The organism is Hymenobacter glaciei (genome assembly GCF_039539585.1).
GTDB classification, from domain to species: domain Bacteria; phylum Bacteroidota; class Bacteroidia; order Cytophagales; family Hymenobacteraceae; genus Hymenobacter; species Hymenobacter glaciei.
In genome coordinates this window covers 1-112160 of record NZ_BAABDK010000017.1, presented here as the reverse complement: position 1 = coordinate 112160, position 112160 = coordinate 1, and the positions used below count along the sequence as shown (strand labels likewise).

The window sequence follows — 112160 nt, the reverse complement described above, 5'->3', positions numbered from 1 at the left end:
GGGCTTGCCTTCGTGCTCCGCGTCGGTGCGGCCAATCATGTCCACGTTCAGGTCGGCCTCCGTCTGGGCCAGTGGGAAAGTTGGGTGCTTCGAGTAGTATTCCGAGCCGAACAGACCCTTTTCCTCACCCGTCACGCTCAGGAACAGTAAGCTGCGGCGCGGTCCTTGGCCTTCCTTCTTCGCCTTGGCAAACGCCTCGGCCATCGTGATAATGGCCGATGTGCCCGAACCGTCGTCATCGGCCCCGTTGAACACTTGGCCGTCGTGTTTGCCCAGGTGGTCGTGGTGAGCTGAAATCACAATCACATCCGCTTTCTTATCCGTGCCTTCGATGAAGCCCAGCACGTTCTGCGTGTCCAGCTTCTCGCGCTTGCGCTCGGCCTTAATCTGCATCGGTACCACCGTGAAAGTGGAAGCCACTGGCTGCTTGGTGCTATTGATTTTGCCCAGATAGGCCTGAATTGCTGCGTCCGTCGTGCCCAGCACGGCCAGGCCCACGGCCGGCGACACGAAGAAGGCCGGTACGCGGCTCGGCCGGTCGTTGCCCACCATCACCATCGACGGCCGCGCCAGAAACGGAGCCAAGCGCGCCGACTGCTTGGCGAAGTTACTGGTTGGGTTGAAGCTCACGTAAAACACCGAACGGGCCCCTTTCTGGCCAGCCAGCGTGGCCTTCGCGCCGCGGCCGGTGTCGGTGCCCCATTTGGTGGGCGCGCCGTCGGCGCTGAGCAGGGCCTTGCCGCCATCGCCAGTGGGCTCGCCCAGCAGGATGAGCACGTCCTTGCCTTTCACGTCCACCTTGGCGTAGTCGGAGTAGCCGTCCTGCTCAATGCCATAGCCCACAAAAACCGGCTTCACGCTGGTTTCCTGGCCGAAGGGCGAGTCGCCGGTGCCATAAAAATCCGTCAGCCAGTCGTAGCTGGTGCTGCCTACTTTCAAGGTGTTGCCCTCGGCCCAAGTCACCTGCTCCACGTCGAAGTGCTGCTGGTAAGGGTCGGTGCCGGTGGTGACCGGGCCCGTCAGGCCGGCGGTTTTGAACTGCTTGGCCACGTAGTCGGCGGCCATGTGCTGGCCCTTCTGGCCGGTTTCACGCCCTTCGTACTCATCCGAGGCCAGCACGGCCAAGTGGGTGCGCATCCGCTCGGCGGTTACCATGTCGGCGTATTTCACGCTCCAGTCTTTGCCCGCAGTCTTGCCGGTGGGAGTTTTGATTTTAGTGGCAGCCGCGCCGGTAGCGGGCTTGGTTTTTACTTTCAACTTGCCCTGGGCCTGAGCCGGAGCAGCGCTGGCCAGCGCAAGAAAGGCCAGTAGGAGAGGAGTATGCTTCATTGATAATGTGAGGTGGGAAATTCGGAACGATGTAGAGACGCGACCTTTCGCGTCTCGGCGTTGAACGATGATAGCATAGCGTTACTGGAATGGCCAAGATGGTGCGGACGCAAGACGCGATGGGTCGCGTCTCTACATCCTATGCCGCACTATCAGGCTTTCTGAATCAGCACACTGGCGTAGGCGGCCACGCCTTCCTGCCGGCCCACAAAACCCAGTTTTTCGGTCGTGGTTGCTTTGATGGAGATATCCTCCTCGGCCACGCCCATCACGGCCGCCAGCACGCGCTGCATTTCCGGAATGTGGGGGTTGATTTTGGGCCGCTCCAGGCAAATGGTCGAGTCGATGTTGCTCACCTCGTAGCCGCGTTCGCGCAGCAGGCGCATCACGCCGGAGAGCAGCTTTTTTGAGTCGATGCCCTTGTACTGCGGGTCGGTATCGGGGAAGTGGAAACCAATGTCGCGCAGGTTGGCCGCGCCCAGCAGCGCATCGCAGATGACGTGGATGAGCACGTCGGCATCGGAGTGGCCCAGGGCACCGTGCGTATGGGGCACTTCAATGCCGCCGAGCCAGAAGGGCAGCCCTTCCTGAAGTTGGTGAACGTCGTAGCCGAAGCCGGTCCGGATTTTCATAGGAGCAAATGCAAGCGGGCCACCACGGCCCGGCGCAAAAGTACCCGCGCCCGGCTCTTCCGCCGTGCGCCTGGCTATGCACATGTTCACAAATAAATAATACGGTTCATGAATATTATTAGGCTAATTATATTAGCTTTGATGTGCCAACAAAATTAGTTAGTCATGCAAGCAGTTGAATACTCTTTTTCGGATTAGGCTAAAGTAAACCGGGGGTGGGTGCGTCTTGCCACGCGCAAAAGGGCCCTGCACTGGTTGCAGACCGTAAAAATGCGTTGGAAACTTTGAGCACGATTAAAGTTTCCGTTGTATCTTTGCGGCGTTACTTATGGAAATCAAAGACCGCATCCTCAACCACGCTCAGTCGCTTTTTATGCGCAACGGCATCAAAAGCGTGAGCATGGACGACATCGCCGCCGACCTGGCGATGTCGAAAAAAACCCTCTACAAGTGGTTCGAAAACAAGGACCAGATTGTGCAGGCGACCATGACCCGCCACCTCGAAGGCACCCAACTCGACTGCAACGCGATGATTGATACGGCCACCTCGGCCATCGACGAGCTGTTTCGGATGCTGGAATGGGTAAAGCAGGAATTCAGCAACGTGCACCCCAGCATCTTCTACGACCTCCAGAAATTTCATCCCACCACCTGGCAGCTCTGGATGGTGCACAAAAACCAGTTCATCCTTTCGCAAATCGTCCAGAACCTGCAGCGGGGCATTGCCGAGGGGCTGTTTCGGGCCGACCTGGACATTGATGTGATTGCCCGCCTGCGCCTGGCTCAGATTGAAATGCAGTTCGACCCTCAGGTATACCCGCATCGGGCTTTTGCCAACGAGCGGGTGTCGGTAGCGCTGCTCGAACACTTCATGCTCGGCGTGGCTACGCTCAAGGGCCACAAGCTCATCAACGAGTACCGCCACGTCACCGACGAAGAATAACCCGCTTTTCCCCGCTTACCCGTTTCTTTTTGCTGTTTATGAACACGCTGTTTCGAACCAGATTCCTGCTGGCAGCTGCCCTGAGTGCGGCCGTACCCCAGGCGTTGCTTGCCCAAACCCAGCCCAACGCGGTGTTGGTGACTACCCCTACGGCGGGAACCATGCCCCTGACCCTGCAACAGGCCATCAGCTACGCCGTGCAGAACAAGTCGACGCTACTGGCTACCCGCCTGGGCGAGGCTACGGCGGCGGCCAAAGTGGGCGAAATCAAGAGCGCCGGCCTGCCGCAGGTGAACGTGGGCGCCACGCTGTCCGACAACTTCAAGCTGCAGAAGAGCCTGGTAAGCTTCCCACTTTCCCAAACGGTGCTCACGCAGAGTGACTTGGATGCCGCGCAGGGCGGGCAGAAAACGGTGCTGGGAACTCAGCAGTTGGCGTTGCCGCCGCAGCCGTTCGCCTTTGGCCTGCAATACGCCGGCAACGCCAGTGCCTCGGTGTCGCAGCTGCTGTTCGACGGCTCGTACCTGATTGGTCTGAAGGCGGCTAAGGTGTATACCGAGTTGGCCAAGAAGCAAACCCAGCAGGCCGAAATCGACGTGGTGGAGCAGGTGAGCAAGGCCTACTACAGTACGCTGGTGGCTCGCTCGCGCCTGGGCTTGCTGGCTCGCAACGTGCAACGCCTCGACACGGTACTGAGCCAGACGCAGAAAGTTTACAAAGCTGGTTTTGCCGAGAAGCTCGACGTGGACCGCCTGCGCGTGCAGCGCAACAACCTGGTGGTTGAGCAGCAGAAAGCGCAGCGCCTCACGGAGCTGAGCCTCGGGCTGCTCAAGTTCCAGATGGGCCTGCCGCAGCAGCAAAACATCCAGCTGACGGACTCGCTCGGCGCGGCCGTGGTGGATGCCGGCGCCCTGCGCCAGCGCCTTGGCGTAGCCAGCCTGGCCAATGGTGGCGGCGTGGATGGTCTTAGCGCCGTGCCCACTGCACCGGCTACGCCCGGCGGCGACAATACCGCCGCCCAAAACCGCCTCGACCAGCAAAACGCGCTCTCGGGTGGCCTGCCAACAGCGGCCCGTGGGGCCATCAACTACAACAACCGCATCGAATTCTCGACTCTGGAAACCCAGCAGGCCCTGGCTGGCCTCGACCTGCGCAACCGTCAGGCCGGCGCTTACCCACGCCTCATTCTCACGGGGGCTTACGGCTTCACGGGCTCAGCGAAAACGGGGAGCGAGCTGTTTGCTTTCCGCGGGCCCGACTCGCGCAACTCGGCGGGCTTTGCCAACCAGAACTGGTTCGGCTTCGGCAACGTGGGCCTGAGCTTGCAGGTGCCGGTGTTTGATGGCTTCCGCCGCAAGTACCTGGTGCAACAGACGCGCATTCAGCAGCAAGCTATTGAGCGCGGCTTCGAAACGCTGAAGCAGAGCATCGACCTGCAGGACGCCCAGAGCCGCACCACGCTCATCAACGCCCTGGATGTGCTCGACAACCAGAAGGCCAACCTCGACCTGGCTACTGATGTGGCCCGCGTTACGCGCATCAAGTTCAACGCCGGTGTGGGCTCCAACCTGGAGGTGATTACGGCTGAAACCGACCTGCGCTCGGCCCAAACCAACTACTACGGCGCCGTGTACGACGTGCTGGTAGCCAAAGTCGACCGCGACAAAGCTACCGGTGAGCTGTTCAACCAGGTCAAGAAATAACTCATCACAGCACGTCATGCAGAGCGCAGCGAAGCATCTCGCTCGCATTGTTCGCTCGATTTAGTTGCTGCACGCGAGATGCTTCGCTGCGCTCTGCATGACGACCTCTCCAAAAAACACCCCGCTTACCCATGCGTTTCTCCTCAACCCAACCCGCCGCGCTGCTTTTCGCCGGCACCCTGCTGCTCGCCTCCTGCGGCGGTTCCAACAAAGACCCCAAAGCCGAGCTGGCCAAGCTGAAAAGCGAGCAGGCCGCTACGCAGGCCAAAATTGCTGAGCTGGAAGCCAAAACCGGCGGTCCGGCTACCGTGGCCGCTACGCCCGTGTCGGTGATGAACGCCAAGCCCGAGAGCTTCAAGAGCTACCTCGAGGTGCAGGGCCGGGTCGATTTCGACCAGAATGCCACCGTAGGCAGCCGGGCGGCGGGCTCGCTCACCAGCATCCGCGTACAGCGCGGCGACCGGGTGGGCAAGGGCCAGGTGCTGGCCACCATTGATGCCAGCATCCTCGATGCCAGCGCTGCCGAGCTGCGCACCCGCATGGACCTCGCCAAAACCGTGTACGAGAAGCAGAAGAGCCTGTGGGACCAGCAGATTGGCACCGAAATCCAGTACCTCACGGCCAAAAATAACTACCAGGCCCTGCAGCGCAACCTGGCCACCCTCAACCAGCAGCGTTCCTTATATAATGTGGTGGCGCCGTTCTCGGGCTCCGTGGACGAGGTGCTGCCCAAGCTGGGCGAAATCACGGCGCCGGGTGCGCCGGTGGTGCGCCTGACCAGCGGCACGGGCAGCAAAATCCTGGCCGAGGTGTCGGAAGCCTACGGCAACAGCATCAAGGCTGGCGACAACGCCGTGGTGACCATCCCGGACCTTGGCGGCGAGGAACTGCCCGCCACGGTGCGGGTGGTAAGCCGTAGCATCAACGCCACGAGCCGCACGTTTACAGTAGAGTTGCGCCTGAAAGGTGCCAAAGCCGCCGACCTGCGTCCCAACATGGTAGCCACGGTGCGCATCCAGAACTACGCCCAGGCCAACGCCACCGTTATTCCGGTCGACATCGTGCAACACGACGAGGAAAACAGCTACGTGTACGTGGTGGGCCAGGAGGCTGGCAAGGCCGTGGCCAAAAAGCGCATCATCAAAACCGGCAATACCTACAACGGCAAAGTGGAAGTGACCAGCGGCCTCACCGGCGCTGACCAAATCATCTCAGCCGGCTACCAAAACCTGAACGAAGGCCAGAAGGTGGCCGTGCAGGGCGCGTAGGGTGCGGGGCTTGCCCCCGCCCGTCGTTGAACGAAGCCGTTGAGCGATGCCGCTATTACCATTCCATGCAACGATTCGGGCGGGGACAAGCCCCGCCCCTACAAAGCAAATCAAGCCATGCAGGACATAGAGAAAGAATTTGGCCCAACCAGTTGGTCCATTAATAACAAAACCAGCATTTACATCATCACGGTGCTGCTGTGCGTGGCGGGCATTTTCGCCTACATCAAGCTCGGCAAGGAGAAGTTTCCGGACATCGTGATTCCGCGCATCATCGTGGCCACGGTGTACCCCGGCACGTCGCCTACCGACATCGAAAACCTGGTGACGCGCCAGCTCGAAAAGGAGATTAAGGGCATCAACGGGGTAAAGCACATCAATTCTACTTCCAACCAGGACTATTGCATCGTGGACGTGGAGTTCAACTCCAGCGTGAAGGTGCCGGAAGCCAAGCAGCTCATCAAGGATGCCGTAGACAAAGCCCGGGCCGAGCTGCCCAACGACCTGCCCGCCGACCCCACCGTCAAGGAAATCAACATTTCCGAGCAGCCCATCATGTTCGTGAACCTAAGCGGCAACCTGCCCGCCGCTCAGCTCAAGAAGTTCGCCGACGACTTCCAGGACAAGATTGAGGCCCTGCCCGAAATCACCCGCGTCGATATCGTGGGCGCCCTCGACCAGCAGGTAAACGTGGACGTGGACCTGAACAAGCTGCGCGCCTCGCGCCTGAGCTTTTCGGACATTTCCCGCGCCATCGGTGCGGAGAACGTGACCGTATCAGGCGGTAGTATCGACGTGGGCGGGCAGAAGCGCGCCGTGCGCGTGGCCGGCCAGTACGTGCGTGCCGAAGACATTGCCGACATCCAGGTAAAAAACCTCAACGGCGCGCCCGTGCGCCTCGGCGATATTGCCACCGTCACCGACGGCTTCAAGGACCGCGAAAGCTACGCCCGCCTCGACGGCAAGTCTGCCATCACGCTGAACGTGGTGAAGCGGGCCGGCGAAAACCTGATTGAGGCGTCCGACAACATCAAGAAAATCATCGCCGATTCCAAAGCCAACCTCCCCAAAGAGCTGAACATCACGGTAACCGGCGACACCTCGAACGACACCCGCGTTACGCTCCACGACCTCATCAATACCATCATCATTGGCTTCCTGCTGGTGACGTTGATTCTGATGTTCTTCATGGGCACCACCAACGCGCTGTTTGTGGGCTTATCGGTGCCAATTTCGATGTTTTTGGCTTTCCTGGTTATTCCCGTGTTTGGCTTCACGCTGAACATGATTGTGCTCTTCGCCTTCCTGCTGGCCCTGGGTATTGTGGTGGACGACGCCATTGTGGTGATTGAAAATACCCACCGCCTGCTGCACGAGCACCCCACCCTGACCACACCCAAAGCCGCCAAGTTCGCGGCCGGCGAGGTGTTCATCCCCGTATTGGCCGGCACGCTGACTACGGTGGCGCCGTTTGTGCCGCTGCTGTTCTGGCCGGGCATTGTGGGCTCGTTCATGTACTATCTGCCCGTTACGCTCATCATCACGCTCATGGCTTCGCTCATCGTGGCCTTCATCATGAACCCGGTGTTTGCGGTGAGCTTCATGCAGCGCGAAGAGCATTTCGAGAATGACCTGCACGCCAAGCCCAAGCTCACCCGCGGGTTCCTCATTTCCATGGGCGTGCTGCTCGTCATTGCCATTATCGGCTACGTGGCGCACTCCACCTTCGTGGGCAACCTCGCCATCACCATCATTCTGCTGTGCTTCCTCAACACCTTCGTGTTCGTGAAAATGATTGCCTGGTTCCAGACGCGGGCCCTGCCGCGCTTCCAGAACGGCTACGCCGACCTGGTGCGCTGGTCCATCGGCCACCCGGCCATTGTGATGGTGGGCGTGCTCGTGCTGTTCATCGGCTCGTTTGTGGCCGTGGGCATCCGGAAGCCGCACGTTGACTTCTTCCCTAAAGGCGACCCCAAGTTCATCTACACCTACCTGAACATGCCCGTCGGCACCCGCGTGGAAGTGACGGACTCGATAACGCACGTGCTCGAAAACCGCGTCTACAGCGTGATTGGGCGCGACAACCCCGATGTGGAATCGGTGATTAGCAACGTGGCCATCGGCGCCAACGACCCCGGCGACGCCTCGTCGGGTGGCGGCGTGTCGCAGTCGCACATGGGCAAAGTGGCCGTGGCCTTCAAGGAGCTAAGTGAGCGCAAAGGCCCAAAAACCCGCGTGTACATGGATAAAATCCGCGAGGTGGTGAAAGGCATTCCCGGCGCCGAAATTTCGGTGGACCAGGAAGCCAGCGGCCCGCCGCAGCCCAAGCCCATTGCCATCGAAGTAGCAGGCGACGATTATAAGACCTTGGCTGCGCTGTCGAAACGCGTAACCCGCTACGTCGACTCGCTGCACATCGGCGGCGTCGAGGCCCTGCGCTCCAACCTGCAGGACCGCAACCCCGAAATCGCCGTGAACATCAACCGCACCCGCGCTAACCGCGAAGGCATCAGCACGGGCCAGATTGGCATGGAAGTGCGCACCGCCATTTACGGCACCGAGGCCAGCAAATTCAAGACCTCCGACGATGAATACCCCATCCAGGTGCGTTACGCCAAGTCGTACCGCTCCGACGTGGACGCTGTGATTAACGCCCCGCTCACCTTCCGCGACGCCACCGGCGCCATCCGCCAGGTGCCCATCTCCTCGGTGGCCGATGTCACCTACGGCAGCACCTACGGCGGCATCAAGCGCAAGGACACGCACCGTGTCATCACCATCAGCTCCAACGTGCTCAACGGCTATTCGGGTCCCGACGTGGCGGCCGCTGTGCAAACCGCCCTCAAATCCTTCCCCACGCCCCCCGGCTACACCATCGACATGGGCGGCGCGCAGGAAAGCCAAAAGGAAACCACCGACTTCCTGCCCATGGCCGGCATTGGTGCGCTGGGCCTCATTTTCCTGATTCTCGTTACGCAGTTCAATTCGTTCAGCAAGCCGGTTATCATCCTCTCCGAGGTGCTGTTTTCGATTGCCGGCGTGTTCTGGGGGCTCGCCCTCACGGGCCAGAACGTGAGCATCGTGATGACAGGCGTGGGCATCATTGCCCTGGCCGGCATCGTAGTGAAAAACGGCATTCTGCTGGTCGAGTTCATGGACATGCTGCGCTCACAAGGCATGCCGCTGCGCGAAGCCATTGTGCTGGCCGGCCGTACCCGCCTCAACCCGGTAATTCTCACGGCCACGGCTGCCACGCTGGGCCTCATCCCGCTGGCCATCGGCCTGAACATCGACTTTTACGAGCTATTCAACTCCGGCAACCCGCACTTCTTCATCGGCGGCGAATCAGTTACGTTCTGGGGCCCCTTGGCCTGGACCATCATCTTCGGTCTGGTGTTCGCCACGGGCATTACCCTGCTGGTGGTGCCGGTTATGTATTTGCTGAGCGAAAGCCTGAAAGCAAAAATTTCTGGAAAAAATGCGGACACCGTTGCAACCAATTCGGATGAGGTGGACTCTGAGAAAATACAGGCGGCTACGCCGCCTGTACTGGCATAGCGCCTAAGGCGTTGTCGGTGTCCGCCGGCCGGCAGCTGTTGCAGCAGCTGCCGCCGGCGGGCACCTGGCCTGTGCCACTGCCTGCTCTCACTCACCACCTTTTTTCGCCTCGTTATTATGTACGTATCCACTACTAGCCTCGCCCATACCCCCACTATCGAGCAGCAGGTGTTTCGCATTATCAGCAAGCGCAAGGCTATTCGGGCCAGCCGCGTACGTAAAACTGCCCGCCTCGCCCGCGACCTGCGCTTCGATACCGTCGACGTAGTGGATATTATCCTTGAGCTGGAACGCAATTTCAGCATCACCATTCCCGACGAGGTACCGCTGTATACTGTGGGCGACTTCGTGCGCTTCGTGCGCGACCACGCTGTGGCTGCATAAGTAGGCCACCTGCCGCCTGCCTTACTGTTATAGATGCTATAAATGAAAAGCCCCCGCAACGAGTGTTGCGGGGGCTTTTATGTAGTGCACTATCGACCCTGCACTACCAAAAACAAGGCTTAACGCACGTTGCCGCCAGTATCGAGGCGGCCAGCATCGCCTTCGTTGCGGCTGCCCTCCCAGGCGCTCGTCGTGGGGCCGTTGGTAGGGCCGGTGGGCTGCGCGTCATCGCCGGCTTCGTGCACGGGGCGCGGGCTGCTGCTTTCGGGTGAGCCCAGGCCAGAGTCGGTATTGGACTGCTGATGCGATGAGGGCGTGGTGCCGGATTCGGAGTGCGTGCCGTGCTGCTTAGCCGATTCCCGTGCCGGGTACGGCTGCTCTGGCGCGGCGGCCGATGCTGGACCAGCCGCCATGGAAGATGCCATGCGCTCCGCGGCCGACTTCTGGCTGTCAGTTTCCGAAGAAGCACTTTCGGTGGCTAGTGCCGGGCGCGTGAGCTCCCACTCGTGGAAGCGGTCCATCTCGTGCTTCAGCGTAGTCGAGAACCAAGCCACCAGGGCCACGTCATCAAGCAGGCCTAAAACTGGGATGAAATCCGGAATCAAATCAATCGGGCTAATAAAATAGATGAGCACGGCCACCGCTGCTGCTACGGTACTGGTTGGCACGCCTGTGTATTCACCCGAAATCGACGCTTTGATAAGCCGAAACATGGTCTGGAGCGTCTCCCAGGCTTCGTGAGCCAGGGTACCGACTTCATTTTTGTCGCTGGCCTTCTTGTAGGCGTCGGTCAACAGCGATTTCAGGCGGGTGGGCTGCTTGATGTAGCCCTCGGCCGTGCTGATGAATTTTTTGAAGAGGGCCGAGCCGGCAACGTCGTTGCCGGAGGGCGGGGTTTGTTGGTTTTGAGCCACGGAGTTCAGGGATTAATAAGTAACGGGATAGAAGCGCGACAACGGCCGCGTAGCTGGGCTTAGATACTAGGTTTCGGCCTGCAAGGTTATTTGCGGCCCGGCTCAATCCATTACAAAATCGGGTGCGAAAGTATCGTGAAACAAAAATATAGCCTCTGGCTGACTGACCGAAAATAAAACGCCCCATTCCGGTAGGAATAGGGCGTTAATAAAACTTGGTGGCGCGTGGGCCGGCGTTAATCTTTCTCGTACACCTTCACCACGAACACGTAGTCCTGCAGCTTCTTCAGCTGTTGGGGGCGGCCCGAGCCAGCTAGTTGGCCGTAGCGGGGCAGATGATAAGGCGCATCGACTTTGGCAGTAGCAGCCAGTGAATCAACCAGCCGCACCAGGTACGACGACTTGGTCGCAAAAGCGGCGCTTTGGGCGTCGTTCTGGCGGCCGCTTACCACGCCAATCAGGTTGCCACGCTCATCGAGCAGCGGCCCGCCCGAGTTGCCGGGGTTTACTGGGATGCTCACCTGGTAGAAAGCGGTATCGCCTTCGAAGCCCGAGCGGGCACTCAGCGAGCCTTCGCCATACACTATATCCTCACGCGGGTAGCCGAGCGTGAATACCCGCTCGCCCAAATCGGCTTGGCCTGGCTTGATGGCGTAGGGCAGCCGGCCGAAACCGTTGAAGCGCTTGTCCGTGATGCGCAGAATTGCTAAGTCTCGCTTAATATCAGAAAATACCGGCTCAGCATGGTAACGCTGATGATTTTTTCCTTCAATCAGCAAGGAATCAGCTCCCTGAATAACGTGGTAGCTGGTTACAATATAGCCTTCCGAAGTGAGCGCGAAGCCAGTACCGACTTTGCCTGCCTTGTTACTCGGCATTGCAGGCGTGCTGATTGCACCAATCTGATTGAGGGTTCGCGAAAGGTCTTTCTGCTTATTCTTTAGTTTATCGACTTCACGGCTTAGCACCAAGTAACCATACATTGATGGTTTCGTTTTGGCTGTCTGCCACACCTGCAAGCCCAACAGCGTGGCAAACACCGCCATCACAGCTACCGAGGCAGCGACGCCCACCGTGGCGCGGTGCCCACTCCAAAATTCGCGCAGGCGGCGCTCGGTGCGCGAAATGCGCAGCATGGGGTTCACGGTGTGGGTAAGCTTGCCGGTGGCAACATCCAAGGCGGCGGGTGCATCGGCGGCCAGCATGGCGGCGTGGATGCCGCGCAGCTGCTGCCGGGCCTGCAGGCGCTGCCCGTGGGCGCGCAGCGTGTCGGTGAGTTCGGTGAAGTCGGCGTAGCGCAGGGCTAGATTCGGGTCGGCGCTCAGGCGCGCTTCGAGGTCGGCGCGCGCCGGCCCAACCAGCTCGCCGGTCGAGTAGGCTTCAAATAAGGCGTAATAGTCTGCTTCAGTCATCATGGCATTAGCTACCGGAGGGGTGGGCGGCAGCGGTAAAACACGGAGGAGTTCCAGCGGCGAAAGGCCGGCGGCTAGCGAATAGCTTAAATAGGTTCTTCCTTATAGTGGATAAAAAACAACTTTTTGAGGCGCACGAGGCACTTGTATTTCTGGTTTTTGGCATTGTCGGCGTTGGTGTAGCCGAATTCTGCCGTCAGGTCCTGCATCGATTTGTCGAGCAGGTAAAAGCCTTCTAAAAGCGACTTGCAGGGTTCGCCGAGGCTGTTCAGTGCATCGCTCATGGTGGCGAAGCGACGGTCCTGCTCTTCGGCGGCCAGCACGTCTTCTTCGGCACCCGTATTGAGATACGGGCCGTGCTCCTCGTCGTCGAGCAAGCGCACGCCGAAGCGGCTTTTGCTGGTCAGGCGCTTGAGCCACAGCCGCCGGCAGACGGCGTAGAGGTAAGTTTTAATCTGGCAGCTTAGCTCCAAAGAACCGTTGCGCACCTTTTCATAAAACACCATCACGCCTTCCTGATACACGTCCTGGGCATCGTCTTCCGAACCGCTATTTTGCAGTACGAAGTGCGACACCATGGGCCAGTGCAGCCGGTAGAGGTGGGCCAGGGCCCGCTCATCGCCGCCGCGAATGGCGGCAATAAGTGCGTCGTCAGTAGGAGTCAACGAAGAGGAAGTAGTGGGATTGCCCCTGCTCATTCACTTTGGGGGTTAATACAAACGAAGGGCCTAAGTAACCCGTCGAAAAAATATTTTTCTGCCGCGGGTTACCTTTCCCGGATACCAGCATAAAGGGCGTTTTTAAGTTAACCCATTCTCAAAATTACCCCCAAAATGAACAACCTGTTCAAAGTTGCTGCCCTGGGCCTGGCCCTGACCGCTGGTCTGTCGTCGTGCGAGTCGAAGACGACCGAGTCGACCACCATCGAAACTCCTGCTGCTGGCACCGAGTCGACCACTTCGACCACCACCACCACCGACACCACCGCAATGGCTCCTGCTCCCGCTGCTGATGCTACTGCTCCTGCTGCTGATGGCGCTATGGCTCCTGCCGCTACCACCACCACCACTACCACCACCGAAGAGAAGAAGTAATTGGCCGCTGGCCCTCGTGGCCAGCTCCAATGCTTTGGCATTCGCCAACAGCCCGGATTTTCCGTCAGGAAAGTCCGGGCTGTTTTGCGTTTGGGGCATTTGTTACGGTGCGCGTAGCGCCGCCATTGCTGTTATTTAACCAGCGCCAACAAATCGGCTGCAATGCCCGCCCACGGCTGATGCAGGTTGAGGGTAATGACGCGGACCGGGTGCCCGCCCAACGTGTAGCGCAGGTCGACGGCTTGGGTATTGGCCGGATAGAGCAATACGCCTTCCAGCGCCTGGCCCGGCGCGGGGCGTTGGTTCTGCAGGTAGGCGTAGAGCTGGTAGAGGTGCGGCGCGATGAGGCGCTGCCGGTCGTAGCGCGGGCGCAAGGCCGCCGCGTAGTACTTGGTGTCGAGGATGATTTTGCGCTCGGGGGCTTCCAGCGTAGTATCCGTGAGCATGGTGGGTAGCAGGGCCAGGTCGTCGGGTGCGGAAGCTTCGGCCTGCCAGGCAATGGTTTCGGCGAACACGCGGAAATGGCGCTGCTCGCGGCGGTAGAAGTTGCGCACGAACTGCTCGAAAATGCGCGCCATCAGCCCCTCGTCGCGCCGGAAATCGGTGAAACGCCGGCGTCCGGCGGCCGTAGGTTCGGGTAGCGCCACCTGCCACACCAGCTCGCACACGTGGGCCAGGAACCGGGCCGAGCTATCGAGCCGCTGCCGCCGCAGTTCACGAAATGTGGCGGCCGTGGGCACAGTTTCGGGCCCTGGCACCACTGGCAGGCGCTGCTGCACTTGGCGCAGCTCACGGCGCAGGCCTGCTGGTACCTCGGCCGCGTGCGAGAGCGTTGCGAACGTGTGTGCCAACAGGCGATGCAGGGGCGAATCCACGCCCAACTCGTCGAAGGTGCACACGGCGCGGCCCTGACTCAGCAAGCCGCGCCCGAGTGTGGGCGCTAATTCGATGCGTCCGCGCAGACTGGCCAACTCAGCTTCCTGCGTTTGAAAAGTGAGGGGGAGGCCATTGCGCAGCAGGCGGCGGGTGCCGTGCAGCAGCACCTGGGCCAGCAGCGCCAGTGGCTTGGCAAAAGGGGTGCTTTTGCTGGCCTGCAGCACGGCGGGTTCGGGCAGCCGGTTCCAGGCGTAGCAGAGGAAGTAGTAGAGCGTGGGCAGCGGTATCACAGCGGTTGGCAAAGAACGCCTCGGAGCAAGAAGCAGCTACTTAATTGTTTCAGGACGCACGCTGGCTGTGGCGGCAGTGCCTGTTCGCAGCGAAGAAGCGCGCACGCACAAATTGGGCTGCAACACCACGTGCCGGGGCGGCAGGTGCTGGCCTTGTTCCTCCATGGTTTGCAGCAGCAGGTGTGTAGCTGAACGCCCCAAAAGTTCGCAGTGCTGGTCGATGGAGGTGAGCTTGGGCTCGGTGAGGCGCGAGAACAGTTCGTTGCTGAAGCCCACCAGGCCAACGTCTTCGGGTACGCGCAGGCCGTGTTCCTTCAGCACTTCCAGCGCGCCCACCAGCGTGAAGTCGCTGGCGGAGAAAACGGCATCCGGGGGTTGGGGAAGCTGCAGAAATTGCCGCATGCCCGCACTACCATCTTCCATTTTCATGTCGCAGATGCATACTAGTTCCTCCGCCACAGGTAGGCCGTGCTCGCGCAGGGCATCTTCATAGCCCTGGCGACGGTGTTTGTAAATATTCAGGTGTTGTGGGCCGCCAAAATGGGCAATGCGCCGGTACCCCTGCTCGAGCAGGTGCTTGGTGGCCCGGTAGCCGCCGGCCCGGTCGTCGATGACCACGGCGCTGACGTCGTGGCCTTCGAGGATGCGGTCGAAGAATACCAGCGGAATGTCGCGCTTGCGCACTTTGTCGAAGTGGCGAAACTCGCGGGTGGTACGCGAAAGAGAAACCAGTATGCCGTCGACCTGCGCGTTCATTAGGGTTTCGAGGTTCTCGCGCTCGTGGGCCACGTTTTCGTTCGACTGGCAGATGAGCACATGGTAGCCGGCCTTGCTGGCTGCAGCTTCGATGCCCTTCACTACCTGCGAAAAGAAATTGCCATCGATGTGCGGGACTACCACGCCCAGCATATTGCTGCGGCCCCGGCGCAGGCCCGCCGCGAGGTTATTGGGTTGGTACCCCATCTCCTTGGCCAGCGTGACGACGCGGCGCGTGGTGGCTTCGCTGATGGTGCGGTGCCCACTCAGGGCGCGCGATACCGTCGAAACGGAAACGTTCAGTTGCTGAGCGAGGTCGGTAATGGAAGCGCGTTTCTTGGCCACGGAAGAGTATAAAGCGCCGCCGGATATCCCGGGCGGCAACAAGAATTAACGCAAATGTTACGCAAATTTTGCGTAAAAAAGCCAAAGGGTTTTAGATATCATCCTAACTACAACGCAAACGTTTGCGTAGATTGCGGCTCAGGAGTCAATCTGTGCGAGAAATGGTCCTTGATGTTTTTTCATCTTCCGCGGCCTTTAGCGCTGCCTGCAACGCTTGTTTTATAAACTCACTTTTTCCAATTCTATGTCTCATTTCTTGCCCTTTGGCCGGGTGGCAGCTGGGTTGGCCAGCTTGCTACTGGCGGCTACTGCCTGCAACCACCAGTCCGAATCCAAGGACGGCACCGAATCCACTTCTTCCGCAACTATGGCAACCGACTCTGCCCAGACCCGCGCGGCGGCTGCGCCCATGGCCGCACCATTCGGCAAAACCCCCGATGGCACCGCTGTGCAACTCTTTACCCTGCAGAATGCGCACGGCCTCAAGGCCACCATCAGCACGCTGGGCGGCACGCTGACGAGCTTGCTTGTTCCCGACAACAAAGGCGAGCTGGGCGACGTGGTGCTGGGCTTCGATGACCTCGCCGGCTATACCAGCGACTTATTCATAAAGGAAAACCCCTATTTCGGGGCGCTGATTGGGCGCTACGGCAACCGCATCAAACTCGGCAAGTTCACCCTTGATGGCAAACAATATTCGCTGCCCATCAACAACGCCCCAAACTCGCTGCACGGCGGCACCATGGGCTACAACCGCCGCGTGTGGACGGGCACGCCCGGTACTTCGGCCGACGGGCCTACACTCACGCTCACCTATCACAGCCCGGATGGCGAGGAGGGTTACCCCGGCACCCTCGACGTGAAGGTTGTGTACACCCTCACCAACACCGACGCCCTGTGCCTCGAGTACACAGCGACCACCGACAAGCCCACGGTGCTCAACCTGACCCAGCACACCTATTTCAACCTGAACCACGGCCACAACCGAGACATTTTGGGCCACGAACTGACGTTGAAAGCCGAAAAGTTTACCCCCGTCGACAACACGCTGATTCCGACTGGGGTGCTGCAAAGCGTGGCCGGCACGCCCATGGATTTCCGGCAGCCGCACGCCATTGGCGAGCGCATCAAGCAGGTGCCCGGCGCGGCTCCCGGCGGCTACGACCACAACTGGGTGCTGGCCGATGCCATGCGCTCCGGTATTGAATTGGCTGCTAACGTGTACGAGCCAGAGTCGGGCCGTACGATGGACGTGTACACCGACCAGCCCGGCATTCAGTTCTACTCCGGCAACTTCCTGAAAGGCAACCTGAAAGGCAAGGGCGGCGTGGCTTACCCACAGCATTACGGCTTCTGCCTCGAAACCCAGCACTTTCCCGACTCGCCCAACGAGCCCAAGTTCCCAAGCACCGTGCTCCGGCCCGGCGAAACCTTCCATTCCGTGACCGAATACCGGTTCGGCGTACGCAAGTAGATTGCCGAAAGGAAGGCTTTCCTTGCCTCATACTCCACAAAAAAGCCCTTGCTGCAATTATGCGGCAAGGGCTTTTTTGTGGGTCAAAAACAGTTAAGCACTGGCCTATTTCTCGTTGTTCAACTCGAAGCGTTCGAAGGTGGCTGTAGCGGTGGACGGGCCCTGGGCCACCACGCCGACGCGTACGCCGCGGTCCCAAGGCGGCAGGAACTGGCCGTTGGCCGTTTCGCTGGTGGGCAGCATGTCGGTCCAGGTGGTGCCATCAGGGCTCCAGGCGAAGCGGAACTGGCCGTTGCCGAGGGCCCGTACGCGCAGGCGCAGGGCAGCCGCGGCCGGCAGCGCGGTTTCGGCCAGCGTGCGGTCTTTGCCATCGCGGCGCTCCCAGAGCCGGAGCTTGTTGTCGCCGGCGCTCAGGTTCAGCGAGTTGTTGGGGTCGCCAAGAGCGGCTACGCCGGCGACCGTACCGGCTGGCAGCGCGGCAGGAGCCAGTAGGGTAGTGGTAGCCTGGTAGCGGGCGGCGAGGGTGGTTCGGCCGATGGTGGCCCCGCCACCGGTGGGCTTAGCCGTGAGGCGCAGCTGGCCACCACTCAGCGCAAACGCCGGCTTATCCTCCACCGGCCATTCCCAGTCCGGACTTAGAGCGGTAGTCTGGAATTCGTCGGCAACCACTGCCGGCACCAGAGCAGGAGTGGCCGGGGTAGTGTGGTTGTTCAAAAACTTGGGCCAGCCGGTGCCTGTCCATTCAAACTCGCTGAGCACGCCTTGGCGGCCCACCTGCGCAAAACCGTCGGTGCGGTAGGCATGGTGCAGCATATACCAGTGGCCGTTGCGCTCCACGGCGGTGCCGTGGCCGGGGCAGGTCCAGGTGTCGTTTTTGGTAAGGATGGGGTTTTGGGCAAATTTCTCCCAGGGACCGAGCAGGTTTTTGGCGCGGGCCACGCCGGTGGCGTAGGTACAGCCAGTGCCGCAGCAGCCATTGGCAGCATAAAACAGGTAGAAGTAGCCGCCGTGGCGCACCACGCTAGGCCCCTCCACCAAGTTGCCTTCCCAGGCTGCGGTATTGCGGAATAGGTCAGTTTTCTCCCCGATGAGAGCCGTGCGCTCAGCGTTCAGGCGCTGCGCCCAGATGGGGGTTGGCTGCTGCACGCTGTTGCCATCCTCCTTCCAGATGAGGTAGGGCTGGCCCTTTTCGTCCTGCATCGGGAAGCCGTCAATCGAGCCGGCGGGTTGGCCCACCAGAGGGCCGTGGTCGGTGTAGGGGCCCTCGGGCTTGTTGGCGCTGGCCACGCCCACGCTCAGGTTGCCGCCGCGTTTGTGGGCGGTGTAGTACACGTAGGTTTTGCCACCAGACTGGCTGATTTCGGGAGCCCAGAAGTAGTAGTCGGCCCAAGCCGGCCGCTCACCCGGAAACACGTGGCCCACCAGCGTCCAGTGCTGTAAATCGGTCGATTTCAACAGCGGAAATGTCGGGCCCCAGTTCGAAGAAGTGGCCGTAGCCCAATAGGTATTCCCAATTTTCGTCACCGACGGGTCAGGGTAGTCGCCGGCCAGTACGGGGTTGGCAATGGGCAGAGCGGCCTTAACCGCTGGAGCATGCTTAGCAGGCGTCTTTTTTGCCTGGCCTGCCGCCGTCAGCGGTGCAAATCCAATCAGGGCCAGCGCCACCAACAGAGGAGAAAAGCGTAAGGATTTCATAGGAAAATTAGCCGAAAAAAGCCGGTCTGCACGCAGCAGACCGGCCAATTAGTATTCGTTTATGAAGTAATGGCGCGCATATTACTCGCCACTGGGCCGGGCCAGAACGGCGCCAACGGCCACGGGTGTGCCGAAGTTCGGCGAGCCGTCAGCGTTCCAGGTGAACTTCTGCATGCGCGGGTTACGGGCATTGCCGCAGCCCTGATTTGGCCCCGTGTTGGCGTGGTAGATAATCCAGTTTTCCTGCCCGTCTTTCGACGTAAAGAAAGCGTTATGCCCCGGGCCGTAAGCATTGTTAGTTGGGTTCTTGGTGAAAACCGGCGTGGCCGTCTTCGTCCAGGAGGCCAGCACCATAGGGTCTGCGGTGCTGCTGGCCGTGAGCAGGCCCAGGGCGTAGTCGTCGGTGCTACAGTGGCTGGCCGAATACACCAAGTTGGTTTTATTGCCGTGCTTGATAATTTCCGGCCCCTCGTTCACCTTCGGGAAACCGTTCAGCTCCCAAGGCAGTTGCGGCGCGCTGAGTCGCACTCGGGGCGCCACCAACATGGTGGGCGAGCTCATGCGGCAGATGTAGATGTTCTGCTGGTCCGAGCCAGCCTCCTGGCCCGACCACAGCAGGTAGCGGTTACCGTTCTGTTCCAGAATGGTGCCATCAATGGCCCACAAATCCTGCCCGGGCACGGCTATTTGAGCGGGCGAACTCCAAGTACCAGTAGTGGGGTCAGTCGCCGCGTTTTCCATTACCCACATGCGCTGGCCGCCGCAGCAGTTGCCGGGGCCCGCCGTGAAGTACACGTACCATTTGCCATCTAGAAAGTGCAGCTCGGGCGCCCAGATGTCGTGGGAAGTGGCCCCACTAGTGGGCGGCGACCAAATGATTTTGCTCACGGCTGAACCCAGCTCGCTCATCTTGGCTGTTTTCCATAGCGTCAGATTCACGCCGGTGGTGTGCATGTAGTAATAGAAACCATCTTTCTGGGTCACCCACGGGTCGGGGCCGGTGCTGAGTAGCGGGTTGGTGAAAGTGGTGGCCGTGGTGGGCGGCGTCACCGGTGGGCTCACCACCGGGTCGGGGCTTTTATTACAGGCCGGGAAGGTCAGCAGGCAGTACGCCAGCAGGAAAGCACGAAGAATGGACATACTGAAATTAGAATAGGTGGAAAATAAGAATCCCTAGGCAGGGAAGGCGGTGCTATATACCTTACAAACAGCCTCTATTTTAAGCAAAACAGCCGCTATGCCGAAGGCACAGCGGCTGTAAATACGGCCATTGGCCGGTCAGCGACTAATTAATAGCCTGGGTTTTGCTGCAGTTTATTTAAGTCTACGTCGCTCTGAATGAGTGGCAACAGGCGCGACTTGCCCATCATGAAGTTGTTGAAGTCGGGGTCGTTGGCTTTAAGTTGGTTGATGCCGGCCGCGTTATCAAGCAATCCCCAACGCTGAAGGTCAAACCACCGCACGCCTTCGCCGGTCAACTCGGTCACCCGCTCGTGCATAAGCTGGGAGCGTAGCATGGCTTGCGTGAAGGTGGCAGTTGTGAGTGGTGCCAGTCCCGCGCGCTGCCGCACCTGGTTGATGAGCGGCACCGCATTGGCCGGGCCGCTTACTTCGTTGATGGCTTCGGCTTGCAGCAGCAGTACATCGGCGTAGCGCATCACGCGCTGGTTGATGGGCGAGTCGAAGTCTTCGAACGTGCGGTAGTAATCGGTTTGGTACTTGCGCCAGAATACACGGCCAAGGTCGCGGGAGTTGCCGGCGTAGCGGGTTTCAAAGTTGCCGGTGCCGTACACGCCGCGGTCGTTGTCGGGCGGCAGGGCGGTGGGAAACTGGTTCTGGTCGAAGCGGTTATAGAATACGGTAGCTGCCAGGCGCGGGTCGCGCTGGCCAGCAACCGTGGGCTCGCGCAGGAATTCGCGCACCACCCAAGGCCGCACTTCGCCGTCGTTGAAGCCAAAGCCGGGCACGCCCCAGAACTGCGAGCGCTGCCCGCCCTGCGAAGAGGTGGCATCGGGCCCGCCGCCGGCGTCGTTGCCCCCTTTCTTCTCATCCGAAAATTGCACCTCGAAAATGGATTCCGCGTTGTTTTCGGTGGTGTGGCGGAAGTTATCGGTGTAATTGGCCGTCAGGGAATATTTGCCCGAGCTGATAACGGCAGCAAACTGCGTTTGAGCATCAGCCCAGCGCTTGTTCTGCATGTAGGCTTTGCCCAGCAGTGTAGTGGCGGCGCCGCGGGTGGCGCGGCCCACGTCGTTGCCCGTGTAGGAGGGGGGGAGGTCGGTTTGGGCAGCCTGCAGGTCGGCAATTACCTGCGCCCACACCTGGGCCTCGGTGCCCTGCGGGGGCACGGTGTTTAGGTCGGTGGTAGGAGCCAAGGCCAGCGGCACGTTGCCATAGAGCGACACTAGGTTAAAGTAGCTCAGCGCGCGCAGGAAGCGGGCTTCGGCCACCACGCGCTTTTGCAGGGTCGCGTCCATACCCTGGATGCCGGGAACGTTGGCGATGACTTGGTTGCAGCGGTAAATGGTGCGGTAGTGGTCGCGCCAGATGTCGCGCGACACCTCAAAGTTGTAGTTTGTCTGCACGAAGTGCGTGAAATCAGCCAGCTCGCCCCAAGGGCTTTGGCTGAAACCGGTGTCGTCGCGCAGGTCGAAGGCGAAATTTAGCCAGCGCCGGTACATGCCCAGCCCTTGCAGGCCAGCGTAGCAGGCCGTGGAGGCTTTGACGGCGTCCTCACTGGTTTTGAAGAACGACTCGGTGGTGGGCAGGTTGGGGTTCACCTGGTCGAGCAGGTTCTTCTCGCAGGCCGTAGCGCTTAGCAGCAAGGCACCGGCCAGCCCCAGTCGGGTTAGAAAATTAACTTTCATATCATTAGTTGATTAGTTCTGGAGAAAAAGCCTAAAATCCTGCCTGAATGCCCACCGTGAACGAGCGCAGGTTGGGATAGGAACCCTCATCTACGCCTCGGCTTAGGTTGTTGCCCAGCGAGTTGAACGAGCCGCTGCCCACCGTTTCGGGATCGTAGCCGCTGTACTTGGTGGCGGTGAAGACATTCTGGCCAGTCGCATACACCCGCAGCGAGGCCACGTACTTGCTGCGGGTGAGCACGGCCTTGGGCACTGTGAAGCCAAGCTGCAGGTTTTTCAGGCGCAGGTACGAGCCGCTTTCCAGCCACCGCGTCGAGTTGAATCGGTCGTTGTTGCCAGGCGCATTGCCCGCGTTGCCGCCCGCAATAAGGGCGCGGGGCGTGGTGTTCGACGGGTTGGCAGGGGTCCAAGGACTGAAATTAGCGAGGTGGTTGCCGTTGTCGTCGGTGCGCTCGAGCCAGAATTTGTCTACGTTGAACACGTCGTTGCCCTGCACGCCCTGGAAGAAGGCCGACAAGTCAAACGGCCCGTAGCCCAGATTCAGGTTGGCGCCGTACTGCAGCTTGGGAAACACGCGGCCCACGTGCACCCGGTCTTTGTCGTCGATGACACCGCTGTTGTCAGTGTCCTTGTAGCGCACGTCGCCAGGCTTCAGGCCGGTCGGGATGTTGGCGTCGCCGGTTTGATAGATGCCATCAAACTGGTAGAGGTAAAACGAGCCAATTTCATAGCCCACCTCCGTCCGGGTGATGTCGTTGGGACCGCCGTTGAAGAAGTTTGGCGCGCCACTAGCATCGCCGCTTACGGTGCCCAAGTCCAACACCTTGTTCTTGATGGTAGTCAGGTTGACTGAAGCACCGTAGCGGAACGGGTGGCGGTCATCGTTGTAGCCCAGTTGCAGTTCAACGCCGCTGTTCTCCAACTTGCCCAAGTTGCGGAATGGGTTGGGGCCAGCGTTGCCAAAGGTGTACGGTACCGGGGGGTTGATGAGGGCGTTGATGGTCTGCGACACGTAGTAGTCGGCCGATAGGTTCAATCGGTTGCTCATAAAGCCCAGGTCGACGCCCACGTTGGTGGTGCGCCGGTCTTCCCAGCGAAGGCTCGGGCTGGCATAGGCGGTCTGAATGGCACCGTTCTGGATAGTGCCGCCCAGTACGTAGTTGGCGTTGGTATTGATGAAGCCCTGGTAGAGGTAGGAACCGCCGTAGGGTCCGTTGACCAAGTCGTTTCCGAGGCGCCCGTAGGAGGCGCGGAATTTCAGGTCTGAAATGGCCGTGATGCCTTCAAAGAACTTCTCCTTCGATACGCGCCAGCCAATGGAAGCAGCGCCAAAATTGCCATACTTCTCGGGACTGAAGCGCGAAGACCCGTCGCGTCGGTAAGCCGCAGTGAGCAGATAGCGCTGGCCGTAGTCGTACGTCAACTGACCGAAATACGACTGCTTGGTCCGCTCAAAAGTCGAACCAATAACCTGCGGGTTCTGGCTGCCGCCGTCCAGGGCCCAGTAATACGTCGGACCGCGGCCATACTCAAAGTTCACGCCGCGCGTTACTTCCTGGCGGAAGCGCTGCTGGCTGTATCCTACCACGGCCGTGAGGCTATGTTCGCCAAAGTTCTTGTCAAAAGTCAGCGTGTTTTCGGCCATGCCGAACACCTCCGTGCCCTGGGTTTCGCCAAACGCCGACGGCGTGGTGGGGTCGTTGCGGCGCCACACGCCAAACTGCCGCTTCTGCTGGTCGTGGAAGCCGTGGTACTCGGTGGCCAAGTTCAGGCGGTAGCGCAGAAAGTCGAAGATGGATACTTCGCCGTACACGTTGCCTTGCAAGCGGCTCGATACTCCCGTGTCGTTCAATAAGCTTTGCAGCGCAATGGGGTTGGTTCCAAAGGTGATGGCGTTGTTGTTGCCAATACCGAAGCCGCCCGGTGTCGTATTGTCGTATACCCCAATTACAGGCAGCATCCGCACAATGTCGATGAACGGCAGGCCGTTCAGCCGCGTCTGGTTGGTGCGCGTCAGTAGCAAATTCTCCCCAATCTTGAAGCGGCCGCGGTTAAAGCCTGTGTTGACTCGCATGCTGTAGCGGTCAAACTTGGGGCCTTGTACCGTGCCATCCTGCTTGAAATAGCCGCCCGAAACGTTGTAGTTCGAGTTGGGCCCGCCGCCTGAAAAGCCCAAGTTGTAATCCTGGACCGAGCCCTGCTTGAAGAATTCCTTCTGCCAGTCGGTGTCAATGCCCGGCAGGTTGGCCGCATAAGGCTGGCGCGGCTGGCCGGCGTTGTCGTACGCCTGGTTGTTCACCGCGGCCCACTGCGCCGCGTTGGCCAAGTCTAGGCGCTTCACAAGGTTTTGTACCCCGCCGTTAGCACTGAATGTGATGGCAGGCACGCCCTGCTTGCCCTTTTTAGTGGTAACGATGATGACGCCGTTGGCGCCTGAAGAACCGTAGGGTGCCAATGCCGCAGCGTCTTTCAGCACCTGTATCGACTCCACATCGGCGGGGTTAAAGTCGCGCTGACCGCCTAGACGGTCACCTTCAATCCAAAGCCCGTCGATAACATAGAGCGGGCCGCTACCGCTGGCCATCGTGCCCAGTCCGCGAATGTTGATGCTTGGAGCCTGCCCCGGCGCGCCGGAGTTGTTTACTTGCACGCCCGCCATGCGGCCCTGAATGGCCTCGCCCACGCTGGCCACTGGCGCGCGGCGCACCTCCTGCGCACCGACTGTAGCTACGGCACCAGTCACATTCTGGCGCTCCTGCACCAGATAGCCCACTACCACCGCTTCGGAGAGTTGCTGCACATCCTGGCGCAGTGTTACGCTTACCGTCGACCCTGTTACTGCTACTTCCTGGGTAGCGTAGCCCACCGAAGAAATGACGAGCGTGGCCCCAGCGGGCACATCAAGTGTGAATTCACCGTTGGCGTTGGTGCTCACGCCGTTGCTGGTCCCCTTTACGAGCACTGTTGCGCCGGGCAAGCCTTCGCCTTTTTCATCGGTAACGCGGCCGGTGACTGGGGCTGCTGGCTTGGTGGTAGCTATAAAGGAAGGCGCCGCAGAGGGTGCCGCAAGCGCGTTGCTCAGCGGCAAGCAGCACGCCAGCACCGGCAACAACAGGCGCCGGGGGGGGAGTATTAGCTTGTTCATGGGTGGGAAGTGAAGTGAAAAAACAGGTAAAAGACTGGTTTATCACGCAAACGATTGCATGATTCTGAAAATTTATTGCCTTGTTTACAAGGCTAAAGTAGCTTTTTTTGTTTTGTTAATGCTATACTGTTGAGGTCTGGGCACAAAATTACGTTGGCAAAGCACAAATTCTTCAACTTGCACGCAAACGTTTGCGTTTATAAAAGGTTATGCTCACTTTTGAGCGGCATGCCAAAAGGCTTCACCTCCGTTCTAGCATTAGCTCCTTCTTTGAAGAGCCTTTGTTCTTTTTACTCTTTGCTATCTATGTCTTCCCGCCGTTTTTTCATAAAAGGAACCCTCACCGGACTGGCGCTGCTGGCCGTGCGACCCAAGGCGGCTGCGGCCAGCACCTACACCAACCCGGTGGTGGCCCGCAACTTCCCCGACCCGTTTGTGCTGCGCCACGGGGGCAAATACTACGCCTTTGGCACCACCGGCCAGGGCCGCACCGCCGATGGCCGGGTATTCGCGGTACTCACCTCAACCAATCTGGTCGACTGGCAGCCGGCCGGCGGGGCTCTCACGCCCCCGGCTGGTTCCGAGGGAGCCGATTTCTGGGCGCCCGAAGTGGTGCTGCACAAGGGCACGTTCTATATGTACTACTCGCGAGGCGGCGGAGCCATTGCGGCTACGGTGGGGCACCAACTGCACGTAGCCACCAGCTCGCGCCCCGAAGGGCCCTACACCGAAGTAGCGGCCCTGCCCGTGCCCGACAGCCAGTTCACCATCGATGCGCACCCCTTTCAGGACACGGACGGGCAATGGTACCTCTTCTACGCCCGCGACTTCACCGACACCGATAACGGCTACTACCCCGGCACCGGCCTGGTGGTGGACCGCCTCGTGAGCATGACCCAACTGGCCAACCAAGCCCGCACCGTGCTGCGCGCCCGGCACAAGTGGACGCTGTTCGAGGCCAACCGCCTGATGCCGCTTTACGGGAACCGCACCTTCGCCCAGTGGCACACCCTGGAAGGCCCGTTCGTGCGCCGCCACGCGGGCAAGTACTACTGCTTCTTCAGCGGCGCGAATTTCCTGACCGACCGCTACGGCGTGGATTACTGCACGGCCGAACGCATCATGGGCCCTTACGCCGATTCCGGTTCCAATGCGGGTGCGCGGGTGCTGCACTCGGTGCCGGGCCACGTGCGCGGCCCCGGCCACCACTCCCACGTGCTGGGCCCCGACGGCCGCACCGAGTACCTGGCCTACCACGCCTGGAACGAGGCCATGACCGAGCGTCGCCTCTGCATCGACCCCTTGGCCTGGACGGCGAAGGGACCCCGCTGCCTCGGGCCGACCTACACCCCGCAGCCTCTGCCCAAGTAGCCTTTTAAAAAGAATCTTTTTCTGCTCGAATCCTTACTGCTTATGAAAAAAACTGCCCTCTTCCTGCTGCTATCCCTGCTGGTGTCGCCTAGCGCATTTGCGCAAAAAACGAAGGTCAAAACCAAGGGTGCCAATGCGGTAGCCATGGCCGGCGACCCGCGCTGGCCCGTAGCCAAAGCCACGGCCTGGTACCAGGCCCACCTATGGATGTCGGGGGCTAACTTTACCCCCAGCACCGCCATCAACCAGCTGGAAATGTGGCAGGCGGCTACTTTCGACCCCACCACGATTGACCGGGAATTGGGCTACGCCGAGGGCATTGGTTTCAACACCATGCGGGTGTTTCTGCATAGCCTGGCTTGGCAGCAGGACCCGGCTGGCTTCAAGCAGCGGGTAGATACTTACCTGGGCCTGGCCGACAAGCACCACATCCAAACCATTCTGGTGTTTTTCGACGACTGCTGGAACAAGACCCCCCAGGTTGGCCCGCAGCCCGCCCCCAAAACCGGCATCCACAACTCGGGCTGGGTGCAAGACCCCGGCGACCCCGCCTCGCGCGATTCGGCCACCTTCGTTAAGCTCAAACCCTACGTAACCGATGTGCTGACGCACTTTGCGCACGACAAGCGTGTGCTGCTCTGGGACCTGTTCAACGAGCCCGGCAACTCGGGCAAGGAAGCCGCTTCGCTGCCGCTGGTGCGCAACACGTTCGCCTGGGCCGAAGCCGTTCGCCCCGACCAGCCCCTGAGCATGGGCATCTGGAACGGCGGGTTCGAAGCTCTGAACCGCTACCAGGCCCTGCATTCCGACATCATCACCTACCACAACTACGACGACGCGCCCACCCACCAGCGCCAAATCGAAATGCTGAAAACCCACGGCCGGCCCCTCATCTGCACCGAGTACATGGCCCGGCCCCGGAACAGCCGCTTCGCCACCATCATGCCCATGCTGAAAAAGCAGAACGTGGGCGCCATCAATTGGGGCTTGGTCGATGGCAAGACCAACACCAAATACCAGTGGGACGTACCCCTAGCCGACGGCAGCGACCCCATTGAGTGGTTCCACGAGGTATTCCGCCGCGACGGCACCCCGTACCGGCAGGACGAAGTCGAGCTGATTCGGAAAACCAACGGTAAATAGGCCGCTACGCTAGCAGCTTGCGCAATTGGGCGGCGGCCGTAGCCGGCTGCTCGCGCCAGTAGTCGGCCAACAGCGGGCCAATTTCCTGCTCGAAAATCAGGCGTAGCCACCCTGCAGCCTCGGCCGGACTGGCGGGCGGCTGGCAGAAGTAGCTGTGGCCAATTTCGAAATCCGGCCCCAGTTCCGGGTCGTCGGCAATGGTTTGATTGAGGGCCACCATGCGGGTGCATAGCTGCTCGATGAGCATCTCCGGGACTTGCCGCGCTGCCAGAAACTGCTGCAGCGGCGCCCCAAACTGCGGCTCTAGGGCCACAAAGGCGAAGGGGCGGCGCAAGGCGTAATCGAGCGGGCTCAGCGAGCGGTCGGCCAGGTTGAGGGTGCCGATGACATACAGGTTCTCGGGCACGAAGAAACGCGGGGCCTCGGCGGGGGCGTAGGGCAGGCGCAGGGCGTGGGCCGCGCCGCGCTTGTCGGCTTCGAGCAGCAGCAAAAGTTCACCGAAAATGCGCGGCACGTTGCCCCGGTTCACCTCATCAATCAGCAGGAAATAGGGCCGGCCGGGGTCGGCGGCCGCGCGCTGGCAAAGCAGTGGCAGCACGCCGGGCACTAGGTGGAAGCGCCCCTGCGCATCGGGCCGGAAGCCGAGCATGAAATCCTCGTAGCCGTAGCTGGGGTGGAACTGCACCAACTCAATGCGGCTTTCATCGCGTGCGCCCAGCAGTAGCCAGGCCAGCCGCCGTGCCAGAAACGTTTTGCCGGTACCGGGTGGCCCTTGCAGCAGCAGGTTGCGCCGGCGCTGCAGGCCAGCCAGGGCCGCATCCAAATCACCTTCGCTGATAAATAATTCAGACAACGCTTCGGCCCGTGAGTAAGCAGATGCAGGGGCTGAATAAGCCGCGTTGGGTTCGGCTGCGGTGCTGTATTTCGGCTGGATTTCGGCCACTGGCGGCAAGCCCGTGTATAAATCCTCCGCCTGTTGCTGGTCGGTTTCTTCGCCGTCGGTGGCCGAGCCGGGCGTGAGTACTGGCCGCCGGGTGCTGATGGTAAAATCGAGCTTTTCGAGCACCGCGTTGGTGGGGGCGCCGGCGGGGCGGGGCCAGCGGGCCTCGGGGTTGCCGGTGGCCAGGCGGTAGGCCCGCTCCGCCACGGCGCGCGGCGGGTAGCGCTTGCCCCGGTACACCAGCTCGTACACGGTGCCAAGCGGTAGGGGACGGCCTTCGCGCGCCAGCTGCTTCAGGGCGCGCAGCACGTGCTCGCGGGTGAGCAGGGCCGGGGCCGGAGTAGTAGCGGCAGAAGCAGATGAAGCAGCAGACATGGTGGGCAAGGTAGTGCCCGTATACCAAACGGCGGGCATAAAAAAAGTCTCCCAGGCTGGCCGGGAGACTTTTCAAATAAACAATAACGTCATCAAATGATAACGGCTAAAGGCAATTAGGGAGCAACCGTGAAGGTGCGGGTTACCGAGTTGAACGGGCCGGGAATCATGGTACCGCTGCCGTCAACCAGTTCCAGTTTTACGGTGTTTTCGCCAGCGGGCAGGCCTTCCATCATGTAGGGTAGCCATTTGTCGAGCATGAACTCGGTGCCGTTGATGGTGGCGCGGACGCGGTTGCCGCCGGCTTCCAGGGTGGTGTTCACCAGGTAGAAGTCGAGCATGATGCGGCGGGCATCGGCACCGGCGTAGGTGTCTTTCGGGCGGCTGTAGAACAGGTGCGGCGCCTTGGTGTCGATGGGCGCGGCGGTGATGGGGGCCGAACCTACCTTAATCACGCGCAGGTCGTAGGCACCGCGGTGCTTCAGGCTTTCGTGGTAGGAGCGCGACAGGAAGGAGAGCACTACGTGCTGGCCATCGGCCACGGGCTTGCTGAACTTGGTGTCGTAGTGCGCCGTGTAGGGCTCGTTGTCGATGATGTTGTGAATGTGCTGGCCCTTCATTGAGTTGGCCATCTGGGCCATATGGGGGCCGCCGCTCATCTTAGTGAGCTGGAAGTTGGTGATTTGGTAATCGAACGCGACTTCGCCGCTGGGCAGGGTAGCACCGGCAATGGGAGCGCGCATCTGCATCTGGGCTTCGGGAAATTTGGGCGAGTCGCTAAACGGAGTCAGACGAATACCGTTCGACTCCATGGCCTCGTTGCTGGCAACGGTAGTAGCCGCTGGGCTAGTAGTGCCGGCCGTGGCGCTAACTTCGGTGGCCTGCTTGCTCGATTCGCAGCTCGCCAAAGCGCCGAGGGTCAGGGTAGTGCTGCACAGCAGCCACAGAGAACGTTTCATATGTAGGGTTCAAAAAGAAAGAGAGAGTAGTATCTGGTTGGCCGGAGCACAACCAACCCCTGTACGTAGTGGGTACGGTGCGGGGTTTTGCTTAACTTGCGTCGTTGCCCACCTACGAGGTGTACCGGCCTCAAAGTAAATCTAAAAATCCTTATGCAAGACCAACTCCTTGACCAAATTCCCTCGCTCGACCTCGCCGACTTTCGTTCCGGCGACCCCGAGCGCAAAGCCCGCTTCGTGCAGCAGCTCGGCGAGGCTTACCAGAACATCGGCTTTGTGGCCTTGAAAAACCACGGCCTCAACGACGAGCAGACCAAACAATTGTACGCCGACGTGCAGGCATTCTTCCAGTTGCCCGACGATGCCAAGCAGCGCTACGAGAACCCGGAACTGGCCGGCCAGCGCGGCTACATCAGCAAAGGCAAGGAACACGCCAAGGGCCGCAACACCGGCGACCTGAAGGAGTTCTACCACGTGGGCCAGGAAGTAGAAACCGAGGACCCTATTAAGAACGAGTACCCCGCCAACATCTGGCCCGAGGAAGTGCCGAGCTTCCAGAAAAGCACCTTCACGGCCTACCGCACGCTCGAAAGCGCTGGCCAGGACGTGCTGCGCGCCATTGCGCTGTACCTGCACCTGCCCGAAAACTACTTCGACGACAAGGTGAAGCACGGCAACAGCATCCTGCGCCCCATCCACTACTTCCCCATCGAAGACCCGGACGCCGTACCATCCGACGCCGTACGCGCCGCCGAGCACGGCGACATCAACCTGATTACCCTGCTGATGGGTGCCAGCGCCGATGGCCTGCAGGTGAAGCGTCGCGACGGTAAATGGATTCCCATTACGGCCCTGCCCGACCAGATTGTGGTGAACGTGGGCGACATGCTCCAGCGTCTCACCAACGGTGTGCTGAAAAGCACCATCCACCGCGTGGTGAACCCGGCCCGCGAGAAGATGAACACCTCGCGCTTCAGCATCCCCTTCTTCATGCACCCGCGCTCGGAAATGAGCCTGGCTGCCCTGGAGCACTGCGTTACGCCCGAAAACCCCAAAAAGGAGGCCGACATCACGGCCGGCGAGTTCCTGAACGAGCGCCTGATTGAGCTGGGTTTGAAGAAGAAGTAAGGTCTCAGGAAGTCATTAAAAAATAGAACGTCATGCTGAGCGGAGTCGAAGCATCTCGCTTGTGTAACTAATTCAATCGATTGGGTTACTGCTGCACGCGAGATGCTTCGGCTGCGCCCAGCATGACGTTCTATTTATATGGTTGTTCCAACAATACCGCCAGATAATACCCCGCACCCCGCTGCTCCCGTTTCGCTCGCGCCGCCTCCCCGGCGCTCGGGCAAGCGGACGCGGCGGGTGCGGGGTATTATTTTTCTGAAGGACGTGGCCGGGCTGTCGCTCACGGCCTTTGGTGGGCCACAGGCGCACCTGGCCATGTTTTTCCGGCTGCTGGTGGAGAGGCGCCGCTACCTGAGCGCCGCCGAGCTGCTGGAACTGCAGGCGCTGTGCGCCCTGCTGCCGGGCCCTACTTCCACCCAAACCATTACCGTCATCGGCTTCCGGCTGGGCGGGCCCAACCTGGCCTACCTTACCCTATTGGTTTGGATAACGCCGGCGGTGGTGCTAATGACCCTGGCAGCCCTTACGCTCAACCACCTCGACCCGCAGCGCATGGCCGCGCTGGTGCAGTTCGTGCAGCCGGTGGCCGTGGGCTTTGTGGCGTTTTCGGCCTACAAGATTTCGGAAAAAGTTATTCACACCAAAACCTCGGTGGGGCTGCTGGTGGCCGCTGCCATGCTGGCCTATTTCTTCCAGCTGCCCTGGATGCTGCCACTGCTGCTGCTGGCCGGCGGGGCCGTGACAACCGTACGCTACCGTAAGCACGCCATCGTGCAGGAGAAAAAGCCGCTGCGCGTGGAGTGGGCCAACTTTTTCCTGTGGTTTGGCACGCTGGCCGGAGCAGCGGCGCTGGGCCATTTCACGCAGTGGCTGCCGGTGCGGCTGTTTGAGAATTTTTACCGCAACGGCTCGCTGGTGTTTGGCGGCGGGCAGGTGTTGGCCCCGCTGCTTTATGCCGAGTTCGTGGAGTTCAAGCACTACCTCACGGGGGCGGAGTTTCTGTCGGGCCTGGGGCTGGTGCAGGCCCTGCCGGGACCTAATTTCTCGGTTGCGGCCTACATCGGGGCGCTGGCTATGCGGCCAACCGGCAGTACCAGCATGCAGGTATTGGGGGCACTGGTAGGTGCGGCGGGCATCTTTCTGCCGGGCACCTTTCTCATTTTCTTCGTCATTCGCTTCTGGGACCGGCTGCGGCAGTACCGCGTGGTGCAGGCCTCGCTCGAAGGCATCAATGCGGTGAGCGCGGGGCTGGTGTGCGCGGCTACCTTCCTGCTCTACCACCCGCTGCCCGACCGGGAACTGGCGTTGCCTTTCCACCTCGGACCCATCGACTCGTTGCCGCTGAACCCGCTGCTGGTGGGGGCCACGTTTCTGCTGCTGCTCTGGGAAAAGGTGCCGAGCGTGGTGATTGTTCTGGCTGCGCTGCTGGCGGGGGCGGTTATCAAGGTGGGCTAAATCGGTCAGTCGACCAGTTTGACCTGTCGTTATGCGTGCCTTACATAGGAGCATTGCGCGGTGCGCATGACATAAGCCGGGGCGAACCAGAAGATAAATTGCGTGCTAACAATGGCCCTGAGTCCGCTGCCTGGCTCCTGCTCAACGATGTGCTCGGCTTGGTGAACGAGCGGGCAAAAGCAGGCCAGTACACCGGCGACGACGGCAAAACCGACGACGGCTCGTCCATTACCAATGTGTATGGCAAGAACAACGTCCGGCTGCTGAAAATCATGTTCAGTGGCAAGGAAGACCGACTGGTGCTGACGTTTTATCAGCCCTAGCCAGCTAGAAAAGGTAGCTCGTGATGCGGGAGCATCCGTGCTGGTACGCAGTTGGAAATACGCGGCACCCCGGATTGTACACCTGCAGTGCAGGGAGAACCTTTGTCTTTGTTCCAGACAGAGCTTTTTCTCCACCTTTACTGCACTGCATCATGCTTAACAACCGACTCGTTCCGCTGGCTTTGCTGGCCGTTTTAGCCGCCTCGCCAGCCGCCCACGCCCAGTTTGGCGCCCTCAAAAATATGAAGGACAAGCTGGTCAAAAAAGACGCCCCTACAGACGCCCCAGCTTCTGCAGGAACAGCTGCCGTCGCCGCCGGGCCAGTTTCCAAGGGCAGTGTTGTTCCTACCTGGACCATGAAGTTCAAACAAGCCATTGCCTGGCAAAAGCTGACCCCAGCGGGGGTATTCGTCGTTTCCTGCTCCGACGCGCTGTATGGCATCGACCCGCAAACCGGGGCCGAGAAGTGGAAGATTGTGGATTTCAATGGCCTGAAGCAGGAAAACTTCGACCTGATTCCGGGTTCGCCCTTTGTGGCGGTAGTCGACAAAGTGGGCGGCAAAGGCATGGGCAAGCTGGGTACCAAGTTCGTGATTCTGGACGCCTACACCGGCAAGGCCGTTGTCAACACCAAAGAGTTGGGCTTGCTCAATGCCAGCAAGCGGGCCTTTGTGCCCGAAACCGGGTCGTTCCTGCTTTTTGGGCAGGCGGAGGTCGGTGGAATGCTGATTGCCACCGACGCCAGCACCGGCGCCGAGAAGTGGCGGACGCCCATTGTGAGCAAGACCAAAGTGCCCGAAACGGCCATCTCGCAGCCGTACCTCGTGGATAGCAACAAAGCCTTTTTATGGGCTACCAACCTGGCCCTGTACAAGCTCGATGCGGCCTCGGGGCGCGTTATCTGGCGCACCGCCAGCCTTACTGCCGACGATGCTGCCAAGGTGGGCGCTGCCGTTGCCACGGCCGCCGCTGGCCCGGAAAGCGCCGGTTCGAAGCTGTTGGGGATGAGTCCGTTGGGCGGCTTCAAGGGCATGGGTTCCGCTTTTGGGGCCCTGAGCGGCACTGCGGCCCTCGATGCGGGTGCTTCGGCCCGCGCCACCTACTCTTCCATCAACTACCTGGAAGCACCGCAGAGCCCCGGCAAAATCTTCGTTTTCTCGAATGACTACCTCACGGCATTTGATATCGCCACGGGCAAGGAAATCTGGGAGCGGGAGCCGCTCAAGTCGCCCATTTCTAACATCATCTACAACGAGCGGGGCCTGATTGTGGCCACCTCGGAGTTCGATGACGATGCCAAGCGTAACGGCAAGCTCAAGGGCGGGCTTTCCCGTATCAACCTGTACAATTATGCTACCGGCGCCCGCACCTGGGGCAAAGACGGCGTTGAGACCGACGGCACGGTGGGCGCTTATTCTTTCGCTGGCAAAGACTTTATCGTGGCTACGGCCCGGGCCAGCGGCCGCAACCGCCTCGACATCATTGACCTCGACCGTGGCACTTCCAAACTGAAAAGGGCCCTGACCGTGGACGGCTCCATCAAGCGGGTAATGCTGGTGCCGCAGGGGCTGCTCTATGTAACCAACCAGGAGATGAACATCATGAACCTGGAAACCGGCAAGGACGACTGGGCCAAGAGCGTGAAGTTCAACAAGGAAAAAGGCATTGTAACTGCCCTAAAAGGCGACAAGTGCTACATTCTGTCCGACACCAAGCTGCTGGCGCTGGACTGCAAGACGGCTGAGTATAAGCTCGTGGCCGACAACATCCCGTTCCAAGGGAAGGAAACTCCTACCGACTTCGAACTGATGCCCGACGGCATCTTGCTGAAATCGTCGCAGAACCTGCAAATGCTGGACTGGAACGGCAAGCCGCAGTACAGCTACTTCACGCCGGCGCCCGGTCGCAGCATGGCCGGCAAAATCTTCTTCGGCACAATGGGCGTGCTCAACGCCGCCGCCGGGGCTGCTGCCGCCGCCAATGCTGCCGACGAGGGCTTCCGGGCCGGCGCGAGCGGCTACGGCACCGCTTCCTACAACGACCATATGACGCTTTCCGACCGCAGCAGCGACCTGGCCGCCGGCTTCGCGGGTGGCGTGGGCGAGTCCATCCGCCAAATGAACAAGCGCTTCAAGGCCACCAAGGACGGCACCAACCTCGTGACCATGCTCACCACCATCAAGGGCGACGAAGCCAGCGGCGTAGGCATCAAAATGGTGGACAAGCGCACCGGCAAGGAAGTCACCAACCTGGTGCTCGACAGCAAGAAGCCCGACTACATTCTGGATGATATTGGGCGCATGGTGTTCTTTAAAGTAGCCAGCGACGAACTCTATGGCTACCAGTTTTAGGCCGCTTGCCGAAGCCAGCCCCTGCAAACCTGTAGGGGTTGGCTCTGCAGCGCGCCTGTGTAAAGCCTCAGTGCAGTAAAAATAAAATGCTTACACGCTCCAAGGCAGCTTCATTCGACCTCTCACCTTTTCACCGAGCCGTTAAATACGCTTCCCGCGCCTCCTGCAGCTCGGCTACCAGCCCGGCGCGCTGGGCTAGCAAGGCCTGGCCCACGGCCGGCGCCCGGCGAAACAGGCGCGCCACCCGCAGCCGCCGCAGCCGTGCCGAAAGGGTGCTCCAGTAGCTTAGGGCGTAGAACCCGGTGAGGGGCAGGCTTAGTCCGTAGAGCAGTGTCAGGCGCCAGTCGTGGGTGAGCCAGTGGTGCACAGCGGCAATTTGTAGGGCGTAGGCCAGCGGGAAGGTAATCATGCCCACAACCAGCATGATGGGAGCCACAAATTCGGCCTCTTTGGTGGCGCGCTTGGCCACTGCCGAGGGCAGGATGTAGGGTAAATAGTTGTTCAGCACCCCATACAGCCACACCGGTGCGCCCAGCACCAGGTTCAGCAGGCCTGCCATTGAGCCGCGCCGCTGGTCGTCGAGGGCTTCGTCGCTGAGGCCGTGGCGGCGCAGCTCGGTCAGGTAGTTTTCGAGGCGGCCCTTGGCTTCGGCCAAACGCTCGGGAAACTCCTGTTCGGCCCAGAGCAGGGCCTGCAGCAGTGTGCGGGTGAGCTGAAAGTTGTCGTAGAGTGTGTTGGGGTCATCGTCGGGGTTGAGGTGGTCGCCGAACGTGCGCTCAATCTGCTGCACGAAAGCATCGTCGGCCGCGTCGCGGCTGATGACGAGGCGCCGCTCCAGGGCCACCCGAATGGCCTCGGTGAGCTGGTCGGCGGCTTCGTCGGGACTGCGGGCGTAGGCCGCGGCGTAGTCGGCCACGCGAATGGGTGGGGCCACATTCAGCAACACATCCGAGCGAAATTTGCTGGGGTCGAAGTAGTTGGTAGCCACCGGCACCACTTGCAGCCCCAGCTTAAAATCGTGGCGCGCTTCGGCTCCCAGCGCAATGCGGGCAGCTCCGGTTTTGAGCGGACGCAGGCGGCGCTCGCTCACACTGGTGCCCTCCGGGAAAATCATGATGGTGCCGCCTATGCCCAGGTAATCGTAGCAGCGGCCGAAGCTGGCCTCGTTCTGGGCAGTGCGCTCGGCGGGTGTGGCCAAGCCGCCCTTGCCTGTGTCCTGCGCCCGGTAAATGGGGATGGAGTTGCCCGACTCCATGATGGCCCGCAGCACGGGGTTCTGGAAAAACGTGCTTTTGGCCAGAAAGGCAATGGGCTGGCTGCGATTCACCGCGGCCAGCAGCGGGTCCATCAGGGTGTTGGGGTGGTTGCCGGCCAGCAGCAGCGGGCCGGGCAGGTGCATGCGCTCCGGGTGCCGCACTTCGATGCGGCGGAAAAACACACGCAACGCCACCTGCACCAGCGGCTTCATCACAGTATAAAAGAGCATGGGGCGTGATACGTAAGGGCCCGAAGATAGGGCGAACCAGCCGCCGCCGCACTGCCCCGAAAACACAACCGCCGCCCCCGGCAAAGGGGCGGCGGTTAATTGTAATGCGTGTTGAGCTTATTTCCTGCGCCTTGCAGCGGCCTTTTCCTTGGCTTTAGCTTTAGCTTCGGCGGCCTTTTCTTTGGCTTTGGCCTTTTTCTCGGCTTCGGCTTCCATTTTCTTGCGCTTACCGGGATGCAGGGCATCAAAAAGCTGAATCTTGGCGATGCTGTCGGCCGCTACAATGTCCGACCGCGAAGTGATGCGGCCTGACAGCGATACCAGGTCGCCTTCCATCATCTGGGCAGTGGTGCCGTCGGTGCCGGTTACCACGCCGGCGGGGGTGATGATGGTGCCGTTGACCAGTTTCTTGTCGGCCACCAGCGGGTTGCTGATGCCGAGTTCGGTGAGCACTACGCGGCCCTTTTGCATGGAAAGACCGTCCTTAATACCCTCTGCCTTTGCGACGGTCGTGCGGGGCTTGGGCATTACCCGACCCGGGCGTGGGGTTGGTGCAGGAGGTGCGGTTTGGGCCTGGGCGGCGAAGCTGCCGAGCAAAATGAAGAATAGCGAAGCGCGAAAAATCAGAGTAGCCTTCATGGAAAAGTTTAAAACAGAAATCGAAAATAACAGTACTATATACCTTTGAAGAGCAAGTTACGGCTTTTTTGCATATTGCTATTCACGTATCTAATCGTGGTAGTGCAAAATAAGGGCCACATTTTCCAGGATTTGAAATCAGCTTTTTCTGATTTAGTCCCGTTCAATTATGCTCTGCCACACAAAACCGTTACCCTGCTGCTGATGCCTTCGTACGTAAGCCAACCCGCTGCAGATTGGGGCGAAAGCGCGTAATTGGGGTATATCGGCATTAATATTCATAAATTTCTGCATCAAGTGGACTACAAAGACTATTACAAAGTGCTGGGCCTGGAGAAGAGTGCCACGCCCGAGCAAATCAAAAAAGCCTACCGCAAGCTGGCCCGCCAGCACCACCCCGATGTGAACCCCAACGACAAGGGTGCGGAGCAAAAGTTCAAAGAGATAAACGAGGCCAACGAAGTTCTGAGCGACCCCGCGAAGCGGAAGAAGTACGACCAGTTTGGGGCCGACTGGCAGCGCTACCAGCAGCAGCCCGGCGGTGCGGGGCGCGGCGGGCAGCCCGGCGGCGGCTTCGACTGGAGCCAGTACAGCCAGGGTAGCGGGGGCGGGGGCAGCCCGTTTGGCGAAGGCGAAGACTTTTCGGATTTCTTCGGCTCGCTGTTCGGCAACATGGGCGGTGGGGGTGGTGGGCGCACCAGCCGCCCCGGTGCGGGCCCCGACTACCAGGCCGAGCTTGAGCTGAGCCTCGAAGAAGCTTACCAGGGCGGCCCGCGCACCATTACCGTGAACGGCAAAAACCTGCGCCTGACCATTGCCCCGGGCGTGGCCGACGGCCAGAGCATTCGCCTGCGTGACCAGGGCGGCCCCGGCCGCAGCGGTGGCCCCAACGGCGCGCTGCTCATCACCTTCCGCATCCGGCCCGATGCCCGCTACGCCCGCACCGGCGACGACCTGACCCAGGACGTGCCCGTGAGCATCTACAAGGCCCTGCTCGGCGGCGAGCAAACAGTGGAGACCCTCAGTGGCCAAGTCAAAATCAAGCTCAAACCCGAAACTGCCAACGGCACCCGCCTGCGCCTGCGCGGCAAGGGTTTCCCGGTGTATAAAAAGGACGGCCAGTTTGGCGACCTCTACCTGCGCCTGAACCTGACGCTGCCCCAGCACCTCACCGAGCAGGAAAAAGAATTGATTCAGCAACTGGCTGCGCTGCGCTCCGCCGAGTAACAGCCCGAAGCCTAACCAGTAGTTCCTTTCGCTATGGAAATGCACGTTCTCACCCTAACGTTTCAGGAGTGCTCGGCCCGCTATGGGTTGGCGCCAGCTGCAGTACACGAGTTCCTGCAGGCCGGCCTGTTGCGCGCCGCGGCCACCCCCGATATGGTTATCATCGACGAGCCCGACGACTTACCGCGGCTGGCGCGCTTGCATCACGAGTTGGACCTGGCTCCCGAGGCACTGGACATTATTCTGGCCATGCGGCAGCGGCTGGTGCGGCTGCAGGCTGCCCTGGCCCACGAAACCGCACGCGCCCGCCAGCTGGAAAACTTCCTGCTGGGTGGAGCCGTGGAGGATTTTGGGTAGGGAAAGGAGTGTCATACAGGGTGCAGGATGACGCTGGTATTTGGAAAGACAAGGCGGGCCATGGCACCTGGCAAGATGCAAGCATAGACGGCCGGGTGCACCCGGCCCGAGCGGTTACAACGCAGGTTTTAGCAAGTGCATATTCCAAGAAACAAGCCCCACCCACAGCTCCCAATTTCGCGTTTCCTAAACTCGCCCGGCACTCCACTAGCTTGCGGGCCCCCTGGTGTCGGGCTTCCATTCGTGGTTCATTGAAAGGAGGGTTCGAATAGCCAACCGGTATTACGGTACTTTTGTGACCCTTGCTTCTTACAAGCGTTTTAGAAATATCGTCGGCCCGGCTGTACTATTCACCTTCTGCGCCTTGCGGCTTCCATTCTGCCTTCAACACGGACATCACGATTTTGTCGTGAAACACGCCTTGCCGACAAGCAGCCTGCCGTAGCCGCCCTTCCACAACAAAGCCGGCTCTCGTATAGGCTTTCAAACCGCCCGTATTCGATTCGGAAACCGTGAGCATAATCCGATTGAGTTGGTGGCTGGTGAAGGCGAGGTCGACGATTTGCTTCGTTACGGCCGTACCCACGCCCTTGCCCCACGATGCTTTCTCGCCGATAAAGATGAAGTATTCGCCCGATTGATTCGTTACTGAAATACCCGAGAGGCCGGCATAGCCAATCAACGCGTTGGTTTCCTCCAAGTAGATGCCCAGGTTCAGGGTGTTCGCCTGTTGTAAGGTGGCCGCATACCACTGGTCAATCTGCTCCGTGGTCTTCATGCTTTGGAAAACCGAAAGCGAATACTCGATGACTTCGGGGTCGCGGAGCCACGTGTAAAAGTGAGCAACGTGTTCTGGTTGCAAAGGCGCGAGCTTCACCATGGTCCTCTATCGTTTACGTGCCGCGGAGTAGGCCGACGCCAAAAGTAAGCATGGGGTAAACCCAAATTTGACTTTCGGACCAAAGAACCAATTTTATCGTGTGGCGGCCCTATCTGGCATTTACACTATCAAATTATTTGTCAAACGTTTAACCAATGCCAAGGGTGATGCGTGGGGGTAGCGGGCTACCCGCCCAATTGCCCTAACAACTGCCTCCAGCCAACAGCACATAGGAGGCAACGAATACATTCATGGGCCAAAGAATGAGCAAGACTAAAAGCGGATACCAAGTGCTTACCTTTTCTAAAAGTCCAGGAAAAAGGTCGTGGCTGTTGCAGAACTCTGTGCTTGGCGTCTGGCAGCTGTTGAACAAGCAAAATAGCAAACAGAAAGCCCGCCCTAAGCGCATTTCACATTACTGAGGGCTGACTATCCTCTCGGAGCGCCCGGCAGAGAGTTCTGCAACAGCCACGGTCCTTTTGATAAACTACGCCACCGCTAGTGCCAGCAGCAGCCCCGCCAGCGTGGCCGCCAGCTTGGGCCAGTTGAGCCGGTGCTCGGGGCTGGTTTCGAAGAGAATGGTGGTGGACACGTGCAGGAAATTGCCGGCCACCAGCCCCAATAGCGCCGCATACCAGCCACTGCTCAGCAGCTGCGACAGCACCACGTAGTTGCTGATGATGATGCCCAGCGGCGAGGCCAGGGCGAAAATCAGCAGGCCCGGCCACACTCGCCGGAAGCTGCCCAGCCGCAGCCGCAGCAGGGTGGCCAGGGCAAATGCCGCCGGCATGTGGTGCAGCGCGATGCCCACCACAAGGGCGTAGAAACTCTGGCTGACCTGCCCTACTTCCGGGCTGTGCACCAGAATGCTGCCTTCCAGAAACGAATGCACCACCAGCGCGGCCAGCAGCAGAAAAGGAACCCGGCTTATTCCCTCGTGGGGGCTATGCGCCGCTTCGTGGTGCACGTGCCCATGCTCTACGCCCTGCGAAAGCACCTCCAGCAGCAGCTGCCCGAAAAAGCCGGCCAGCACCCAGTAGCCCACGCGCGTGGAGTGGCCAGGCAGCAGCTGCAGCGCCTCGGGCAGAATGTGCGTAACGGTGAGCGTGAACAGGTACGCGCCGCTAAAGGCCAGCAGTGGCTTCAGCCATTGCCCGCCGCGGGCCACCGGTACCCAGGCGGCCGCCGCACCCGCACCCAACACCGTGAGCAGCAGCAGAAAAATAGCAAACCCCATACAGAACGAATGAGGAACGAGGAACGTGGACTGAGTACTAGGAAGTGGCCAGCGCGTGTGTCCATTTCCCGTTTACTAATTCCGCATTCCGCATTCTGAAATGACGCAAAGCGGCAGCTCTGCGACCGCCAACCGGCGGGCAAAGCTGCCACTTACGAGGAAAATAACCGAAATAAGGCGCCGCTTAGCGCTGAATCTGGTGGCCGTTTTCGGCAGTATCGGCCTGGGTCGATTTGCCGGCATCGTTGAGCTTGCCGCGCTTGCGCATGCCTTCCTCGGCATTGGCCGAGATGGCCGACTCGGCCGAAGGCACGTGCGCCGTGTTGGTGCCGTGCGCTTCCGCCTGGGCGGCCTGTATCAGGGGCGAGTTCACGTCTTCGATGGAGCCGTTGGGCACCGTGTGGCTGAAGTTTTCGGTATCGCGGGTGCCGGGGGCTACCAAGTCGGCCGATACTTTCTCGTCGGGGCGCCAGTCGGAGGGCTCGCTGCTGCAGGAAGTCAGGGCCAGTGCAGCGGCAGTAACGGCCAGCAACAGGGTGGAGGTCAATTTCATCGGGGTAAAATTAGCAGAGGTTAACGTTTAGGCGGTAGGCGCGCCGGCTTCGGCGGGCAGCAGGTTTTTGCGGCGCAGCATCGACTCGAACAGTTTGCGGTCGTTGTCGGCGTTGAAAATTTTGTACGGCAAATGTAAAAACACGGGCACATCGAACGTGCGGCCCAGCCACAGGCGCCAAGCGGCCATGCCCTCGGGCGGCGTGCCGGGCTTCAGGTAGAGTACGTAGGCATCGATGTCGCGGCGGGCGCGGCCAATCATATCCCAGTTCAGCTGCATGGCTTTGCCTTCCTTTTCGGGGCCCACGCGCAGCAGAATCTGCTTGTTGTCCATCTCGAACGCCATGCGCTCGAACAGCGGCTTGCTCTGCTCCATCTGCGTTACGCCCGTAACCTGCGCCGAGCGGAACAACACGAACAGAATGGTGAGCACCACGGCCAGCACCAGCCACCACCACGAATGCACGAAGATGGCCGGCAGCAGCCCCAGCGCAAACGGAATAAGCGCATACACCCAGTCTTTCTTCCAGACTTCGCCCATCACCATCTTGGTGTAAGCGTCGGTGGTGAGCTGCGATTTCTTGGTACGGATGGCCAGCGACGGCATCTGCTGGGCCTGGCGGAAGCCGCCACCGCCGCCGCGTTGGTTAGGTTGGTTCATGGGTTGGAATAATTGCGACGCGGAAACGTCATGCAGAGCGTAGCGAAGCATCTCGCGTGCAACAGTAAATCAATCGGTTGGGTTACTTGAGCAAGCGAGATGCTTCGCTGCGCTCTGCATGACGTTCTGTTAATAGGCTTTCAAACTCAAATCGAGGCTTTTGACGGAGTGGGTGAGGGCCCCCACCGAGATGTAGTCGACGCCGGTGCGAGCCACTTCGCCGATAGTTTGCTCGGTGATGCCGCCGCTGGCTTCGGTGGGGAAGCGGCCGGCAACCAGGGCCACCGCCTCGCGGAGCTGCTCGGGGGGCATGTTGTCGAGCATAATGCGGTCGATGCCGCCGGCATCGAGGGCCTGCTGCACTTCAGCCAGCGAGCGGGTTTCAATTTCGATGGGCAACTGCAGGCCTTTTTCCTGCAGGTAGGCGTGCGTGGCGGCAATGGCCGCCCCAATGCTGCCGGCGTAGTCAACGTGGTTATCCTTCAGAATAATCATGTCGAACAGCCCATAGCGGTGGTTTACGCCGCCGCCGATGAGCACGGCCCACTTCTCGCAGAGGCGGAAATTAGGCGTGGTTTTGCGGGTGTCGAGCAGCTTGGCGTTGGTGCCAGCCAGCAGCGTGTTCAGGTGCGCGGTGTAGGTAGCAATGCCACTCATGCGCTGCATGCAGTTGAGCACCAGGCGCTCGGCCGTGAGAATGCTGCGGGCGGGGCCCTCCACGGTGAAGGCAATGTCGCCGTGTTTCACGCGGCTGCCGTCGGGCAGTAACGGCGTCATAGCTAGGGCGGCGTCGACTTCGGCGAAGATGAGCGGGGCCAGGGCCATGCCAGCCAGTACGCCATCGCCTTTCACCAGCAGGTGGGCGCGGTTGCGGGCATCGGCCGGAATGGCGGCCAGGGCCGAATGGTCGCCGTCGCCAATGTCCTCGGCCAGAGCCGTGCGGATGAAGGTCGTCAGCGCCTCAGGCGTGAGATAAGGGGCGGGAGGGGTTTGCACGGCGCAAAGGTACGGCCCCTGCGGCGGCGGCGAAAGCCGGGCAGCAGGGGCCGTTGGAGTTGGTTGAAAAGAAAGAGGTAGGAAAAGAAAAAAGAACCTCAGGTAGCAGCCTCCGTCATGCAGAGCGCAGCGAAGCATCTCGCATGTGGTAGTGACTCAATCGTTCACATAGGCGTGCAAGATGCTTCGCTGCCCTCTGCATGACGTTCTGTTATCGAGGTTCTGCTGCTACCAAATCACCACGCGCGTCGAATCGGGGCGGTACAGCTTCTGGCCGGGCTTGATGCCGAAGGCTTCGTAGAAAGCCGGCACGTCGGCCATCGGCCCGTTCACGCGGTACTGCGCGGGCGAGTGCACGTCGGTGAGCAGCCGCGAAGCCAGACTTTCGTCGCGCTGGTGGCTCTGCCAGCCCAGGGCGTAGCCCAGGAAATAGCGCTGCACGGGCGTAAGGCCGTTGACTTTCTTGCCTTCCTTGTACTGCTTGGTTTTCTTGAACGCATCGAGGCCAATGACGATGCCGCCGAGGTCGGCAATGTTTTCGCCGGCGGTAGCCTTGCCGTTGATGTGCATGGAATCGAGCAGGGTGTAGCCGTTGAACTGCTTCACGATGCCGTTCACGCGCGCGTTGAAGCGCTTGCGGTCTTCCTTGCTCCACCACTCGTGCAGGTTGCCGTGGGCGTCGTACTGGCTGCCCTGGTCGTCGAAGCCGTGGGTGAGTTCGTGGCCGATGGTGCTGGCCCCCGTGTAGCCGTACACCATGGCGTCGTCGGCGTCGGCGTCGAGCAGCCCGGGGATGGCAAACTGCGCGGCGGGCAGCACAATCTCATTGTTGCTGGGATTGTAGTAGGCGTTGTAGGTCTGTGGCGTCATGTCCCACTCGGTGCGGTCCACGGGCTTACCCAGCTTGTTGAGCTGGTACTGGTATTGCCACTGGTTGGCGCGCATCACGTTTTCGGCCAGCGAGCTGCGGTCAATTTTCAGGTTCGAGTAGTCCTTCCACTTGTCGGGGTAGCCCACCTTGGGCGTGATTTTGTGGAGCTTGTCCAGGGCCACCACTTTGGTGGGCGCGCTCATCCAATCTACTTTCTGAATGTGCTCGGCGAAGGCCGTCACCATGTTTTTTACCAGGGTATCGTAGCGGGCCTTGGCTTCAGGCTTGAAGTATTCCTTCACAAAAAGCTGGCCCAGGGCATCGCCGAGGGCATCTTCCTGCATATCCAGCACGCGCTTCCAACGCGGCCGCAGGGCTTTGGCGCCGTTCAGTACCGTGCCGTAGAAGTGGAAGCTCTCGTTCACAAAGCCGCTGCTGAGCGTGGGCGCAAACGTGCGCGCCACCTGCCAGCTCAAGTATGCTTTCCAGTCGTCCAGCGGCGCGGTTTTCAGCAGCTTGCCAGCGGTTTGGTAAAATTCCGGCTGGCCCACGATGACGGTGTCGGCATTGGGCACGCCCATTTGGGCAAACCAGGCTTTCCAATCGGTGCCCGGCGTGAGCTGATTGAGCTTCGCGATACTCATTTTGTTGTAGTTGGCATACGGGTCGCGCAGGGCTTCGAGCTTGCGCGACGACTTGGCCAGGGTGGTTTCCAGGGCCATCACACGAGTGGCATTGGCCACGGCGGTGGCGGCGTCCTGGCCCAGCAGCTTGAACGTATTGGTCACGTGCTTGAGGTACTCGGCCCGAATGTTCTTCGTGCGGGTGTCCGTGTTGAAGTAGTAGTCGCGGTTGGGCAGGCCCAGGCCCGACTGGTACAGCGAGAGCACCATCTTGTCGCTGTTCTTATCGTCTTGGCCCACGCGCGGGCCGATGAGGGCGCGCACGCCCAGCGGAATTTCGTGGGCGATGACGCCCGGCACTTCGGCCACGGTTTTCATGGCCGCGATGCGGTCCAGCTCGGCCTTGAGCGGGGCGGCGCCCAGCCGGTCGGCCTTCACCGAATCCATGCCCACAGCCCAGAAATCGCCGATTTTCTGCTGGTTGCTGCCGGCAGTGGCCTTGGCATCAGCTGCTTCGATGCTGGTTTGGCGCAGGCGGCCGTAAATCTCGTCCTGGACCTTTTTGCCGATGCCCATGCTGCTTTCGGAGGCCGGAATGGGGTTGTTCTTAATCCAGGTGCCGTTGGCGTAGGAGAAAAAGTCGTCGCCGGGCGCTACCGTGGTATCGAGGGCGGCGTGCAGAATATCGGGCTTGCCATCGGCCGAGCCGGCGGTTTTCAGGGAATTGGAAGGGCAGCCGGCGAGGGCCGCGCCCAGCACGGGCAGTAAGAGGAAGTATTTTTTCATGCCTTGAACGAGGAGGGAATAACTAGCGGGCGAATGTCGGCCTTTGGTGCCCGGTATAGACCAGTAGCTGCGAAAATGGTTGCCCGGCCGTGGTGCCAGTATTTGTATAAACGGCTACAAGTCCAAGACGATGTCTTTCTCCTGTGCTGAAGCAGCTATTCGCTGTACTTGAAGATGATGTGGATAATGTGGTTAAAAAATTGACTTATTCATAAATAAGTATTATATTTAGTTTTTAGTCTATTAGGCAAGCTTCCGGCCGATGGCCTGGTATCGAGGGACTTGCTGCGATGGGTGTTTCTCACTTTCCAGCCTGTATCATGGAAAAGTCTGCGCCGTCAATGCTCAAAGGGAAAGTAACGCGACCCGCTATCATCGAGATGGGTGTGGCCGATGCTGCGCAACTCGCCAAAACCAAAACGTTCTACGAAGCACTGCTGGGCGAAACGAAGTACCCGTACCGGCTATTGACCGATATGGCGCTGCTGTGCGTGGTAACCAGCGATGGCAGCACGCAAACAACTATTTATTGGGAGGTGCCAGGCGATGGCACTGACTTGAAGAAGGTGTACGACGACCTGATTAAGAACCATGGCTGCGAAGGAGTGCATCCACCCCATAAGCCACCCAAGGAAATGCTGTTGAAGGGCGACCTGGAATTGGCTACGCTGGCTGATGCCGCGGGAAACGTGCTGGGGCTAGTGACGAACCCGCCGTATCCGCCATTAACTTGAAATGAATTGATGATTGGTAGCCAATCCGATAGATACATTACACCGCTTTTTTGACATTCTGGCTAATGAGCAAGCACACACATTCTCTACATACCCAAGACTGGATAAACGGTCAGGTTGCATCGATTGGCTACCGATATTCCATTTGGCAGGAGTTTGAAAAAAGAGTTCAAGACGAATCCCGCCTTAGAGGTTTTAACGTGCCAAAAGTTGTGCACAGGCATCCTTATTCGTTTCAGGATACAAAGAATCCAGATAAAGAAGAGCTAATCCTGTGGCAGCCAAATAAAAAATGTCTAACCCAGACGAAGCCCGGGATACCATTAAAAATCGAATACAAATACACGGACAGAACTAAGCTTGATGATTTCAATCAGTATTACGATGTTCTCACTGGTCCAGGTAAGCATCATAAAGCTGAAGATTCGGAGGAAACCTTTTACGGCAATTACGATGAATTTGAGACATATCGGGCTGTCTATCGGCTGGAGGAGGCACTTGCCCCAGGCGATTATGAGGGCATCATCACCAATCCACCCTATCCCGCTATTTTCGGTCACAACACAACTCTCAGATATCTCCGTTCTGCGCTAGTGGCGGTAGCCAGCTTGGCGCTAATACCTCTTGCAATGGCTTTCGGCGAACTGCTACGTCGACAGCGCTGATGGCTTAGCTCGTGCGGCCGAGCTTTCCTAGCTTCTGTTGCTCATGAAACGCTGGTTCTTTCTGCTGCTGCTGAGCAGCCTGTGGCCCATTCGGCCGCTGCCCGCCCAAAACCGTGAAGCTGACAGCCTGCGCCGCCTGCTGGCCGCCGAAACGCGTCCGGACACTACCCGGGCCCGCCGCCTGCGCGCCTTGAGTGTCGCCCTGCTGCTGACTGATGCCGCACAGTCGACTGCCGCGTTGGAGCAGGCATTGGCGCTGAGTCGCCGGTTGCGCGACTCGGTCGGGCTCGGCCCGGAGCTGCTGGGGCTGGGCACGCGCTACCGTCGGCAGGCCGACTATGCCCGGGCCCGGGCCAGCACCCGAGAAGCCCAGGCATTGTTCACGCGCCGCCACGACACGCTGGGACTGGCCAATGTATTCATGCAGTGGAGCTTGATTGAGAACGAGCAGGAAAATCCAGCAGCCTCGCTGCGGGCCGCCTTACAGGGCCTGCCATACGCCGAAGCTTCGCACAACTTGATAGCCGTCAACCGCCTGCGCGTGTCAATGGCCAATGTGTATGTGCAATTGCACAACTATCGGGACGTGCTGCTGGTGCTCCAGCCGATTTTCCGGAACCCGGCGGCCCTCGCCGACGAGCAGATGGTGGCCTCGGCCCTGACGCTGATGGGCAACGCTTACCAGCAACTGCACGACCGGGCCAAAGCCATGCGCTACTTCCAGCGCTCGGCTCGCCTGAACCGCAAGCTGGGCGACTCACTCAGCGTAATCATTGACGAAATCAGTATGTCGGCGCTTTATGCCGAGCAGGGGCGACTGGCACCCGCCATGCGCCATGCTGCGTTGGCCCGCGCCGTGGCCTATGCTACCCATGATGTATACAATGAAGCGCCGGCTGCACTGGCTGTAGCGCGGGTGTATCTGCTACAAGGCCAAGTTGATAGTGCCTTGGCGCTGGCTCAGAATGCCTATGCTCTTAGCCTGCCCACTCGCAGCAACGAAAGCCTGCGCAGGGCTTGTGACCTCTTGGCCCGGGCTTACGCCCAGCAAGGCAACTTCGCCCAGGCTTACCGCTATCAGGGGTTGTGGGCGGCATATGAGGATTCTGTTTCGGGCGTGCTCACGCAGCAGCGCAGCAGTGCCTTGCGCTACGGGTATGAACTGGCCCATAAGCAGGACCAGATTATTTTGCTTAATCAGCGCCAGCAGCTGCAGGCGCAGCGGGCTTTCCGGCAACACCGGGAAATGCTGGGCCTGCTGGCGGGCCTCGGCGGAATGCTGCTGCTGCTGGCCCTGCTGGCCCGCAACATCTTCCTGAAACAGCGCGCCAATCGCACCCTCAACGAGAAAAACGAGGAAATTGGCCACCAACGCGACCGTCTCGACCAAACCCTGACCAAGCTTAAAGCCACCCAAACCCAGTTGGTGCAAAGCGAAAAGATGGTGGCCCTGGCGGCGCTTACTTCCGGGGTGGCCCACGAAATGCAGAACCCGCTCAATTTTGTAAACAACTTTGCCGAGGTGAGCCTGGAACTGGTAAATGAGCTGGAAGAGGAGCACCAGCAGCCCGCTCCCGATGCGGGCCTGACCACCGAATTGTTGGCCGACCTCAAGCAGAATTTACTTAAAATAAACCAGCACGGCGGCCGCGCGGCGGGTATTGTGAAGGGTATGCTGGAGCACGCCCACGCCGACCCGGGCCAGTGCCAGCCCGTCAACATCAACAACATGGCGCAGGAATACCTGCGGCTGGCCTACCACGCCCTGCAAACCAAGCATCAGAATTTCGAGGTGGCCCGCCGCTTCGACCTCGACCCCGCACTGGGGCCGCTGCAGGTGGTGCCGCAGGAGCTGGGCCGGGTGCTGCTCAACCTGTTCGCCAACGCCTTTTATGCGGTGCACGAGAAGGCCGCCCTGCTGGGGCCCGACTACGTTCCTTCGGTTCGGGTACGCACCCGGCGCATCAGCGGAGCGGTGGAGCTGCACGTGCGCGACAACGGCTCCGGCATCCCGCCCGGCGTAATGGACAAGATTTTTGACCCCTTCTTCACCACCAAGCCGCCCGGCGAAGGCACCGGCCTGGGCCTGTGGCTCACCTACGACATCGTGACCAAAGGCTACGGCGGCTCCCTCACGGCCCGCTCCGAAGTGGGGGCCTTCACCGAGTTCATCGTGACGCTGCCGCAGGACCAATGCGTGCCGGTAGCGGCACCAGAGTTGGCCGAAGCAGCGGGGGAGTAGGAGGATTAGGGTTGGGTCGGGACTGTCATGCTGAACGCAGTGAAGCACCTTATAACATCAGAACAAATTGTTCGAACGTGATAAGGTGCTTCACTGCGTTCAGCATGACAGTCCCGACGATAACAGTCGCGGCTCTACAAAATAAACCGCGTGCTCAGGAAGCTGCTTTCCTGGCCGTCCACAATCTCGTTCAGGAGGTGCTTGTTAGCGTCGGTGAGCTTGGTGGCCACTACCGTGCGGATGCTGAAGGAGCGCAGGGCGTCGTTTACCGAGAGGGTGCCCTCGGCCGAGTCCTTGCGGCCGGTGAAGGGGAAGGTGTCGGGGCCGCGCTGGCATTGGGCGTTAAGGTTGACGCGGCTGACCTGGTTCACAAGCTGGTCGATGAGGCCGGCCACTTCCTGCGATTCGGAGCCGAAGATGCTCACCTGCTGGCCGTGGTCGGAGTCGATGAGGTACTGAATGGCCTCCTCGGCTTGGGCGAACCGGGCCACCGGCACCACCGGGCCGAACTGCTCCTCGCGCCACACCTTCATGCCTTCTTTCACGGGGTAGAGCAGGGCCGGGTACACCAGCGGGCCGGCGGCCAGCCCGCCGCCCTCGTTCATCACGCGGGCACCTTTTGATTCGGCGTCGGCGATAATTTCGGCGAGGTAGGCAGGTTTCTGGGGCTCGGGCAGCGGGGTGATGTTCACGCCCGCGTCCCAGGGCATGCCGGCTTTCAGTTTGTTGATTTCGATGGCGAGGCGCTCCACGAACTCATCGGCAATGCTTTCGTGCACTAGGAACATCTTGAGCGCCGTGCAGCGCTGGCCGTTGAAGCTGAGCGCGCCGAGCAGCGACTCCTGCACCGCCACGGCCAGGTCGGCATCGGGCATGATGATGGCCGCGTTCTTGGCGTCGAGGCCCAGGATGGCGCGCAGGCGGTTGCTCTTGGGGTGCATCTTCTTGAGCGAGTCGGCCACGCGGCTGCTGCCGATGAGGCCCAGCGCATCGATTTTGCCCGAGGCCATGAGGGCCGGCACCACGGTGTTGCCGCGGCCGTACACGGTGTTCACCACGCCCTTGGGGAAGGCTTCGGCGAAGGCTTGCAGCAGCGGGAAGTGCAGCAGGGTGCCGTGTTTCGGGGGCTTGAACAGCACCGTGTTGCCCATGATGAGGGCGGGGATGAGCATGCAGAACGTCTCGTTCAGCGGGTAGTTGAAGGGGCCCATGCAAAGCACCACGCCCAGCGGCGAGCGGCGAATCTGGCCGATGATGCCTTCTTCGATGATGAAGCGCGACGAGTCGCGGTCGAGGTCCTTGAGGGCGTCGATGGTGTTGCGGATGTAGTCGATGGTGCGGTCGAACTCCTTGTTGGAGTCGGCGGCCGACTTGCCGATTTCCCAGAGCAGCAGCTGCACGATTTCCTGCTTGCGGGCCACAATCAGGCGGGTGAATTTCTCGACCGCGGCAATACGCTCGGCTACCGACATCGTGGGCCACTCGCCGCGGCCGTAGTTGTAGGCGCGCACGGCGGCGTCGAGGGCTTTGAGGGCTTCGGCCTCGTCGAGCAGCGGGTAGGAGCCGATGACGCGGGGCTTCAGCGAGCCGTCGGGCTGGCGCTCGAACATGGGCGACACCACTTCCTGGGTGGGGCCGGCCCACTCGCGCAGCTCGCCGTCGAGCAGGTACTGGCGCTGGTGCAGCGGCGCGGCCAACCGCCAGGCGTCGGGAATCGCCGCCGCGTCGGGCGGGAAAAGGTGAGTCAGGCTTTGGGTGCTAACAGACATGGAACGGGCAAAAGGTGCGGTGCGAACCTACGCACCAGCAATTGGGCACGGAAATAATGCCCTGCCTGCCCCGCCCAATGGCTTTCTTTACGGGAACGTTTGCGTGGCGTGCAAGCCCTCAAAAACCGCTATGTTTCGGCCGGAATTATTTTTCAATTCATGACACTTCACTTGCTGCTGTTGCTCAACTTCGCCGTCGCGGCCTACCTCGCCGGGCTTATCTGGACGGTGCAGGTGGTGCACTATCCCAGCTTCGGGCTGGTGCCCAAGGCGGCGTGGCCGGCCTTCCACGCGGCCCACACCCGCCGCATGAGCTTCGTGGTGCTGGCCCCGATGGTGCTGGAATTGGGCCTCGCCATTTGGCTGGCCTGGGCCGGCCGCGCCGGCCTGCCCGGCGGGGCCGGCTGGTGGAGCCTGGGGTTGGTGGGGCTGCTTTGGGCCGTTACGTTCTTCATCTCGGTGCCCTTCCACAACCGCCTCGAAAACGGCTTCGACTACATTGCCATCGATGGCCTGACCCGTACCAACTGGCTGCGCACCCTAGCCTGGACGGCGCGGGCCCTACTGCTGGGCTGGCTGCTGGCAGGATAGGAGGGCCGGACGCCGGCGTCCGGCGCTTCTCAAGGGGGTAAAGTAGCCTGGACGTGCGCGTTCGGTGCTTCTTAGGGGGGTAAGAGAGACCGGGCAGCGCTGCCGGGTGCTGCTTAGGGGGGTAAGAGAGGCCGGGCAGCGCTGCCGAGGGCTTCCCAAGCAGCTAAGAAGCACCCAGCAGCGCTGCCCGGCCCCAAAGTGGGCGGCCGGGGCTACTTTTAGCCGCATGAAGCAGCTATTGTTCCTGGGGTTTCTGCTGGGGAGTTTATCGGGTTGGGCGCAGCCGACCGCCAGTCCCGGCCCGGCCGTGAGTGTCGAAGTCAGCCGGGTGCATTCCCTGGTGCGATTTGTAGAAACAATAGCCGGCAGCAACAACAGCTACCGCGGCAGCCGACGAGCCTTCGAAGCCAGCCGCTTCAACACGCCCGAAGCCCGCCGCTGGCTGCGCCGCTATCAAAGCCTCGACCACGACCCCGGTTTCGACCGCGACGGCTTCCCGGCCGGCCGCCTGGGCAGCGTGGGCTCCATCGAGCCGTCCTATCTGGCTGCCAGTGCCGACGCCCAAGACCTGCCTGACTTGCAGCGACGTACCGCGGGCCTGTTACCCAACGAGGTGCTGGTTAGTCTCGACAGTGCGTACCGCTACTTCACGCCCGCCTTCGATACCCTGGCCTGGCAGCCCAACGCCACCGAGCTGGGCCGATTGCGCCCCGCCTACACTGAATTTCTTGCCAAAAGCCAGCTAATGCAGAAGTTCGGCCGGCTGCGCACCTTCTACGGGAGTGTGTGGCCCGATGCACTGCCATATCGTATTCTGCTCACTCCGCAACTGGATGCGAAGCAGGGGTTAGGAGGCCTAATCTTTACCAATCATGCTACTGCCATGGGCAACCTGGTGTTGCTCGACTGCCACCCGGTTTCGCGCACGTTCGTGGACGGCACGGCCGTGGTGTTTCACGAAATGAGCCATACGCTCTCGACGCAGCAACGCCTGGGCTTGCAGCAGCAATTAGAAGGCTGGTACCTGCACCACCCTTCGCCCAACCACCGCTACGCCTACAACCTGATGGAAGAAGCCCTGGCCACCGTGGCCGGCGAATGGATTTACGCCCAGCAAACCGGACGCCCCGAAAGCGGCGAGTGGTACTACGACGACTACATCAACCGTTACGCCAAGGCCATTTATCCGTTGATGACCAGCTACGTCGAGCGCGGTAAGACCATCGACAGCCTCTTTGTAAACCAGGCCATCGACCTTTTCGACACTACATTTCCCCAGGCCGCCACCGATTATGTGAACCTGTTCCGCAACATTCTCTATTGGACCGATGCCGATGATTTCCAGGCGGCCGTGCAGCCGTTTCGGGACCGGTTCCGGAGCACGTTCACGTACTCAACCTCACCCATCCTAAACTCGGAAAGAGCCCTGAAACGAGCCCAGAGCGGCGAGGTCTTATCCGTTATTCTCGTCACGCACGAGCATGCTGCCACGTTGCGCTACCTGCGCGAGCACCTGCCTGCCCTGCGCAAGCAGCGTCTGCGCCCCGAGCAAAGCTTCGTGCTGAGCACTACCGGTCCGAGCGGTGCGTTTATTCTGGTGAATGCCCACAACCTCGCTCAGCTAACTGCGGCGGCCAAGCTGCTGGAGCAGCAAGGCCACATGAACCCGAAGGTGCCGTTGGTGCTGCTGCAGGAGGCGAAGCTGTAAGTGTTGTAAACAACACAGTAGTTTGCGGTCGCATTGGTGGCAATAATTGAAACAGGCGCTAACGGCTACCCTATGATGTGGTTGAATGGGCTTCTGGCCACTATCAGTATTGCTTGTACAGCCTTGAGCTTGGTTGCCTACAAGCAATCGCAAATAAATCGGGCTGTTGGGCTGTTAATAGGAGCGGCCCTGAGTCTGCGGCTTTTGCTCATTGGGCTCGACCCTTTCTTGCACGATTGGGACGAACGGTTTCATGCCTTGGTGGCCAAAAACCTGCAGGCCAATTTCTTGCTTCCTCAGTTGCGGGCCCGACCGGTGTTGCCCTACGACTACCGCTTGTGGACGAGTAACCACGTTTGGCTGCATAAACAGCCCTTGTTTCTGTGGCAAATGGCACTGAGCATGCAGCTGTTCGGCACTAACGAAATGGCGTTGCGCCTGCCCAGTGCCTTGCTGGGGTCGTTGCTGCTGTGGCCGGAGTATCGATTGGGCCGCCTCATTTTCTCGGCTGTCATCGGCTACCGGGCTGCGTTGCTGCTAGCCTTCGCCTACTATCAACTTGAGCTCACCACCGGCTGGCAAAGCGTCGACCACAACGACGCCGCTTTCCTGGCTTACGTCACGGCCAGCATGTGGGCGTATTACGAAAGCCGCACCAGCACCCGGCCGTGGCGCTGGTGCATGCTGGCTGGCCTGTTTGCCGGAGCAGCGGTGCTGTGCAAGTGGTTGCCGGGCCTCGTGGTGTATGCGGCATGGTTCATCGAGCTGCTACTGGATAAAAAGCGTCGTTCGACAGTGCAGGAGTGGGCGCGCTTGTCAGGTGCCTGTGCCCTCACGGCTGTAGTCGCACTGCCGTGGCAGGTGTATAGCCACTCCCAGTTTCCGCTCGAAAGTGCTTTCGAAGCGCGGTATGCCGCCCGGCACTTTGGCGAGGCCCTGGAAGGGCAGGGCGGGCCGTGGTATTTTTACCTCACGCACAACATGTGGTACCAATACCAGTGGCTGGTGGTGTTCGTGGGGATTGGGTTGGCGCTTGTGTTTACTGCCGCAGGGCGGGGCCGGGCGTTACGTCCGCTGCTGGTCAGTTGTGGGCTAATATTCGGATTCTATTCGTTGGCAGCCACTAAAATGCCCTCGTACACATACGTCGCTGCGCCAGTAGTGCTGCTGCTGGCAGCCTTGGCGTGGGTGAAAATCGGCGCTCGCATCAGCCCGGCCACCAACCGTTGGCCGGGCCTTACCGAAGGCCTGCTTTTACTACTGATACTAGCCCTCGACTTGAGGCCGCTGTCGCTGCTTAAGCACCATACCCTTCGGTTTGCTGCTGCCAGCACCGAGCAGGAGCGGCAGGTCAAAATGCAGCGCAGCGGCGTTTACCGCCACCTCGATGCAGTAGTACCGCCGGGCTACGTGGTTTTCAATGCCCCGCCACTAGCCGAGGTAGAAGCTATGTTCTATTCTCACCAGAACGTGTATACTGGCTGGCTACTGCGGCTGAATACCAGCAGTTGCGCCGCCGAGGCTTGCGCGTGGCGGCTTTTACAGGTGAGCAACCCGCGCCGGTTTATTTACCGGCCGCTGCGGTCCTGCTTATCCCTTTGGCGAATTCTTCTCCCGCGTGGCCTTAAACTCCGAGCCTTCTTTCCACTTGGGAAAGGTGGTTTCGCCGGCCAGTTTTTGACCCACGCGGAACATTAGGCGGGCGTCTTCGGCAGCACCGCGCAGGTCCCAGGCGGGGTCGTACTGGTCGGCGGGCTGGTGGTAGGCTTTCTCTTCGAAGTCCTTGCGCTGCTTTTCGGCGAAGGCTTTGCCGTGCAGGCGGCTGTCGAACTGCCCGCTGGCGTAGAGGGCCGGAATGCCCACCTTGGCGAAGCTAAAATGGTCGGAGCGGTAGAAGCTGCCGGTTTCGGGGTGCTGGAAGGGGATGAGGTAGCGGTTTTGCTCCTTGGCAGCGGCTCGGGCGTACTCGTCCAGCTCCGACTGTCCGTAGCCCACAATGGTTACATCGCGCATCGGCCCGAAGGCCAGCAGCTCGTCCATGTTAATGTCGGCCACCGTACTGGCCACCGGAAACAGCGGGTGCTGGGCGTAGTAGTCGGACCCCAGTAGGCCCTGCTCCTCGCCGGTCACGGCCAGAAACACGATGCTGCGGCCGGGTTTCTCCTTGGCCTGCACAAAGGCCTTGGCAATGGCCAGCAGGCCCGCGCAGCCGCTGGCGTTGTCGAGCGCACCGTTGTAAATCGAGTCGCCCGCAATGGGCTTCCCTACGCCCAGGTGGTCCCAGTGCGCCGAGTAGATGATGTGCTCCTTCGCGCGAGTGGTGCCGGGCAGCACGGCCACCACGTTCTTAGAGGTTTTGCGGGTGATTTTGTTGCGAATGGTCGTGCTGATGTTTAGCCCCAATGCGTTCCCCTTGAAGCCGCGCTTGTTGGCCGCGGTGTAGGCCTCGTCGTAGTTCTGGCCGGCCGCCGCGAATAGCTTCCTGGCCGCGTCCAGCGTCATCCAGCCTTCGAGGGCTACTTTGCTGGCACCGTGGTCAGCAGTTTGCGGGTGCAGCTTGGCGCCGCCGTTGCTGCTTTGCACCACCGTCCAGGGGTAAGAGGCTGGTTTGGTGTCGTGAATAATGAGCAGGCCGGTGGCGCCGTGGCGGGCAGCCTCCTCGTACTTGTAGCCCCAACGGCCGTAGTACGTCATGGCATTGCCTTTGAACATGGTGGTGTCGTTGCCCGCGTTGCCGGGGTCGTTGATGAGCACCACCACTGTCTTGCCTTTCACGTCGAGGCCGGCGTAGTCGTCCCACTGGTACTCGGGTGCCGTCACGCCGTAGCCGGCAAACACCAGCGGCGAGCTCTTGATGTCGACCACCGTCTTCTCCTGCTCGGTCAGGAACATGAAGTCGTCGCGGTACTTCAGTTGCAGCGTTTTGCCCTGGCCCGTCACGGTCGCAATCGAGTCGGGCTTGCCGGCAATTTCCACCAGCGGCACCGCCTGAAAGTACGACCCGTTGGCGCCCGGCTGCAGGCCCAGTTTCTTGAACTCCGACGCCAGATAAGTTGTGGCCTTGTCCTCGCCGGCCGTAAACGGTCGCCGGCCCTGGAACTCGTCCGACGCCAGCACCTTGATGTGCTGCCCGATAAGGGCCGGCGTGATGCCGTCGTTCGGGGCTGGCACACTGGCCGTGTCGGTCGGTGCCGCTTCGGTTTCGGCGGTTGTGGTGGCTGTTTCCGAAGTCGAGGTGTTGCCCTGGCAGGCTGCCAGCAGCAGGCCCGTGGCGGCCGACACCAGCCAGCCGCACAAAGTTGATAAACGCATCCGTACAGAGAGTTACCCCCGGCCGCGACGCCGGAGCTGCCTACAGCCGGGCAAAATGCTCGGCCGCAATCCGCGCGCCTTCATCGGTGCAGATACCGCGAATGTAGTACAGGAAAATGCTGCGGAAAACCTCCACCATATTGTAGCGGTCGGGCGGAAACACGTTCGGGTTCAACAACATGTTGACTTGCTCCAGAATCACCTTGGTAACTAGTTGAATGTTAATATCAGAACGAAACATCTTCTGGCGGATGCCGTCGTTGAGCAGTTGCTGCAGCTGGGGGCCGAATAGCTGCTTAGATGGTTCATCAATGCTTCCCAGGCGGCCGGGAAGCCCTGCAAATCGGCGTAGTAGGTGGCCGGCAATTGCTGGAGGTTGTCGATGCCGTACTGAATCAGCGCGTAGAGGCGCTCCACAGGCGTGGAGAATTCCGCGTAAAGCTTGTCATGGTCGCGTTTCTGCCGGTCCAGGTCGGCCAGGGTCATTTGGTGCACCAGCGCGGCGCGGTCGCCGTAGCGGGCCGCCAGCTCGGCCTGCGGAATCTGCAGCGCCTCGGCCAGGGCTGCATCCGAGGCTTGGTGCAGGCCGTGTTGATGAAAAACCGGCAGGGTTGCCTCAAGTGCAGTTGTTGGCATAGTAGAGTTGAGCATAGGCGAAAAAACGGCGTTGTTGCCAGTGATGCGGCTGCCGGACAAGTTTGGCGGGGAGGGCGTTCAGCGGCCCGTTCTAGTTCAGCGCACCCAGCAAAAAGAAGAACAACAGCTGCGTAAGGTACACCAAAGGCACCAGCGGGTTGTGCTTGGCAAAGGTGGTGCGGTTGAACAACATTTGCAGAATGCAGGCAAAAATAAACCAGTCGCGAAAGTTCTGGAACGGAATCACGCCCGCGGTCCAATGCCAGAAATCGTATTGGCCGGCTACCGGCTCCAGGCAGGCATCGAAGCCCACCATGAGGGCGGCGGCCAGCAGCGTGCGGGCCAGTTCGCCCAGGGGCAGGTAGCGCACCAGCATGCCGCATAGATACGTCAGCACCAGCCAGTTCAGGCCAATCATGGGCGGTACCCCTCGAAAGGGCTGCTGGTCAAACAGCTTGAAGCCCAGCGTGTCGCCGTAGGTGTAGTGCCCGAATACCTTGCCCGTGTTCACCCCCACAAATTCGGCCCCGAAGCCCAGCAGCACCACCGTGACGCAAAAGCCCCAGAAGCTGGCATCGCGCTCGGGCTGCATCCACAGCAGCAACAGCGCCGTGAGCCCCAGCGTGAGCGGCGTAAACCGCAGGTAGAAGCTGGAGTCTTTGGAAAAAGCCAGTCCCACGAAGCCCGTGACGTGGAACAACAGCACCAGTCCCTGGGCCAGGCGCAGCCGGCGGGTACTGGCAGCCGCGAGCGGCTCAGTGTAATCAAGCATAGAAGAGAATGAAGCCTGAGTATAAACGCCTGTCATCCTGAGCACAGCGAAGGACCTTATCACTTTTAAACAACTCGCAATAGTCTGCTCAGTCGTGATAAGGTCCTTCGCTGTGCTTAGGATGACAAATGACTATAAATCATTCCTCATTAATTAAGGACGAAACGATTTTGGCTGATAGCAGGCACAGCGGAATGCCGCCGCCCGGATGCACGGAGCCGCCGCAAAAGTACAGCCCTTCGAGCCGCCCCGAAAAATTCGGGTGCCGCAGAAAAGCGGCCAGCGCATTGTTGCTGGAACTGCCATAGAGTGCCCCGCCAAACGACGACGTATCGGCTGCAATGCCGGGTGGGGTCCAGGTCTGCTCGGCCACAATCAGCGGCTCCACATCCACACCCAGCCCGCGATGCAGCTTGCGCAATACGGCGGCACGGGTGGCCTGCGTCAGAACGGCCCAGTCCTGGCCCTGGTCGTGGGGCACGTTCACCATCACAAACCAGTTCTCGTGGCCAGCCGGCGCATCAGTGGGCGTTTTTTTGGAGGTGATGTTCACGTACACCGTCACGTCGTCGGCCACCGTTTTCTCCTGGAAAATAGCGTCGAACTCACGCCGGTAATCTTCCGAAAAGAAGATGTTGTGCAACTCCAGCTCGGGAAACTCGCGGGCAATGCCCCAGTAAAAAATCAGCGCCGAGGAAGACCGGGGCTGGCTGAGCGTGCGCTCCGGGGCGGGCTCGCGGGGCAGCAGGCGGCGATAGGTAGGCACCACGTCCATGTTGCTCACTACCCGGCCAAAATCGTACACATCCAGCACCGTGCGCAGGCCCGTCACGCGCTTATCGGCGACCGTAATTTCCTCCACCGGCTCGTTGTAGCGGAATTTAGCGCCGAATTCCTCGGCGAGCCGGTGCAGGCTGGCGGCAATGGCGTAGATGCCCCCTTCCGGGTAAAATGCCCCAATGCCGTGCTCCAAATGCGGAATCATGCTCAGCGTGGCGGGGGCCTGGTAAGGGTCCGAACCGTTGTAGGTGGCGTAGCGGTCGAAGAGTTGCACCAAGCGCGGGTCGCGGCCAAAGGCCTTGGCGTGGCGCTCGTGCATGGTGCCCAGCAGGCCCAGCTGCGGCAGCGCGGCCACCGCCTTCAGGGTTTCGGGGCTGAAATAAGTGCCCGGCTTGTGCAGCGACTTGTGCAAAAAAGTCCCCGCGGTGGCGTCGTAGACCTGGCCCGCCCGCGCCAGAAACTGGGTTACGTCGGCTGCCGGAGTACCTAGCTTTTCCTCTACTTCTGCCGCAAATTTCGCCGCATCAGCCCAGGCCGTAAGTCGGGTGCCATCGGCAAAAAAGTAGCGGGTAATGGGGTCGAGCCGCTCATAGCGGAAGTAGTCGGCCGGCTCGCGATGGGCCAGCCGGAAAATGTCGTCCACCAGTTGCGGCAGCGTGAACAGCGACGGCCCGGCATCGAAACGGTACCCGCCGGGCAGCGCAAACTGGTGCATCTTCCCGCCAAATGTGGGGCCGGCTTCGAACACCGTAACGGGGTGCCCGGCCACCGCCAGCCGGGCCGCTGTGGCCAGCCCCGCAATGCCCGCGCCGATAATTGCTACCGGCTGCCGCGAAGGCGCGATGTTGGTTGTCTTTTTCTTGAACACTGGACTGCTAACCAACGCACCGGGGGGAGAAGTTTAGCGGAGGTCGCCAAAAATAAAGCAGACTATTCCATTACTGGCACGAAGCCCTTCGGGTAAGCGCCTTCCGAATGAAACAGATTTGCCAGATAGGCGGCAGGCTGGGGGAGGCGGGGCAGAATGCGCGCCGGCGGGTGCCCCACTGGTACTGATGAGGGAGAATCGTCCTGCAGGCTACCGCACTTTCCGTTGATACCGCACCTTTTCCGGGTGCAGGGTATCGGCGTAGAAGGTAAAGGCACTCGTCTCAGTTTCGATGCTGAACGGCACTTCCGCTGGCCGGAGGGGCTTGCGGAACCGCTCCATCTGTCGGAACAGCAGCTCCCGAGCAAGCGTAGGCCGCTGCTTATCGAGCAGGCAAAGGCCCCGTTCCTCATCGAGAAGGTAGTAGGTGTGCGACGCGGGCACGTAGTGCCGGGGCACTTCGTACCCCATAGCGCCCCCGAATCCCTGGTACCGGAAACGTTGCCGCACCTGCCCCCGGGCATTAACCACAAAGGCATTGGGCGAATCGCGCTTGCGGGGGTCGGGCGCCCATTCCGGTTCGTAAAAGCCGGCGCTTACGTCGAGCGGGTTGCCGCCCTCCACCGGTCGGTCCCGGTATTCGCCGTACTGATACATGGTAAGCAGGGTCGAATCGGAAAGCACCAGGGCCGCGACAAGCTCTGCTTTCGGCTTAAGCAGGCTCACCCGGCGCCCGTCGGGTCCCAACAACTCCTGGCAGGTTAGCACGGTGCCATCGGCCAGCAGGCGGGGGGCGCAGTCCGGCGCGCTCCAGTTAGACGAATAGCTCGGAGCCAGGCGGCGCACCTGTCCATCGAGGCCCAGCATTATTACGCACTGCTGCCCCACGTCGCTGGACGGAATGCCAATGCCGAGCGTGAATACCAGGGTCTGGCTTGGGCCGTGGTAGCCAATAAAGCGGGGCCGCGCCGGGTCGCTCACCGTCACGATGTCGCGGCTGGCCACCGAGAAAAAGTCCTGCTTGCGCAGCCGCCGCCGAAACACCGGCTGGCCAGCTGGGGCGAGCAAGGTGATAACCTGCCCGCCCTCGTAGCCGCGCACGCGTTGCGTTTGGGCAAAGGTGCTAGTATCGTCGGCAAAGGCCCCGCCCACCAGGCCCTCACTTACCGCGACCAATGGCTTGGTAGAGTCGGTTTCGGCTCGTAGCAGCAAGCGGTAGCGCTGGCGGCCGAGCCAGAAAGACGTGTCCTGCCCTTCCTCGTTGTACTGGCTGGTCTGGCTCACATCGGCCGTATCCCGCACAACGCGAGGTCGGGCCGGCGTGGCCACAACGGGGGCATCGGCTTTCGGCGGTGTGGCCGTTTCAGCGTGCTGAGTTTGGTTGCAGCTTACGGCCATCAGCAGAAAAACCGCAGCCAATGGCCCCGTAAACAAGCGAATCAGCATGCGTAAACAACGATATAATTCAGCCACTGTGAAGCCGAGTTTGGTAGATGCCAGACGGTGGCGATGCCACCATCTGCTCCCATTCTACTCCACGGCCAGCACCAAGCCTTTCAGGTAAGCGCCTTCCGGATGGAACAGGCTCACGGGGTGGTCGGCGGGCTGGGTGAGGCGGTGCAGAATGCGCGCCGGCCGGCCGGCCTCAATAGCCGCCGCCAGCACCGCACCCTCAAACAGCTCGGGGCTCACTACCTGCGAGCAGGAGAATGTGAACAGCAGCCCGCCCGGCGCGAGGTGCGCAATGCCGGCCATGTTCAGGCGCTTATAGCCCATCAGGGCGGCGTGGCGGGCGCCCATGTGCTTGGCAAACGCGGGCGGGTCGAGCACCAGCAAGTCATACTGGGCCGAGTGGTTTTTCAGGAAGCCGAGCACATCGTCGGGGTAGGCGGCGTGGCGGTCGGCGTGCTGGCTCAGCTCGGCGTTGCGCTCGGTGAGGGCAATGGCCTTCTTGCTGGAGTCGACGGAGTGCACCAGCTCGGCGCCGGCCTCCAGCGCGTACACCGAGAAGCCACCGGTGTAACAGAAGGTGTTGAGCACCTTGCGGCCGGGCGAGTAGCGGGCCAGCAGGGCGCGGTTGTCGCGCTGGTCGATGAAAAAGCCGGTTTTTTGCCCTGTTTCCCAATCCACGGCAAACTGGTGGCCGTTTTCGGTTACCACATGCTCGGCACCCGAGCTTTCGCCAAACAGGTAGCCGTTCTTGGCGTCGGGCACGGCGTTGCCGGGCACAGTCTCGGCGCTCTTGTCGTAAATGGCGCGCAGCTTATCGCCAAATACCACTTGCAGGGCTGCGGCAATTTCAGGCCGGGCGCGGTACATGCCCACGCTGTGCGCCTGTACCACGGCCGTGTCGCCGTACACGTCGATGATGAGGCCCGGCAGGCCGTCGCCCTCGGCGTGTACCAGCCGGAATACGTTGGTGTCGGCGGTGCCCGTCAGGCCCAGGCGCTGGCGCAGGCGGTAGGCGTTGCCCAGCTTTTCTTCCCAGTAGGCAGCAGTAGGCAATTCGGCTTCAGGCCCGAAATCGAGCATACGCACGGCGATGGAGCCGCCGCCTGAGAAGTGGCCCACGCCCAGCAATTCGCCGTTGATGGCTTCCACGCGTACGGGCTCGCCCTCCTGGGGCTCGCCCAGCATGCGGGCAATAGCGCCCGAGAACACCCAGGGGTGGCGGCGGCGCAGGCTGTGGTCTTTTCCGTTCTTGAGGACGATGGTGGCGGAGTTCGGCATAGGCCGGCAAAGGTACGGCCCCGCGCCGGGGCCGCCCGCAAGGGCACTGTTATTCCGACGAAGGAGGCAGCTGAGGACTATTTATCGCCGATTCTACCAACGTTATTCCCTCGCAGAAACAACAAACAGCTCTACTTAAACCAGCGCCGGTAAATGGGCTGCCGCCAGGCAAACTGGGCCCACATGGCCGGGTATAGCACCACGTCGAGCAAGCGCGAAGCGGTGCGGTATTCCAGGTCGTCCACAATCACGCTGCCACCACCCGGCCCGGGCTCAATGCGGTGATGATGGTGCCAGTAGCGCAGGGGCGGGGGCAGTACCTGGCCTTCGTCGATGAAAAAATGGGTACCGTCGGGCCGTACGCCGGCATCGGTAATCAGCGAGGTCCAGGCTAGGCGCTTTAACCCGGCATCCAGCTCAATTTCCACTTGGTCGCCAGCACGGCAGCCATCAAAGCGCAGCACCCGCAGCTTCGGAAACGGTGGTGCCAGCGCCTCGAAAAGCGCGCGGGTAAAGCCGGCCATTACCTGGGCCGGCGCTTGCGAAACGGGAGTGCCAAGAGTTACGCGCATGGCCCTGATAACCCAGCCATGGGCAGTTAGTTCAGCGGGTTACTTCCAATCGGGCAGGAAAGCGTTGCTAAATAGTTTTGTGCGGCCAATACCGTCTAGGTTAACGGTCCACAATTCCGGTGGGCTTAAGTCGTCATTCACCCGGTTCACAAAAATCAATCGGAAGCCGTCGGGGGAGTAGCGAGGAGTCAGGTCATTGGTTCCGACCGGCTTGGTGCTATTCGCTGATGCGTTGCCGCTTGAAACGTCTACCGGCGTGCCGGTGCCATCCACTCGCTGAATGAAGATGTGCGAATCGAGCTGCCGACCAGCGGGGCTATTGAAGCCAGCTACATCACGCGTGTACACTACGCGGGTGCCATCGATGCTGAAGCTGGGCGAGTCGAGGCGGCCCGGCAGGTTGCCTATAAACAGCACCGGGTTGGTGCCGTCCACGTTGTAGAAGTACAGTTCGGAGTCGTAGGGGTTAGAGCCAATTGTTTGCACTATCAATCGGTTGCCCTGCGATGTCCAGTCGCACTCGCGGAAGTGGCGGCCGGCCGGGGCTGTGGCCAGTAGCGTCAGCCCCGAGCCGTCGCGGTTGATGCGGTACAATTGGTCGTAGTGCGCGTAAATGATTTGCGCCCCGTCCGGCGACCACCGGTAGCCTACACCCGCATTGCTGTAGCCTTCCACCGACAACGCCGTAATCTGGCGCTGGTTCGAGCCGTCGCGGTTCATGGTGTATAGTTGGTATTGGCCCGTGGCATTCGAGGTATAAGCCACAATGTCGCGCAGGGGACTCAGCTGCGGGGCTGTTTCCACGGCCGCTGAGGACGTGAGCCGTACCAGGCTGCCACCCGTGTTGTCCGACGAATAAATGTCGGTATTGCCCGCCGAGGTGCGCGCAAACAAGTAGCGGTTATCGGGCAGCGGCCCGGTCTGGAAGCTCCACACCGAGCTACGGGCGCTCGCCCCGCCGGTGTTGCGGGCCGTTACCTGCCAGTAGTAAGTTGTGTTATAAAGCAGGCCCGTAGCCGTCACCACCGTGTCTTTCGAGTTCGAAAGCAGGGTGCGTTGGTTCAGGTTGTTGCTTTCGAAGAGGATAACGTCGTAGCGCAGCGAGTCGGCCCGGGTAGCCCCGTTGGGGTGCCAACTCAGGGCCACGTCGGTGGGCTGGCCGGTCGCCCCCGTAACTGGGGCGGGGCGCACCGGTGCGTTGGGTGGCGTGGAGCTGCTGGGCTTATCAAGCTGTATGACTACTTTCTGCGTTTGCCCGGTCGCCACGTTCACGTTGGTGGTGAGCCCGGAGTAACCCGTGCGTCGTGCCGATACCGCGACCAGGCCCGCTGGCACCTGCAAGAGCAAAATGTGGCCCTGTGCATCGGTCAGATACGAGCCCGTGGCGGGATTCGTGCTGATGCCCGTATTGGATAGTGGTTGGTTGGTGCGGGCATCGACCACCGTCACGTCGACGCTGCCATAAGTAGTTGGTTCGACCGTGACGTCTTCACAGCCACTGAGGGCGCTAAGGACTAACGCCCAGCCAGTGAGCAACAATAAACCAATTCTCATGGTTGGGAAAGAAAAGATGCAGAAGAAGGGGAGGAAAGATAAGAAAAAGTGGGAATATTAATGCACTATCATAGTCTGGTCGGCTGAATCGCGCGCCACTTCTTGGCCTGTCAAATTGAAAATCAGCAGTTTTGCTGTGTATTCATCGTGTGCCAGCCTGCTCACATGCACTTCCGATAGCACCAAATCCTGATTGGGCAATAGGGTGAATTCTCCGCCCTGGCTGGTTTGCGAGCGGCCGGCGCGGCTTTGGCGCACCAGCAGTAGCTGGTAGCGGTAGCGTGCCGGCTCAGGGGCGGTGCTGCGGCAGTGTCCGGCTACGGTCAGCATCTGGTCGTGCTGCGTAAGCTCGACCCGGGCCTGGCATGGGCCGGGTACCTGCACAAACGCCCCGCCGAGCTGCGCCATTAAAGCTGCCAGCACCAACGGGACGCGTTTCATAGCTCAGAAGGGAGAAGGTGGAGAAGCGGAAAGGGTACGGAAGAAAATGCGGAAAATCCGTTGACCTTAAGGCTGTGCGCGCCCTTGTTCGATGGTGAGTCGGATGCCGGTACCGCGCATCTCCACGCCGTAGCCCAGGGGAGCCTTGGTTCCAGCCGCTTCGCGTTGCGTCAACTGGTTGTAATCTCCAACTTGCAGCACGGGATAACTGCGGCCATTGCCGACTACCTCAAGCGTAGCGCTATTGTGTTGGCCGTTTTGCACGACGTCCACGTCGTTGCGGTCGCCCACCACGCGGCCATCAAACGTGTTGCTACTGCCGCGCTGGTCCACTGTGGCAGTGTTGCGGTTGCCTTCCAGCATCAGACTCGCTTGGTTACCGCTGCCGTACTGGTAAAAGCCGGCAACATTGGCATTTCCGGCTTGCACAATAAGCGCCTCATTGAGCCTACTGCCTTGGCTCACCTGTTCAATAGCTGCCTGATTGCCTTGGCCAGCCTGGCGCAACACACTTAGGTTGCGGGCATCGTTCGGCCGCAGTGCACTGGTAGCCGAAGCCAGCCGGTCTAAGCCAATTTCTTCTGCCGTCTGCTGAGCGGCCGACGGGGCCGACGACTCGGCCCCTTGGCCCAGGGCCACCAGTGGCGTGCCGGCTGCTAAAGCCAGGCAGAGAACTAGAAGTTTTTTCATGGCTGGGAAGGAAAGTTAGGGAGGGGATAAACCGAATTCTGCCGGACCTCCGGCATGTCCGGAGGCATGCACGAAGCCCGGCAGAAATAAGGATGAAGCCCGCGGCAGTTACCGCGGGCCATCCCGGGGTCAATTAGTGCTGGTTTACAATCACCGAGTTGTTAGAGCCCAACTGGGTGGTAGCACTCCAGCTGCCATTCCAGTCGTACTGCGCTACGTCCGAATAGTTATTCGTGCCGCGCTGGTACTGCACCGATTTGTTATCGCTGCTCGATTGGGTCAGGATAGCATAGCTCGAGGTGGACTGGTCACCGGCTGCACCCTGGCTTTGCACACCAATGTTGCGGTTACCCGTCTGCTCAGCCCGGGCAAAATTGCCTCCGCCATACTGTCCCTGCACCAACAGGTTGTCGGCGCCGCTTTGCGAGCCATACATTAGGTTGTCGGTGGTGGAGGGGTTGTACTGGTTCTGGAAAGCATCATTACGACCAGCCGCAGTGGTTGAGCCAGCGTCCTGAATCAGGGTAGCCACGTTATCACCAAATACTTGGTCTACGCAGGCAAACTGATTGGTGCCACGCTGATACACCGATGAAGAGTTGATGATGGAAACGTTTGGAGTAGGCTGGGCGCCGAAAGCAGCATTGACTCGAGCCTGGGCGGCAGCATTAGGCGCCGTACCGCAGCCGGGGCAGGCGGGGCGGCCGGCATGAGGTGGCTGGACGATGGTTGGCGGCGTGCAGTTGGCGCAGGTCTGGTGAGGGGAAGCTGGATTCTGGGCATTTGCAACGCCGGCCGATAGAACGGCAAAAGCCATTAGGGTAAGTTTTTGCAGAGTCTTCATAAAAGTAGGAGGTATGAAAATGTGGGGGTGAAGGTTGAGGTGTAAATGTGCTCTCTCCGGAAGAACATATCAAAGATACTATTAAAAATGAGAATGTCAATAGAGATTTAGGTAAATATTGAAAATATTTGTTCAAATAATGACAAAAGTTGATTTATGCATCATTTAAGCATGTTTTTATAGTAATAATTTATTGGGTATCATGATTTCGATATACTTAATCTGCTTTTTTCTGCTTTTCAGCTGCCGCTTCGGCAGCTGATTTGGCCTGTTTCGCAAGCGCTTTTTCTTGCGCTGTTTTTCCGAAATACAGCACGGCGCCTACGCGCCCACTCCAGTAGTAGTCGTTGTATCGGCCTGCTCTAAACTGGTCTACCTGGTCGTTGAGGAAATAATGGTTATCCAGCCCTGCGCTAATGCCCAGGTGGGGAGTTAGTAAAAATTCGCCCCCGATGCCAAGGAGTACATGAGGGATAACGGTGGGGGCATCGTTGCGCGGGATGCTGCGCAGGGTAGCGCCCGCCCCTAGTAAGCCATATGGCGTGAACCGGTCGAAAGGAAAGAGCCGATAGAGCACCCCACCCTCGGCATAATCGAACGTTTGGTTGAACCTGCCAACCCCCGAACCCGCTGCCAACTGGCCCCGGCCCACGTTGATGAACAGGCTGGTAGCAGGCGAGGTCTGATAGTGTAGCGTCGCTTCGGCTCCCAAGCGGCGCAGCGGGGTAGAATAGTCTCCCGAGTATTGCTGCACCGCCACATTCGCGCCCACGGCAACGGGCGAGCGCCGGAGCTTCATCTCGCGTCCCAGCACGTCGATGCCCAGGTTCTGGTTCTTCTCATACAAGTAGTTCTGAATGCCGTATCCGGTGTACTCGGTCGAGTCGCGTGGGGCCCACAGCCGCTCGGCAAAGCCCTCATAAATAAGGGCCACCACCGCTTTCTCGATGGCTTCCTTCACCGCCATCTCGCTGGGCTCGTTGTACGTGAAGCCGGTTTCGGTTTCGAGCAGGCGTTTGAAATCGACAAAGCGGAACAAGCTGGCATCAACTTGCTGCGAGAGAATGGTTTTTGAGGTATAGACGGTCTTAAAAATCTTGCCCGAATTAGTGCTGATGGCCCGCAGGTACACCGTCACCCGGTCTTGCCGGTATTGGCCCGACGCGCCGGCCCCGAAGTAGCGCAGCCCCGCTCCACCGGTAAGAATGTTAGAATCGTAGGACACGATGCCGCCTTCCAGAATGATGCCGGCAAACAGCAGTGGAGCCAGTGGCGGCTGCTTCTTACCCGTCTGGGCCGCGTATTCCTCGCGGGTGGAGCGAATAATTTTGCGCTCGTTCAGCAGGTTGCCCAGGTTTTCGCGCTCAATGGGCTCGAACCACTGCGACTCTTCCAGCGCCCGTAGCAGGATGGTGGTTGCACCTTGCGTTACGGCCGTCGAGAAGCTGGCCCCGTTTTCCTGGGGCTTGTACTGTCCGGTTTGGTCCCGGAACTTGTAAACGGCCACCACCGACTTGGTCTTGGCGGCCGGCAGGTCGCGCCATTGCGAATTAGCGGCAACTTCGGCTCCCAATCGGGCGGGCTGTGTACCCAGCAGGTGCTGGTGCAGATACGGTGTACAAGCAGCCAGGAACGTGGGCAGCAGGACCAGGGTGGTCCCCAGCCGGCGCAGTCGTAATAAGTTCATTGCAGAAAGAAGGAGGAAAGTAGGGGCCGAAACCCAGGCACATGCCCGGGCCAACCAGTAAGAAAACGGACTACCGGCGCTGCCGCCTACAACCCGTTGGGAATGGTAATGGTGGTCTGGTTACCGGTACCGGTATCGGTGACTTGCACTATCACCCCCGAAGCGCCCTGGGTTACCTGCACTTGGTAACCCCCCACGGTATAGGAGCCCGGCCGAATCGCCCCCGTACCAAACTGCGAAGCAATGAGGCGGTTGGTGAGTTGAGACAGTACCTGTTGGTTGAGGTTGGCCGCAAACTGCGTTAGCGGGTCCTGAGTTGTGGAGGCCTCAACTGGTTCCGGAATGGTGTTCTGAGCGGTGGCCGAAGCCTGTAGCCACGAGTAGTTGAACGGGTTGCCGCCCCCAAAGGCCGGGTTTTTGGGCTGGTAAACCATGTCCTGAGCCTGGGCGGCGTGGGTTACTCCCAGCAGCATCGTTGCCAGCAGTAGTGTAAGAAATGATTTCATGAGCGTGCAGAAAAAAGGATGAGCGATAAGGGATAAAGTCGGGCAGGCAGTCTAAAACTGCTCGGGTGGCAGGTGGTGGCCCGATTCGAGCTGGCGGCTGTTGTTCAAAGCTTCCTGCAGAAAGCCCTGGGCGGTTTCCACCGCCGCCGACACAATTTCTTCCATCTGGTCGGCGCGGGTAGGTAAAGGCAACTCTAGCAGCTCAGTGTCATTCACTGTAAGCACTACCAAGGCTGAGTTGCCGCGCGCGGGCCGTTCAGCTACCACTATGTTATAGTCTGCTACGCCCATCGGGGCCTCAAATGTGCTGTAGAACTGGTCGTAAAAGTCGTGGCCCAGCTTGGTCACGGCCTGGTCGAGCACGAGGCCCTGCGATTCGCCGCCCCCCCGGCGCTTGGCCTGAAGTGAAGCCACCGAATCGGCCTTCAGCAGCATGCGCAGCGCTTCCTCCAGCTTGGCCGGGGCCAACGGAGCTGGTCGTCCGGTGGGTGCCACTGCCGGGGTAGTAGGCAGTGCCTGGCGGCCACGTGCCTGGCCCTGTGCCGATAAGCTAGCCAATATTCCCCCCGCCAGCAGTGCCGCTACACAGCCCAAGCGCCTCAGCAACTGCCAAATCGTGCGGAGTGACTGCATGAAACAACGAAGGATATGGTGGGAAGTAGGAAAGCAAACGTAAGATATATTTCAAATAAATGCAAGAATAATTAAATAACTAGACGTTCTATCACCTTAGCCTTTCGTTTTTACGGAGGCCTGATATTACTGAAAAGCCCCACCCAGGCTGGCGGGAGGCCAGTCTCGGGTGGGGCTGTAGGGGTGACAGTAGTTTACTTCTAGCTTAGAAGCTCTTCGATATCGGCCCGGGTGAGGTGCTTCATCACGGCCTCGTCGGTGGCAATAAGCTCGCTCACCAGCGCCAGCTTGCGGCGCTGCAGGGCCAGAATTTTTTCCTCTACGGTGTTCTGCGTGATGAACTTATACGTGAAGACGGGCCGCTGCTGGCCAATGCGGTGCGCCCGGTCGACCGCCTGCGCCTCTACAGCGGGGTTCCACCAGGGGTCGAGCAGGAACACGTAATCGGCAGCAGTCAGGTTCAGGCCCACGCCACCGGCTTTGAGACTAATGAGGAAGATTTTCAGCTCCTCGTCTTCCTGAAAGCGGGCCACTTCGCCGTTGCGGTCGCGGGTAGCACCGTCGAGGTAGGCATAAGGCATTTGGCGCTCATCGAGGGCGGCGCGCACCAGTGCCAGGTGCTGCACGAATTGACTGAAAACCAAAACCTTGTGCCCTTCGGCAACCACGTTGCGCAGCATGCGCAGCACCTCGCGCAGCTTGCCCGACTCGCCCGTGTAGTGTTCATCGGCCAGCCGCGGATGGTTGGCAATTTGCCGCAACCGGGTTAGGCCTTGCAGCAGCAGAAACTGCGTGCTGGCCGGGCCGTGCTCGTCCAGGTTCTGCAGAATCTTGTTGCGGTAGAAGCTCTTGGTTTCCTCGTAGGCGTGGGCCTGCTCCTCCGTCATGGGGCAATAGCTGAGATGCTCGGTTTTGGCCGGCAATTCTTTGGCTACCTGCGATTTGTGACGACGCAGTATGAAGGGCTTAATGAGCGCATGCAGGCGGCGGGTACGCCCTTCGTCCTGGTTTTTCTCGATGGGCTTGAGAAATTCCTTGCGGAAAAACGCTTGCGTGCCCAGCAGCCCGGGGTTGATGAAGGACATCTGCGACCACAAATCCATGGTGCTGTTCTCGACGGGGGTACCTGTGAGAATAAGGCGGTGCCGCGAGCGCAACTGCCGTACCGCCTGTGAGGTGGTAGAGCTGGGGTTTTTAATGGCCTGCGACTCGTCGAGAATCACGTAGTCAAACTGGTAGCTGGCCAGCAGCTCGGTGTCGAGGCGCACGATGCCGTAGCTGGTGAGCACCACGTCGTAGTCGGCGAACCGGTCGGCGTTTTTCTCTCGGTAGGTGCCGGTATAGGCCAGTACGCGCAGGCCGGGCGTAAACTTGGCGGCCTCGCTTTGCCAGTTGTACACCAGCGACGTAGGCAGCACCAGCAGTGAGGCCGCGTCATGGTTTTCACCGCTTTCGTGGCGGTGCTGCAGCATGGCCAGCGTCTGAATCGTCTTGCCCAACCCCATGTCGTCGGCCAGGCAACCGCCAAACTGGTAGTCCTGCACAAAGCGCAGCCAATTGTAGCCGGCCTTCTGGTACGGGCGCAGCTCGCCCAGGAAACCGGCCGGCAGCGGGTGGTCTTCTACCTGGGCAAAATCGCGCAGCTTGGCCAGCTTGCGGCCCATGCGCACGGTGGCCAGCTCGTTGCTTTGCAGGTCGGCTACCAGGGCCAGGTGGTGGCGGCGCAGGTTCAGGCCATCGGCGGTTTCTTCGCCAAAGGCAAACAGCTCCAGGTAGTCCGTAAACCACTCTTCCGGAATGATGGCAATTTGCCCATTGGGCAGCTTGAATTCGCGGCGGCGCTGCAAAATGTGCCCCCGCAGCCGGATAAACGGCACCTCAATATCGCCAAAGCGCACGGTGCCGCGCACGTCGAACCAGTCGCCGGCCTCCTGAATGCCCACCTGGACGCTGGTTGGCCCAATGAAATAGTTTTTGGTAGCCGAGGTGGCTGCTTCTACCGTGTAGCCCAGCTCGGTGAGTGCGGGGGTGTTGTCGTGCAGCCATTTAAAGGCTTCGCTCTTCGGCAGCGTTACCTGGCCGTTCTCCACCTTCAGGTGCCGCACGCGCAGTTCTTCTACGGTGGCTTGCTCTTGCTCGGGGTTGCGCAGCAGGCGATGGAATACGTAGCTCTCCGGGGTCTTCTCAAGGTGCACACTCACGGGCTTGTTCACGCCCAGCGGCATCAGGTGCGGGCCGTAGCGGAAGCTAAGCTCGAAGTGAATTTGCTCGGTTTCGGCTCCGGTGAGCAGCGGCGCAATGGGCTTGGGCTGCGGAATGCGGCCCCGGCGCGGCGGCCCGGGCGGTCGTACCGGCGCTTCGGACATGGCGGGTGCTGGCACGGCATCGCTGAACGTAAGGTGCGGCCGCGCCACAAACCGCTCCGACCGAATGTCAAAACCACGGGCATGCACCTCGAAGGACTCCATAAGCGGGGCCACAAATTTTTGGAAATAGCTTTCCTCTACCTGCCGGGGCACCACAATGAACTTCTTCTTGAGAAACGGCAGGAGCTTGCGCCCGTCTACTTCGGTGCGGAAGGTGTAGAGCAGGTCGCCGAGCAATAGCCAGGCCGGTTGCAGGCACACCAGCACCGCGTCCTTGTATTGGAAATCGAGCTTCTGGCTTTGGTATTGAATGGTAGGGAAGTAGTGCGTGCCCTCCTCGTTGCGCCGGAAGTGGAAGAGAATGGAGGCTTTGGCCGGAGCCATTCCAATTTCCTTCCAGGTTGGCTCGCCATCGCGGCCCATGATGAATACCTGCTTGCCCGCCAGGCGGTCCAGCACCGCTCCCATCCGCGCCTGCACCTGCCGGGCAATGGCTTCCTGCAGCGGCTTGTCGCCTTTTTCCGGGTGATAGGTTTTAAGAAAAAATTCGGCCGTAGCAATTTTGCGGGGCCAGAATTCCTTCACGATGGCTTCCTGCTGCAGCTGGTCGCAAAGGGCCACGAGCTCAAAATCGGTGGCATCGAGGCCTTCCGCAAACTCGTGTACGTTTTTGCCCGATACCGTCTGGTGCTGCAGCGTAAGCTGGCCCCGTGGCCCAAGCTGCACCACATACGCCGCAAACAGATGCCCCAGGCACTCGTGTTCGAAGAGGGAGTAAACGATTTGAAAAGGTTCTGCAGTAGATACTTTCATAGCCGGGCACGCTCGCGGAATGCGCAAGATAGGTCCGAAAAAAGAATTTCACACATTGCCTTTTTGTGACTTTGGTAAGGATAGCCTAGTTCTAAAACGGGAAAAAGCCGGCCCAAAATGGGCCGGCTTTCAGTGTAATGGCATGGTGTGCGCCGATAACCAGTGAGTTAGCTCTGATATAGGTAGGAGCTATTTATAAGTTCTCGCGCAAATCCAGATTTCCTGCATTGATAGCCGGACGAATGCTAACGGCCAGGGTAATGAATATGATGGAAACGCAGGTAAACACCAGGTCCGATAGCTGCATTTTTACCGGGTACGACTCCACTACACTCGTGGCCATGCCCATGCTCACCAGCCCAAAGCGCTGTTGCAGCCAGCAGAGCGATACTCCCGTAACCAAGCCCACGGCAGCACCTACCAGCGCCACAATAGCCCCCACATACAAAAAGGTGCGGCGGATGGCCTGTTGGCTGGTGCCCATTGCCAGAAGCACCGCAATGTCTTTCTTCTTGTCGATGACGAGCATCGACAAGGAGAAGAAAATATTGAGCGAGGCAATCAGCAGAATCAGCGTGAAGGTGATGAACACAAACAGTTTCTCCACCTTGATGGCTTTAAACAAGCTCACGTGCTGCTCGTCTGAGTCCTGCACTTTATAGGCCGGGCCCAGAAGCTTGCGCAGCTCTTTCTTCACTTGGTCAATTTCGAAGCTCTGGCCCACTTTCACGTAGAGCGCCGTGCGCCGGGTGCCGTAGCCCAACAGCTGCTGCGCAAAAGAAAGCGGCACAAAAATGTAGCTGTCGTCGATGTGCTGTTCGATGAGGAACACCCCGCCGGCAATCAGGCTTTGCTGGTTGAACGCCTGGTCGGGGTTCATGCTGAGGGTTTTGCGGCCCGCCGTGTTGCGCGGGTAGAGCAGGCGCAGCGGCGCCAGCCGGTTGTTGAGCGTGATGCTGAGCTCGTGCTGCACGCCCGCGCCCACCAAGGCCACGTCGAGGCTGTCGCGGTGCAGGCGGTGGTCGCCCTCCCGGATGTTCGCATCAATCTGGCTCTGGCCGAAGTAGTTATCCGAGAGGCCGCGCATTTTTACCACCATTTGGCGGTCGTGGTATTGCAGCAGGGCATTGTCCTCAATTACCTGCGTGAGCAGGGCCACGCCTGGGGTGTTCTCCAGCTTCACCAGAAACGTGCGGTCCACATCGAAAGCTTTCCCCTTGGCTGCCGAAATCACCAGGTTTGGGTCGGACTTGCCGTAGAGCGTGCGCACCAAGTCCTCGAGCCCGTTGAACACCGACAGCACAATGATGAGCGCAGCCGTGCCCACCGCCACCCCAATCATCGAAATGTTGGAAATGATGGTGATGATGTTGCGCTTATTCTTGGAACGGAAGTAGCGCCGGGCAATGAGGAAGGGAACGTTCATAAATCACGGATTCGTCGGAGTTCACGCCGGTTAGGCGAATTCCGTGGACGATTCCTTGGGTGCTAGTAGAGAGGCCGCGCGGCAATTGCGAACGGAAAGCTACGCTAACGAAGACACAAAAGGAAAGTTAGCCGCACAAAGCCGACAGTTAGCAGCTTCCGCAAGTGACTAGCCGAATGAATTTCAGCCAGTTCATCATTTACTTCCAGGCCTTCACAATGAGGCCGGTGCCCGAGTCGTGGGTGCTGCGGGCATCGAGCCAGTTCAACAACAGGCAGAAGGGGAACACCACGGCGTAATAAAAAGGCAGCAGGACGAAAAACAGGCGCGACTTGCCCAGCATGAGAATGGGGTACTTCATGCTCAGCCGCCACGAAATCTGGCCGGGCTCGCCGTAGCTGTAGCGGGCCTCGATGCGCTCGAAGCCGGCGGTGCTCAGCTTCTGCTGAATCTCGCGGATGTTGTAGCCGTCGCGCACGTGCTCTTCAATAAAGCTGGTCTCGCCGTCGTCGTGCACGTCGGAGCCGCCCTGGTCGCTAGGGGTCGAAATCAGCAGCATGCCACCGTCCTTCAGCGAAGCGTGGATGTTGCGGAACACCTCCACGTCTTCCAGAATGTGTTCCATCACATCGACCGACAAAGCCAGGTCGAAGGTGTTGGGCTCCTGATACAGCACCAAATCCTGCACGGCAAACTGCACGTTGCGGCGGCCAATCTGTCGAAAAAAGTGGTTCGAATCAGCCACCTGGTCGTCCTTTACGTCCACGGCCAGAATGTCCCACTTTGAGCTCAAGCCGCTCATCCAGTACGTGTACTGACCATAGCCCGAGCCCGCGTCGAGAATATTCAGGGGCTCTTGGGTCCGGCCTTTGGCCCAGCGGCGCAGCTCGCGGTGCACGTGCCAGGTACGCAGCAGCAGCAAATCGAGCAGGTGGTAAAACAGCCGTCGCAGCCACGGCGTGCGGTTAAACACTTGGCCGAGCGTCTTCTTAATCGGGTCGTAGTACAAGTTTCAGAATGTGCTGATGTGGAAACGTGAAAATGTGCAGTGGAAATAGAAAAACGATTTTCTCATTTTCACTTCAACACATTTCCACATTCATAATTATTCGCCTTTAAAAAGACGCGGGCGGGCGGACTTGTCCTCTTCATCGCCCGAAGCGTCGTCCTTCGGGGCCGGCGGAATAACGAGCGTGCCCAGTATCTCGTCCATGTGGGCAGCGTAGGCCGCACTGTCGTCATGAAAAAAGATAAGCTCGGGCACCACCCGGGCCGTCTGGCGGATGCGCTTGGCCAGCGCATGGCGGATTTCCTTGCCGTTGTCGCGGATAATGGCCAGGCGCTGTTCGGCATCGCCGCCTAGCAGCAGGCTCAGGTACACGCGGGCCTGACCCAGGTCGGGCGTCACCTTCACGGTGCTGATGCCCGGGGCCATGCCGCCCCCGAACAAATGCGGCAAATCGCGCTGGAGCACGGAAGCCAGCTCCTGTTGCAGCAGGCTGGCCATTTTCTGTTGTCGTTTGCTTTCCATAATGACCAGCAAAGGTACGGGATAGGGGAGAAGGGCGTGAGGAATAAGAAGCAGGTGATAAAAAGGAAGGGCGACGTGCCGCGACAACGGGCCCGGTGCGCTTAGGCTGTTTCCCGCCATGGCCGGCAGAACCTGTCCTGCCGATACCTTTGCTTTAGCCCTTTTTCCTTATTCCTAATCCCCGCCCGCATTGCTTCGCTTTTTTAAAAGCTCTTTGCCCGCCCAGCTGGCGGCGCTGCTGCTGCTGCTGCTGGCCGTGCGCCTGCCGCTGCTGTGGCTGGGCCTGCCCCTCACGGCGGCCGAGCTGCGGGCGCTGCTGGTAGGCGAGCGGCTGCATGGCGGGGCCATTCCGTACCGCGACCTCTACGATGGCACGGCTCCGCTGGCTGCGGTTTTTTTCGCCGGCCTCGATGCTGTGCTGGCCCGGCCCGTGTGGCTCTACCGCATCACGGCGCTGGCCTTGCTGCTCATCCAGGCACTACGCCTGAACCTAGTGTTTGCCCGCTACGACGTGCACCCCGACCGCGGCTATGTCACGGCGCTCACGTATTTGCTGGTAGGCAGCATCAGCACCGATTTAGATGCGCTATCGCCGCTGTTGCTCGGCCACACCTTCATCGTGTTTGCCCTGAGCGCGCTGCTCCCCACCTCCCGCGAGGGCTACGACAACCGCCGCCTGTTCCGGGCCGGGTTTCTGATTGGAGTGGGGGCCCTCTGCTACCTGCCATTGGGCCTGTTTGTGCTAGTGGGCCTGTTTGCGGTGGTGATTTTCGCGGCCAGTTCGTTCCGCAGCTCCCTGCTATTGCTGTGCGGCTTCCTGTTCCCGTACGCATTGGTTGCTACGTTTCTCTTCTACAAAGAAGCACTGCCTGATTTCTGGCGACTGCACCTGCAGACGGGGCTGAACGACTTAATATCCAGCGGACTGCCCGCTGGCTTGCAGCTGCGGGTGCTGGTGGTGCCCATGCTGGTGCTGGCCGCTGGCTTGCTGCGGGCGTTGGGTACCTCGCTGGGCCTGGTTTTTCAGGTGAAGTTCCGCCAGATGATGTTGGTGTGGCTGGCAGTGGCGGCCGCCGCTGCTGCGGTAGAGCATGGCGCAGCGCCAGGTGTGCTGGTGCTCCTGCTTGCCCCAATGGCCTACTTCAGCCTGTTCCTGTGGCAACACGACCGCAAGCTGTGGTGGCTGGAGTTAGTGCTGCTGCTGCTGCTGAACGCGGCTTTGGTGCTGCGCTACCGCGCCTACGTGCCCCGTCTCGAAGCCATCCTGCACATGCCAGCCGAAAGCCGCTTCGGCCTCACCCCCGACCCGCGCTATGATGCTATTCGGGGCCAAACGCTGCTAGTGCTCGGCCCCGACGACCGCCCTTATTTCTACAACCATCCCGTCACGCCCTACCTCGACTGGACGCTCTCGCAGGCCGACTTCGGCCACCTCAACGAGTATGCCGCTGTGGTGCGCGTAGCCCAGAAAATGGGCCCGAAGCCTCCTGCTTACCTGCTCGACCAGGGTAGCCATGTGCCGCGCCTTAAGCAGTTGCTTCCGGGCATCTTTGGGGCCTACGAACTTACCGGTACGCCAGGTTTGTACAAACGGAAATAGAGGGAAAGAGCTAATCTGAAAGTAGTTAAGCCCGGTGGGCTTTCGTATCCATCTCTACTACATCCAGCACCAATACCGGCTGCTCCGCTCCGTGGGCACGCTGCGCAGGAAAACAGCCAGTGGCTCCAGTTCCGTCAGCAGGGAGGTGAAGGTGATGCTGCGCCCATCGTGCAGGTGGAGCGTCAGGTAATCGTATTTCGCCCAGAAGCTGCGGCGGGCCCGGCAGGTCACGCGGTCCACGCGGGCCAGGTCGCGCCGCTCAAAGGGCACCCGCTGGCCTGCTTCGTACACTTCGAAGCGGTTTTCAGTAGGCTGGAATGTTAGCGTGGTGTCGTGGTTCAACGTCCAGTAGCGCAGGTGCAGTAGCAGCGCCGGCCCACTTAGCACCAGCGTGAAAGCCACGAAGCCTAACGTCAGCGCCCATTCAAAGCCGCTCACGGGCGCATCACCCATTGCCACGGCGGGCAGCACGCTCAACCCGGCGCCCAGCGCCAGTAACGGCCAGAACAACAGCCGCATCTGCCGCGCCGCGGTGGCCCGGTACATGTGCGTGCGCTTCGAGAACAGCCCCGTGACCCAGCGCGCCGCGCCCAGCACCAGAAACAACACCACGGCCACTTCCAGCAGCGGGCGAAAAAAAGACGATTTCATGCCTGAGGAACCTGCGCGACTACGCCATCACGTGTACCCAGGGCTCGCCCTCAACGTGCGCCCGCAGGTGGCCGAAGCTCTCCAGGGCCAGTCCGTACTTGGCAAAAACCGCTTCTACGGCCGCACGCCCGGCAGGGGCTACGCACACCAGCAGACCACCCGAAGTTTGCGGGTCGCAGAGCCACGCCCGCTGCTCGTCGCTGATGGGGGCAATTTTGTGGCCGTAGCTGGTCCAGTTGCGAATGGTGCCGCCAGGTACGCTGCCTTGCTTCAGGTATGCTTCAGCCGCCGCAATTCGAGGCACTTTGCTGAAGTCGATTTCGGCCGTCAGGTGGCTGCCTTCGCACACTTCTGCCAAGTGCCCAAGCAAGCCAAAGCCGGTTACGTCCGTCAGAGCTGTCACGGCTTTCAGGGGGCTCAATTCCGCGCCAATCTTGTTCAATTGCATCATTTGGGCCGGCGCAATGCTGGCGTCCTCATCCCGCAGAATGCCTTTCTTCTGGGCCGTCGTCATAATGCCCACGCCCAGCGGCTTGGTCAGGAACAATTCTGAGCCAGCGGTGGCCGTGTCGTTCTGTTTCAGGTTTACGATATCAACCATACCCGTCACGGCCAACCCAAAAATGGGTTCCGGCGAGTCGATGCTGTGCCCGCCCGCCAATGGAATCCCCGCCTCAGCGCAAATACTGCGGGCTCCTTCCAGCACGCGGCGCGCCACTTCGGGCGGTAGCTTGTCCACAGGCCAGCCCAGCACGGCAATGGCCAGCAGCGGTCGCCCACCCATGGCGTACACATCCGAAATGGCATTGGCCGAGGCAATGCGCCCGAAATCGTAGGCATCATCCACAATGGGCATAAAGAAGTCGGTGGTCGAAATCACCGCTTGGCCCCCGCCGATGTCGTACACCGCCGCATCGTCGCGGCTAGCATTGCCCACTAATAGGTTGGGGTGCTCCGGCTGGGCAATGCTGGTGTGCAGCATCTGGTCGAGTACGGCCGGCGCGATTTTGCAGCCGCAGCCCGCGCCGTGGCTGTATTGGGTGAGCTTATATTCCATTAGGTATCGAATTGAGATGGGTACAAAAGTATGTAGCGTGGACGCTGCGAGTCCGCGCGTGGTAGGAACCACACGCAAACCCGCAGCGTCCACGCTACCGTCGTTTTGAAGTCTTACTTAATAGCCACCGGCAATTCCACGTTTTCCCAGCGCAGCACCAAACCTTTGGATGTCACCTCGTACGCTAGTCGCTCGGTCACGGCCGCAGTCTTGCGCGGCGTCACCATCACGCGCAGCGCGTCTTGCTTTTCATCGTATTTGAAAGCACCCCACTGCTTGGGCTCCTTATTAAATATGACCGTCCACTGGCCACTCTCGGCCGGAATCACGAAGAAGCCATACTTGCCAGCTGGCAGCGGCTTGCCTTCCACCGTAACGGCCTTGCTAAATTCTACGGTCGTTGCCTCATTGGCCCCAGCGCGCCACACCTTGCCATAAGTTTCCAAGCCTCCGAAAATCTTGCGGCCTTTCACGCCCGGGCTACTGTAGTTCACCGTCACGTCGGTTGCGCCAATCTTACCGGTAGCCGTGGCCGCCGGGCTGGGTTTGGCCGCGCCCTGGGTGGGAGCCGGCATCGTGGCGGGCATCGTTTGGGCCTGGGCGGCGGTACCAGCTAGGGCCAGCGTCAGACCAAAAGCGGCGGTGCGAAGGTTCAAGAATGATTTCATGGGAATTAACAACTGAAAATGAGGATGAGTGAGGCCGTGAATATCGGCTGCTGAATCGCAAACCTCTTATCAGCAGCCGAGGTTTGATAAAGACGCCAAGTGCCGGCGCGGTTGCAGCTGTTATCTCATCACCACCTGCCGTTTAGCTGCTCTATGCTACGGAGAGAGGTTGGGATGGCATCCTACGGCTGTTCCATCTTGCATTCGGCAGCCAATTGTCGTACCTTTGCCCCGAAGTTGGTATTCAATCTGATAAAGAGGGGACGCGCAGTCCCCTCTTTTTTTGCCCACTTGTTTCAAATCTTATGCACTTCGACCGCAACCTGCTGCTGGAAATGCTCCACGACGCCATCGGCGAAGAGGAGCTGTTCATCGTGAGCCTCACCGTGTCCGATTCGGTGCTGCCCAAGGTCACCGTCACCCTCGACGGCCCCAACGGCCTGGCCATCCAGGCTTGCGCCACCATCAGCCGCCGCTTGGCCCGCCGCATCGACGAGCACTATGGCGAAGAAGCCGCGTATTCGCTGGAGGTCACCAGCCCCGGCGCCGACCAGCCCCTGACCGACCCGCGCCAGTACCCGCGCCACATCGGCCGCTCGCTGGCTCTGAAACTGGCCGACGGCACTGAGAAAACCGGCACCCTCACCGCTGCCACCGCCGAGGGCGTGGAAATTGAGGAAGTCATCAAACAAAAAACCAAGAAAACCACCCTGCCCGCCGCGTTCTTTCCTTTCGGGGACATTGCAGAGGCCAAGGTCGTTATCTCTTTTAAGTAAGCTTTTCTAGTTGTCAGTTGCTCGTTGTCAGTTGTTTGTACCAACTGGAAATAGAACAACCTAACAACTGACAACGAATAACTGACAACTATAATGAACAGCCACGAACTAATCGAATCCTTCGGCGAATTTGCCCGGAGCAAAAACATCGACCGTCCCACGATGATGAGCATCTTGGACGACGTGTTTCGCACCATGATTCGCAAGAAGTACGACCAGGACGAAAACTTCGACGTTATCATTAATCCTGATAACGGTGACTTGGAGATTTGGCGCAACCGCGAAATCGTGGACGATAACTCGGAGGATATCTGGGACCACGACAAAATTCCGCTGGCTGAGGCGCAGAAAATCGAGCCCGACTTTGAAGTAGGCGAGTCGGTAGCCGAAGGCGTGAAGTTGGAGGACTTCGGCCGCCGCGCTGTGCTCATGGCCCGCCAGACGCTGATTCAGCGCGTGAAGGACCTCGAGCGCGACAACCTGTACCAGAAGTACAAGGACCAGGTAGGTGAAATCGTGACCGGCGAAGTGTACCAGGTGTGGAGCCGCGAGGCCCTCATTATGGACAAGGATGACAACGAGCTGGTGATGCCGAAAGGCGAGCAAATTCCCAAGGACCGTTTCCGTAAGGGCGACACCGTGCGTGCGGTCGTGCATCGCGTGGAAGTGATTAACGGCACGCCGAAAATCATTCTCTCCCGCGCCGCGCCAGCTTTCCTCGAGCGTCTGTTCGAACTGGAAGTGCCCGAGATTTACGACGGCCTCATCGTTATCAAGAACGTGGTGCGCGAGCCCGGCGAGCGCGCCAAAGTAGCCGTAGAAAGCTACGACGAGCGCATCGACCCCGTGGGCGCCTGCGTGGGCATGAAGGGCAGCCGCATCCACCCGGTGGTGCGCGAGCTCGAAAACGAGAACATCGACATCATCAACTACACCGACAACCTCGAACTCTATATTGCGCGGGCACTATCGCCGGCCAAGGTGGGTTCTATGAAGATAAACCAGGAAAACGGCCGGGTTTCCGTGTTCATGAAGCCCGACCAAGTGAGCCTGGCCATCGGCCGCGGCGGTGCCAACATCAAACTGGCCAGCCGCTTGGTGGGCATGGAAATCGACGTGTTCCGCGAAGCCATCGACTACGAGGAAGACATTTCGCTGGACGAGTTCCAGGACGAAATCGAGCCTTGGGTACTGGCCGAGCTGAAAAAAATCGGTTTGGACACCGGCCGTGCTGTATTGGCCGTGAAGAAGGATGACATCGTGCGTCGCACGGAGTTGGAAGAAGAAATGGTGGACGATGTGTACCGCATTATCCGTCAGGAATTTGCCGACGACGAAGACCTCGACGACAACTCGCTGGAAAGCGCTAAAAACCGCGTTACGACTGGCAAAACGGCCGAAGCGACCGAAGAAGAAGCTGCCGTTACGCACGCATCGGCCACCGAAACTGCTGCTGAACACACGCCCCTGGCCGATGCCACCGAGGATACCACCACAACTACAACTGAGGATGCGGGTGCGAGCTCTCCCGCCGAGCCAGCCCAATGACGGCCGCGCGGCCGGTACGGCAAGGGTAACAAATCGAGCCAGCAGGCGCGGTTTGTGCCCTGCTGGCAAGATTTAATGTAATACCTTTGCAATTAGAAGCGTATCGTACGCGAGAAAAGATAGAATGGCGGAAGCAACCCCGAAACGGCTACAACAGGCGGCCAAAGACCTGAATATTGGAATGGACAGGGTGGTAGAAGCCCTGGCCAAAAAAGGTATACAAGTAGAGAACAAGCCGACCACCAAGCTCACCGGTGAGCAAGTGGCTTCGCTGGAGAAGGAATTCGCCGCCTCTGCCCACGACCGTCAAGAAGCCCAGAAAGTCATTCAGGCCAAGCGCCAGAGCGACCTCGACGCGGCTCCCAAACCTGTTGCCCATGCCCCGCGCCCCGCGCCGGTGGCTGCGCCTGCGCCGGCCCCCAAGCCGGCTGCACCGGTTGCGCCAGTCGCTGCTGCTCCTGTGGCTGCTGCTCCCGCTCCGGTTGCTCCCGCAGCGCCTGCGGCACCAGTTGCCGCTGCTCCAGCCCCTACACCTGCCCCCGAAGCACCCAGCGTGCCCGGCCTGAAAGTGTTGGGTAAAATTGAGCTGGATAGCAAAGGCCGCGTGGTTCCGCCCCGGGCCGCTGCGCCCGCTCCCGCGCCAGTAGCAGCTGCTCCGGCTCCCACGCCCGCTCCGGTTCCGGCTGCGCCGAAAGTAGAAGCTCCGGCAGCCCCCGCACCTGCTCCTAAAGTAGAAGCCCCCGTCGCTCCGGCGCCGGTTGCTGCTCCGGCTCCCGTAGCCCAGCCTGTAGCGAAAGCTGAACCGGCAGCCCCTACGCCGGCTCCCGTGGCTGCTGCTCCCGCCGCACCTGCTGCCCCAGTAGCTCCTGCAGCAGCTTCGACCCCAGCCGCGGCAGCAACTCCGGCTGCTCCGGCCGAGCCTGCCGCAACACCTGAAGACACCAGCACCATAGTTGCTAAGTCGGACACGCTGAAAGGCCTGACCGTGCTTGGTAAGATTGATTTGTCGTCCATCAACAACGACCGGCGTGGCCCGGGTGGCCGTGGCCCCCGCCCCATTGCTTCGTCGGATGTGAGCAAGCGCGGCCTGCCTGCTGGCCCCGGCCAGAAGAAGCGCGCCCGCCTGCCCGGTCCTGCTGGCAGCACTACATCGCCCCCTAGCCCCGGTTACCAGGGCAACCGCCCTGCTGGCGGTGGCACCGGTGGTGGCTACCAAGGCAATCGCCCTGCTGGCGGCCCCGGCCAAGGCGGCAACCGTCCCGGTGGTCCTGGTCAGCGCCCCGGCCAGAATGCGGCTCCGAAACCTAATGCTCCCGCACTCACTCCTGAACAGGCTGAAAAGCAGATTCAGGAGCAGATTAAGGCCACGTTGGCCAAGCTCGGTGGCAACAAGGGCGGCAACAATCAGAACCGCGCCAAGTACCGCCGCGACAAGCGCAGCATGCTGGCGGAGGACCGCGAGGCCCTGCGCGCGCAGAACGAGCTCGACGCCAAAATTCTCAAACTCACTGAATTCATCTCGGCCAACGACTTGGCTTCGCTGATGGACGTGAACGTGAACGAGGTGATTAAGGTGTGCCTGGGCATGGGCATGTTCGTGTCCATCAACCAACGCCTCGATGCCGAGGCTATTACCGTGATTGCCGATGAATTCGGCTTTGACGTGGAATTCCTGTCGGCTGAAGAGGAAGAGATTGATGTGGATGCCGGTGATGCCGCGGAAGACTTGGTGCACCGTGCCCCCATCGTTACCATCATGGGCCACGTCGACCACGGCAAAACGTCGCTGCTTGACTACATCCGCGATGCGAGTGTGGCCAAAGGCGAAGCCGGCGGCATCACGCAGCACATTGGTGCCTACGAGGTGCGGACCAAATCGGGCCAGCCCATTACCTTCCTTGACACGCCTGGTCACGAAGCCTTTACGGCCATGCGTGCCCGTGGTGCCAAGGTAACGGACATCGCCATCATCGTGGTAGCTGCCGACGACTCGGTAATGCCGCAGACCAAGGAAGCCATCAACCACGCCCAAGCGGCTGGGGTACCGATTATCATCGCCCTCAACAAGATTGACAAGCCTACTGCTAATCCCGAGAAAATCCGCGAGGAGCTTTCCCAGATTAACATTCTGGTGGAAGAATGGGGTGGCAAATACCAGAGCCAGGAGGTTTCGGCCAAGTCGGGCATCGGTATTGAAGAGCTACTGGAAAAGGTGCTGCTGGAGGCCGAATTGCTCGACCTGAAAGCCAACCCCGACCGTGGTGCCATCGGTACCGTAATCGAAGCCTCGCTGGACAAAGGCCGTGGCTACGTAACCACCGTGCTGGTGCAAACGGGTACGCTGAACGTGGGCGACATTATCCTCGCCGGTCCGCACTTTGGCCGCGTAAAGGCCATGACTGACCACCGCGGCAAGAAAATGAAGACTGCACCGCCCGCTACGCCGGTGCAGGTACTTGGTCTGACCGGTGCCCCGCAGGCCGGCGACCGCCTCCAAGTAATGGAGACGGAGCGCGAGGCCCGCGAGATTGCCACTCAGCGCTTGCAGCTGGCCCGTGAGCAAACCATCCGGACCAAGAAGCACATCACGCTTGACGAAATTGGTCGCCGCTTGGCAATTGGCTCGTTCAAGGAACTCAACATCCTGGTGAAGGGCGACGTGGACGGCTCGGTAGAGGCACTCTCCGACTCGCTGCTGAAACTGAGCACGCCGGAAGTAAAAGTGAACATCCTCTCGAAAGGGGTGGGTGCTATCTCGGAAAGCGACGTGCTGCTGGCTTCGGCTTCCGACGCCATCATCATTGGCTTCCAGGTTCGGCCCTCGCAGAGTGCCCGCAAGCTGGCCGAGAACGAGCAGATTGATATCCGCCTCTACTCCATCATTTACAACGCCATCAACGAGGTGAAGGATGCCATGGAAGGCATGCTGGCCCCGACGGTGCAGGAAGTGGTGACGGCCAACGCCGAAGTACGCATGGTGTTCAACATCACCAAGGTGGGCACCATTGCCGGCTGTATGATGACAGAAGGCACCCTGACCCGCAAAACCAAGGTGCGGGTGGTTCGCAACGGCATTGTGATGTACACCGGCGATATCCAGGACCTCAAGCGTTTCAAAGACGATGTGAGCGAGGTGCGCCAAGGCTACGAATGTGGTATCTCCATCAAGGGCTTCAACGAGCTGATTGAAGGCGACAACATCGAAGGCTTCGAAGAAAAGGAAATCAAGCGTACGCTGTAAGCGCCGCTGATTGCCGAGAATTAAAGTGGCGCAGGCTTCGGTTTCCGAAGTTTGCGCCACTTTTGCGTTTCACCTTGAAACGGATACTAATGGAAGGTTCTCCTACTGAAGATGAAGCGCAACAAACCTACTCGGTACAGTTGCGCCTGCGCCGGGTGATACATGAGGATGCCTACGTATCGGTGCTGATTGATGAAAAGGTGGTGCAGTTGCAGAAAGACGGCACCAGCACAATTGATTTTGAAAAATTTGTGGCAGAGGCCATTCGTATCAGCGCAGCGCCAGAAGTGGATTGGCAAGTGGAAGGTATCCAAACCGACGCACATCCGATACAAGCTGTGCGGCCCGTAGACCGTGATGTGGTGGACAGTTTCTACCTGCCGGATGAGCAATAAAAAACCTCCGGCACTTGAAGTGCCGGAGGTAAAGGAGCAACTTTGGGGTTAGCTGGTTCCTAGAAAAATAGGAATCTGTGCTGGCCTTTGTGTTTATGCACCAACGGCTTGCCCTCGGGGTTGGAACTGCCCATAAAATGGCTTTGGCCGCGCTTGTTTTCAGCATAGCCGGGCTTGCCGGCCTGAGCTTTGAACTTCCGCACCCGGAAACCACCGCCGGAGCGATTCGAGTCAAACTGGCGGTCGGGGCCTTTGGCGCCGAAGCTGGTGTTGCCCGTGCGGGCTTCGAGCAGGGCTAACTGCTGGTCCTGCTTGATTTCAGCGGGCGACATGGCTGCGCGGCGCTGATTACGGGCCAGTTCTTGGGCGTTGGTGCTGTTGGTGCGGGCCGCTTCGGGGTTTTTATTCTGGCCGGGCTCGGGGAATGCAGGGCCGGTTTGGGCCTGCGCCACGGCGGCGGTACCAAAACTCAAAGCGCCCAGCAGGGCAGCAGTAATCAGCTTATTCATGCGAGAAAGGTGGTGATGAAGAGGTGGCGTTGGCGGCTTAACGAGTATAGTGAGTGAGGGGTTCCATTCGGAAAGTGAAAATTGCCAACCGAATTAGAATTAAGGCGAAGTTCGCAACTTGTACTGAATCCGTCGCTTACCTAGTGCAAATAAAACGAAAACTTTAACTACAAATGCAAAAACGCCACCTGTCATTCGACAGACGGCGTTTTTTTCTCGTTGGAGGTTGGCTTGCTTACAGGCGGCCGCTGCGGAGGGCATCGCGGATTTCGGCCAGCAATAACTGGTCCTTGGTAGCTGCGGGCTCGGCGGCTACCACCACTTCCGTGGGCTTCTTGAAGCGGTTGGCCAGCTTCACCACCCAAAAAATAACGAAGGCGATAATGACGAAGTAAATGAGGGCATTGATGAAATTGCCGTAGGCGATGGTAGCCGCTTTGGCATCCTGGGCAGCTTTCAGCGTGTCGTAGTGCTTGCCATCGAGGGTAAAGAATTTTTCGTTGAAGTTGACCCCGCTCGTGAAGACGCTAAGGATGGGCACGACGATGTCGTCGGTAAGCGACGTCACGATTTTGCCAAAGGCCCCGCCGATGATAACGCCGACCGCCAAGTCGAGCACATTGCCTTTTGAAATGAATTCTTTGAATTCAGATACAAATCCCATAACTGTGAGGGTGAAGAAGGTTAGAAGAAAGTAGTTCGAATTTAAAGCTATGTGTTTTCGTTTGGATACGTGGCCATTGGGCCAGGCGAACAAAGATGAGGCTCCAGGGCAGGAGAGGAATACTGATTTCGTTGGGCAAGGACCTGCAGGCGATGAACCGCACGGCTGGCGCGCTTAGCCGCGCCCCGATGCGGGCAGTATCTTTGGCGTTGCCGGACCAACCTGCAACCCCGGCCCTTCGCGCTTATGTCCACCACCTTCGAAAACCTGCTGTACGACCTCGATGCTGCCAGCGGCATCCTCACCATCACCCTCAACCGCCCCACCAAGCTAAATGCGCTGAATGCGGCCACCATTGCCGAAATCGACGCCGCCGTAGAACAGGCGCTGGATGAGCCGCTGGTACGTGGCATTATCCTCACGGGCAGCGGCGAGAAGGCCTTCGTGGCCGGCGCTGATATTGCCGAACTAGCGGCGCTCACACCCGCCCAGGCCGCTCGGGCCTCCGAGCGCGGCCAGGAAGCTTTTATCCGCATTGAGGAAAGCACCAAGCCCGTGATTGCCGCCGTGAATGGCTTTGCGCTGGGCGGCGGCTGCGAGTTGGCCATGGCCTGCCACATGCGCGTAGCTTCGGAGAATGCCCGTTTCGGCCAGCCCGAGGTGAACCTGGGCCTGCTACCGGGCTACGGCGGCACCCAGCGCCTGCCACAGCTCATTGGCAAGGGCAAGGCCATTGAGCTGCTGCTCACGGCCGACCAGGTGAAAGCGGACGAGGCCCTGCGCCTGGGTCTGGTGAACCACGTGGTGCCACAGGCCGAGCTGCTGGATTTCTGCCGGCAGCTGCTGGGCAAGATTCTGGGCAAGGCTCCCGTGGCCGTGGGGCTGGTGCTGGAGTGCGTGAATGCGCACTACGACAAGGAGACCGACGGCTACGCGGCCGAGGCGCACGCGTTCGGGCAGGCTTTTGAAACCGATGATTTTCAGGAAGGCACCAATGCTTTCGTGGAAAAGCGTGCGGCGGTATTTCAGGGCAAGTAGGGCGAAGCCTTTGCTTCGCCTCTCGCCGCATGGCGGCGAATAGTAAACCAGAACTTGACAGTGCCCGCAGTATCGCCGCGAGGCAGCGAATGGCGAAGCGAAGGCTTCACCCTACTTTATTATGAGTGTAGCTAAAAAACTAGCCTCGCAGACGGCAGTGTATGGCGTGAGCAGTATTGTGGGCCGGGTTCTCACCTACCTGCTGGTGCCGATATACACGGCGGCGTTTGCGGCGGCCGAGTACGGCGTAGTGACGGGGCTATATGCCTACGTATCGTTTCTAAACGTGGTGTTTACCTACGGTATGGAAACCACGTTTTTCCGTTTCGCCAACCGGCCGGGTACTGACCGCAAAGAGCTATACGACCGGGTGGTGAGCCTGTTGCTGGTAAGCACGGTGTTGCTAACGGTGCTCCTGATGCTGTTGGCGCGGCCGCTGCTAGGGCTGCTGGAAATTCCGGCAGGCAATGAGCAATACGCGGTGTGGGTGGCCCTAATTCTCGGTTTGGATGCGCTGACGGCTATTCCATTTGCCCGGCTGCGACTGGAGAACAAGGCGCGCAGGTTTGCCGGCATTAAACTGGCCGGCATCGTGGCCAACGTGGTGCTGAACCTGTTCTTCATCGTATTTTGCCCGGCCGTGATGAGCGGCAAGTGGCTGCCGGGGCTACAACCATTGGTGGCGCGCCTCTACGACCCCACCGTGGGCGTGGGCTACGTGTTTCTGAGCAACCTGTTTGCCAGTGGCCTCACGTTGCTGCTGCTGGGCCGCGAGTTGCTGGACTTCCACTTCCGCCTGAGCCTGGCATTTCTGAAGCCGTTGTTGCAATACGCCTACCCGCTGATGCTGATGGGTCTGGCTGGCATGGTGAACGAGACGCTGGACCGCATTCTACTGCCTAAATGGCTGCCTAATAACTTCTACCCGGGCCAGAGCAGCCTCACCGCAGTAGGCATTTATGGAGCCTGTTACAAGCTGAGTATTTTCATGTCGCTGGTCATTCAGGCTTTTCGCTACGCGGCCGAGCCGTTCTTCTTCGCTCAGAGCACCGACAAGAATTCGCCGGCCACGTTTGCCATGATTTTGAAATGGTTTACGCTGTGCTGCGCGGTTATTTTCGTTGGCATCAGCCTGAATGTGGAGGATTTTGGACGTTTGTTTCTGCGGCGCCCGGAGTATCTGCAGGGCTTGGTGGTGGTGCCCATTCTGCTGCTGGCCAACCTGTTTCTGGGCGTGTACTACAACCTGTCGGTGTGGTTCAAGCTCACCGATAAAACCTATTATGGCACCTACATCGGGGCGGGCGGTGCGGTGCTCACCATTGCGCTCAACTTCCTACTGATTCCGGTGTTGGGGTATTTGGGTAGCGCCATTGCTACGCTGGCCTGCTATTTCATGATGGCGATACTGTGCTGGCGGCTGGGCGAGCGTCACTTCCCGGTGCCGTACCCGGCGCTGCGACTGGGGCTGTGGCTGCTGTTTGCCTCGGGGCTGGTGGCGTTAGGCTGGTACGTGCACCCCGAGGACTGGTGGGTGCGCCACGCCTGGCACGCGGGGCTAACGCTGGCGTTTCTGGCAGCGCTCTACTTTGTGGAACAGCCGCGCCGGGCCATTGCATCCCCACCGGCTACCCCTGCTTAAAAACAAAAAAGCCCGGCCATTGCGGCCGGGCTTTTTTGTTTTTAAGCAGTAGCGAAGGTGGATGACTACGCCAGAACTTCCTCGGTGATGGTGCTGGCGAAGGCCAACAAATCGGCTTCGCGGAAGGCACCGGCCATCACCTGGAGGCCGATAGGTAAACCAGCGGCATCCTCGCCAACAGGCACCGAAATGGCGGGTACGCCAGCCAATGAGGCCTGCACTGTGAAGATGTCGGCGAGGTACATGCTCACCGGGTCCTGCTTCTCGCCGATGTTAAAGGCTGTAGTAGGCGTGGTTGGCAGCACCAGGAAATCATATTGGCGCAGCAACTCGTCGGTCTTCTCCTTGATGAGGCGACGCACGCGCTGCGCCTTGGTGTAGTAGGCGTCGTAGTAGCTCGCGCTGAGCACGAACGTGCCCAGCAGGATGCGGCGTTGCACCTCGGGGCCAAAGCCTTGGGCACGGCTCTTTTTGTACATCGACTCCAAATCCGTGGCATCCGGGGCGCGGTAGCCGTACTTCACGCCATCAAAGCGGCCCAGGTTAGAGCTGGCTTCGGCGGTGGTGAGGATGTAGTAGGTTGGAATCATGAAATCGAGGTAGGGGAAATCCACTGCCTCCACTACATGGCCTTGGCCGCGCAGCACGTCTAGCTGGGTTTCCATGGCGGCCTTGATTTCGGGGTTCAGGCCCTCGTTATTCACGGCGTCGGCAATATAGCCGATGCGGTAGTGAGGGGCGGGCGTGAGCTGCTGGCTGTAAGCAGGCACCTCGCGCTGGCTGGCGGTGCTGTCCATGCCATCGGGGCCGGCCATTACCTCGGTCAGCAGGGCCGCATCGGCCACCGAGCGAGTGATGGGACCAATTTGGTCGAACGACGAGGCGAAGGCCACCAGCCCGTAGCGCGAAATGCGCGAATAGGTTGGTTTGAAGCCAATTACACCACAGAACGCAGCTGGCTGGCGCACCGAGCCGCCGGTGTCAGAACCAATCGAGGCCAGGCACATATCGGCCTGTACTGCTACGGCCGAGCCGCCCGACGAGCCCCCAGGCACCCGGTTGGGGTCGATAGCATTGCGGGCCGGGCCGAAATACGAGGTTTCATTCGAGCCGCCCATGGCAAACTCGTCGCAGTTCTGGCGGCCGATGATGATGGCATCCGCATCGAGCAAACGCTGCACGGCCGTGCCGGTATAAAGCGACTTGAAACCGTCGAGCATACGGCTGCTGCTTTGCAGCGAATGGCCGGCGTAAGCCAGTACGTCCTTGATACCGATAACCATACCGGCTAATTGGCCGGCCGTGCCGGCGGCCAGCTTGGCATCTACGGCACCGGCCTGGGCGCGGGCCTCGTCGGGCCACACCTCCAGAAAGGCATTGAGGTGCTGCTGACGCTCGATGTTATCGAGATAATAGTCAACGAGCTGGCGGCAGGACGTATTGCCTGCCGCCAGCTCGCTGCGAACTTCGGATAATGACTGAAAACGCTTCAAACTTGATGCAGATTTAGGTGACCGATGGCAGAGAAACTACACGCCGGAATCGGCGGGCAGGTAAGGCTGGCGGGGCTGAGTGCCTTCAGGAGCTAAGTTGGGGGGCAACACGGTAGCCACAGGCGGGGCCGGGTCGTGGTGGTCGGCCGTAGGCATGGCCGGGGTGGCAGGTGCAGCCCACGGGTCGAAACCGGAGCCCTCAGCAGCCACCGGAATTGGCGTAGAGTGCTGCTGCGGCTGCGGCGCGTAGGGGTCGGGCTGCTGGTACGGCTGGTTCGGAACAGCGGGCTGGCCGGACTGCTCGAACTCGCGGCGGATTTCGGTGCTGGCATCCTTGAACTCGCGAATGCCTTTGCCAAGGCCACGCGCTAATTCCGGAATTTTGTTAGCTCCAAAAAAAATCAGGATGACGACCATGATGAGCATGAGCTCAGAGCCGCCAATATCGCCTAAGAATAATACGAATGGAGTGTGCATGGCTAATAAAAGCGCGGCTTAGCGCGGCTGGTTGGTAGGGTCGTTGGGGTTGTAGACCGGAGGCGTGGGCTGCTGGTAGCCGTTCGGCTGCTGATTATAACCGGGCTGTTGGTTGTAGTTAGGCTGCTGGGGCTGGCCGTGGCCGGGCTGCTGCGAAGGGAACTGCTGCTGGTAAGGCGGCTGGCTGGGCTGGTCGCGGTATTGGGGCTGCTGCTCCTCGGGCTTGGTGCTGGCGTCTTTGAACTCGCGCACCCCCTGGCCCATGCCTTTAAACAACTCGGGAATGCGCTTGGCGCCGAACAGCAGGATAACCACAAAAAGGATAAGCAGCATTTCGGTGGTGCCGAAGCTGCCGATAAGAAACAGGGAATGGAGCATCAGAGGGTGGGCGCCTGGGCCCGATGGAGGGTTAGAAAAACGGATATACGCAGCCAAACGGGTTTTGGAGTGCCAAAGATACCGCCGATAGATGTTTTGCCGATGAACCCGCGTTAGCCGGCCCAAACAACTGGTTTAACCGCCACAACACCTGAGTTAACCGGAAGGTGCTAACCCATCGTAGAAGGTAGCCTTAGCTTTGTTGAGTTACGCTTCGTTTCTACCGCCTGCTTTGTTCCGCAGGGTTGTTGCTTTTTCCGACCGCCATGACACTACCCAATCCCTGGTTTCCGGCTGCCGACGAGGCTGAACGGCTCGATGCCCTGCACAGCTACAACATCCTCGATACGGAATCCGACCCGGTGTTTAACGACCTGGCGTTGTTGGCAGCCTTTGTGTGCGGCACCCCCATGTCGTTGGTAACGCTGCTCGATGAAGACCGGCAATGGTCCAAGGCCATGGTGGGCCTCGATTTAAATGTATTACCACGTGAGCAGGCTTTCTGCGATACGGCCGTTCGGGCGGTGGGTGCCAGTGGCGTATTTGAAGTGCCCGACACCGTAAACGATGCCCGCTTTGCCAACAATGCGCTGGTGACGGGTTCTCCCCATATTCGCTTCTATGCCGGGGTACCACTGCTAACGCCCGAGGGCTACCCGTTGGGGACCTTGTGTGCCCTTGATACCGTGCCCCGTGCCCTGAGCACCGACCAGCGCGAAGCCATGCGCCTGCTGGCCCGGCAGGTAATGACCCACTTAGAGCTGCGCCGCACCCGCCTGCTGCTCGACGACGAGCGGCAGAAGCTGGAAGGCGTTATTCGGCTGGCCGGGCGCACCCATGGGCTGGTTCCGGCCAATACCCGCCCCGACATCTTTGTGAAGCAGGACCAGCGCCTGCTGCGTGTGCCCACCAGCGACCTGCTATATGTAGAAGCCCTGGGCGATTACGTGAACCTTCATTTGGCGCGCGAGCGCCTCACGGTGTACGGCACCATGAAGGACCTCGAAACCAAGTTGCCCAGCAGCGAGTTTGCGCGCATCCACCGCAAATACATTGTGCGGCTCGACCGCATCGTGGCTATTGAAGGAGACACGGTATCGCTCGATGGGGGGCCGGCTACGGGGCCAGGGCGCCTGCCGCTGCGCGTATCAATTGGCAGTTCTTACAAGGCTGGCTTGCTGGCCCGCCTGACAGTGATTTAGCACAGTCGCTACGCTGCTTGCTCCACCCAACATGGTGAAACCCGCCGTTCGTCGGCTAAATTGGATATTTCAACGAAATGCGCCTTTCGCGGGCAGCGCAGTAGTGCATCTTTGATATGGTTATCGGCAGGAGCAGGTTAGTAACCCCTCTAGCCGACAGCTAAGTTTGTTTTCATAGCTCGGAAAGACCCGCACCTTTGGTTCGGGTTTTTTTTTGCGCGATGGTTTAACGGTGTCCCAGCCAGTTTTCCGGGTTCAGATTGGACGAGTTGTGCCACACCTGAAATTGCACCTCAGAGGTACCCTCACTGTCGGTAGCCACCGTGCCGATTACCTCGCGAGCCCGCACGCGCTGGCCTTCCTGCACGTTCACGGAGCGCAGCTTGGCATACACCGTGAAGAAGTCGCCGTGCTGAATCATCACGATGGTGTTCATGCCCGCGATGTTGGTAATGGTGAGTACTTTGCCATCGAAGCACGAGCGTATTTCCTCACCGGCGTCGGTCTGAATATCGACGCCCCGGTTTTCGACGGTCACGTTTCTTAGCACCGGGTGCGGGTGGCGACCGAAGCGCTGGCTGATGAATCCCCGGCTGACTGGCCAGGGCAGGTGGCCGCGGTTGCCGGAGAACGACGACGACGCTAAGGCAGTTTCGGGGGTGAGGGCAATGCGCACGGCGCGGCGGTCGGCGGCGGCTTCGGCGGCGGTTTCGGGCGCGTCGCTTTCGGGCGCGGCGGTGGGGTCGTCGCTGCGGCTTTCGGTGGTGGCGGTGGCTTCGTCGCGGCGGGTAGGGGTGGCGTTGTTGCTGCGGCTGCGGGCGGCTCGGGCTTCGCGTTCGGCGGCTCGGGCAGCTTCGCGGCGGGCGGCGAGGCGGGCAGCGCGGGCGGCGCGCACAATTTCTTCGCGCACGCGCTCAGCAATCAGGTTGTCGAGGCGGTTCACGGCCTGGCGGCGCTCTTCCAGCTCCTGGCGCAGGCCCTGTTCCTGCTGGCTGAGCTGTTGCACCATTTCATCTTCCTTCGACTTCAGGCTGAGTAGGTTGCGGTTTTCGTTGAGCTGGCTGTTGAGCAGACTGCTTTTGCGCTGCTGCTGCCGCGTGAGGCCCGTGAGCTGCTCGTGCAACCGGTACTGCGTGCCCATGATGCGGGCTGCCTGCCGCTGCCGCTCCTCGGTGTACTGCCGGATGTAGCGCAGGCGCAACGAAAACTGGTTGAACGACTCCGCGGCAAACAGGAACATGAGCCGGTTGAAGCCATTGGCTGTTTTGGAAGCCGTGTACAGCAAGCGCCCATACTCGGCCTTGAGTTGGGCCAGGGTTTGCTGGGTTTGCACCACCTGGCGCACCGTCTGGTGCACGTTGGTTTCAATGCCCTGCAGCTGCGTCGAGATGCCGCGAATCACCTGTTTCTTTTCCGTCAGCTTTGCGCTGATGACGTGCAGCTGACCCAGGCTCACCTTTTTCTTGGCCTGCGTCTGGTCGAGGGCCTGGCTGGTGCGCTCTATCTGGCGCAGGTTGGTTAGGCGCTCACGCTCCAACTGGGCCTTGCTCTTGGCGCGGGGCCCGGTGGCGCGGCGCGGGGCCGGCGCGCGGCGGGTGGGGGCAGGGCGCGGGGCTTGCTTTTGCGTTCTGCCCCGGCGCACCGGCTGGGGGCGTTTTTTCTGGGCCAGCGCCGGGCCGGCCAGCAACCATACCCCCAGCAGTACCAGCAACCACCAATAGCCCCGGCGTGCGCCAGCCGCTGAAGGAAGTGCTACAATATCGGCTTGGGGTACCTGCTTGTTCAACTGAGGGAGTATTCAAAAACCTACCAATCTGATAGAAAGGCAAAATTAGGCAGCCGCCGGGGCATTTCGTGCGTTGGAAGTAGCGCGAACTCTTAGTTCGCGTCCCCCCACCGCTCACTGCAGTTTTAATGGTGCGAAGACGGCGCGGAAACGCGGACTAAAAGTCCGCGCTACAGGGCTTAGCGCATGCGGCGGTAGCCTTTGGGTACATCAAACGGGAAAGAAAGCCGCGTGCGGCTCACCTCCACCTTGTTGTAGTTGATGGCCGCCGTGACGGCTCCGGCCGAGGGTTGCTGCGCCTGAATGAACAGCGAATGCGCGAAGGGCAGCGTCGGCTGCGTTTCAAGCGGCTGGAAATCGGTGTAGTCCACGGTGAGGTTGCGCTGGGCGGCGGCATCGCTCAGGTGCAGCTGCTGCACGCGGCCGGTGTTGCCGGCCTGCAACAGGTGCTCAACCAGCACGCTGCTCAGCTTGTAGCTTACCCGTTGGCGGGCCGCCTCTTCGGTTGCTACCGTCGGCGTGGTGCCGGCAGGGGCGGGCAGGTAGTCGCCCAGCAGCAGGGTTTGCATCTGCTCGAAGCTCACGGGCACGTTCAGCAGCTTGCTGAGGTAGCCGTAGCCGCCGCTGAAGTAGGTCTTTTCGAGGCGGTTGATAACGCGTACCGAGTCGTGGGTGAGTACGGCGCGTACGCCCTCAAAACCCGCCAGCCCGGCCGTTACCCAGATAATGCTGTCGCGGCGCATGCGCACCGACAGGTTTGCCCCTTTTTTGTCGCCCTTCATCGTTACCTGCGCTTTCCCTTTGATGGTGAGGAAGTCAAAAGCGGTGTTCTTGGCCAGCACCGAAGGAAGAGCCGGCTCCGCAACGGAGGTAGAAGTGCCTGGGCCGGTGGTCGAAACAGTGGGCGTGGCCTTGCGGGCGCAACCGGCCAGCCCAAGGCCCAGGGCCAGCAGCAGCGAGTATTTATTCATAAAGCTTGTGTTCTTTCAGTTTGCGCTCCAGCAGGTCGGAGGTGCCGCCGGCTTTGCGGGCGCGCTGCCACGCAGTGTCGGCCTTTTCCTTATCGCCGAGCTGGTAGAGGATGTCGCCGTAGTGCTCGATGATGGAGCCATCGGTCGACTTCGGAATAATTCTATCGAGGGCTTCCTTCGCCCCGGTGTAGTCTTTTTGCTTATACAGCACCCAGGCGTAGGTGTCGAGGTAGGTTTCGTTGTCGGGAAACTGCTTCACGACCTTGCCGGCCATGGTTTTGGCCTTGTCGAGCTTCACGCCACGCAGCGAGAGGTAGTAGCTGTAGTTGTTTAGTACCAGCACATTGTTGGGGTCGCTGGCCAGCGAAGCCTCGTAGGCGGCATCCGACTTGTCGTCTTCGTGCAGCTCGTGGTAAGCCTCGCCCAGCTGGGCATCGAACTGAGCCAGCAGCGCGGCATTGTTGGTCGCCAGCTTACGGCCGTGTTCCAGCGACTTGGCCGCGCGGGCCGGCTGCTTTTTCAGCTGGTAGGCAATGCCGTTGTAAAACCAGAACTGCGCCTGGTTTGGGAAAATTTCCAGCGCGCGGTTGCTGTGCAGCAGCAGCGAGTCGGTCTGGTTCAACTCGCCATCGAGCCCGATAACCTGCTGCCACACCTCAAACTTGGAGTTGTCGTAGCGCAGGGCCCGCGAGTAGGCGTTGCGGGCCTCGGCCTTGCGGTCGGTTTGTACCAGCACATCGCCGCTGATGGCGTAGGCCTTGGCATCGCGCGGGTGGGCCGCCACGGTAGCTGCTGCCAGGTCGCGGGCCAGCTGGTTGATGGATTCCTGCGGGCTGGGCAGCTGCTTGAGGTAGCCGATAAGGATGCGCACGGCCACATCAATGTCCAGCGACGGGCTGCTCAGGGCCAAGCGCAGCTCTTGGGCCGATTCGGTGGCCAGGTTCTGCTGGCGGTACACGTCGGCCAGAATCAGGTGGGCCTGGGCGGCGGCGGGGTCGAGGCGCAAGGCCTGCTGCGATACGCGCAGGGCATCGGGCAGGCGGTTGTTGTTGGCGTACAGCTCGGCCTGGGCCAGCACGTAGCGCACTTCGTTGGGGTTGGCCTTGATGAGCTTTTCGCCCTCGGCTAAGGCCAAATCCAGCTTGTTCTGCTTAAGGTAAATCTGCTGCTTCTTAAACGAAATCTCGTCTACCTGCCCAAACTCCTTCTCGGCCTGCTCGAGCGTGGTCAGCGCTTCGGGCAGCTTGCTTTGGGCCAGGTACAGGTCGGCGAGGTTGAAAAGGTAGCCGCCCGAGTTGGGCACCTCCTTGATGAGCGTGGCGTAGGTTTTTATGGCCGAGTCATACTGCTTCTGGCTGGCCTGAATCTGGGCCAGCAGCAGGTAGTAGTAGGCATTCTTGGGGTCGATGCGGGTAGCCGATTCGGCGTAATTAGCGGCATCGCGCAGGTTGCCGCTCAGCATGTTGGCCTCCGCAATCTTGTAATTGATGGCTGCGTTGTCCGGGTCGAGGGCGTAGGCCTTCAGCAGGCTTTCGAGGGCCTTGTTGTAGTCTTCGAGCAGCGAATACTTCACACCGTCCACGAACAGGGCTTCGCTGCGCTCCCGCTCGCGCTCGGTCATCAGCGACGACATTTGGGCGCGCAGGGCCGCCCGCTTGGCGCGGGCATCGGCCAGCTTTTTCTCCAGCTCGCGCTGCTCTTTTTCGAGGGCCCGCTGCTGGCGACGGCTCAGGGGCTTTTCGGGCGCGCTGCTGCCCCCGGGCACCTGGGCCCCTACACCGCCCAACAGGCCGGCCCACAACACCACGCTCAGCACAACTCGACGCATCATAGCAGCCATACAACAAAGCCGGGCGCAGGGCCCGGCTCCCAAAATTAAGGGGAATAAGCCAACGACGCGGCCCCCACCGGGAAGCCGCGTCGTTGCTAACGTCAATCAGGCGAAAAACGTCACACCCGCAGCTGGTTATAATCGCCGAGGCTTAGGTCGTCGGGGGTGCCGGCCACGGTGGCGAAGTTGCCCACCATCGAGTTGGTGATAACCACATTCAGCAGCGAGGCCGACTGCTGCACAATGGAATTGCTCAGGCGGGTGTCGCGCACGTTGGCGTGGGCGCCCAGGCTCACGTGCGGGCCCACCACCGAGTTGGTGATGACGGCGCCTTCGCCCACATACACCGGCTCGATGAGCACCGAGTTGGTGATAGTGGCCGACTCGTGCACCAGCGACTCGCCGCGCTCCTTGAGGTACTCCAGGTAGCGCTGGTTGGTGAACACAGTGGCGTCCTTGTTGCCGCAGTCGAGCCACTCGGTTACGCGGCCGGGCACGAACACCATGCCTTTGTTCTTCATGTTTTCGAGGGCGTTGGTGAGCTGGTACTCGCCTTTGTCCTTGATGTCGTTGTCGAGCAGGTACTGCAGCTCGCTGCGCAGGTACTCGCCGTCCTGGAAGTAGTAAATGCCGATGATGGCCAGGTCCGACACGAATTCCTGGGGCTTCTCCACGAATTCCGTAATCTGGCCCTGCTCGTTGAGCTTCACCACGCCGAAGGGCTTGGGGTCGTCTACCTTCTGCACCCAAATGGTGCCGGGCACACTCGAGTCGAGCACGAAATCAGCCTTGAAAAGCGTATCGGCGAAGGCTACTACCAGCGGGCCGCTCAGGCTTTCCTGGGCGCACAGAATGGCGTGGGCGGTACCCAGCGGCTCATCCTGATACACGATGGTGCCCTTGGCGCCCACCGATTCGGCAATCTTCACCAGGCTTTTCTCTACTTCGGTGCCGAAGCGGCCAATGATGAAAGCGACTTCGTCCACGGGCTCGCCGCACACCTTGGCAATGTCTTCAACGAGGCGCTGCACAATGGGCTTGCCGGCAATGGGCACCAGCGGTTTGGGAACGGTGAGGGTGTGGGGGCGCATGCGCTTGCCCATGCCGGCCATCGGGACGATAATCTTCATGCTTGTTGCTTAGGTATCAGTTGTTGGTTGTCAGTTTTTCGTTGTCAGGTAGCGGTTGTAGTTGTCAGTTCTTTCAGGATGTCAGTGCCTAACGACTGACAACGAAAAACGGACAACTAACACTTAACGCCCCGTACTCCCATACCCACCGGCCCCGCGTTGGGTTTCGCTCAGGGTTTCGGTGGGCTGCCAGGCAATGGTTTCGTGTTTGGCAACTATCAGTTGGGCAATGCGTTCGCCGTCGTTCACCACGAAGGGCTCGTTTGATAAATTCACGAGCAGTACTTTGATTTCACCCCGGTAGTCGGCGTCAATCGTACCTGGGCTGTTCACCAGGCCGATGCCGTGCTTGTAAGCCAGACCGCTACGGGGCCGAATCTGGGCTTCGTAGCCGACGGGGATTTCCAGGCTCAGGCCGGTGGGAATAAGGGCGCGCTCGAGCGGGCCGAGCGTGACGGGTGCGGCCAGGTGGGCGCGCAGGTCGAGGCCGGCGGCGTGGGGCGTCTGGTATTCGGGCAGCGGGTGGGCCGACTGGTTGATAACGGGGATGAGCATGCGAACGGGCAGGGGAGGAGAACGGGCAAATATAGAGCAGCGGCTATTGTGGGAAGCGAGCGGGGCAGCCAAGGCCCGCCGACAGCGGGCCACATTACCGCGAGGGGCCCGCCACTACCGCGCCGCAAACATAAAGCCGCTACCAGACTGCCAGCAGCCGCCGCACATTCACCCCGTTTTATACGGTCTGGAGCAATTTCCCGGCAACGTCGAGGGGCTGTTCGAACTTCTCCCGCAGCTTTTGGCTGGCGTTGCGAATTACCGGCCCACCGTGGCCAAACACGGCTTGGTCGAATGGCTTGGCCGCAACTTTCAGCAGGCTTTGCTGGCCCAACGTAATGTCTTCGTACACGGTGCTGTAGGCGAGGCCGAACACGTTAGCGCAGATGTCGCCGGCAATCAGCACGCCTTCTTGCTCGAGGAGCAAGGCCATGTGCCCCGCGCTGTGGCCCGGTGTATGAAGTACCCGCAACCCGCCGGCAGTGGCAATCAGGGCATTGTCGGCCACCCGCTCATCAATGCTGATGGGCGGAATCTGGCTGCTCACGCCGTTGATAAAAAAGCGGAACACCAGCCGGTTCACCAGCCCCGGGGTGAGGTAGCGCGGCCGCTCGCCGCCACCCTGCTCCAGAATGTCGGCATCGGCCGCGTGCGCCACCACGCGGGCCCCGAGCCGCTGCTGCAGGTCGGCGGCACTGCCGGCGTGGTCGGGGTGCCAGTGGGTGAGCACAATGCGGGTGATGTCCTCCGGACGCTTGCCGCCCTTGCGCACGGCCGCAAACAACTTGTCGGCGCTGCCGGGCAAGCCGGTATCCACCAGGGTCAGCCCGTCGTCGCCGGTTAGCAGGAAGACATTAGCCGCGCCCAGGCTAATTTGGTACAGGCTCTCGGTTATCTGTTTCATGTAGGTAGATTTTGCAGGCAGCCAAGGTACAGGGCCCACGGCCCAAACGCCATGTAGTTGCTGTCGTCAAGGCTTTACAAAAACGTACGTCACCGTTTCGATGCCTCCCTCGCTGGTGATGTTGTTCACGGTGCTATTCTTTATCTCGTAGCCTTCGGTGTAGAGGCTGGTGAAGATGGCGAGTAGCTGCTCAGAGTAGGCCGCCTGGTTTTTGGGAAGGCGGGGTTCCGGCACTTTCATGGTTTCCGTTTTGCCCGGTCCCCGCGAAATCGTGATGGTATTATTGCGCCCGTGAAACTGCACAACCACCAGGCTCGGCGGGCTGCCGAGAGCATTCAGGGAAATCATGGCCGTGAAAACGGCACCAAGGACTAGTTTGCGCATAGGGGAAAGGCAACGGTGTGGCGCAAAGATACCCGTGGTACCAACCGCCACACCAGCCGCTCCTGGGCACGGCAGCGGCTGGGGTTTATCGGCTACGCTTCCACTAAGCTACATGCTTCCTTGATGGTGCCCAGTGCCTCCGCGGAGGGCCAAAGCGTGCTGATGATGCTCGCGCACTATTTGGCACATTCGCCCCAGCCACTCCCGGTACTCGGCATCCTGGGCGCTGTCGTAGGCCATGCCAAATAGTTTAACTGCCATGCCGTGGTCGTTCACCATCATGGTGGTGTAGCGTTGGTCCACCTCGGCGGCGCTCATATTCCGGAGGCTGTCCACTTTTAGGCGCTGCTCCCGCATCATGGTATCCGGTGGCACCAGCCCTTTGCGCCGCATCAACGTCCGGTATTCATCGTTTATGGCCGTATGCTGCTGTACCATTTGGGTGGCGTAAGCCTTAACACGGGGGGCGGTAGCTCGTTGAGCGGCAATCTTGCCCAACTCTACTTCCATGATGCCCGCACAACCCGCCAGCGGCATAAAGAAATATGCGAAGTGGTCGAGCTGGCCTGGACCTCCTTTTTGTCCCGCTGCTGTGTTGGTTGCCTTGTCGGCCTTGTCGCTGCTGCAGGCAGCCAGTTGCAGTAAGCAAAACAAGAAAAGCGGGGTGAGATACCGAGAGTTCATAAGCAGAAGCAATCGAGAGGAACCTTGACGCTGCAATATATTTCAATAATACACTACTCCGCAAGCGTTGTTTTCATGTCGCCTAACCCAACCCCACCCCCGCCGCTCCTGGGCGCGGCAGCAGCTGAACGATGCGTCAGTTACTTCCCATGAGTAGCCGCCAAGATTCGGCCGTCCTGCTTGCTTATCTCGATATAGGCTGTTCCACCGTCCATGCCTTTGGGCAGGGAGCCTTCCACCACCCACACGCCTTTGCTGCTTAGCGTGGCCTGATAAGGCTTTTCGTTCAGCACCTTCTTGCCATAAATAGGCAGCCAGATGGCTTCGGCTATCCTTTTGGCGGTGGCAGCATCGGGCACGAACCCGCTAGCCGGTGTGTAACTCGGTGCTGCTGTGGGCTCCGGTGGCTCCACCTTCGGGGTTTGAGCTTTGACGCCGCTTGCCACTACTAGCAGCCCCACAACGAGCGTAAGAACGACTGGCTGCTTCATCCTGCAAGCTACCCCAAAACCAAACCAGCCGCCCCCAAAACGGAAGCGGCTGGCTGATGCAGTGACCCAGCGGGCGCTAGTACACCTCCTTCTGGAACCCAAAGGCCCGCAGCACGCCGCGCTGGGTGTCCTCGTCGGGGTAGTTGGCCCTGATGCTCAAGACGAGCGCGCCCAGCACCACGCGCAGCGGGGCTTCGAGGGTATTTTTCTGGCCCACGGCTTCGGAGGCCGCGCCGCGCAGCTCGCCGCTGCCTTTGGCCAGCTGGGCGTACTCGGTGGCGATGGGCTGCCAGAAGGCGGAGCCGAATTTCTTCTTGTCGTACTGGTGGGCGGTGAGGGCGGCCACCAGCTTGCCCAGCGCGCCGGCGCGGGCCGTGCGGGCGGTGGGCAGGCGGAAGTTCTTGCCCTCGCGCACGATGCCGAACTCGGCGTAATAGGCTTCGCCGCCGTCCTCGTCGTGGTCTTCGGCCAGGTAGCCTTTCACGAATTTCAGGTTTTTGGTGATGAGCTTGTCGAGCGTTTTCAAGCGGCTGGACTGGGGGCTGGTGCCGTCGCCGACCGCATCGGCGGTGCCCAGGCTGGCGGCGTAGGCGGCGGCCTGGGTGCTGAACGCGGCTTTGGTCACGAAGAGGAGCGCGGGCAGCTCGGAAGTTTGCCAGGCCTTGGCGGCGGCCACGCCCAGGGTGGCCAGGGCGAGCTGGGACTTGGGTAAACCGGCTACTTTGTTGGGCTTGGTATCGGGGGCGGCGGTAGCAGCCGAAGCTTCGGGAGTGGTAGGCGACATGGGAGTTGGGTAAAAGGGTTGGATGTGGAATGTATTTACATGTCAATGTATAGCTATTCACGCTCTTTTCCTATTCCATTTCGCCCCGCTGGCTGGGGCAGCGCTGCTGGGAGCGTCGGGGCTGCCCCATAAGGCAGCGCAGCGCTGCTCCGTGCTACGGGGCCGCCCCGTAGGGCCGCGCAGCCCTGCGCCGGTCAGTGGGGCGGCCCCAACGCATTGGGCAGCGCTGCGTGGCCTTACGGGGCGGCCCCACGGCCCCCCACCAGCCGCGACCGGGGGCGGGGGCGGCTTAGTGACACTATGCCTACTGGCTCAAATGCGCTGCTTAATCAACGCCTGCAAGTCACCTGCGTTGTCCCTCACGGCTTCAATACGGCCAACATTGCCAACCACAAAGGCTTTCAATAGGGCATTGGGACAAGGCACATGGTTGGTCTTTTCCATTTTGCCGTTGGCAATAAGCGCCTGAATGGTTCGGATGATGCCCCATGGGAAGCCCCACCAGCCTAGTAAGGCGGTGCTGATGCTGGCATCGCGGTTGAGTTTATCGAGGCAGGTCGGGCAAGCAATGGCAAACTGCTTTTTCCAAGTTGTCATCACCAAAAAGCTTATCACCTTACTGGTTAGAGCAGCGTTGAGCGGCTGCGTGGAAGAACGACAAATGGGGCACGGCTGTGCTTGGAGCAGCCCGCAGTATTTAACAATTTCCTCTTCGCTAACGACCCTGAACTGGGCATCAATGGCTCGCTCGGCTGTTTCCGTCAGGCCTCGCGTACCGAGTTCTTCCCTAAGCAGCACCAAGGCTTCTGGCCGGAGTTTGGTTGCATCCTCCGACGCTATGCGCATCAGCTTTTCATCAGAAAGCCGACGGTAGTTTTCTTTCAATGCTGCTTCTGAGACTGCCATTTGCTGTGGATGTTCCGCCAGTGTTTACTAGGGTAAAGCTAACTACTGCTACAAGCTGCCCCAAACGCCAACCCGCCGCCCCCAGGGGCAGCAGCAGCTGAATGAAACCCTAATATCTTAGCCACATGGAATCCTTGCAGCATCGCATCACCACCAACCCGCACCAGTGCGGCGGCCGGCCCTGCATTCGCGGCATGCGCATCCGTATGGCCGACGTGCTCCAGCTCTTCGCCGCTGGCCTCACCGCCGAGCAGATTCTGGCCGAAATGCCCGACCTCGAAGCGCCCGACTTGCAGGCCGCCCGGCAATGCGCCGCCCGCCAGATGGATTACCCGCGCCTGGCCGCCTGACCATCTGGATTGACGCCCACCTCTCGCCCCGCACCGCGGCTCGACTGACGGACACTTCCCAAGGCCACCCGCAAACTCAACAGCGCCAGCAGCAGCGTTAGCGGCGTGAATAGTAGCTGCTCAAGCGGGTTATTGGACGCCAGGTTGCCGGCCGTATTCACCAGGAAAAGCAGGCACATGAGCCCAAAGAATACGGTCATCACCCGTGGCGGAATCCTGATTTTTACGTAGCCGGCGCGCACGCCCACCACGACCAGCATCAGCAAGGTGATGGTAAGCGACACGGCTTCGAAGCGCAGCATTTGTGAATGGTCCTGCAGCCGACTTCCCCACACCAGGGCAAAGGGTATCACTCCGACCATCACCAGCACATGAAATAGCGTAGTGCTCAGGAAAATGGCCAATAGGCCGTGGAGCGCAAGTCGTTCGGAGAGAAGGGTCTTCATGGGGGTGCGATGCAGACCGGACACAACCTGCGAGCGGCAAGCTACCGCAAAAGCACCACCCCAGCCGCTCCTGGGCGCGGCAGCGGCTGAAGAAGCTTCAGTTTCTTATCGGTGGGTCGTGAGCATCGTCCGCGACATTTCCACATACGAATAGAAGGTCAGCACCCGCGTGAGTTGCGGTAGGAACTGGCGGAACAACTCCAATAAATCGATAGTGCTGACGCTGCCGGTGGACACCAGCAGCAGCTTGTACGGCTGGCCGTGGAGCAGGAAGCTGCTAGACCCAGCCGCTGCCGAGGGGCTGCGGTTAGCATTGGCCTCGCTTGCCTCGCAATGCGCTTGCCTCACGCTGCTGAATACCCGGCTCTAGCCAGGGTTTGAGGCCGTTTTGCGTCGCTGCGGGAGGCACCTGGCAGTAGCGGCGGGCCGGCGCAGTGCCTGGCTGGCCATAACCGCCACCGAGGTTCGTGCGTACTCTAGGCTCACCTTTCCTACATGTATGCACAAGTCAATCATTGCGATAAGCTGTTTGCTGTTGAGTCTGGCTGGCTGCGGCCAAAAGTCGACCGACGAAACCGCCACCGCTGCGACCGCGCCGACTCCTGCCGCCGAAACCGGCGTGGTGCGCACCGAGTCCGCTCCCGCCGCGTCCGCGCCTGCCGCAACGCCCGCCAAGGCAGCCCTCGATACGCAGCCCGGCCCCAAAGGCACTCAGGTGGCCCTCACTAAAGCCATTGTGCGGGGCGACATCCTCACGATGGAGCTGCAATACAGCCTTCCACCGGATGGTGCGGGTATTACGCCCATCTACACCCCCCTCGACCAGATAAACTACGTGGACGACGCTACTTCTAAAAAGTACGCCCTTCTGAAAGACCAGACCGGCACCTTCATGGCTGTGCCGTTGTATGGCGCCAACAAGAAGGAACTGCGCGTCAGCGTCGACAAAGGGGCCCCTGGTATCGCCACATTCAAGTTTCCGGCACCGCCCGCCACCAGCCAGACGGTTTCGCTGGTGGTGCCCGGTGTGGGTTCCTTCGATGGCATAGCCGTGCAGCGATGAAGGGCCTGACGAGGGCCGGCAGCCTCCTGCTCGGGGCGCTGCTGGCCGGGGCCTGCTCCCCCGACAACCAGCCGACCACCCAAACCGCCCCGCCCGCCGACGCCGGCTCACTCCTGAGCAGCGCCCCCGCCCAATCGGCCGCCCCCTCCTCGCAACCGCCGGCCGCCGGCCCTCGTCCCGCCCCGGCCGACCAAGGCCAGCGTCTCAGCGGCAGCGTGAGCGACCTGAGCGGCCTCATCAGCGACCTTGGCGGCAAGCAAACGGCGGCGGGCCTCGTCATCAACTTCAACGCCGACGTGCTGTTCGATTTCGACAAGGCCGACCTCAAGCCCGAGGCCGTGCCCACACTCGAAAAGCTGGCCCAGGTGGTGCAGCAGGCCGCCAAAAGCCGCGTGCAAATCAACGGCTACACCGATGCCAAGGGCGACGACCAGTACAACCTGAAGCTGTCGCAGCAGCGCGCCCAGGCCATTGCCGACTGGCTGCGCACCCACGCCCCCGGTGCCCCCGGCCAAACCCAGGTGAAGGGCTACGGCGAAACCAACCCCGTAGCGCCCAACACCACGCCCGATGGCCACGACAACCCCGACGGCCGCCAGCAAAACCGCCGCGTCGAAGTCATCATTTCGTAAGCGGCCCCAATTGCCAGAGCCCCGGTCGCGCCCCGCGCAGCCGGGGCTTTTTTGCGTGGTCGCCGCTGCGAGCCTCCAGCTTTGTGTACCCAGAACAAACTACCCGCCCACAAGCCGCTCCCAGGGGCGGCGGCGACTGAACGATACAGTGATACGGTTACTGGTTCGAGCCCTAACTGGACTCGAACCAAATTCCGGCAGTTGCGTTATATTTGCACTGTGACTCACTTAGGCCTTGTCGCCTTCGTTGGGCCACGACAAAGTCCCCGGTTGTACCAACCGGGGCATTTTTTTGCCCGTTAGGCTCGGATAATTCCTTGCGTACCGGCGGGAGCCGCCGATTTCAACAGTAACCCATCGAGGCTTTGGAACAGGTTGCCGAGGTTGAATTTGCGGGTGCTGCCTTTGGGGTATTCCTGCCGAAAAAGGCAATAGGTAATGGCATCGGCCGCCTGCACGAAATAAGAATGCTCGGAAGCACAGTGAAAAACGTCCTCTAGCAGGAATTGCGGGGGATTAGGACCTTTGCGCATTACGCGCAGCAGCCCACGCAGCCCGTTTGCATCGGTAGCGTCCGACATGACAGCTCCGTAGGCTTGCTGCGAGGCCAAAAACAGCTCAAATCCCTCCAGCAGCCGCTGCCAGGCGGGCAGCAGGTACGCACCATAATGTGGGAACCGCTGCTTATCCAAGCACACATTGATTATTCGAGCATTAGGAAAGAAGCCGGGCATTCCGCCCACGAAGTCACGCAGAATCTGAATCCGGGCCGTCTTGGCAATCTGCTTGTACGCCACCTGCCGGCCTGGCCGAATCAGTTCGGCACTATGAATTTCTTCTCGCTTGGCCAGTCCCGTGTGCTGCTTCACGGCCTCCCGAAATGCGGTGATGCGTTCCAGCGCCAGCTGCCACTCCTGTGCTGGCACAATCAATCCACTCAGAATAAAGTGGGGCGTATTGCTGCCATTGTAGCGACCAGGGTCGCCGCTCTCGTCTACATACATGAAATACATCGGGCCAAACCTACGCGTGGAGCCATCTCATGCCCGCCCCGGCCTCCAACCGCCACCCAGCCGCGACCGGGGGCGGCCGCGGCTGGGGAGGCTAATGATACTACGCTGACGGCGTAAAACACCGTAAAGCTCCGCTACTCCGGGACTTGATATCGCCCTGGAATGCGGCGCTCCCAATCGGCTTGTTCCGGCTTGGTTAGCGGGCCGTGTAGGGCTGGGTCAAGTTCTTGGTGACCATCGTAGCGCTTTTTGTCTACCACAAAATAGACCAGGCTATCGGGTGGCGGATGGATAATACCAAACACGTCTTTCCTGACTCTGTAGCGCCAGTATTCGCCTTTGGTCAGCACGTAGCGGTCGTTCCACTTAGCTGAATCGCAGCCGCCCGGAATGACTGGCACGCCGCCATCCCGGGGGGCGCCTCCGTGGTAGATGTTGGTGTAATCATGGCTGCCGTACCACGAGAAGGCCATCTCATCGCCTATATCAGTAGAACTGCCGTCACGGCAACTCACCAGTGCAGTCGACAGCAGCGCACTAATCACAAAACGGCAAACCAAAGCTTTCATGCAGCAAGTTAATGGCCCCCAAACGCCAACCAGCCGCGACCGGAGGCGGCAGCGGCTAAGAGAGGCTGGAGTTCCTTCTTACTGATGGGTTACCAGCGGCGTACGCGACAACTCCAAGTACGAATGGTGCGCGAACAGCTTCGTGAGCTGCCGCAGCCGCAGGTGCTGAAGCAGCATAATTGTCTTGCCGTCCTGGATTTCGCCGGTGGCTACCATGGCCAGCGCTTGGGTGAGGGGTAGTTCCAGCACTTCTATTTCTTCTTCCTCAATGCCCCCTCCGGCCAAGCGCTCAGTGCTGGCAGAGTACTCGGCCAGGTAGAAATACAGGCGTTCGGTGACCGAGCCGGGGCTCATGTAGGCCTCCAGTACCTTTTCTACGGCAGTGAGGCGGTAACCGGTTTCTTCTTCGGTTTCGCGGATAATGGCGGCATCGGGATGCTCATCGTCCAGCAAGCCGGCGCAGGTTTCGATGAGCATGCCCGTGGCGTTGCCGTTGACGAAAGTGGGCAGGCGGAATTGCCGGGTGAGGACCACCGTGTCGGCCGCCGGATTGTGTAGCAGAATGGTGGCCCCGTTGCCCCGGTCATAGGCCTCCCGCGACTGCGTTTCCCAGGTGCCGTTTTTTCGCCGGTAATCGAAAGTTATTTTACGAAGCGTGTACCAGTTATCGGATAGGACCACCTGTTCGCGCAGGTGAATGTGTTCGTTATGCAGAAGCCCTGGTTCGTTTGTGTTCATTTTTGTTTATTTGTGATTACTTGGGGTAAGTAACACTGAAACAATGAATTTTCAACTGCGCAAGCAGCGCCTGCTGGCCATTCTGGACGAGCATGGCACCCTGGAAGTGGCCGACACCGCCCGCCAGCTCCAGACCACGCCCATCACCATTCGGCGCGATTTGGCCCACCTGGCCGCCAAGGGGCTGGTGGTACGCACCCACGGCGGGGCAGTGCTGCCCCGCATAGCCAAAGACCCGGTGTCCTTTGCCCGCAAGGCTACTGCCCAGCTTGCCCAGAAGGAGCACATCTGCCGGCTGGCGGCGGCCGAGATTACCGACGGCGACACCGTTTTTATTGATTGTGGCAGCACCACCTTTCCGCTGTGTCGGCTCATTCGGCACCGCAAGCTGCGGGTGGTTACCAATTCGCTGCCCGTGCTCTTCGAGTTGGCAGGCTCGGCGGTACAGGTGGTAGTGGCGGGGGGCGAAGTTGATGCCGAGCGTCAGGCCATGCACGGCCTGGTAGCCGCCGAGCAGCTCCGGCGCTACCAGGTCGACAAGGCCTTTCTGGGCGTCGATGGCCTTTCGCTCGCCCGGGGTCTTAGTGCCAACAGCGAGCAGGAAGCCACCATCAGCTTGGCCGCTGCCGCTGCTGCCCGCCAGGTGTACCTTCTCTGCGATGCCAGCAAGCTGGAGCAGGACAAGTACTTCCAATTTGCGCCCTTGTCGTTAGTTGACACCTTGGTCACCGACGCAGGCGCCCCGCCAGCACTGCTGGCCCAGTACCGGGAAACCGGCCTGCGGGTACTGGCCTAGCCCAACTCTGCCAGCAACTTGCCCACCGCCGGGCACTACTGCTTTCCTCCCGCTATTCCGCTTCGCCCTCACCTACCCCCCAACCCCAAACCAGCCGCGACCGGGGGCGGCAGCGGCTGAGTGAAGTTGATGATACGGCAACAAAAAACCCGCCCTGGTGCGCTTGCGTCCGAAGAAGCAGAGGCGTGGCGGGTGTTGTTAAGGCTGAGAAAAAAGCTTCTACGCAGCCTGCTGGAGTGGCTTAGTTACTTCGGTCGCAGGCAGCGTCAGCAGGGCTTGGGTGCGGCCATCCGGCTGCACAAATTCTACTTCGTAAGCCTCACCTTGCGCGTGAACCAGCACCACGGTACCCAACGCACCCGCCGACAAGCCGCATTCCGGATGCGCTTGCTGCAATTGCACAATGTCTAATTCAGCAAAGGATTTCATTAGCGACTGGAGAAGTTTAGGATTCTTGTTTCAGCTTCGTGCCGGGTGGCACCTTGCCCGTCTTCAAGAGAAAGGCCAGAAACTCTTCCCGCGTCAGCGGGCCGGCTATGTGGCGGCGCTCGGCATCCTCCACCAACTCGCCCCGGCTTGTGTAATCACTCGGCCGCTTCGATGTATTGTTTGATGATGACTTCTCGGATTCGGCCATAGCTGGGGAGGTTTACAGATTCAATCACGGCTTTATGCTCGATAAGTCGAAAGTTCACCGTGACAAACTTGCGGTATTTGGTATAGCCAGTGATTTCGTACTCACCAGCCTCTCCAAGATACAACCAAGTAAGCGGAGATAATTCCAACAGCTCGGCCATCTCGTTCAATTCAATGCTGACGCTGTGTAGCCAACTCAGATTGAGCTTCCCAAAGTCAATTTCGTAGCCTTCGAACATGCGGTAAAGCTATACCTTCTTCAAGTTGATGGTGATGCGCGGATGCGCCGATGAAGCAGCAGTTTCCATGTGGCTAAGATACGAAAGCGCCGCCCCGACCCCGACCCCGGCCCCAACCGCCACACCAGCCGCCACCGGGGGTAGCAGCGGCTGGGTGATACTACCTTGCGAAAGCAGTGCCTTTCCCTATTCATTCCTCCCGCAATGTTTGACGAAGAATTCGCCGACCAACATCATTTGATGGACCCTGACATTGTCAGCGTTGAGCAACTTGTTGCGCCAAGCGTGCCCGCTTATGCTGTGTACAATGATGGGGATGCCGATAACCTGCGGTATGAACGCATCCATTTGTGGGCAATGGTTCGGCTAAAGGCCGGCGGCACTTCAATGGTCGGCCTAACGATGAATCATATCAACTACGGCGGCCATACAGAACTTGTGGGGGCTGGAGGAGAGAAATTTGTGCAATACGACACAAGAAAAGAATAGCACCAAAACGCCCAGCCGCCGCCACCGGGGGCGACAGCGGCTGGGCGATACTACAGAACGGCGTAATTCCTTTTTACGCTGCCACTGGGTTGGGCTACTGGACGACCAAGCGCTTGGTTTCGGCAGCGGCACAGCGCCACTCCGAATAGAGCTATTAGCCGGCCGCCGAAGTAGGAGCCAGGGTTTACTGTCTGATGGCCCGTTCGCAGCACGAGGGGTTCAAAAAAAGAGGCGACCGAAAATTGAACTCCTCTGTCCAAGGGACTCAAAAAAAAGACGATTGAAATTTGAGTTCCCTGGGGAGGGGGACTCAAATTTCAATCGTCTTTTTTTTGAGTCCCCCTTCTGGCCTTCCCATGCGTGCCCGGCCTGCCGCCCACGACAAGCGGCGGGACGTCCCCGCCCCCTACTCCCTTTTCGCAACTCCCTTCACCATGCGTATCGGCGGTAGCGCTGCTTCGACAAGCGGACGCCCACTGAAGCAGGACGTGCTGGATGCAATGACGGCGGCACAACTACTCCAAAGCAAGCTATCCCCAACCGCCACCCAGCCGCTACCGGGGGCAGCAGCGGCTGAGGAAACGCTAGTATCTTAGCCCTATGGAATCTTTGCAGCATCGCATCACCACCAACCCGCGCCAGTGCGGCGGCCGGCCCTGCATTCGCGGCATGCGCATCCGCGTGGCCGATGTGCTCCAGCTCTTCGCCGCTGGCCTCAGCGCCGAGCAGATTCTGGCCGAGATGCCCGACCTCGAAGCCCCCGACCTGCAAGCTGCCCTGCAATACGCCGCCCGCCAGATTGACTACCCGCGCCTTGCCGCATGACCATCTGGATTGATGCCCACCTCTCGCCCCTCATCGCGGCGTGGATAAAGTGGAAATTTCCCGTGGAGGCCGTGGCCCTTCGCACGCTGGGCCTGCGCGATGCCGAGGACGAAGAAATATTCCGGGCCGCCAAAGCTGCCGGGGCCGTTGTGCTCACCAAAGACGCCGACTTCCGGCACCTGCTCGACCGTTTCGGCCCGCCGCCCCAGGTTATCTGGCTCACCTGCGGCAACACCTCCAACGAGCGGCTGCAAGAAGTGCTGCTAGCCACTCTGCCCGCCGCAATAGGGCTGCTGGAAGCCGGCGAACCATTCGTGGAGATTGGTAACGCGCTGCCGTAAACGCTACGCCGCGTAGGCTTTGCAGGCGCGTAAATCCTCCACTTCCAAATCTGGATAGTCGGCCAGGATTTCGGCCTCCGTCATGCCGGACGCCAGGTATTCGAGTACGTTCTGCACCGGGTAGCGCAGCCCGCGCACGGTGGGCTGCCCGTGGCAGATGTTCGGGTTGATGGTAATGCGCGGATGCGCCGATGAAGCAGCAGTTTCCATGTGGCTAAGATACGAAAGCGCCGCCCCGACCCCGACCCCACCCGCCCCCCCGCCGCGACCGGGGGCGGCAGCGGCTGGCGAAGCTAGAGTGTCATTTGACCTTGCCATTAGTAGGCGTATATATTACGCCCCTTTTTATAACGTCCTGCGGAAAAACATATGAATTAGGATTTAGCGGATTGGGGGAAGCAGGTTTCTTTTTAGGGGAATGCTTGGCTTCACGTCTAGCTTGACGTTCCCTCCTTCTTTGCCCCTTTGTTTTAGCTGCTTCAATGGCTTTCAGCCCTTGTTCCTTCTGCTGATTCTCATCTAGTTCAAAAGCATAAGACCTCAAGCACTGTATTTGTACAGGAGATAAGTTGTCAAGCAACGTTAGATTATTACTTCCCAATAGCTGACATATTTTCCGAAACGGAATTTTCAGTTCCTGTTGAATAATACGTGCTTGCATGGCAGAACAATTACTCCAAATACAATTGGTAGAATGCTAAAGCTCTAAGTTATTCCTTCGCCAACTGAGCCTGGATTTTAGCAATTGAAGCTTTAGCCTCCGCAATCTTCTTTTGCTTCTCAAAACGTTCTAGCTTTTCGTCCAGTATCAGTTCGATACTCAACTTCATTGCTGGAAAAAAATCTAGGCAGTCCCTTTCGCTAAGTTCATGAATACCCTTGCTTAGGATTGAATACATAGAATTGTTTTCAACCAAGAAGCTCGGTAATCGATGTTGCAGCAATTGAATACGTTCTTTAATTCTCGATTTGTTATATAGTTCTTCATCCCAATGTGCTTCGGCTTTTTCTATCTGATGCGCTTCTTCAATTAAGTCTTCAAATACTCGACGCAAGTAGACAAAAGCCCCAATACCTACGCCATGCGATACTAAGCCTATGCCCTTGTTCAACTCATGGAATTTCTCCTTGCTAAGAATAGGCTGATACTTCCGGAAGTCCGGCAATGTTAAATCTGCCTGCGATGGATACTGTCCGACCTTAGTTACTGTGCCATTAGTCACATGAAAACTGAATAGCATTCGATGCTCTTTGACTCGTGTGCAGGCCATCTTAATATCTGATGTTACGCAGCCAGTTTGGTCAAAGTGTAGTGCATGGCTTTGAGTCCGCGCAAATAAAGT

At 60.0% G+C, this 112160-nt stretch carries 104 protein-coding genes and 2 pseudogenes (1 of these 106 running past the window's edge); 36 read left to right on the top strand and 70 right to left on the bottom strand.

The genetic code is table 11. From position 1 onward, the window contains the following. Positions 1 to 1329, bottom strand: the 5' portion of a protein-coding gene (locus ABD837_RS11310; protein WP_345054262.1) for a M28 family peptidase. The gene continues 345 nt to the left of window position 1, outside the view; only the first 1329 of its 1674 coding nucleotides appear in the window; the start codon lies at positions 1327 to 1329; its stop codon lies off the left edge, out of view. Between the two features lie 152 nt (positions 1330 to 1481). Beyond that, the gene (ispF, locus tag ABD837_RS11305; protein ID WP_345054259.1) at positions 1482 to 1961 is read right to left on the bottom strand and encodes a 2-C-methyl-D-erythritol 2,4-cyclodiphosphate synthase; all 480 of its coding nucleotides are present in this window, start codon (positions 1959 to 1961) and stop codon (positions 1482 to 1484) included. A 328-nt stretch (positions 1962 to 2289) separates the two neighbouring features. Between ispF and ABD837_RS11300 the strand changes: the two genes are divergently transcribed. The 5 genes from ABD837_RS11300 to ABD837_RS11280 all read left to right on the top strand — a co-directional run bounded on the left by ABD837_RS11300 (position 2290) and on the right by ABD837_RS11280 (position 9817). Continuing rightward, positions 2290 to 2904 carry a TetR/AcrR family transcriptional regulator gene (locus ABD837_RS11300; protein ID WP_345054256.1) on the top strand — a complete coding sequence of 205 codons (615 nt, stop codon included), beginning with the start codon at positions 2290 to 2292 and terminating at the stop codon, positions 2902 to 2904. Positions 2905 to 2942: 38 nt separating this feature from the next. Beyond that, positions 2943 to 4607 carry a TolC family protein gene (locus tag ABD837_RS11295; protein ID WP_345054253.1) on the top strand — a complete coding sequence of 555 codons (1665 nt, stop codon included), beginning with the start codon at positions 2943 to 2945 and terminating at the stop codon, positions 4605 to 4607. Positions 4608 to 4738: 131 nt separating this feature from the next. Next, on the top strand, positions 4739 to 5875 hold the full coding sequence (locus ABD837_RS11290; RefSeq protein WP_345054250.1) for an efflux RND transporter periplasmic adaptor subunit: 1137 nt from the start codon (positions 4739 to 4741) through the stop codon (positions 5873 to 5875). A gap of 117 nt (positions 5876 to 5992) precedes the next feature. After that, entirely contained in the window at positions 5993 to 9433 is a 3441-nt protein-coding gene (locus ABD837_RS11285) for an efflux RND transporter permease subunit (protein WP_345054248.1), read from the top strand. 117 nt (positions 9434 to 9550) lie between these two features. Continuing rightward, entirely contained in the window at positions 9551 to 9817 is a 267-nt protein-coding gene (locus ABD837_RS11280; RefSeq protein ID WP_345054245.1) for an acyl carrier protein, read from the top strand. A gap of 551 nt (positions 9818 to 10368) precedes the next feature. Here the strand turns inward: ABD837_RS11280 and ABD837_RS24990 are convergent. The 3 genes and pseudogenes from ABD837_RS24990 to ABD837_RS11265 all read right to left on the bottom strand — a co-directional run. Further along, positions 10369 to 10530, bottom strand: a pseudogene (locus ABD837_RS24990) (YkvA family protein); the annotation flags it as partial. A 437-nt stretch (positions 10531 to 10967) separates the two neighbouring features. Continuing rightward, positions 10968 to 12146, bottom strand: a complete 1179-nt coding sequence (locus tag ABD837_RS11270; protein ID WP_345054241.1) for a trypsin-like peptidase domain-containing protein — start codon at positions 12144 to 12146, stop codon at positions 10968 to 10970. 83 nt (positions 12147 to 12229) lie between these two features. Next, complete coding sequence (locus ABD837_RS11265; protein WP_425554338.1) at positions 12230 to 12841, bottom strand: RNA polymerase sigma factor; 612 nt, start codon at positions 12839 to 12841, stop codon at positions 12230 to 12232. Between the two features lie 135 nt (positions 12842 to 12976). Here ABD837_RS11265 and ABD837_RS11260 point away from each other — a divergent pair, with 135 nt between their 5' ends. After that, the gene (locus tag ABD837_RS11260; protein ID WP_345054235.1) at positions 12977 to 13237 is read left to right on the top strand and encodes a hypothetical protein; all 261 of its coding nucleotides are present in this window, start codon (positions 12977 to 12979) and stop codon (positions 13235 to 13237) included. 131 nt (positions 13238 to 13368) lie between these two features. Here ABD837_RS11260 and ABD837_RS11255 read toward each other — a convergent pair whose 3' ends face one another. Beyond that, positions 13369 to 14403: a 5-methylcytosine restriction system specificity protein McrC gene (locus ABD837_RS11255; protein ID WP_345054232.1), complete on the bottom strand. Its 1035-nt coding sequence runs from the start codon at positions 14401 to 14403 to the stop codon at positions 13369 to 13371. A 36-nt stretch (positions 14404 to 14439) separates the two neighbouring features. Beyond that, positions 14440 to 15504: a LacI family DNA-binding transcriptional regulator gene (locus ABD837_RS11250; protein WP_345054229.1), complete on the bottom strand. Its 1065-nt coding sequence runs from the start codon at positions 15502 to 15504 to the stop codon at positions 14440 to 14442. A gap of 244 nt (positions 15505 to 15748) precedes the next feature. On the opposite strand from ABD837_RS11250, the gene ABD837_RS11245 reads away from it, so the two are divergent. Continuing rightward, positions 15749 to 16978, top strand: coding sequence for an aldose epimerase family protein (locus tag ABD837_RS11245; RefSeq protein ID WP_345054226.1), 1230 nt, complete (start codon positions 15749 to 15751; stop codon positions 16976 to 16978). 105 nt (positions 16979 to 17083) lie between these two features. Here ABD837_RS11245 and ABD837_RS11240 read toward each other — a convergent pair whose 3' ends face one another. The 4 genes from ABD837_RS11240 to ABD837_RS11225 all read right to left on the bottom strand — a co-directional run bounded on the left by ABD837_RS11240 (position 17084) and on the right by ABD837_RS11225 (position 24685). Further along, complete coding sequence (locus tag ABD837_RS11240) at positions 17084 to 18673, bottom strand: family 43 glycosylhydrolase (protein ID WP_345054223.1); 1590 nt, start codon at positions 18671 to 18673, stop codon at positions 17084 to 17086. An 81-nt stretch (positions 18674 to 18754) separates the two neighbouring features. Continuing rightward, entirely contained in the window at positions 18755 to 19813 is a 1059-nt protein-coding gene (locus tag ABD837_RS11235; RefSeq protein ID WP_345054221.1) for a glycoside hydrolase family 43 protein, read from the bottom strand. A gap of 149 nt (positions 19814 to 19962) precedes the next feature. After that, positions 19963 to 21540: a RagB/SusD family nutrient uptake outer membrane protein gene (locus tag ABD837_RS11230; protein WP_345054220.1), complete on the bottom strand. Its 1578-nt coding sequence runs from the start codon at positions 21538 to 21540 to the stop codon at positions 19963 to 19965. A 31-nt stretch (positions 21541 to 21571) separates the two neighbouring features. After that, entirely contained in the window at positions 21572 to 24685 is a 3114-nt protein-coding gene (locus ABD837_RS11225) for a SusC/RagA family TonB-linked outer membrane protein (protein ID WP_345054218.1), read from the bottom strand. Between the two features lie 306 nt (positions 24686 to 24991). Here ABD837_RS11225 and ABD837_RS11220 point away from each other — a divergent pair, with 306 nt between their 5' ends. Together ABD837_RS11220 and ABD837_RS11215 are read left to right on the top strand one after the other, a co-directional pair. Next, on the top strand, positions 24992 to 26056 hold the full coding sequence (locus ABD837_RS11220; RefSeq protein ID WP_345054216.1) for a glycoside hydrolase family 43 protein: 1065 nt from the start codon (positions 24992 to 24994) through the stop codon (positions 26054 to 26056). 42 nt (positions 26057 to 26098) lie between these two features. Then, positions 26099 to 27199: a cellulase family glycosylhydrolase gene (locus tag ABD837_RS11215; protein ID WP_345054213.1), complete on the top strand. Its 1101-nt coding sequence runs from the start codon at positions 26099 to 26101 to the stop codon at positions 27197 to 27199. A 4-nt stretch (positions 27200 to 27203) separates the two neighbouring features. Here ABD837_RS11215 and ABD837_RS11210 read toward each other — a convergent pair whose 3' ends face one another. After that, complete coding sequence (locus tag ABD837_RS11210) at positions 27204 to 28514, bottom strand: AAA family ATPase (protein ID WP_345054211.1); 1311 nt, start codon at positions 28512 to 28514, stop codon at positions 27204 to 27206. A 116-nt stretch (positions 28515 to 28630) separates the two neighbouring features. Next, positions 28631 to 29473, bottom strand: a complete 843-nt coding sequence (locus ABD837_RS11205) for a hypothetical protein (protein ID WP_345054208.1) — start codon at positions 29471 to 29473, stop codon at positions 28631 to 28633. 153 nt (positions 29474 to 29626) lie between these two features. Here ABD837_RS11205 and ABD837_RS11200 point away from each other — a divergent pair, with 153 nt between their 5' ends. The 4 genes from ABD837_RS11200 to ABD837_RS11185 all read left to right on the top strand — a co-directional run bounded on the left by ABD837_RS11200 (position 29627) and on the right by ABD837_RS11185 (position 34730). After that, on the top strand, positions 29627 to 30601 hold the full coding sequence (locus ABD837_RS11200) for an isopenicillin N synthase family dioxygenase (protein ID WP_345054205.1): 975 nt from the start codon (positions 29627 to 29629) through the stop codon (positions 30599 to 30601). A 138-nt stretch (positions 30602 to 30739) separates the two neighbouring features. Then, positions 30740 to 32056, top strand: a complete 1317-nt coding sequence (chrA, locus tag ABD837_RS11195) for a chromate efflux transporter (protein WP_345054203.1) — start codon at positions 30740 to 30742, stop codon at positions 32054 to 32056. A gap of 98 nt (positions 32057 to 32154) precedes the next feature. Then, complete coding sequence (locus ABD837_RS11190; RefSeq protein WP_345054200.1) at positions 32155 to 32379, top strand: hypothetical protein; 225 nt, start codon at positions 32155 to 32157, stop codon at positions 32377 to 32379. Positions 32380 to 32531: 152 nt separating this feature from the next. Then, positions 32532 to 34730 carry an outer membrane protein assembly factor BamB family protein gene (locus ABD837_RS11185; RefSeq protein WP_345054198.1) on the top strand — a complete coding sequence of 733 codons (2199 nt, stop codon included), beginning with the start codon at positions 32532 to 32534 and terminating at the stop codon, positions 34728 to 34730. 130 nt (positions 34731 to 34860) lie between these two features. Here ABD837_RS11185 and ABD837_RS11180 read toward each other — a convergent pair whose 3' ends face one another. Then, positions 34861 to 36216 (bottom strand): lysophospholipid acyltransferase family protein, encoded by a 1356-nt coding sequence (locus tag ABD837_RS11180; protein WP_345054196.1) that lies wholly within the window; start codon positions 36214 to 36216, stop codon positions 34861 to 34863. Positions 36217 to 36333: 117 nt separating this feature from the next. After that, positions 36334 to 36855, bottom strand: coding sequence for a DUF6799 domain-containing protein (locus ABD837_RS11175; protein ID WP_345054194.1), 522 nt, complete (start codon positions 36853 to 36855; stop codon positions 36334 to 36336). A 297-nt stretch (positions 36856 to 37152) separates the two neighbouring features. Here ABD837_RS11175 and ABD837_RS11170 point away from each other — a divergent pair, with 297 nt between their 5' ends. Both ABD837_RS11170 and ABD837_RS11165 read left to right on the top strand, forming a co-directional pair. Next, positions 37153 to 38082: a DnaJ C-terminal domain-containing protein gene (locus ABD837_RS11170; RefSeq protein WP_345054192.1), complete on the top strand. Its 930-nt coding sequence runs from the start codon at positions 37153 to 37155 to the stop codon at positions 38080 to 38082. Between the two features lie 33 nt (positions 38083 to 38115). Further along, the gene (locus ABD837_RS11165) at positions 38116 to 38439 is read left to right on the top strand and encodes a chaperone modulator CbpM (RefSeq protein ID WP_345054189.1); all 324 of its coding nucleotides are present in this window, start codon (positions 38116 to 38118) and stop codon (positions 38437 to 38439) included. Positions 38440 to 38785: 346 nt separating this feature from the next. Here ABD837_RS11165 and ABD837_RS11160 read toward each other — a convergent pair whose 3' ends face one another. From ABD837_RS11160 to ABD837_RS11135, 6 genes are all read right to left on the bottom strand, one after another. Then, the gene (locus tag ABD837_RS11160) at positions 38786 to 39319 is read right to left on the bottom strand and encodes a GNAT family N-acetyltransferase (RefSeq protein WP_345054187.1); all 534 of its coding nucleotides are present in this window, start codon (positions 39317 to 39319) and stop codon (positions 38786 to 38788) included. Between the two features lie 487 nt (positions 39320 to 39806). Further along, complete coding sequence (locus ABD837_RS11155; protein WP_345054184.1) at positions 39807 to 40556, bottom strand: ZIP family metal transporter; 750 nt, start codon at positions 40554 to 40556, stop codon at positions 39807 to 39809. Positions 40557 to 40740: 184 nt separating this feature from the next. After that, on the bottom strand, positions 40741 to 41109 hold the full coding sequence (locus ABD837_RS11150) for a hypothetical protein (protein WP_345054182.1): 369 nt from the start codon (positions 41107 to 41109) through the stop codon (positions 40741 to 40743). Between the two features lie 27 nt (positions 41110 to 41136). Further along, positions 41137 to 41769 (bottom strand): hypothetical protein, encoded by a 633-nt coding sequence (locus tag ABD837_RS11145; protein WP_345054179.1) that lies wholly within the window; start codon positions 41767 to 41769, stop codon positions 41137 to 41139. Between the two features lie 129 nt (positions 41770 to 41898). Then, complete coding sequence (gene nadC / locus ABD837_RS11140) at positions 41899 to 42765, bottom strand: carboxylating nicotinate-nucleotide diphosphorylase (RefSeq protein ID WP_345054177.1); 867 nt, start codon at positions 42763 to 42765, stop codon at positions 41899 to 41901. 228 nt (positions 42766 to 42993) lie between these two features. Further along, positions 42994 to 45045: a M13 family metallopeptidase gene (locus tag ABD837_RS11135; RefSeq protein ID WP_345054174.1), complete on the bottom strand. Its 2052-nt coding sequence runs from the start codon at positions 45043 to 45045 to the stop codon at positions 42994 to 42996. A 320-nt stretch (positions 45046 to 45365) separates the two neighbouring features. On the opposite strand from ABD837_RS11135, the gene ABD837_RS11130 reads away from it, so the two are divergent. The 3 genes from ABD837_RS11130 to ABD837_RS11120 all read left to right on the top strand — a co-directional run bounded on the left by ABD837_RS11130 (position 45366) and on the right by ABD837_RS11120 (position 48686). Beyond that, the gene (locus tag ABD837_RS11130; protein WP_345054171.1) at positions 45366 to 45779 is read left to right on the top strand and encodes a VOC family protein; all 414 of its coding nucleotides are present in this window, start codon (positions 45366 to 45368) and stop codon (positions 45777 to 45779) included. A gap of 65 nt (positions 45780 to 45844) precedes the next feature. After that, positions 45845 to 46444, top strand: coding sequence for a hypothetical protein (locus tag ABD837_RS11125; protein ID WP_345054168.1), 600 nt, complete (start codon positions 45845 to 45847; stop codon positions 46442 to 46444). 43 nt (positions 46445 to 46487) lie between these two features. Continuing rightward, entirely contained in the window at positions 46488 to 48686 is a 2199-nt protein-coding gene (locus ABD837_RS11120) for an ATP-binding protein (protein ID WP_345054166.1), read from the top strand. 134 nt (positions 48687 to 48820) lie between these two features. On the opposite strand, the gene ABD837_RS11115 is transcribed toward ABD837_RS11120, so the two are convergent. Further along, positions 48821 to 50455 carry an NADP-dependent glyceraldehyde-3-phosphate dehydrogenase gene (locus tag ABD837_RS11115; RefSeq protein WP_345054164.1) on the bottom strand — a complete coding sequence of 545 codons (1635 nt, stop codon included), beginning with the start codon at positions 50453 to 50455 and terminating at the stop codon, positions 48821 to 48823. A 159-nt stretch (positions 50456 to 50614) separates the two neighbouring features. Here ABD837_RS11115 and ABD837_RS11110 point away from each other — a divergent pair, with 159 nt between their 5' ends. The 3 genes from ABD837_RS11110 (at position 50615) to ABD837_RS11100 (ending at position 54452) form a co-directional block, all read left to right on the top strand. Continuing rightward, positions 50615 to 51046, top strand: a complete 432-nt coding sequence (locus ABD837_RS11110) for a hypothetical protein (RefSeq protein ID WP_345054161.1) — start codon at positions 50615 to 50617, stop codon at positions 51044 to 51046. 226 nt (positions 51047 to 51272) lie between these two features. Next, a complete protein-coding gene (locus ABD837_RS11105) occupies positions 51273 to 52754 on the top strand; it encodes a hypothetical protein (protein ID WP_345054158.1) in 1482 nt (493 codons plus the stop codon). Positions 52755 to 52958: 204 nt separating this feature from the next. Beyond that, on the top strand, positions 52959 to 54452 hold the full coding sequence (locus tag ABD837_RS11100) for an ArnT family glycosyltransferase (protein WP_345054156.1): 1494 nt from the start codon (positions 52959 to 52961) through the stop codon (positions 54450 to 54452). Here the strand turns inward: ABD837_RS11100 and ABD837_RS11095 are convergent. The 19 genes from ABD837_RS11095 to ABD837_RS11005 all read right to left on the bottom strand — a co-directional run bounded on the left by ABD837_RS11095 (position 54345) and on the right by ABD837_RS11005 (position 74915). Next, positions 54345 to 56066 (bottom strand): M28 family metallopeptidase, encoded by a 1722-nt coding sequence (locus tag ABD837_RS11095; protein ID WP_345054153.1) that lies wholly within the window; start codon positions 56064 to 56066, stop codon positions 54345 to 54347. The two genes, ABD837_RS11100 and ABD837_RS11095, sit on opposite strands and share 108 nt — an antisense overlap. A gap of 40 nt (positions 56067 to 56106) precedes the next feature. Continuing rightward, positions 56107 to 56307 carry a hypothetical protein gene (locus ABD837_RS11090; protein WP_345054151.1) on the bottom strand — a complete coding sequence of 67 codons (201 nt, stop codon included), beginning with the start codon at positions 56305 to 56307 and terminating at the stop codon, positions 56107 to 56109. Then, complete coding sequence (locus ABD837_RS11085) at positions 56277 to 56702, bottom strand: TetR/AcrR family transcriptional regulator (RefSeq protein WP_345054148.1); 426 nt, start codon at positions 56700 to 56702, stop codon at positions 56277 to 56279. The genes ABD837_RS11090 and ABD837_RS11085 overlap by 31 nt, the downstream gene beginning before the upstream one ends. A gap of 91 nt (positions 56703 to 56793) precedes the next feature. Continuing rightward, the gene (locus ABD837_RS11080) at positions 56794 to 57474 is read right to left on the bottom strand and encodes a carotenoid biosynthesis protein (protein ID WP_345054146.1); all 681 of its coding nucleotides are present in this window, start codon (positions 57472 to 57474) and stop codon (positions 56794 to 56796) included. Between the two features lie 139 nt (positions 57475 to 57613). After that, a complete protein-coding gene (gene crtD, locus ABD837_RS11075; RefSeq protein WP_425554336.1) occupies positions 57614 to 59137 on the bottom strand; it encodes a 1-hydroxycarotenoid 3,4-desaturase CrtD in 1524 nt (507 codons plus the stop codon). A gap of 195 nt (positions 59138 to 59332) precedes the next feature. Next, entirely contained in the window at positions 59333 to 60568 is a 1236-nt protein-coding gene (locus tag ABD837_RS11070) for a hypothetical protein (protein ID WP_345054143.1), read from the bottom strand. Positions 60569 to 60652: 84 nt separating this feature from the next. Next, positions 60653 to 61852, bottom strand: coding sequence for a class I SAM-dependent rRNA methyltransferase (locus tag ABD837_RS11065; RefSeq protein WP_345054139.1), 1200 nt, complete (start codon positions 61850 to 61852; stop codon positions 60653 to 60655). 131 nt (positions 61853 to 61983) lie between these two features. Then, positions 61984 to 62424 (bottom strand): SRPBCC family protein, encoded by a 441-nt coding sequence (locus tag ABD837_RS11060; protein WP_345054136.1) that lies wholly within the window; start codon positions 62422 to 62424, stop codon positions 61984 to 61986. A 39-nt stretch (positions 62425 to 62463) separates the two neighbouring features. After that, positions 62464 to 63978: a fibronectin type III domain-containing protein gene (locus tag ABD837_RS11055; RefSeq protein ID WP_345054134.1), complete on the bottom strand. Its 1515-nt coding sequence runs from the start codon at positions 63976 to 63978 to the stop codon at positions 62464 to 62466. 57 nt (positions 63979 to 64035) lie between these two features. Further along, on the bottom strand, positions 64036 to 64419 hold the full coding sequence (csgH, locus tag ABD837_RS11050; RefSeq protein ID WP_345054131.1) for a curli-like amyloid fiber formation chaperone CsgH: 384 nt from the start codon (positions 64417 to 64419) through the stop codon (positions 64036 to 64038). A gap of 66 nt (positions 64420 to 64485) precedes the next feature. Continuing rightward, positions 64486 to 65109 carry a hypothetical protein gene (locus tag ABD837_RS11045; RefSeq protein WP_345054128.1) on the bottom strand — a complete coding sequence of 208 codons (624 nt, stop codon included), beginning with the start codon at positions 65107 to 65109 and terminating at the stop codon, positions 64486 to 64488. Between the two features lie 133 nt (positions 65110 to 65242). Further along, positions 65243 to 65953, bottom strand: coding sequence for a hypothetical protein (locus ABD837_RS11040; protein WP_345054126.1), 711 nt, complete (start codon positions 65951 to 65953; stop codon positions 65243 to 65245). Between the two features lie 217 nt (positions 65954 to 66170). Further along, complete coding sequence (locus ABD837_RS11035; RefSeq protein ID WP_345054123.1) at positions 66171 to 67640, bottom strand: CsgG/HfaB family protein; 1470 nt, start codon at positions 67638 to 67640, stop codon at positions 66171 to 66173. Positions 67641 to 67726: 86 nt separating this feature from the next. Continuing rightward, on the bottom strand, positions 67727 to 68146 hold the full coding sequence (locus tag ABD837_RS11030) for a curli production assembly/transport component CsgF (RefSeq protein WP_345054121.1): 420 nt from the start codon (positions 68144 to 68146) through the stop codon (positions 67727 to 67729). A 51-nt stretch (positions 68147 to 68197) separates the two neighbouring features. Beyond that, complete coding sequence (locus ABD837_RS11025; protein WP_345054119.1) at positions 68198 to 68779, bottom strand: CsgE family curli-type amyloid fiber assembly protein; 582 nt, start codon at positions 68777 to 68779, stop codon at positions 68198 to 68200. Positions 68780 to 68979: 200 nt separating this feature from the next. Then, positions 68980 to 71958 (bottom strand): DEAD/DEAH box helicase, encoded by a 2979-nt coding sequence (locus ABD837_RS11020; RefSeq protein ID WP_345054117.1) that lies wholly within the window; start codon positions 71956 to 71958, stop codon positions 68980 to 68982. Positions 71959 to 72151: 193 nt separating this feature from the next. Then, on the bottom strand, positions 72152 to 73384 hold the full coding sequence (locus tag ABD837_RS11015) for an FtsX-like permease family protein (RefSeq protein WP_345054115.1): 1233 nt from the start codon (positions 73382 to 73384) through the stop codon (positions 72152 to 72154). A gap of 199 nt (positions 73385 to 73583) precedes the next feature. Next, on the bottom strand, positions 73584 to 74393 hold the full coding sequence (locus ABD837_RS11010) for a class I SAM-dependent methyltransferase (RefSeq protein WP_345054112.1): 810 nt from the start codon (positions 74391 to 74393) through the stop codon (positions 73584 to 73586). A 96-nt stretch (positions 74394 to 74489) separates the two neighbouring features. Beyond that, the gene (locus ABD837_RS11005) at positions 74490 to 74915 is read right to left on the bottom strand and encodes a ribosome-binding factor A (RefSeq protein ID WP_345054109.1); all 426 of its coding nucleotides are present in this window, start codon (positions 74913 to 74915) and stop codon (positions 74490 to 74492) included. 190 nt (positions 74916 to 75105) lie between these two features. On the opposite strand from ABD837_RS11005, the gene ABD837_RS11000 reads away from it, so the two are divergent. Further along, entirely contained in the window at positions 75106 to 76515 is a 1410-nt protein-coding gene (locus ABD837_RS11000) for a hypothetical protein (protein WP_345054107.1), read from the top strand. Positions 76516 to 76572: 57 nt separating this feature from the next. On the opposite strand, the gene ABD837_RS10995 is transcribed toward ABD837_RS11000, so the two are convergent. From ABD837_RS10995 to ABD837_RS10985, 3 genes are all read right to left on the bottom strand, one after another. Beyond that, complete coding sequence (locus tag ABD837_RS10995) at positions 76573 to 77166, bottom strand: PH domain-containing protein (protein ID WP_345054105.1); 594 nt, start codon at positions 77164 to 77166, stop codon at positions 76573 to 76575. 19 nt (positions 77167 to 77185) lie between these two features. After that, positions 77186 to 78223 (bottom strand): selenide, water dikinase SelD, encoded by a 1038-nt coding sequence (gene selD / locus ABD837_RS10990; protein ID WP_345054103.1) that lies wholly within the window; start codon positions 78221 to 78223, stop codon positions 77186 to 77188. Between the two features lie 113 nt (positions 78224 to 78336). Further along, positions 78337 to 78891 (bottom strand): DUF2911 domain-containing protein, encoded by a 555-nt coding sequence (locus tag ABD837_RS10985; protein ID WP_425554335.1) that lies wholly within the window; start codon positions 78889 to 78891, stop codon positions 78337 to 78339. 305 nt (positions 78892 to 79196) lie between these two features. Here ABD837_RS10985 and ABD837_RS10980 point away from each other — a divergent pair, with 305 nt between their 5' ends. From ABD837_RS10980 to ABD837_RS10965, 4 genes and pseudogenes are all read left to right on the top strand, one after another. Then, on the top strand, positions 79197 to 79667 hold the full coding sequence (locus ABD837_RS10980) for an LSm family protein (RefSeq protein ID WP_345054100.1): 471 nt from the start codon (positions 79197 to 79199) through the stop codon (positions 79665 to 79667). A gap of 93 nt (positions 79668 to 79760) precedes the next feature. Beyond that, positions 79761 to 80993 (top strand): annotated as a pseudogene (nusA, locus tag ABD837_RS10975) (transcription termination factor NusA); the annotation flags it as partial. A gap of 403 nt (positions 80994 to 81396) precedes the next feature. Beyond that, entirely contained in the window at positions 81397 to 84456 is a 3060-nt protein-coding gene (gene infB / locus ABD837_RS10970; protein WP_425554334.1) for a translation initiation factor IF-2, read from the top strand. Between the two features lie 89 nt (positions 84457 to 84545). Beyond that, positions 84546 to 84851: a hypothetical protein gene (locus tag ABD837_RS10965; RefSeq protein WP_345054095.1), complete on the top strand. Its 306-nt coding sequence runs from the start codon at positions 84546 to 84548 to the stop codon at positions 84849 to 84851. 59 nt (positions 84852 to 84910) lie between these two features. On the opposite strand, the gene ABD837_RS10960 is transcribed toward ABD837_RS10965, so the two are convergent. Together ABD837_RS10960 and mscL are read right to left on the bottom strand one after the other, a co-directional pair. Beyond that, on the bottom strand, positions 84911 to 85360 hold the full coding sequence (locus ABD837_RS10960; protein WP_345054092.1) for a hypothetical protein: 450 nt from the start codon (positions 85358 to 85360) through the stop codon (positions 84911 to 84913). A gap of 235 nt (positions 85361 to 85595) precedes the next feature. Beyond that, on the bottom strand, positions 85596 to 86024 hold the full coding sequence (gene mscL, locus ABD837_RS10955; RefSeq protein ID WP_345054090.1) for a large conductance mechanosensitive channel protein MscL: 429 nt from the start codon (positions 86022 to 86024) through the stop codon (positions 85596 to 85598). Positions 86025 to 86270: 246 nt separating this feature from the next. Between mscL and ABD837_RS10950 the strand changes: the two genes are divergently transcribed. Beyond that, positions 86271 to 87062 carry an enoyl-CoA hydratase/isomerase family protein gene (locus ABD837_RS10950; protein ID WP_345054087.1) on the top strand — a complete coding sequence of 264 codons (792 nt, stop codon included), beginning with the start codon at positions 86271 to 86273 and terminating at the stop codon, positions 87060 to 87062. Positions 87063 to 87183: 121 nt separating this feature from the next. Continuing rightward, a complete protein-coding gene (locus ABD837_RS10945; protein ID WP_345054085.1) occupies positions 87184 to 88704 on the top strand; it encodes an oligosaccharide flippase family protein in 1521 nt (506 codons plus the stop codon). A gap of 65 nt (positions 88705 to 88769) precedes the next feature. Here ABD837_RS10945 and gatA read toward each other — a convergent pair whose 3' ends face one another. The 3 genes from gatA to ABD837_RS10930 are packed head-to-tail and all read right to left on the bottom strand — an operon-like array spanning position 88770 to position 91052. Then, positions 88770 to 90197, bottom strand: a complete 1428-nt coding sequence (gene gatA, locus ABD837_RS10940) for an Asp-tRNA(Asn)/Glu-tRNA(Gln) amidotransferase subunit GatA (RefSeq protein ID WP_345054082.1) — start codon at positions 90195 to 90197, stop codon at positions 88770 to 88772. 36 nt (positions 90198 to 90233) lie between these two features. Then, positions 90234 to 90674: a twin-arginine translocase TatA/TatE family subunit gene (tatA, locus tag ABD837_RS10935; protein WP_345054080.1), complete on the bottom strand. Its 441-nt coding sequence runs from the start codon at positions 90672 to 90674 to the stop codon at positions 90234 to 90236. Positions 90675 to 90692: 18 nt separating this feature from the next. Then, positions 90693 to 91052, bottom strand: coding sequence for a Sec-independent protein translocase subunit TatA/TatB (locus ABD837_RS10930; protein ID WP_345054077.1), 360 nt, complete (start codon positions 91050 to 91052; stop codon positions 90693 to 90695). Between the two features lie 266 nt (positions 91053 to 91318). Here ABD837_RS10930 and ABD837_RS10925 point away from each other — a divergent pair, with 266 nt between their 5' ends. Then, positions 91319 to 92254 carry a GAF domain-containing DNA-binding protein gene (locus ABD837_RS10925; protein WP_345054075.1) on the top strand — a complete coding sequence of 312 codons (936 nt, stop codon included), beginning with the start codon at positions 91319 to 91321 and terminating at the stop codon, positions 92252 to 92254. Positions 92255 to 92480: 226 nt separating this feature from the next. Here ABD837_RS10925 and ABD837_RS10920 read toward each other — a convergent pair whose 3' ends face one another. The 11 genes from ABD837_RS10920 to ABD837_RS10870 all read right to left on the bottom strand — a co-directional run bounded on the left by ABD837_RS10920 (position 92481) and on the right by ABD837_RS10870 (position 102680). Continuing rightward, positions 92481 to 94040, bottom strand: a complete 1560-nt coding sequence (locus ABD837_RS10920) for a murein hydrolase activator EnvC family protein (RefSeq protein ID WP_345054073.1) — start codon at positions 94038 to 94040, stop codon at positions 92481 to 92483. 179 nt (positions 94041 to 94219) lie between these two features. Continuing rightward, positions 94220 to 95011 (bottom strand): lipoprotein insertase outer membrane protein LolB1, encoded by a 792-nt coding sequence (lolB1, locus tag ABD837_RS10915; RefSeq protein WP_345054071.1) that lies wholly within the window; start codon positions 95009 to 95011, stop codon positions 94220 to 94222. Then, on the bottom strand, positions 95004 to 96842 hold the full coding sequence (locus ABD837_RS10910; protein WP_345054069.1) for a tetratricopeptide repeat protein: 1839 nt from the start codon (positions 96840 to 96842) through the stop codon (positions 95004 to 95006). The genes lolB1 and ABD837_RS10910 overlap by 8 nt, the downstream gene beginning before the upstream one ends. Positions 96843 to 96961: 119 nt before the next feature. Next, the gene (locus ABD837_RS10905; RefSeq protein ID WP_345054066.1) at positions 96962 to 97972 is read right to left on the bottom strand and encodes a sugar phosphate nucleotidyltransferase; all 1011 of its coding nucleotides are present in this window, start codon (positions 97970 to 97972) and stop codon (positions 96962 to 96964) included. A gap of 123 nt (positions 97973 to 98095) precedes the next feature. Further along, on the bottom strand, positions 98096 to 98527 hold the full coding sequence (dut, locus tag ABD837_RS10900) for a dUTP diphosphatase (protein WP_345054064.1): 432 nt from the start codon (positions 98525 to 98527) through the stop codon (positions 98096 to 98098). A 178-nt stretch (positions 98528 to 98705) separates the two neighbouring features. Next, complete coding sequence (locus ABD837_RS10895; RefSeq protein WP_345054061.1) at positions 98706 to 99431, bottom strand: MBL fold metallo-hydrolase; 726 nt, start codon at positions 99429 to 99431, stop codon at positions 98706 to 98708. 66 nt (positions 99432 to 99497) lie between these two features. Then, positions 99498 to 99815: a hypothetical protein gene (locus ABD837_RS10890; RefSeq protein WP_345054059.1), complete on the bottom strand. Its 318-nt coding sequence runs from the start codon at positions 99813 to 99815 to the stop codon at positions 99498 to 99500. Between the two features lie 108 nt (positions 99816 to 99923). Further along, the gene (locus ABD837_RS10885) at positions 99924 to 100499 is read right to left on the bottom strand and encodes a DUF4142 domain-containing protein (RefSeq protein ID WP_345054057.1); all 576 of its coding nucleotides are present in this window, start codon (positions 100497 to 100499) and stop codon (positions 99924 to 99926) included. A 140-nt stretch (positions 100500 to 100639) separates the two neighbouring features. Next, entirely contained in the window at positions 100640 to 100990 is a 351-nt protein-coding gene (locus ABD837_RS10880) for a YbbC/YhhH family protein (protein WP_345054055.1), read from the bottom strand. 76 nt (positions 100991 to 101066) lie between these two features. Continuing rightward, complete coding sequence (locus ABD837_RS10875; RefSeq protein WP_345054053.1) at positions 101067 to 101774, bottom strand: hypothetical protein; 708 nt, start codon at positions 101772 to 101774, stop codon at positions 101067 to 101069. 312 nt (positions 101775 to 102086) lie between these two features. After that, a complete protein-coding gene (locus ABD837_RS10870) occupies positions 102087 to 102680 on the bottom strand; it encodes a hypothetical protein (RefSeq protein WP_345054051.1) in 594 nt (197 codons plus the stop codon). Between the two features lie 125 nt (positions 102681 to 102805). Between ABD837_RS10870 and ABD837_RS10865 the strand changes: the two genes are divergently transcribed. Next, on the top strand, positions 102806 to 103030 hold the full coding sequence (locus ABD837_RS10865; RefSeq protein WP_345054049.1) for a DUF433 domain-containing protein: 225 nt from the start codon (positions 102806 to 102808) through the stop codon (positions 103028 to 103030). On the opposite strand, the gene ABD837_RS10860 is transcribed toward ABD837_RS10865, so the two are convergent. Continuing rightward, positions 103009 to 103476: a hypothetical protein gene (locus ABD837_RS10860; RefSeq protein WP_345054047.1), complete on the bottom strand. Its 468-nt coding sequence runs from the start codon at positions 103474 to 103476 to the stop codon at positions 103009 to 103011. The two genes, ABD837_RS10865 and ABD837_RS10860, sit on opposite strands and share 22 nt — an antisense overlap. Positions 103477 to 103581: 105 nt before the next feature. Then, a complete protein-coding gene (locus ABD837_RS10855; protein WP_345054044.1) occupies positions 103582 to 103824 on the bottom strand; it encodes a hypothetical protein in 243 nt (80 codons plus the stop codon). A gap of 151 nt (positions 103825 to 103975) precedes the next feature. Between ABD837_RS10855 and ABD837_RS10850 the strand changes: the two genes are divergently transcribed. Both ABD837_RS10850 and ABD837_RS10845 read left to right on the top strand, forming a co-directional pair. Next, a complete protein-coding gene (locus ABD837_RS10850; protein ID WP_345054042.1) occupies positions 103976 to 104539 on the top strand; it encodes a hypothetical protein in 564 nt (187 codons plus the stop codon). Then, a complete protein-coding gene (locus ABD837_RS10845) occupies positions 104536 to 105171 on the top strand; it encodes an OmpA family protein (RefSeq protein WP_345054040.1) in 636 nt (211 codons plus the stop codon). Before ABD837_RS10850 ends, ABD837_RS10845 begins: the two co-directional genes overlap by 4 nt. Positions 105172 to 105470: 299 nt before the next feature. Here ABD837_RS10845 and ABD837_RS10840 read toward each other — a convergent pair whose 3' ends face one another. The 3 genes from ABD837_RS10840 to nudK all read right to left on the bottom strand — a co-directional run bounded on the left by ABD837_RS10840 (position 105471) and on the right by nudK (position 107491). Beyond that, a complete protein-coding gene (locus ABD837_RS10840) occupies positions 105471 to 106175 on the bottom strand; it encodes a DUF3800 domain-containing protein (protein ID WP_345054037.1) in 705 nt (234 codons plus the stop codon). Positions 106176 to 106318: 143 nt separating this feature from the next. Next, entirely contained in the window at positions 106319 to 106753 is a 435-nt protein-coding gene (locus ABD837_RS10835) for a hypothetical protein (RefSeq protein WP_345054035.1), read from the bottom strand. Between the two features lie 78 nt (positions 106754 to 106831). Continuing rightward, positions 106832 to 107491: a GDP-mannose pyrophosphatase NudK gene (nudK, locus tag ABD837_RS10830; protein WP_345054033.1), complete on the bottom strand. Its 660-nt coding sequence runs from the start codon at positions 107489 to 107491 to the stop codon at positions 106832 to 106834. A 43-nt stretch (positions 107492 to 107534) separates the two neighbouring features. On the opposite strand from nudK, the gene ABD837_RS10825 reads away from it, so the two are divergent. Further along, on the top strand, positions 107535 to 108287 hold the full coding sequence (locus ABD837_RS10825) for a DeoR/GlpR family DNA-binding transcription regulator (protein ID WP_345054029.1): 753 nt from the start codon (positions 107535 to 107537) through the stop codon (positions 108285 to 108287). 219 nt (positions 108288 to 108506) lie between these two features. Here the strand turns inward: ABD837_RS10825 and ABD837_RS10820 are convergent, their stop codons facing one another. Continuing rightward, complete coding sequence (locus tag ABD837_RS10820; protein WP_345054026.1) at positions 108507 to 108716, bottom strand: DUF4926 domain-containing protein; 210 nt, start codon at positions 108714 to 108716, stop codon at positions 108507 to 108509. A 155-nt stretch (positions 108717 to 108871) separates the two neighbouring features. Continuing rightward, the gene (locus ABD837_RS10815; RefSeq protein ID WP_345054024.1) at positions 108872 to 109162 is read right to left on the bottom strand and encodes a hypothetical protein; all 291 of its coding nucleotides are present in this window, start codon (positions 109160 to 109162) and stop codon (positions 108872 to 108874) included. A 204-nt stretch (positions 109163 to 109366) separates the two neighbouring features. Between ABD837_RS10815 and ABD837_RS10810 the strand changes: the two genes are divergently transcribed. The 3 genes from ABD837_RS10810 (at position 109367) to ABD837_RS10800 (ending at position 110817) form a co-directional block, all read left to right on the top strand. Next, on the top strand, positions 109367 to 109651 hold the full coding sequence (locus tag ABD837_RS10810) for a hypothetical protein (RefSeq protein WP_345054021.1): 285 nt from the start codon (positions 109367 to 109369) through the stop codon (positions 109649 to 109651). Positions 109652 to 110251: 600 nt separating this feature from the next. After that, positions 110252 to 110476, top strand: coding sequence for a DUF433 domain-containing protein (locus ABD837_RS10805; protein ID WP_345054019.1), 225 nt, complete (start codon positions 110252 to 110254; stop codon positions 110474 to 110476). Next, a complete protein-coding gene (locus ABD837_RS10800) occupies positions 110473 to 110817 on the top strand; it encodes a DUF5615 family PIN-like protein (protein WP_345054016.1) in 345 nt (114 codons plus the stop codon). The genes ABD837_RS10805 and ABD837_RS10800 overlap by 4 nt, the downstream gene beginning before the upstream one ends. 3 nt (positions 110818 to 110820) lie before the next feature. On the opposite strand, the gene ABD837_RS10795 is transcribed toward ABD837_RS10800, so the two are convergent. The 3 genes from ABD837_RS10795 to ABD837_RS10785 all read right to left on the bottom strand — a co-directional run. Next, a complete protein-coding gene (locus ABD837_RS10795) occupies positions 110821 to 111027 on the bottom strand; it encodes a DUF433 domain-containing protein (protein WP_345054014.1) in 207 nt (68 codons plus the stop codon). A 91-nt stretch (positions 111028 to 111118) separates the two neighbouring features. Next, positions 111119 to 111478, bottom strand: coding sequence for a hypothetical protein (locus ABD837_RS10790; protein WP_345054011.1), 360 nt, complete (start codon positions 111476 to 111478; stop codon positions 111119 to 111121). 49 nt (positions 111479 to 111527) lie between these two features. After that, positions 111528 to 112160 (bottom strand): hypothetical protein (locus tag ABD837_RS10785; protein ID WP_345054009.1); only part of this gene is annotated, 633 nt, incomplete at its 5' end.

Excerpts from the sequence above, each read along its gene's own strand:
- ispF (WP_345054259.1), bottom strand. The coding sequence starts at position 1,961 with ATGAAAATCCGGACCGGCTTCGGCTACGACGTTCACCAACTTCAGGAA.
- ABD837_RS11300 (WP_345054256.1), top strand. The coding sequence starts at position 2,290 with ATGGAAATCAAAGACCGCATCCTCAACCACGCTCAGTCGCTTTTTATG.
- ABD837_RS11295 (WP_345054253.1), top strand. The coding sequence starts at position 2,943 with ATGAACACGCTGTTTCGAACCAGATTCCTGCTGGCAGCTGCCCTGAGT.
- ABD837_RS11290 (WP_345054250.1), top strand. The coding sequence starts at position 4,739 with ATGCGTTTCTCCTCAACCCAACCCGCCGCGCTGCTTTTCGCCGGCACC.
- ABD837_RS11285 (WP_345054248.1), top strand. The coding sequence starts at position 5,993 with ATGCAGGACATAGAGAAAGAATTTGGCCCAACCAGTTGGTCCATTAAT.
- ABD837_RS11280 (WP_345054245.1), top strand. The coding sequence starts at position 9,551 with ATGTACGTATCCACTACTAGCCTCGCCCATACCCCCACTATCGAGCAG.
- ABD837_RS11270 (WP_345054241.1), bottom strand. The coding sequence starts at position 12,146 with ATGATGACTGAAGCAGACTATTACGCCTTATTTGAAGCCTACTCGACC.
- ABD837_RS11265 (WP_425554338.1), bottom strand. The coding sequence starts at position 12,841 with ATGAGCAGGGGCAATCCCACTACTTCCTCTTCGTTGACTCCTACTGAC.
- ABD837_RS11260 (WP_345054235.1), top strand. The coding sequence starts at position 12,977 with ATGAACAACCTGTTCAAAGTTGCTGCCCTGGGCCTGGCCCTGACCGCT.
- ABD837_RS11245 (WP_345054226.1), top strand. The coding sequence starts at position 15,749 with ATGTCTCATTTCTTGCCCTTTGGCCGGGTGGCAGCTGGGTTGGCCAGC.
- ABD837_RS11240 (WP_345054223.1), bottom strand. The coding sequence starts at position 18,673 with ATGAAATCCTTACGCTTTTCTCCTCTGTTGGTGGCGCTGGCCCTGATT.
- ABD837_RS11235 (WP_345054221.1), bottom strand. The coding sequence starts at position 19,813 with ATGTCCATTCTTCGTGCTTTCCTGCTGGCGTACTGCCTGCTGACCTTC.
- ABD837_RS11230 (WP_345054220.1), bottom strand. The coding sequence starts at position 21,540 with ATGAAAGTTAATTTTCTAACCCGACTGGGGCTGGCCGGTGCCTTGCTG.
- ABD837_RS11225 (WP_345054218.1), bottom strand. The coding sequence starts at position 24,685 with ATGAACAAGCTAATACTCCCCCCCCGGCGCCTGTTGTTGCCGGTGCTG.
- ABD837_RS11220 (WP_345054216.1), top strand. The coding sequence starts at position 24,992 with ATGTCTTCCCGCCGTTTTTTCATAAAAGGAACCCTCACCGGACTGGCG.
- ABD837_RS11215 (WP_345054213.1), top strand. The coding sequence starts at position 26,099 with ATGAAAAAAACTGCCCTCTTCCTGCTGCTATCCCTGCTGGTGTCGCCT.
- ABD837_RS11210 (WP_345054211.1), bottom strand. The coding sequence starts at position 28,514 with ATGTCTGCTGCTTCATCTGCTTCTGCCGCTACTACTCCGGCCCCGGCC.
- ABD837_RS11205 (WP_345054208.1), bottom strand. The coding sequence starts at position 29,473 with ATGAAACGTTCTCTGTGGCTGCTGTGCAGCACTACCCTGACCCTCGGC.
- ABD837_RS11200 (WP_345054205.1), top strand. The coding sequence starts at position 29,627 with ATGCAAGACCAACTCCTTGACCAAATTCCCTCGCTCGACCTCGCCGAC.
- chrA (WP_345054203.1), top strand. The coding sequence starts at position 30,740 with ATGGTTGTTCCAACAATACCGCCAGATAATACCCCGCACCCCGCTGCT.
- ABD837_RS11185 (WP_345054198.1), top strand. The coding sequence starts at position 32,532 with ATGCTTAACAACCGACTCGTTCCGCTGGCTTTGCTGGCCGTTTTAGCC.
- ABD837_RS11180 (WP_345054196.1), bottom strand. The coding sequence starts at position 36,216 with ATGCTCTTTTATACTGTGATGAAGCCGCTGGTGCAGGTGGCGTTGCGT.
- ABD837_RS11175 (WP_345054194.1), bottom strand. The coding sequence starts at position 36,855 with ATGAAGGCTACTCTGATTTTTCGCGCTTCGCTATTCTTCATTTTGCTC.
- ABD837_RS11165 (WP_345054189.1), top strand. The coding sequence starts at position 38,116 with ATGGAAATGCACGTTCTCACCCTAACGTTTCAGGAGTGCTCGGCCCGC.
- ABD837_RS11160 (WP_345054187.1), bottom strand. The coding sequence starts at position 39,319 with ATGGTGAAGCTCGCGCCTTTGCAACCAGAACACGTTGCTCACTTTTAC.
- ABD837_RS11155 (WP_345054184.1), bottom strand. The coding sequence starts at position 40,556 with ATGGGGTTTGCTATTTTTCTGCTGCTGCTCACGGTGTTGGGTGCGGGT.
- ABD837_RS11150 (WP_345054182.1), bottom strand. The coding sequence starts at position 41,109 with ATGAAATTGACCTCCACCCTGTTGCTGGCCGTTACTGCCGCTGCACTG.
- ABD837_RS11145 (WP_345054179.1), bottom strand. The coding sequence starts at position 41,769 with ATGAACCAACCTAACCAACGCGGCGGCGGTGGCGGCTTCCGCCAGGCC.
- ABD837_RS11135 (WP_345054174.1), bottom strand. The coding sequence starts at position 45,045 with ATGAAAAAATACTTCCTCTTACTGCCCGTGCTGGGCGCGGCCCTCGCC.
- ABD837_RS11130 (WP_345054171.1), top strand. The coding sequence starts at position 45,366 with ATGGAAAAGTCTGCGCCGTCAATGCTCAAAGGGAAAGTAACGCGACCC.
- ABD837_RS11125 (WP_345054168.1), top strand. The coding sequence starts at position 45,845 with ATGAGCAAGCACACACATTCTCTACATACCCAAGACTGGATAAACGGT.
- ABD837_RS11120 (WP_345054166.1), top strand. The coding sequence starts at position 46,488 with ATGAAACGCTGGTTCTTTCTGCTGCTGCTGAGCAGCCTGTGGCCCATT.
- ABD837_RS11115 (WP_345054164.1), bottom strand. The coding sequence starts at position 50,455 with ATGTCTGTTAGCACCCAAAGCCTGACTCACCTTTTCCCGCCCGACGCG.
- ABD837_RS11110 (WP_345054161.1), top strand. The coding sequence starts at position 50,615 with ATGACACTTCACTTGCTGCTGTTGCTCAACTTCGCCGTCGCGGCCTAC.
- ABD837_RS11105 (WP_345054158.1), top strand. The coding sequence starts at position 51,273 with ATGAAGCAGCTATTGTTCCTGGGGTTTCTGCTGGGGAGTTTATCGGGT.
- ABD837_RS11095 (WP_345054153.1), bottom strand. The coding sequence starts at position 56,066 with ATGCGTTTATCAACTTTGTGCGGCTGGCTGGTGTCGGCCGCCACGGGC.
- ABD837_RS11090 (WP_345054151.1), bottom strand. The coding sequence starts at position 56,307 with ATGTTTCGTTCTGATATTAACATTCAACTAGTTACCAAGGTGATTCTG.
- ABD837_RS11085 (WP_345054148.1), bottom strand. The coding sequence starts at position 56,702 with ATGCCAACAACTGCACTTGAGGCAACCCTGCCGGTTTTTCATCAACAC.
- ABD837_RS11080 (WP_345054146.1), bottom strand. The coding sequence starts at position 57,474 with ATGCTTGATTACACTGAGCCGCTCGCGGCTGCCAGTACCCGCCGGCTG.
- ABD837_RS11070 (WP_345054143.1), bottom strand. The coding sequence starts at position 60,568 with ATGCTGATTCGCTTGTTTACGGGGCCATTGGCTGCGGTTTTTCTGCTG.
- ABD837_RS11065 (WP_345054139.1), bottom strand. The coding sequence starts at position 61,852 with ATGCCGAACTCCGCCACCATCGTCCTCAAGAACGGAAAAGACCACAGC.
- ABD837_RS11060 (WP_345054136.1), bottom strand. The coding sequence starts at position 62,424 with ATGCGCGTAACTCTTGGCACTCCCGTTTCGCAAGCGCCGGCCCAGGTA.
- ABD837_RS11055 (WP_345054134.1), bottom strand. The coding sequence starts at position 63,978 with ATGAGAATTGGTTTATTGTTGCTCACTGGCTGGGCGTTAGTCCTTAGC.
- csgH (WP_345054131.1), bottom strand. The coding sequence starts at position 64,419 with ATGAAACGCGTCCCGTTGGTGCTGGCAGCTTTAATGGCGCAGCTCGGC.
- ABD837_RS11045 (WP_345054128.1), bottom strand. The coding sequence starts at position 65,109 with ATGAAAAAACTTCTAGTTCTCTGCCTGGCTTTAGCAGCCGGCACGCCA.
- ABD837_RS11040 (WP_345054126.1), bottom strand. The coding sequence starts at position 65,953 with ATGAAGACTCTGCAAAAACTTACCCTAATGGCTTTTGCCGTTCTATCG.
- ABD837_RS11035 (WP_345054123.1), bottom strand. The coding sequence starts at position 67,640 with ATGAACTTATTACGACTGCGCCGGCTGGGGACCACCCTGGTCCTGCTG.
- ABD837_RS11030 (WP_345054121.1), bottom strand. The coding sequence starts at position 68,146 with ATGAAATCATTTCTTACACTACTGCTGGCAACGATGCTGCTGGGAGTA.
- ABD837_RS11025 (WP_345054119.1), bottom strand. The coding sequence starts at position 68,779 with ATGCAGTCACTCCGCACGATTTGGCAGTTGCTGAGGCGCTTGGGCTGT.
- ABD837_RS11020 (WP_345054117.1), bottom strand. The coding sequence starts at position 71,958 with ATGAAAGTATCTACTGCAGAACCTTTTCAAATCGTTTACTCCCTCTTC.
- ABD837_RS11015 (WP_345054115.1), bottom strand. The coding sequence starts at position 73,384 with ATGAACGTTCCCTTCCTCATTGCCCGGCGCTACTTCCGTTCCAAGAAT.
- ABD837_RS11005 (WP_345054109.1), bottom strand. The coding sequence starts at position 74,915 with ATGGAAAGCAAACGACAACAGAAAATGGCCAGCCTGCTGCAACAGGAG.
- ABD837_RS10995 (WP_345054105.1), bottom strand. The coding sequence starts at position 77,166 with ATGAAATCGTCTTTTTTTCGCCCGCTGCTGGAAGTGGCCGTGGTGTTG.
- selD (WP_345054103.1), bottom strand. The coding sequence starts at position 78,223 with ATGGAATATAAGCTCACCCAATACAGCCACGGCGCGGGCTGCGGCTGC.
- ABD837_RS10985 (WP_425554335.1), bottom strand. The coding sequence starts at position 78,891 with ATGAAATCATTCTTGAACCTTCGCACCGCCGCTTTTGGTCTGACGCTG.
- ABD837_RS10980 (WP_345054100.1), top strand. The coding sequence starts at position 79,197 with ATGCACTTCGACCGCAACCTGCTGCTGGAAATGCTCCACGACGCCATC.
- infB (WP_425554334.1), top strand. The coding sequence starts at position 81,397 with ATGGACAGGGTGGTAGAAGCCCTGGCCAAAAAAGGTATACAAGTAGAG.
- ABD837_RS10965 (WP_345054095.1), top strand. The coding sequence starts at position 84,546 with ATGGAAGGTTCTCCTACTGAAGATGAAGCGCAACAAACCTACTCGGTA.
- ABD837_RS10960 (WP_345054092.1), bottom strand. The coding sequence starts at position 85,360 with ATGAATAAGCTGATTACTGCTGCCCTGCTGGGCGCTTTGAGTTTTGGT.
- mscL (WP_345054090.1), bottom strand. The coding sequence starts at position 86,024 with ATGGGATTTGTATCTGAATTCAAAGAATTCATTTCAAAAGGCAATGTG.
- ABD837_RS10950 (WP_345054087.1), top strand. The coding sequence starts at position 86,271 with ATGTCCACCACCTTCGAAAACCTGCTGTACGACCTCGATGCTGCCAGC.
- ABD837_RS10945 (WP_345054085.1), top strand. The coding sequence starts at position 87,184 with ATGAGTGTAGCTAAAAAACTAGCCTCGCAGACGGCAGTGTATGGCGTG.
- tatA (WP_345054080.1), bottom strand. The coding sequence starts at position 90,674 with ATGCACACTCCATTCGTATTATTCTTAGGCGATATTGGCGGCTCTGAG.
- ABD837_RS10930 (WP_345054077.1), bottom strand. The coding sequence starts at position 91,052 with ATGCTCCATTCCCTGTTTCTTATCGGCAGCTTCGGCACCACCGAAATG.
- ABD837_RS10925 (WP_345054075.1), top strand. The coding sequence starts at position 91,319 with ATGACACTACCCAATCCCTGGTTTCCGGCTGCCGACGAGGCTGAACGG.
- lolB1 (WP_345054071.1), bottom strand. The coding sequence starts at position 95,011 with ATGAATAAATACTCGCTGCTGCTGGCCCTGGGCCTTGGGCTGGCCGGT.
- ABD837_RS10910 (WP_345054069.1), bottom strand. The coding sequence starts at position 96,842 with ATGATGCGTCGAGTTGTGCTGAGCGTGGTGTTGTGGGCCGGCCTGTTG.
- ABD837_RS10905 (WP_345054066.1), bottom strand. The coding sequence starts at position 97,972 with ATGAAGATTATCGTCCCGATGGCCGGCATGGGCAAGCGCATGCGCCCC.
- dut (WP_345054064.1), bottom strand. The coding sequence starts at position 98,527 with ATGCTCATCCCCGTTATCAACCAGTCGGCCCACCCGCTGCCCGAATAC.
- ABD837_RS10895 (WP_345054061.1), bottom strand. The coding sequence starts at position 99,431 with ATGAAACAGATAACCGAGAGCCTGTACCAAATTAGCCTGGGCGCGGCT.
- ABD837_RS10890 (WP_345054059.1), bottom strand. The coding sequence starts at position 99,815 with ATGCGCAAACTAGTCCTTGGTGCCGTTTTCACGGCCATGATTTCCCTG.
- ABD837_RS10885 (WP_345054057.1), bottom strand. The coding sequence starts at position 100,499 with ATGAACTCTCGGTATCTCACCCCGCTTTTCTTGTTTTGCTTACTGCAA.
- ABD837_RS10880 (WP_345054055.1), bottom strand. The coding sequence starts at position 100,990 with ATGAAGCAGCCAGTCGTTCTTACGCTCGTTGTGGGGCTGCTAGTAGTG.
- ABD837_RS10875 (WP_345054053.1), bottom strand. The coding sequence starts at position 101,774 with ATGTCGCCTACCACTCCCGAAGCTTCGGCTGCTACCGCCGCCCCCGAT.
- ABD837_RS10870 (WP_345054051.1), bottom strand. The coding sequence starts at position 102,680 with ATGGCAGTCTCAGAAGCAGCATTGAAAGAAAACTACCGTCGGCTTTCT.
- ABD837_RS10865 (WP_345054049.1), top strand. The coding sequence starts at position 102,806 with ATGGAATCCTTGCAGCATCGCATCACCACCAACCCGCACCAGTGCGGC.
- ABD837_RS10860 (WP_345054047.1), bottom strand. The coding sequence starts at position 103,476 with ATGAAGACCCTTCTCTCCGAACGACTTGCGCTCCACGGCCTATTGGCC.
- ABD837_RS10850 (WP_345054042.1), top strand. The coding sequence starts at position 103,976 with ATGCACAAGTCAATCATTGCGATAAGCTGTTTGCTGTTGAGTCTGGCT.
- ABD837_RS10845 (WP_345054040.1), top strand. The coding sequence starts at position 104,536 with ATGAAGGGCCTGACGAGGGCCGGCAGCCTCCTGCTCGGGGCGCTGCTG.
- ABD837_RS10840 (WP_345054037.1), bottom strand. The coding sequence starts at position 106,175 with ATGTATGTAGACGAGAGCGGCGACCCTGGTCGCTACAATGGCAGCAAT.
- ABD837_RS10835 (WP_345054035.1), bottom strand. The coding sequence starts at position 106,753 with ATGAAAGCTTTGGTTTGCCGTTTTGTGATTAGTGCGCTGCTGTCGACT.
- nudK (WP_345054033.1), bottom strand. The coding sequence starts at position 107,491 with ATGAACACAAACGAACCAGGGCTTCTGCATAACGAACACATTCACCTG.
- ABD837_RS10825 (WP_345054029.1), top strand. The coding sequence starts at position 107,535 with ATGAATTTTCAACTGCGCAAGCAGCGCCTGCTGGCCATTCTGGACGAG.
- ABD837_RS10820 (WP_345054026.1), bottom strand. The coding sequence starts at position 108,716 with ATGAAATCCTTTGCTGAATTAGACATTGTGCAATTGCAGCAAGCGCAT.
- ABD837_RS10815 (WP_345054024.1), bottom strand. The coding sequence starts at position 109,162 with ATGTTCGAAGGCTACGAAATTGACTTTGGGAAGCTCAATCTGAGTTGG.
- ABD837_RS10810 (WP_345054021.1), top strand. The coding sequence starts at position 109,367 with ATGTTTGACGAAGAATTCGCCGACCAACATCATTTGATGGACCCTGAC.
- ABD837_RS10805 (WP_345054019.1), top strand. The coding sequence starts at position 110,252 with ATGGAATCTTTGCAGCATCGCATCACCACCAACCCGCGCCAGTGCGGC.
- ABD837_RS10800 (WP_345054016.1), top strand. The coding sequence starts at position 110,473 with ATGACCATCTGGATTGATGCCCACCTCTCGCCCCTCATCGCGGCGTGG.
- ABD837_RS10795 (WP_345054014.1), bottom strand. The coding sequence starts at position 111,027 with ATGGAAACTGCTGCTTCATCGGCGCATCCGCGCATTACCATCAACCCG.
- ABD837_RS10790 (WP_345054011.1), bottom strand. The coding sequence starts at position 111,478 with ATGCAAGCACGTATTATTCAACAGGAACTGAAAATTCCGTTTCGGAAA.